Origin of the sequence: Planomicrobium soli (genome assembly GCF_003014655.1) — a bacterium.
Classification (GTDB): Bacteria; Bacillota; Bacilli; order Bacillales_A; family Planococcaceae; genus Planococcus; species Planococcus soli_B.
In genome coordinates this window covers 1-115,343 of sequence record NZ_PYAT01000006.1, presented here as the reverse complement: position 1 = coordinate 115,343, position 115,343 = coordinate 1, and the positions used below count along the sequence as shown (strand labels likewise).

The 115,343-nt window shown below is 43.0% G+C and carries 102 protein-coding genes and 1 riboswitch (1 of these 103 running past the window's edge); of the genes, 29 read left to right on the top strand and 73 right to left on the bottom strand.

The window, feature by feature from the left end:
• From B0H99_RS09425 to B0H99_RS09400, 6 genes are all read left to right on the top strand, one after another.
• A protein-coding gene (locus B0H99_RS09425) for a DUF4178 domain-containing protein (protein WP_106533414.1) crosses the window boundary here: on the top strand, positions 1-376 show its 3' portion. 134 nt of this gene lie to the left of the window's left edge; only the last 376 of its 510 coding nucleotides appear in the window; its start codon lies beyond the left edge, outside the window; its stop codon occupies positions 374-376.
• Positions 377-396: 20 nt separating this feature from the next.
• The gene (locus B0H99_RS09420) at positions 397-1,068 is read left to right on the top strand and encodes a PspA/IM30 family protein (RefSeq protein WP_106533413.1); all 672 of its coding nucleotides are present in this window, start codon (positions 397-399) and stop codon (positions 1,066-1,068) included.
• Positions 1,069-1,132: 64 nt separating this feature from the next.
• Positions 1,133-1,684, top strand: coding sequence for a DUF4247 domain-containing protein (locus B0H99_RS09415; RefSeq protein WP_106533412.1), 552 nt, complete (start codon positions 1,133-1,135; stop codon positions 1,682-1,684).
• 23 nt (positions 1,685-1,707) lie between these two features.
• On the top strand, positions 1,708-2,103 hold the full coding sequence (locus B0H99_RS09410) for a DUF350 domain-containing protein (protein ID WP_106533411.1): 396 nt from the start codon (positions 1,708-1,710) through the stop codon (positions 2,101-2,103).
• 12 nt (positions 2,104-2,115) lie between these two features.
• On the top strand, positions 2,116-3,669 hold the full coding sequence (locus B0H99_RS09405; protein ID WP_106533410.1) for a polyamine aminopropyltransferase: 1,554 nt from the start codon (positions 2,116-2,118) through the stop codon (positions 3,667-3,669).
• A gap of 158 nt (positions 3,670-3,827) precedes the next feature.
• A complete protein-coding gene (locus tag B0H99_RS09400) occupies positions 3,828-4,697 on the top strand; it encodes a YkuS family protein (RefSeq protein ID WP_106533409.1) in 870 nt (289 codons plus the stop codon).
• Between the two features lie 73 nt (positions 4,698-4,770).
• On the opposite strand, the gene B0H99_RS09395 is transcribed toward B0H99_RS09400, so the two are convergent.
• Positions 4,771-7,923 (bottom strand): DEAD/DEAH box helicase, encoded by a 3,153-nt coding sequence (locus B0H99_RS09395; protein ID WP_106533551.1) that lies wholly within the window; start codon positions 7,921-7,923, stop codon positions 4,771-4,773.
• 298 nt (positions 7,924-8,221) lie between these two features.
• On the opposite strand from B0H99_RS09395, the gene B0H99_RS09390 reads away from it, so the two are divergent.
• Both B0H99_RS09390 and B0H99_RS09385 read left to right on the top strand, forming a co-directional pair.
• Positions 8,222-9,811 carry a sensor domain-containing diguanylate cyclase gene (locus B0H99_RS09390; protein ID WP_106533408.1) on the top strand — a complete coding sequence of 530 codons (1,590 nt, stop codon included), beginning with the start codon at positions 8,222-8,224 and terminating at the stop codon, positions 9,809-9,811.
• Between the two features lie 64 nt (positions 9,812-9,875).
• Complete coding sequence (locus tag B0H99_RS09385; protein WP_106533407.1) at positions 9,876-12,002, top strand: bifunctional diguanylate cyclase/phosphodiesterase; 2,127 nt, start codon at positions 9,876-9,878, stop codon at positions 12,000-12,002.
• Between the two features lie 87 nt (positions 12,003-12,089).
• Here B0H99_RS09385 and B0H99_RS09380 read toward each other — a convergent pair whose 3' ends face one another.
• The 6 genes from B0H99_RS09380 to B0H99_RS09355 form a co-directional block, all read right to left on the bottom strand.
• Positions 12,090-13,166, bottom strand: coding sequence for a metal ABC transporter solute-binding protein, Zn/Mn family (locus B0H99_RS09380; protein ID WP_106533406.1), 1,077 nt, complete (start codon positions 13,164-13,166; stop codon positions 12,090-12,092).
• 67 nt (positions 13,167-13,233) lie between these two features.
• A complete protein-coding gene (gene rpsN / locus B0H99_RS09375; RefSeq protein WP_106533405.1) occupies positions 13,234-13,503 on the bottom strand; it encodes a 30S ribosomal protein S14 in 270 nt (89 codons plus the stop codon).
• A 57-nt stretch (positions 13,504-13,560) separates the two neighbouring features.
• Positions 13,561-13,710 carry a 50S ribosomal protein L33 gene (gene rpmG, locus B0H99_RS09370; RefSeq protein WP_106533404.1) on the bottom strand — a complete coding sequence of 50 codons (150 nt, stop codon included), beginning with the start codon at positions 13,708-13,710 and terminating at the stop codon, positions 13,561-13,563.
• 185 nt (positions 13,711-13,895) lie between these two features.
• Positions 13,896-14,366, bottom strand: coding sequence for a FixH family protein (locus B0H99_RS09365; RefSeq protein WP_106533403.1), 471 nt, complete (start codon positions 14,364-14,366; stop codon positions 13,896-13,898).
• Between the two features lie 21 nt (positions 14,367-14,387).
• A complete protein-coding gene (locus B0H99_RS09360) occupies positions 14,388-15,761 on the bottom strand; it encodes a PepSY-associated TM helix domain-containing protein (protein WP_106533402.1) in 1,374 nt (457 codons plus the stop codon).
• Between the two features lie 179 nt (positions 15,762-15,940).
• The gene (locus B0H99_RS09355) at positions 15,941-17,677 is read right to left on the bottom strand and encodes a DNA/RNA non-specific endonuclease (RefSeq protein ID WP_106533401.1); all 1,737 of its coding nucleotides are present in this window, start codon (positions 17,675-17,677) and stop codon (positions 15,941-15,943) included.
• Between the two features lie 359 nt (positions 17,678-18,036).
• Here B0H99_RS09355 and B0H99_RS09350 point away from each other — a divergent pair, with 359 nt between their 5' ends.
• Entirely contained in the window at positions 18,037-19,248 is a 1,212-nt protein-coding gene (locus B0H99_RS09350) for an MFS transporter (RefSeq protein WP_106533400.1), read from the top strand.
• A 2-nt stretch (positions 19,249-19,250) separates the two neighbouring features.
• Here the strand turns inward: B0H99_RS09350 and B0H99_RS09345 are convergent, their stop codons facing one another.
• The 4 genes from B0H99_RS09345 to B0H99_RS09330 form a co-directional block, all read right to left on the bottom strand.
• Entirely contained in the window at positions 19,251-20,210 is a 960-nt protein-coding gene (locus tag B0H99_RS09345) for a bile acid:sodium symporter family protein (protein WP_106533399.1), read from the bottom strand.
• 205 nt (positions 20,211-20,415) lie between these two features.
• A complete protein-coding gene (gene trxB, locus B0H99_RS09340) occupies positions 20,416-21,390 on the bottom strand; it encodes a thioredoxin-disulfide reductase (RefSeq protein WP_106533398.1) in 975 nt (324 codons plus the stop codon).
• Between the two features lie 205 nt (positions 21,391-21,595).
• Positions 21,596-22,294 carry a histidine phosphatase family protein gene (locus B0H99_RS09335; RefSeq protein WP_245894477.1) on the bottom strand — a complete coding sequence of 233 codons (699 nt, stop codon included), beginning with the start codon at positions 22,292-22,294 and terminating at the stop codon, positions 21,596-21,598.
• A gap of 466 nt (positions 22,295-22,760) precedes the next feature.
• Positions 22,761-23,627, bottom strand: coding sequence for an HAD family hydrolase (locus tag B0H99_RS09330; protein WP_106533396.1), 867 nt, complete (start codon positions 23,625-23,627; stop codon positions 22,761-22,763).
• Positions 23,628-23,856: 229 nt separating this feature from the next.
• Here B0H99_RS09330 and glcT point away from each other — a divergent pair, with 229 nt between their 5' ends.
• A complete protein-coding gene (gene glcT, locus B0H99_RS09325) occupies positions 23,857-24,699 on the top strand; it encodes a glucose PTS transporter transcription antiterminator GlcT (protein ID WP_106533395.1) in 843 nt (280 codons plus the stop codon).
• Between the two features lie 176 nt (positions 24,700-24,875).
• Positions 24,876-26,942: a glucose-specific PTS transporter subunit IIBC gene (ptsG, locus tag B0H99_RS09320; RefSeq protein WP_106533394.1), complete on the top strand. Its 2,067-nt coding sequence runs from the start codon at positions 24,876-24,878 to the stop codon at positions 26,940-26,942.
• A gap of 127 nt (positions 26,943-27,069) precedes the next feature.
• Here ptsG and B0H99_RS09315 read toward each other — a convergent pair whose 3' ends face one another.
• Positions 27,070-28,011, bottom strand: coding sequence for a Gfo/Idh/MocA family protein (locus tag B0H99_RS09315; protein ID WP_106533393.1), 942 nt, complete (start codon positions 28,009-28,011; stop codon positions 27,070-27,072).
• Positions 28,012-28,549: 538 nt separating this feature from the next.
• On the opposite strand from B0H99_RS09315, the gene ytvA reads away from it, so the two are divergent.
• On the top strand, positions 28,550-29,323 hold the full coding sequence (ytvA, locus tag B0H99_RS09310; RefSeq protein WP_245894476.1) for a YtvA family blue-light photoreceptor: 774 nt from the start codon (positions 28,550-28,552) through the stop codon (positions 29,321-29,323).
• A gap of 117 nt (positions 29,324-29,440) precedes the next feature.
• Here the strand turns inward: ytvA and B0H99_RS09305 are convergent, their stop codons facing one another.
• Together B0H99_RS09305 and B0H99_RS09300 are read right to left on the bottom strand one after the other, a co-directional pair.
• Positions 29,441-29,716 carry a GNAT family N-acetyltransferase gene (locus tag B0H99_RS09305; RefSeq protein WP_106533392.1) on the bottom strand — a complete coding sequence of 92 codons (276 nt, stop codon included), beginning with the start codon at positions 29,714-29,716 and terminating at the stop codon, positions 29,441-29,443.
• 2 nt (positions 29,717-29,718) lie between these two features.
• Positions 29,719-30,135 (bottom strand): (4Fe-4S)-binding protein, encoded by a 417-nt coding sequence (locus B0H99_RS09300; protein ID WP_106533391.1) that lies wholly within the window; start codon positions 30,133-30,135, stop codon positions 29,719-29,721.
• A 366-nt stretch (positions 30,136-30,501) separates the two neighbouring features.
• Between B0H99_RS09300 and B0H99_RS09295 the strand changes: the two genes are divergently transcribed.
• On the top strand, positions 30,502-32,157 hold the full coding sequence (locus B0H99_RS09295) for an alkaline phosphatase (RefSeq protein ID WP_106533390.1): 1,656 nt from the start codon (positions 30,502-30,504) through the stop codon (positions 32,155-32,157).
• A 51-nt stretch (positions 32,158-32,208) separates the two neighbouring features.
• On the opposite strand, the gene B0H99_RS09290 is transcribed toward B0H99_RS09295, so the two are convergent.
• The 6 genes from B0H99_RS09290 to B0H99_RS09265 form a co-directional block, all read right to left on the bottom strand.
• Positions 32,209-32,973, bottom strand: a complete 765-nt coding sequence (locus B0H99_RS09290; protein ID WP_106533389.1) for an ABC transporter ATP-binding protein — start codon at positions 32,971-32,973, stop codon at positions 32,209-32,211.
• Positions 32,970-33,770 carry an ABC transporter ATP-binding protein gene (locus B0H99_RS09285; protein ID WP_106533388.1) on the bottom strand — a complete coding sequence of 267 codons (801 nt, stop codon included), beginning with the start codon at positions 33,768-33,770 and terminating at the stop codon, positions 32,970-32,972. Before B0H99_RS09285 ends, B0H99_RS09290 begins: the two co-directional genes overlap by 4 nt.
• The gene (gene nikC, locus B0H99_RS09280) at positions 33,767-34,603 is read right to left on the bottom strand and encodes a nickel transporter permease (RefSeq protein ID WP_106533387.1); all 837 of its coding nucleotides are present in this window, start codon (positions 34,601-34,603) and stop codon (positions 33,767-33,769) included. The genes B0H99_RS09285 and nikC overlap by 4 nt, the downstream gene beginning before the upstream one ends.
• Positions 34,594-35,547 carry a nickel ABC transporter permease gene (gene nikB, locus B0H99_RS09275; RefSeq protein WP_106533386.1) on the bottom strand — a complete coding sequence of 318 codons (954 nt, stop codon included), beginning with the start codon at positions 35,545-35,547 and terminating at the stop codon, positions 34,594-34,596. Before nikB ends, nikC begins: the two co-directional genes overlap by 10 nt.
• A complete protein-coding gene (gene nikA, locus B0H99_RS09270; protein ID WP_106533385.1) occupies positions 35,548-37,074 on the bottom strand; it encodes a nickel ABC transporter substrate-binding protein in 1,527 nt (508 codons plus the stop codon).
• 425 nt (positions 37,075-37,499) lie between these two features.
• The gene (locus tag B0H99_RS09265) at positions 37,500-39,554 is read right to left on the bottom strand and encodes an ATP-binding protein (protein WP_106533384.1); all 2,055 of its coding nucleotides are present in this window, start codon (positions 39,552-39,554) and stop codon (positions 37,500-37,502) included.
• A 326-nt stretch (positions 39,555-39,880) separates the two neighbouring features.
• Here B0H99_RS09265 and B0H99_RS09260 point away from each other — a divergent pair, with 326 nt between their 5' ends.
• The gene (locus B0H99_RS09260) at positions 39,881-40,420 is read left to right on the top strand and encodes an ECF transporter S component (protein WP_106533383.1); all 540 of its coding nucleotides are present in this window, start codon (positions 39,881-39,883) and stop codon (positions 40,418-40,420) included.
• Between the two features lie 141 nt (positions 40,421-40,561).
• Here B0H99_RS09260 and B0H99_RS09255 read toward each other — a convergent pair whose 3' ends face one another.
• Both B0H99_RS09255 and B0H99_RS09250 read right to left on the bottom strand, forming a co-directional pair.
• Entirely contained in the window at positions 40,562-42,112 is a 1,551-nt protein-coding gene (locus tag B0H99_RS09255; protein ID WP_281258869.1) for a malate:quinone oxidoreductase, read from the bottom strand.
• A 167-nt stretch (positions 42,113-42,279) separates the two neighbouring features.
• On the bottom strand, positions 42,280-43,794 hold the full coding sequence (locus B0H99_RS09250) for a histidine kinase N-terminal 7TM domain-containing diguanylate cyclase (protein ID WP_425440383.1): 1,515 nt from the start codon (positions 43,792-43,794) through the stop codon (positions 42,280-42,282).
• A 339-nt stretch (positions 43,795-44,133) separates the two neighbouring features.
• On the opposite strand from B0H99_RS09250, the gene B0H99_RS09245 reads away from it, so the two are divergent.
• Entirely contained in the window at positions 44,134-44,505 is a 372-nt protein-coding gene (locus B0H99_RS09245; RefSeq protein ID WP_106533380.1) for a VOC family protein, read from the top strand.
• A gap of 110 nt (positions 44,506-44,615) precedes the next feature.
• Here B0H99_RS09245 and B0H99_RS09240 read toward each other — a convergent pair whose 3' ends face one another.
• From B0H99_RS09240 to B0H99_RS09220, 5 genes are all read right to left on the bottom strand, one after another.
• The gene (locus B0H99_RS09240; RefSeq protein WP_106533549.1) at positions 44,616-45,761 is read right to left on the bottom strand and encodes a mannitol-1-phosphate 5-dehydrogenase; all 1,146 of its coding nucleotides are present in this window, start codon (positions 45,759-45,761) and stop codon (positions 44,616-44,618) included.
• 5 nt (positions 45,762-45,766) lie between these two features.
• Complete coding sequence (locus tag B0H99_RS09235; RefSeq protein WP_106533379.1) at positions 45,767-47,854, bottom strand: BglG family transcription antiterminator; 2,088 nt, start codon at positions 47,852-47,854, stop codon at positions 45,767-45,769.
• A gap of 260 nt (positions 47,855-48,114) precedes the next feature.
• Positions 48,115-50,040, bottom strand: a complete 1,926-nt coding sequence (locus tag B0H99_RS09230) for a PTS mannitol transporter subunit IICBA (protein ID WP_106533378.1) — start codon at positions 50,038-50,040, stop codon at positions 48,115-48,117.
• Between the two features lie 374 nt (positions 50,041-50,414).
• A complete protein-coding gene (locus B0H99_RS09225) occupies positions 50,415-50,666 on the bottom strand; it encodes a hypothetical protein (protein WP_106533377.1) in 252 nt (83 codons plus the stop codon).
• Positions 50,667-50,758: 92 nt separating this feature from the next.
• Entirely contained in the window at positions 50,759-51,547 is a 789-nt protein-coding gene (locus B0H99_RS09220) for a nitroreductase family protein (RefSeq protein ID WP_245894474.1), read from the bottom strand.
• A 162-nt stretch (positions 51,548-51,709) separates the two neighbouring features.
• On the opposite strand from B0H99_RS09220, the gene B0H99_RS09215 reads away from it, so the two are divergent.
• Positions 51,710-52,252, top strand: a complete 543-nt coding sequence (locus B0H99_RS09215; protein ID WP_106533375.1) for a cysteine hydrolase family protein — start codon at positions 51,710-51,712, stop codon at positions 52,250-52,252.
• Between the two features lie 142 nt (positions 52,253-52,394).
• Here the strand turns inward: B0H99_RS09215 and B0H99_RS09210 are convergent, their stop codons facing one another.
• Positions 52,395-53,132, bottom strand: coding sequence for an SDR family NAD(P)-dependent oxidoreductase (locus B0H99_RS09210; RefSeq protein ID WP_106533374.1), 738 nt, complete (start codon positions 53,130-53,132; stop codon positions 52,395-52,397).
• Between the two features lie 197 nt (positions 53,133-53,329).
• Here B0H99_RS09210 and B0H99_RS09205 point away from each other — a divergent pair, with 197 nt between their 5' ends.
• Entirely contained in the window at positions 53,330-53,935 is a 606-nt protein-coding gene (locus B0H99_RS09205) for a TetR/AcrR family transcriptional regulator (RefSeq protein WP_106533373.1), read from the top strand.
• A 94-nt stretch (positions 53,936-54,029) separates the two neighbouring features.
• A complete protein-coding gene (locus tag B0H99_RS09200) occupies positions 54,030-54,599 on the top strand; it encodes a YdeI/OmpD-associated family protein (protein WP_106533372.1) in 570 nt (189 codons plus the stop codon).
• A 205-nt stretch (positions 54,600-54,804) separates the two neighbouring features.
• On the opposite strand, the gene B0H99_RS09195 is transcribed toward B0H99_RS09200, so the two are convergent.
• The 7 genes from B0H99_RS09195 to B0H99_RS09165 form a co-directional block, all read right to left on the bottom strand.
• The gene (locus B0H99_RS09195) at positions 54,805-55,293 is read right to left on the bottom strand and encodes an LURP-one-related/scramblase family protein (protein WP_106533371.1); all 489 of its coding nucleotides are present in this window, start codon (positions 55,291-55,293) and stop codon (positions 54,805-54,807) included.
• 263 nt (positions 55,294-55,556) lie between these two features.
• A complete protein-coding gene (locus B0H99_RS09190) occupies positions 55,557-56,078 on the bottom strand; it encodes an NUDIX hydrolase (RefSeq protein ID WP_106533370.1) in 522 nt (173 codons plus the stop codon).
• A 38-nt stretch (positions 56,079-56,116) separates the two neighbouring features.
• On the bottom strand, positions 56,117-56,899 hold the full coding sequence (locus B0H99_RS09185) for a nucleotidyltransferase domain-containing protein (protein ID WP_106533369.1): 783 nt from the start codon (positions 56,897-56,899) through the stop codon (positions 56,117-56,119).
• A 197-nt stretch (positions 56,900-57,096) separates the two neighbouring features.
• Entirely contained in the window at positions 57,097-58,032 is a 936-nt protein-coding gene (gene mmuM / locus B0H99_RS09180; protein WP_106533368.1) for a homocysteine S-methyltransferase, read from the bottom strand.
• Between the two features lie 41 nt (positions 58,033-58,073).
• Positions 58,074-58,814 carry an amino acid ABC transporter ATP-binding protein gene (locus B0H99_RS09175; RefSeq protein WP_106533367.1) on the bottom strand — a complete coding sequence of 247 codons (741 nt, stop codon included), beginning with the start codon at positions 58,812-58,814 and terminating at the stop codon, positions 58,074-58,076.
• Positions 58,811-59,533, bottom strand: coding sequence for an amino acid ABC transporter permease (locus B0H99_RS09170; protein WP_106533366.1), 723 nt, complete (start codon positions 59,531-59,533; stop codon positions 58,811-58,813). Before B0H99_RS09170 ends, B0H99_RS09175 begins: the two co-directional genes overlap by 4 nt.
• Positions 59,534-59,554: 21 nt before the next feature.
• Positions 59,555-60,373, bottom strand: a complete 819-nt coding sequence (locus tag B0H99_RS09165) for a transporter substrate-binding domain-containing protein (RefSeq protein WP_106533365.1) — start codon at positions 60,371-60,373, stop codon at positions 59,555-59,557.
• Between the two features lie 236 nt (positions 60,374-60,609).
• A riboswitch (SAM riboswitch) is annotated at positions 60,610-60,714 on the bottom strand.
• 374 nt (positions 60,715-61,088) lie between these two features.
• On the opposite strand from B0H99_RS09165, the gene solA reads away from it, so the two are divergent.
• Positions 61,089-62,231 (top strand): N-methyl-L-tryptophan oxidase, encoded by a 1,143-nt coding sequence (gene solA, locus B0H99_RS09160; protein WP_106533364.1) that lies wholly within the window; start codon positions 61,089-61,091, stop codon positions 62,229-62,231.
• A gap of 96 nt (positions 62,232-62,327) precedes the next feature.
• On the opposite strand, the gene B0H99_RS09155 is transcribed toward solA, so the two are convergent.
• Positions 62,328-63,515, bottom strand: a complete 1,188-nt coding sequence (locus B0H99_RS09155; RefSeq protein WP_106533363.1) for a DUF4317 domain-containing protein — start codon at positions 63,513-63,515, stop codon at positions 62,328-62,330.
• A gap of 150 nt (positions 63,516-63,665) precedes the next feature.
• Complete coding sequence (locus tag B0H99_RS09150; protein ID WP_106533362.1) at positions 63,666-64,616, bottom strand: VOC family protein; 951 nt, start codon at positions 64,614-64,616, stop codon at positions 63,666-63,668.
• A gap of 35 nt (positions 64,617-64,651) precedes the next feature.
• On the opposite strand from B0H99_RS09150, the gene B0H99_RS09145 reads away from it, so the two are divergent.
• Entirely contained in the window at positions 64,652-65,227 is a 576-nt protein-coding gene (locus B0H99_RS09145) for an alpha/beta hydrolase (RefSeq protein ID WP_106533361.1), read from the top strand.
• Positions 65,228-65,367: 140 nt separating this feature from the next.
• Here the strand turns inward: B0H99_RS09145 and B0H99_RS09140 are convergent, their stop codons facing one another.
• Both B0H99_RS09140 and B0H99_RS09135 read right to left on the bottom strand, forming a co-directional pair.
• Positions 65,368-68,520 (bottom strand): alpha/beta hydrolase-fold protein, encoded by a 3,153-nt coding sequence (locus B0H99_RS09140; protein ID WP_106533360.1) that lies wholly within the window; start codon positions 68,518-68,520, stop codon positions 65,368-65,370.
• Positions 68,521-68,937: 417 nt separating this feature from the next.
• The gene (locus tag B0H99_RS09135) at positions 68,938-69,309 is read right to left on the bottom strand and encodes a winged helix-turn-helix transcriptional regulator (RefSeq protein WP_106533359.1); all 372 of its coding nucleotides are present in this window, start codon (positions 69,307-69,309) and stop codon (positions 68,938-68,940) included.
• 218 nt (positions 69,310-69,527) lie between these two features.
• Between B0H99_RS09135 and fdhA the strand changes: the two genes are divergently transcribed.
• Positions 69,528-70,742 carry a formaldehyde dehydrogenase, glutathione-independent gene (gene fdhA / locus B0H99_RS09130; RefSeq protein WP_106533358.1) on the top strand — a complete coding sequence of 405 codons (1,215 nt, stop codon included), beginning with the start codon at positions 69,528-69,530 and terminating at the stop codon, positions 70,740-70,742.
• A gap of 46 nt (positions 70,743-70,788) precedes the next feature.
• Complete coding sequence (locus B0H99_RS09125; protein ID WP_106533357.1) at positions 70,789-71,208, top strand: GlcG/HbpS family heme-binding protein; 420 nt, start codon at positions 70,789-70,791, stop codon at positions 71,206-71,208.
• Between the two features lie 338 nt (positions 71,209-71,546).
• Here the strand turns inward: B0H99_RS09125 and B0H99_RS09120 are convergent, their stop codons facing one another.
• The 19 genes from B0H99_RS09120 to rpsF all read right to left on the bottom strand — a co-directional run bounded on the left by B0H99_RS09120 (position 71,547) and on the right by rpsF (position 91,583).
• Positions 71,547-73,055: a DUF1846 domain-containing protein gene (locus tag B0H99_RS09120; RefSeq protein ID WP_106533356.1), complete on the bottom strand. Its 1,509-nt coding sequence runs from the start codon at positions 73,053-73,055 to the stop codon at positions 71,547-71,549.
• Between the two features lie 281 nt (positions 73,056-73,336).
• On the bottom strand, positions 73,337-73,816 hold the full coding sequence (rlmH, locus tag B0H99_RS09115; protein ID WP_106533355.1) for a 23S rRNA (pseudouridine(1915)-N(3))-methyltransferase RlmH: 480 nt from the start codon (positions 73,814-73,816) through the stop codon (positions 73,337-73,339).
• Between the two features lie 90 nt (positions 73,817-73,906).
• Positions 73,907-74,071, bottom strand: coding sequence for a CxxH/CxxC protein (locus B0H99_RS09110; RefSeq protein ID WP_181313633.1), 165 nt, complete (start codon positions 74,069-74,071; stop codon positions 73,907-73,909).
• Between the two features lie 296 nt (positions 74,072-74,367).
• Complete coding sequence (locus tag B0H99_RS09105; RefSeq protein WP_106533354.1) at positions 74,368-74,871, bottom strand: DinB family protein; 504 nt, start codon at positions 74,869-74,871, stop codon at positions 74,368-74,370.
• A 400-nt stretch (positions 74,872-75,271) separates the two neighbouring features.
• Positions 75,272-76,492: a S1C family serine protease gene (locus B0H99_RS09100; RefSeq protein WP_106533353.1), complete on the bottom strand. Its 1,221-nt coding sequence runs from the start codon at positions 76,490-76,492 to the stop codon at positions 75,272-75,274.
• A 282-nt stretch (positions 76,493-76,774) separates the two neighbouring features.
• Positions 76,775-77,563 (bottom strand): MBL fold metallo-hydrolase, encoded by a 789-nt coding sequence (locus tag B0H99_RS09095; RefSeq protein ID WP_106533352.1) that lies wholly within the window; start codon positions 77,561-77,563, stop codon positions 76,775-76,777.
• A 12-nt stretch (positions 77,564-77,575) separates the two neighbouring features.
• Positions 77,576-78,394, bottom strand: a complete 819-nt coding sequence (locus tag B0H99_RS09090; RefSeq protein WP_106533351.1) for a two-component system regulatory protein YycI — start codon at positions 78,392-78,394, stop codon at positions 77,576-77,578.
• On the bottom strand, positions 78,381-79,703 hold the full coding sequence (locus tag B0H99_RS09085; protein WP_106533350.1) for a YycH family regulatory protein: 1,323 nt from the start codon (positions 79,701-79,703) through the stop codon (positions 78,381-78,383). Before B0H99_RS09085 ends, B0H99_RS09090 begins: the two co-directional genes overlap by 14 nt.
• A complete protein-coding gene (gene walK, locus B0H99_RS09080) occupies positions 79,700-81,529 on the bottom strand; it encodes a cell wall metabolism sensor histidine kinase WalK (RefSeq protein WP_106533349.1) in 1,830 nt (609 codons plus the stop codon). The genes B0H99_RS09085 and walK overlap by 4 nt, the downstream gene beginning before the upstream one ends.
• A 5-nt stretch (positions 81,530-81,534) precedes the next feature.
• Positions 81,535-82,242 (bottom strand): response regulator YycF, encoded by a 708-nt coding sequence (gene yycF, locus B0H99_RS09075; RefSeq protein WP_106533348.1) that lies wholly within the window; start codon positions 82,240-82,242, stop codon positions 81,535-81,537.
• Positions 82,243-82,429: 187 nt separating this feature from the next.
• Positions 82,430-83,719, bottom strand: coding sequence for a peptidoglycan DD-metalloendopeptidase family protein (locus B0H99_RS09070; protein ID WP_106533347.1), 1,290 nt, complete (start codon positions 83,717-83,719; stop codon positions 82,430-82,432).
• A 421-nt stretch (positions 83,720-84,140) separates the two neighbouring features.
• Complete coding sequence (locus B0H99_RS09065) at positions 84,141-85,427, bottom strand: adenylosuccinate synthase (protein ID WP_106533346.1); 1,287 nt, start codon at positions 85,425-85,427, stop codon at positions 84,141-84,143.
• A 131-nt stretch (positions 85,428-85,558) separates the two neighbouring features.
• On the bottom strand, positions 85,559-86,914 hold the full coding sequence (gene dnaB, locus B0H99_RS09060; RefSeq protein ID WP_106533345.1) for a replicative DNA helicase: 1,356 nt from the start codon (positions 86,912-86,914) through the stop codon (positions 85,559-85,561).
• Positions 86,915-86,926: 12 nt separating this feature from the next.
• The gene (gene rplI / locus B0H99_RS09055) at positions 86,927-87,376 is read right to left on the bottom strand and encodes a 50S ribosomal protein L9 (RefSeq protein ID WP_106533344.1); all 450 of its coding nucleotides are present in this window, start codon (positions 87,374-87,376) and stop codon (positions 86,927-86,929) included.
• Positions 87,373-89,349 (bottom strand): DHH family phosphoesterase, encoded by a 1,977-nt coding sequence (locus tag B0H99_RS09050; protein ID WP_106533343.1) that lies wholly within the window; start codon positions 89,347-89,349, stop codon positions 87,373-87,375. The genes rplI and B0H99_RS09050 overlap by 4 nt, the downstream gene beginning before the upstream one ends.
• Positions 89,350-89,363: 14 nt before the next feature.
• On the bottom strand, positions 89,364-90,323 hold the full coding sequence (locus tag B0H99_RS09045; protein ID WP_106533342.1) for a YybS family protein: 960 nt from the start codon (positions 90,321-90,323) through the stop codon (positions 89,364-89,366).
• 157 nt (positions 90,324-90,480) lie between these two features.
• Positions 90,481-90,717: a 30S ribosomal protein S18 gene (gene rpsR / locus B0H99_RS09040; RefSeq protein WP_106533341.1), complete on the bottom strand. Its 237-nt coding sequence runs from the start codon at positions 90,715-90,717 to the stop codon at positions 90,481-90,483.
• A gap of 54 nt (positions 90,718-90,771) precedes the next feature.
• Complete coding sequence (gene ssb / locus B0H99_RS09035; protein ID WP_106533340.1) at positions 90,772-91,248, bottom strand: single-stranded DNA-binding protein; 477 nt, start codon at positions 91,246-91,248, stop codon at positions 90,772-90,774.
• Positions 91,249-91,295: 47 nt separating this feature from the next.
• On the bottom strand, positions 91,296-91,583 hold the full coding sequence (gene rpsF, locus B0H99_RS09030; RefSeq protein WP_106533339.1) for a 30S ribosomal protein S6: 288 nt from the start codon (positions 91,581-91,583) through the stop codon (positions 91,296-91,298).
• Between the two features lie 174 nt (positions 91,584-91,757).
• Between rpsF and B0H99_RS09025 the strand changes: the two genes are divergently transcribed.
• A complete protein-coding gene (locus B0H99_RS09025) occupies positions 91,758-92,318 on the top strand; it encodes a DUF3267 domain-containing protein (protein ID WP_106533338.1) in 561 nt (186 codons plus the stop codon).
• Positions 92,319-92,334: 16 nt separating this feature from the next.
• On the opposite strand, the gene B0H99_RS09020 is transcribed toward B0H99_RS09025, so the two are convergent.
• The 15 genes from B0H99_RS09020 to rpmH all read right to left on the bottom strand — a co-directional run bounded on the left by B0H99_RS09020 (position 92,335) and on the right by rpmH (position 105,377).
• Positions 92,335-92,718 carry a gamma-glutamylcyclotransferase family protein gene (locus tag B0H99_RS09020; protein WP_106533337.1) on the bottom strand — a complete coding sequence of 128 codons (384 nt, stop codon included), beginning with the start codon at positions 92,716-92,718 and terminating at the stop codon, positions 92,335-92,337.
• Between the two features lie 181 nt (positions 92,719-92,899).
• Complete coding sequence (gene ychF / locus B0H99_RS09015) at positions 92,900-94,000, bottom strand: redox-regulated ATPase YchF (protein WP_106533336.1); 1,101 nt, start codon at positions 93,998-94,000, stop codon at positions 92,900-92,902.
• Positions 94,001-94,084: 84 nt separating this feature from the next.
• On the bottom strand, positions 94,085-94,285 hold the full coding sequence (locus B0H99_RS09010) for a DUF951 domain-containing protein (RefSeq protein ID WP_106533335.1): 201 nt from the start codon (positions 94,283-94,285) through the stop codon (positions 94,085-94,087).
• Positions 94,286-94,323: 38 nt separating this feature from the next.
• Positions 94,324-95,229, bottom strand: coding sequence for a mechanosensitive ion channel family protein (locus B0H99_RS09005; protein WP_106533334.1), 906 nt, complete (start codon positions 95,227-95,229; stop codon positions 94,324-94,326).
• A 23-nt stretch (positions 95,230-95,252) separates the two neighbouring features.
• A complete protein-coding gene (locus B0H99_RS09000; RefSeq protein WP_106533333.1) occupies positions 95,253-95,966 on the bottom strand; it encodes a DUF554 domain-containing protein in 714 nt (237 codons plus the stop codon).
• A 176-nt stretch (positions 95,967-96,142) separates the two neighbouring features.
• Positions 96,143-96,979 carry a ParB/RepB/Spo0J family partition protein gene (locus B0H99_RS08995; protein ID WP_106533332.1) on the bottom strand — a complete coding sequence of 279 codons (837 nt, stop codon included), beginning with the start codon at positions 96,977-96,979 and terminating at the stop codon, positions 96,143-96,145.
• Complete coding sequence (locus B0H99_RS08990) at positions 96,972-97,733, bottom strand: ParA family protein (protein ID WP_106533547.1); 762 nt, start codon at positions 97,731-97,733, stop codon at positions 96,972-96,974. Before B0H99_RS08990 ends, B0H99_RS08995 begins: the two co-directional genes overlap by 8 nt.
• 160 nt (positions 97,734-97,893) lie before the next feature.
• Positions 97,894-98,760, bottom strand: a complete 867-nt coding sequence (gene noc / locus B0H99_RS08985) for a nucleoid occlusion protein (RefSeq protein ID WP_106533331.1) — start codon at positions 98,758-98,760, stop codon at positions 97,894-97,896.
• A gap of 119 nt (positions 98,761-98,879) precedes the next feature.
• Positions 98,880-99,593 carry a 16S rRNA (guanine(527)-N(7))-methyltransferase RsmG gene (gene rsmG, locus B0H99_RS08980; protein WP_106533330.1) on the bottom strand — a complete coding sequence of 238 codons (714 nt, stop codon included), beginning with the start codon at positions 99,591-99,593 and terminating at the stop codon, positions 98,880-98,882.
• Between the two features lie 121 nt (positions 99,594-99,714).
• Entirely contained in the window at positions 99,715-101,601 is a 1,887-nt protein-coding gene (mnmG, locus tag B0H99_RS08975; RefSeq protein ID WP_106533329.1) for a tRNA uridine-5-carboxymethylaminomethyl(34) synthesis enzyme MnmG, read from the bottom strand.
• A 22-nt stretch (positions 101,602-101,623) separates the two neighbouring features.
• Positions 101,624-103,009 carry a tRNA uridine-5-carboxymethylaminomethyl(34) synthesis GTPase MnmE gene (gene mnmE / locus B0H99_RS08970; RefSeq protein ID WP_106533328.1) on the bottom strand — a complete coding sequence of 462 codons (1,386 nt, stop codon included), beginning with the start codon at positions 103,007-103,009 and terminating at the stop codon, positions 101,624-101,626.
• Between the two features lie 181 nt (positions 103,010-103,190).
• Complete coding sequence (jag, locus tag B0H99_RS08965) at positions 103,191-103,919, bottom strand: RNA-binding cell elongation regulator Jag/EloR (protein ID WP_106533327.1); 729 nt, start codon at positions 103,917-103,919, stop codon at positions 103,191-103,193.
• Positions 103,916-104,755 (bottom strand): membrane protein insertase YidC, encoded by an 840-nt coding sequence (gene yidC / locus B0H99_RS08960; RefSeq protein ID WP_106533326.1) that lies wholly within the window; start codon positions 104,753-104,755, stop codon positions 103,916-103,918. The genes jag and yidC overlap by 4 nt, the downstream gene beginning before the upstream one ends.
• Before the next feature lie 61 nt (positions 104,756-104,816).
• Complete coding sequence (rnpA, locus tag B0H99_RS08955) at positions 104,817-105,158, bottom strand: ribonuclease P protein component (protein WP_106533325.1); 342 nt, start codon at positions 105,156-105,158, stop codon at positions 104,817-104,819.
• A gap of 81 nt (positions 105,159-105,239) precedes the next feature.
• Positions 105,240-105,377 carry a 50S ribosomal protein L34 gene (gene rpmH / locus B0H99_RS08950; RefSeq protein WP_106533324.1) on the bottom strand — a complete coding sequence of 46 codons (138 nt, stop codon included), beginning with the start codon at positions 105,375-105,377 and terminating at the stop codon, positions 105,240-105,242.
• A gap of 488 nt (positions 105,378-105,865) precedes the next feature.
• Here rpmH and dnaA point away from each other — a divergent pair, with 488 nt between their 5' ends.
• The 6 genes from dnaA to gyrA all read left to right on the top strand — a co-directional run bounded on the left by dnaA (position 105,866) and on the right by gyrA (position 114,768).
• On the top strand, positions 105,866-107,212 hold the full coding sequence (gene dnaA, locus B0H99_RS08945; protein WP_106533323.1) for a chromosomal replication initiator protein DnaA: 1,347 nt from the start codon (positions 105,866-105,868) through the stop codon (positions 107,210-107,212).
• Positions 107,213-107,384: 172 nt separating this feature from the next.
• A complete protein-coding gene (gene dnaN / locus B0H99_RS08940; RefSeq protein ID WP_106533322.1) occupies positions 107,385-108,521 on the top strand; it encodes a DNA polymerase III subunit beta in 1,137 nt (378 codons plus the stop codon).
• Between the two features lie 106 nt (positions 108,522-108,627).
• Positions 108,628-108,867, top strand: coding sequence for a S4 domain-containing protein YaaA (gene yaaA, locus B0H99_RS08935; protein ID WP_106533321.1), 240 nt, complete (start codon positions 108,628-108,630; stop codon positions 108,865-108,867).
• The gene (recF, locus tag B0H99_RS08930) at positions 108,857-109,969 is read left to right on the top strand and encodes a DNA replication/repair protein RecF (protein WP_106533320.1); all 1,113 of its coding nucleotides are present in this window, start codon (positions 108,857-108,859) and stop codon (positions 109,967-109,969) included. The genes yaaA and recF overlap by 11 nt, the downstream gene beginning before the upstream one ends.
• Positions 109,970-110,229: 260 nt before the next feature.
• Positions 110,230-112,158 carry a DNA topoisomerase (ATP-hydrolyzing) subunit B gene (gene gyrB, locus B0H99_RS08925; protein ID WP_106533319.1) on the top strand — a complete coding sequence of 643 codons (1,929 nt, stop codon included), beginning with the start codon at positions 110,230-110,232 and terminating at the stop codon, positions 112,156-112,158.
• 30 nt (positions 112,159-112,188) lie between these two features.
• Positions 112,189-114,768 (top strand): DNA gyrase subunit A, encoded by a 2,580-nt coding sequence (gene gyrA, locus B0H99_RS08920; protein ID WP_106533318.1) that lies wholly within the window; start codon positions 112,189-112,191, stop codon positions 114,766-114,768.
• Positions 114,769-115,343 lie beyond the last annotated feature (575 nt).

The following is a 115,343-nucleotide window of genomic DNA, read 5'->3' as shown; positions in this document are numbered from 1 at the left end:
CCATTATAATGACAGCGGCTATACATGGGACGCCTATCAGCTAGCTTCAGCAAATAAAACCATATGGCTTAGCGTTGAGATGGACGATGAACTTGAAGTGGGTATCTACGAGAAATCGCGAGCACCAGGAATCGAGCCAGGAACAAAGAAAATTATGTTTGAGGAACGGCCTTATTTTCTGGAGGAGCAGGGACGGGCTTATGTTCAAGGAGAAGGACGAAGCCAAAACGTCAGCGGATCGGAAATGGAATACTATGAATACGCAGACGAATCAGGAGACTCCTTTTTATCGGTAGAAGTATGGGGTGGCGAAGTGGAAGTCAGCCGAGGCTATGAAATTGAAGAATTCGAAGTCACCATTTTAGCAGGAAGCTAACAAAAATTGGAGGAGAGAATATGTTTCAATTTTTCAAACGTGTACAGACTTATGTGGAATCAGAACTGAACGCAACACTCGATAAGGCGGAAGATCCAGTTAAAATGCTGGATCAGTTCATGCGGGACATGGCAGCAGATATCCGTGACGCTGAAACAGCAGTAGCGAAACAGCTGGCAAATGAAAAAATGCTGAAAAAGAAATATGACGATGCGAACAGCATGGTCGAAAAGCGGCAGCAGCAAGCTGTGCAAGCAATTGAGGCCAACAACGAAGAACTTGCCCGACGAGCGCTTGAAGACAAGCAAACATATGTTAAACAAGCTGAAGATCTGAGAGGAACTTACGAACAGGCAGCATCCGATTCAACGGTGCTGCGTGAAAAATTAGCAGAGATGAAACGCGAATACGAACAAATGGAAATCAAAAAAGATTCGTTGAAAGCTCGAGCAGAATCTGCAAAAACCCGTACAATGATCAACCGCACTATGTCTTCTGTCGGAAGCGATGAATCGCGGAGCGGTTTTGAGCGGATGGAAGAAAAAGTCATGCAATTTGAAGCTGAAGCAGAGACGTCCGAAGATTTGCGGGCAGGGTCACGCAGCCTCGACGACGAATTCGCCTCGTTAAATAAAAACAGTGCAGTGGACGATGAGTTGGCAGCGTTAAAGCAGCAGCTTAAAAAAGAATAAACAAACGGACGGCAGCCCGCTATCATGCGGCGGGCTGTTTTTGTTCATATGAGGTGTTTACTTTATGATAAAAAGAGGATGGCTATGCGGAATAGTTTCTGCAGTGCTTTTTTTGGCTGCTTGCGGAATGGCGCAGGCGGAAGATTATATTGAGCAAAATTACGCGTTTGTTGACGCGGTTGCAAACAACGGCAGTTCAAGCGACCGTGCGATGATGTACCGGTCCGAACAAAGCTTGGCCGATACGGCAGCGGAGCTCAGCCAAGTGCAGGAACCTGATCAAGTCGGCGAAGTTGTGGAAGGACGGCAAGTTCTTGTCTATAGCGACGAATTTGTCATTTTAACAGAAGATCCCGACAATCCAGGCTCTACCCTTGTAGAAGTAGCCGGAGAAGAATTTGTTCGAAACACTTATCATCCTGGCTTTTTTACCGGTATGTTTGTCGGTTCGTTTTTGAGCAACCGATTTGGACCGACTTGGGTTCAAACGCAAGGTAACCGATGCAGCCGAGGCGGCTGTTATTCCGGCGGCGGCTCGTACAGATCATTTCCATCCACCAGCACGTATGGGCGCGGTTCAACATTTCGCGGCGGCGGCCCAGGCGTAGGAAAATAACCCATAGCAAAGGAGCTGGAGCAGTGAATCCATTTTTATTAACATTTTTATATTACCTTGCGGCCATTGCGGTAGTTGTTGCAGGATTGATCGTTTTTGAACTTTTAACGAGAAAATACAAAGACTGGGAAGAAATCCATAGCAATAATGCAGCCGTCGCTTTGTCGATTGCCGGAAAAATTATCGGCACATGCATCATCCTCACGTTCTCCATTCTGCACAACGACACAATCGGGGAAACTATCGTTTGGGGATTGTTTGGACTGGCGCTTCAATTTCTCGCTTATTTCCTTTTTGAAGTGCTTACTCCCCGCTTTTCAGTGGAGCAGCAGCTGAAAGAGCGAAATACAGCGGTAGGAATTATTTCATGTGCCGTTTCAATTGGATTGGCGTTCGTAATCGGCGCTTCCATTACATAAGGCGGTGTTTGCATGACTGAACAAGAAGCCCTCCGGCAAAGCCGGGCGATTTATTACGCATCCGGTATTGTGTCGATTTGCGGCATTATTTTTGAAGTGTTGTTCGGCGCACTTGGTTCATATATTTTAGGAGATGGTGTGAAGCAGTATACGCTCACTATCTCCCTTTTTTTAACCGGAATGGGCATCGGCGCTTATGTCAGTGAAAAGATGACCAAAAACCTGATCACTTCTTTCATCTGGATTGAATACAGCATCGGTTTGGTCGGCGGATTTTCCGCTGTCCTATTATTTGGCGTGACCGCTTATTTGCCGCCTGGCACTGGGTCCTTGTTTTTATACAGCGTGATATTGCTGGTTGGCGCTTTGACCGGCGTCGAACTTCCGATTTTAATACGCAAAGCGAACGAAATTGGCATTTCACTGAAAAAAAGTACAGCGAAAGTGCTGTTTTCCGATTATGCCGGAGGACTCGTCGGCGGATTGCTTTTCTTATTTTTGCTGCGCCCTTATTTTGGTCTTGTAAAAACAGCGTTTCTCGTAGCCCTCATCAATGTCGCGGTAGCGTTGTGGATTGTTTTCCGCTTTAAGCACGAACTGAAGCGTTACCGGCTGCATGCGGGATTTGGCGTCTTCTTTTTAGCCCTGCTGATTCTAGGCGCTCTGTTTGGGGAAGAAGCGGCTCTTCAATTTGAAGAAAGGCTTTATAAAGATCCCATCATTTTTTCTGAACAGTCCTCCTACCAGCAAATTATATTGACAAAAGCCCAAGGAGATACGCGGCTGTACTTGGACGGCCAGCTTCAATTCAGTTCATCTGATGAACATCGTTATCATGAAATTCTTGTGCACCCGCCAATGGCTGCCGCTGCACGGCAAGAACGAATCCTTATCCTTGGAGGCGGCGACGGATTGGCAGTCCGCGAAGTATTGAAATATCCCAACGTTAAAAAGATAACTGTAGTGGATTTGGATCCGAAAATGACGGAAATAGCCCAGAGCCATTCTCTGCTGGTTGAATTGAACAAAGGCTCCTTGGACAATGAAAAAGTGGAAGTGGTGAACGACGATGCTTTCCGCTTTTTGGAAAGGACAGAAGGCTTTTATGACGTCATCATCATCGACTTGCCCGACCCGAACAACGAGTCATTAAATAAGCTGTATACTCAAGAATTCTACTCACTTGTCCGCAATCAGCTGTTTCCGGACGGAGCCATGATGGTCCAAGCGACCAGTCCGGTTTTTGCGCCGCGCGTATACTGGACCATCGATACGACCATACAGGCAACCGGATTGAAAACCAAAAATTTTCATGCTGATATCCCAAGCTTCGGCGGCTGGGGTTATATTCTCGCATCACGCAACGATATAAACGTCGAGAATCTGGAAATCATCGACGACACAAAGTATTTATCAACTGATTTATTGCCTGCCTTAACAGCTTTCGGCAAAGATGAGGATGCTATGCTTGAAGATGACAACGGTAAAAAAATTGTCCTTGAACCGAACACGCTGATTCGCCCTAACTTGATCGAGTATTATGAAAAATCATGGCGGTTCTATTAGGGCGAGGATATTTCTATATTTTAAAAAAGGCTTGGAAAATCTGTTTCCAAGCCTTTTTTATATGGCATTAAAGTACTTTGAAAAAATAAAATGTTTGAAATAGGCACACAATAGGGAAATAAAGAAAATACGACTAAAAAAGAAAGAGGAGTGATCAAATGGTCAAAATTGCAGTTGAACAACCATTTACAGACATTCAACAAGCGCTTCAGCAAAGAGGATACCAAGCGAACATGATTGATCAAAAGTCAGAAGCAGCGAGCTATGATGTTGTTGTAGTCCGCAACGTAGAAAGCTATGATGGGTTTCAAACAGACGGTTCGCTCGTGGAAACAAGCGGACGGACAGTAGTCGAAGTAATCAGCGAAGTAGAAGAACGCCTTCAGCGCGCTGGCAAAACTTTAGCTCCCGTAACATCGATAACTAATGGTTCTGTGCCAAGTGGCGGAGGCAGCGGCTTTGTAACCGGCCTATTAACCGGAGCAGTCGTTGGCGCAGCAACAGCGCTCTTCTTAGCTCCAAAAACCGGTAAAGAAATGCAAAACGTTGTGAAAGAAAAAATCTCATCGAGTGGTTCTTCTGGCGAGGGCGGCGGGAAGCTAGACCAAATCAAAGAAAAAGCCGCTGGCATTGCAGGTCAAGTCAAAGACCAAGCGACAGGATTAACGGATAAACTTTCCGGCAGCGGTTCTTCTGGTGAAGGCGGCGGAAAACTGGATCAAGTGAAAGAAAAAGCCGCTAACCTTGCAGGCCAAGCAAAAGAACAGGTGGATAAAGTTTCTGGAAAATCGCAGGATGATCAGCAAGACAACAAACCTGATACATCGTCAACTTCCACTACTAAAACACCTAGCACAGTTGTAACGACTGATACGCTGAATACTTCAAGCACTTCTGGAACTTCTGGCACTTCAGGAACCAGCGGAGCTTCAGGTGCTAAATTCGGTTCAGGCACTTCAGATAGTTCGGACACCTCAGGAACTTCCGGCACTAGAGGCGGCTCTGGCTCCAACAAAAACAACAAATAAGCTATAAAAATAAACCCTCAAAGAAATTACTGATATTAGTAATTTCTTTGAGGGTTTTTCATAAGATATGGCCTTAAACCATTAGAATTTCACGAATATCTTCTTCGGTCATCGCTGTTAATGGTTGCTCTCCTGGCTGAACTATTTCATCGATCAAATTTTTCTTTCGTTCTTGAAGTTGAGTGATCTTTTCTTCAATGGTCCCTTTGGCCACTAAGCGGATAACCTGCACTTCATTTTCCTGCCCCATACGGTGTGCTCGGGCAGCAGCCTGTTGCTCAATCGCCGGATTCCACCATAAGTCATAAAGGATGACAGTATCTGCGCCGGTCAAGTTTAAGCCGGTTCCGCCCGCTTTCAACGAAATTAAAAACAAGTTCTCTTCCCCTTCATTGAAGCGGCTGCATAATTCTACCCGTTCGACAGGCGGTGTCTGGCCATCCAAGTAGAAATAAGAAACTCCTTCTTTTGTTAATTTCCCTCCAATTATTCCAAGCATTTGCGTAAATTGAGAAAACACCAATACTCGCCTGCCTGCAGCTTGGCATTCTTCGAGAATTCCCATTAGTTGATCGAGTTTAGCCGATCCTCCCCCATACCCTTCGATAAAAAGAGCCGGATGGCAGCATAATTGCCGAAGCCGCGTCAGCCCCGCTAAAATCCGGATGCGGTTTTTCTGGAAACTGTCTTTGTTCAAATGCTTTAAAGCATCCTGCTTCAGTTCCGCCAAATAGGCTGCATAAAGCTTTTTTTGCTCTATTTGCAGTTCTGAGCGAAGAATGGTTTCAATTTTGCCGGGGAGCTCGGTTAACACATCTTGCTTCAGCCGACGCAAAATGAACGGACGCACCCTCTTTGTGATGCGCTCTCTTCTCATTTCACTAAAAATCCGGCGGTTTGGAAGCAATTCTGGAAATACGACATAAAAAATGGACCAAAGCTCGTCTAAGGAATTTTCAATCGGTGTTCCTGTCAGCGCAAATCGGTATTCCGCCTGTAGCGCTTTAACAGCTTTAGCTGTTTGGGTCGCCGGGTTTTTAAAAGCCTGGGCTTCATCAAAAAACAATGTATGAAAGTTTTTGCTGCGATATAAAACACTGTCCATACGTAGGGCCGGATAAGAGGTGATGATTACATCAAGCTCCATACTCTGCTTGAGCAACGCTGCTCTTTTCGTTTTATCTCCATCAATAACTGCGGCGCGAATGTGAGGAGCAAATTTCTTCAATTCGTTTAACCAGTTATAGGTTAAAGAAGACGGGGCAATGACCAACACCGGCAGTTGCCGTTTTCGTATATCCGGAAGCATGGAAACGATGAAGGCGATGCTTTGAAGTGTTTTGCCAAGCCCCATATCATCTGCCAAAATTCCCCCGAACTTATATTTTGCGAGCATATTGAACCAATTGAGCCCAGTCTTCTGATAATCGCGCAAAGTATCCGCCAAAGGTTCCGGCACATTCTGCCCTAATTGTTCGGGCCGATTCAAGTTCTTCATTAGTTCAGCGAATGCCTTTCCCGGTTCAATCAAATGCCCTTCCTCTAACGAATCAACCAGCTGCATCCCTGCAATTAAAGGTACACGGACATCGTGCTCACCAAAGTTTTCTTCGGTGATGCCAAAATTATAGATAAAATCGCTCAACGCCAGAAATTCCGGTGTTTCCAATGACATTAACGTTCCGTTAGGGATCCGGTAATATTTGCGCTTTTCCTGCAGTGCAGCCAGTATTTTTTTAATTTCTGCCTCCGGAATTTCCTGAAGATCGAATTTAAATTCCAGCCAATCTGTTCGTTCGCTAATTTCCACTTTAATCTTTGGGCCAGCATATGCTTTGGTCACCCTCAATTTCACTGCAGTCGTCGCAAAAATTTGAACCAGTTGCTCAAGTACAGGAACAGCATGATATAGAAACTGATACTCCGCTTCTTCATCATGCATATAAAAACCGCCATCTGTCTGTGCAAAGCCGCTCTCCTGCATGATTTTTAAGACTTCCTGTTCTTTGTCGCGCTGGCGGCGAATACCCGGATACAGACGGAAACCTTCTTCGGCCTCTTCGCATGGATTTATGACCAAATGGCCATAATGGAATTCAACTCCTGCCAGCAGGCGGTGCTTAAGCCGGTCAAGATACAATTTTGCCTGAAGCGGCGTTACCGCAAGCTGTTCTTCTACATCAGGCGTAAGCTGTACACTTCCCAAACGTTCTAACCCAGGTGTCACTGTCTCCATGAAATGGTTCAGTTCATTAGCTGTAATAAATAGGCGATTCTCTGTTCCTGCCATCATCTCTTTCAATTGCACAAGCCGTTTCGTATCTTCTTCCGCCAGCCGAATGGCCGAGCCGTCAGAGAATGCCATGTCGTAAGCCGGCAATACCATTATGCCGTCCAGCCCTTCCACATCCAGCTTGTAATTTTCAGATTCCGCTCCAGCAAAGCGAAAAACCAGCGGCAGTGCTTCAGTAAAGTAAAGTCCGCGAAAAATCCGGCTTCCTTGCACTACCTTGACCAGCGGAACTTGCTGCAGCAGTGGCATAAGCCGCTCCCAATCGGAAGGTGAAATCATCAACAACTCCTCTGAAAACTCTCCTCTATTTTTCAGTCGCAGACTTTTTATCAACAACTGAAGAACAGCATGGGTCTTCTTGTCAAAACTGCAGGTTTCCGGCATATAGCCGAAATCTTTTGAGACTGTATAAGCTTCTTCACGCCCAATATTCTCGAGAAACTCTTTTATATCGGAAACCTCTTCCAGCTTCTCAATTCCCGCTTTCATCCTGATAGCAAGAATCGGCTCCTTTTCCTGGAATACCAGTGGCACACAGCTGAATTCCACTTGAACTAGCTGCCGTTTATCAAAATAACGGCCGTTGCCTCTTGAAATGGGTTTCTGCCCGAACACATCCATCATTTTAGCCGCCGTCGGTTTTTCGCGCTGTTGCAATTCGTCAATTGCCAAAAGCACTCCTGCAATATGTTGGCAGTAAGTCGCCACAAATCCGACTGGCGGACAGCTGCAGGAAGCTAAGATCTCTCCGGATGTTGATTGCTTTATACTTACGTGAAATTCGTTTCGGCCATAGACTTTTGCGTTCACCGATAACTCGTCACCATCTCTTTGTATGGCGATTTTTCCCGCCATATTGAGAGTTATCCCTTTTTTATATGCGGCTGTCCCACATAATTTTTTTATCTTATTTTCATTTAATGAAAAATTCATCGAAAAACCCTCTCCGATTTGCATCATTAACTTTACTCTCGATATACGTTTACGCAATGGCAATTTAGGCAGATATCACTTGTTTTTGCACCGATTATGTATCGTTCTTTTAAACAATTGTAGTTTTATACCTATTTTATCTTGCCTTTTTAGAATATATAATGAAAAATACCCTTCTTATTTTGATTCTTTAGAACCATTTCGGACATTGTAATTTAAGTGTTTCTAAATAATATACTGGTTATTTTAATTTAAAGAGGAGATTTATACATTTTTGTATTCATAAAGGAGTTAAAGTATGAAGCGTTCACTCCGTAATCACAAAATGAATTTGTCGACATTGCTGACACTTCTGGTAACGGCTTCTGTTATTCTCACTCTCCTGATTCATACCTATTCATCTTATCATTCAAACAAAAAATCACTAGTGAATACGTACTTGTCACTTAATTACTCGAAAGCGGAAAAGATGAGTGATTCGGTTGAATCATTATTTAACTCCATGAGAACAAGTTTAGAAAGTACAGCAACTTTTCTTGAAAAAAATGAGAAAATGAGTGATAGAGAGATTTTTGATCAATTGGAACTTTTAAGAAACAGCAGCGGGTATTTCAATTCTCTTTCCTGGGTTGATGAAAAAGGAGTTGTTAAAGCCATAAGTCCAGTAAGCATTGGATTGAAAGGCCAACAAATAACTTCTGGAATTACAAAAGACGTTCTAGATGCCAAACAACCGGTAGTCACTGCCCCTTATATCGGTCCATCAAACCGTTTAATCGTCTTAATGAACCAGCCGCTTTATGAAAAAGATGGAACTTATAGAGGAATGATCGGTGGAACAATATATCTTCAGGAGCACAATGTGTTGAATCAGATCCTAGGAAATGATGCTATCGAAGAGAACGGCTCCTATTATTTCGTTATAGGTCCTGGAGGCAGACGCCTATTTCATCCGGAATCTCATTTGATCGGAAAAAGTGCTTATGAAAATCCTGTCGTTAAAAAATTGATGCAGGGAAAAAGCGGAATGGAACTCGTCACCAACACTCAAAAAATTCCCATGCTTTCTGCCTATAGTTATATACCGAGTGTAGGCTGGGGAATTATCCAGCAAACCCCATACTCATTTGTTCATGATTTGCTAATAGATCAACTTCAACAGCTGCTGATGAATGTACTGCTGCCCTTTCTGCTGCTGCTGCTGTTTTCAATTTTTATCGCCCGAAGGTTGGCGGCACCTTTTATCCAATTAGCAGACCTTGTTAGTCATTTAGCTCAAGGAAAGGCGATATCGCAAACCCTTAGGGAATCCCTTATTAAACCGCATTGGAACCGGGAAGCCGACTTGCTGACCAAAAGTGTATCCATTGCTTTTGAAACCCTAGAAAGGAACCATCGCCAGCTTACAGAAAATGCAACTACCGATTCGTTGACAGGCTTGCCTAACCGACGAAGAATGGAGGAAGTTTTAAAAGACTGGTCAGATGAAAAAAGGCTGTTCTCTCTAATAATATTTGATATTGATCATTTTAAATCCATAAATGATACGTATGGGCATCGAGCCGGTGATGAAACCTTGAAAAAACTTGCTGACACAGTTCAAACCGTCGTTCGAAAAAACGATTACTGTTTTCGATATGGAGGAGAAGAGTTTGTTCTTCTCCTGCCTGACACCGATATCACAGGAGCTTCAAAAGTAGCTGAGAAGATACGCGGACAAGTTGAAAAAATAAATTTAATTCCTGGCAAAACAATTACAGTTTCTCTTGGTCTTTCAGAATTCCCGCTCCATGCACATTCACTGTCTGAACTTTTTGATATAGCGGACAAAGCTTTATACCAATCAAAAACTACCGGAAGAAATCGAGTTACGGTTGCCTCTACCTAATTAGATACTAAAGATTTATTGTTTTATCAAAATTAAATTTCAGTTAGCCATGTGGAGGAAAAAAATGAAAATAACAGACAACAATGAAACAGGCTTTATCAAAAAAGTATATACAGAAAATATTGTCATGGAAGATTCATTTTACAAAGAAATGTTTGATGTCATGATACAAAACGCCCCTGTAAGTATGTATGTAATGGAAAGCGAAAGCTTCTCCTATATTAACGATCATTTTTGTCACCTTGTCGGTTATTCAAAAGAAGAATTGCTCAGTGGAAAAATGCTTATAAGCAACTTGTTTCATTTAGATGACTTGCCTATGGTACAAGAAAGTATAAAAAGAAAAATGAAAGACCAGGAACAGTCCTCGCGTTATCGTGCTAGAGTGTATAAAAAAGATGGTGAACTGATTCATGTTGAAATCCACTCAACAAAAACAGAACGGTTTGGGAAAACCGTCCTGTTTGGCACACTTATTGACGTGACAGGAGAAGTTGCTGCAACTTTGCGCCTTAAAGAAAATGAGGAGCGATTCAAGTCTCTTTTCTACAACAACCCGGACGCCATCTTTACGATTGATTTACAAGGGAATTTCATAGATGCAAATCCTGGATGTTTGGAACTGACAGGCTATTCAGCTGGTGAGTTGTTGGGCACTTCTTTCGCCCCTCTCATAGCAGAAGAGGATTTGGAAGCCGCTTTTGCTTATTTTGCAAAAGCCGCACAAGGAGAAATAAACAACCATACCATCACGCTTATCCAAAAGGACTTTACTCGGAAAAACCTGGAGATCACTAAGTTTCCGATGAAACTGGCAGGTGAAATAGTAGGTGTCTACGGTATCGCAAAAGACATCACGGAAAAAGTCGAACATCAGAAACTGATGGAAGAGCTTATCTTTTTCGATTCTTTGACAAAGTTGCCAAACCGGAAGCTGTTCGAGGACCGGTTGATGCAAGTCTTTAAACTAAGAGAAGCCAATGATAACCCTCCTGCTGTGCTCTTTTTGGATCTAGATCGCTTTAAATTCATTAATGACTCTCTTGGCCATCATTTAGGCGACGAATTTCTAAAAATTGTTGCTAAACGCCTAATAGAAAACGTAAACCAAACGGATACTGTCAGCCGGTTCGCTGGCGACGAGTTTGCAATTCTCTTACCTAATCCAGCGCAGCAGGAAGCCATTGAGTTGGCAAAGCTGCTCAACAAAGCAATGGCCGAACCGTTCGATATTATGGGGCATTCGTTCTCGGTGTCTGCGAGTATCGGTATCGCTTTTAGTACTGGGACGGATGAGACAGTTGACAGTTTAATCAAAAAAGCAGATACAGCGATGTACTATACGAAAAAGTATGGAAAAAACAATTACACTATCTATTCAGAAGAGTTGGACCAAAAGACAGCTTATAAACTGATTCTTGAAAGAGACTTGAAATTGGCCATTACTAACCAGGAACTTACCTTGCATTACCAGCCTATTATCGATTTAAAAACAGAGGAAGTTCGTGCTATGGAAGCTTTGATTCGTTGGAACCATCCAGAACTTGGCCTGGTCCCTCCCGATAGCTTTATTCCAATTTCTGAAGAAAGCGGACAGATCGTGGCAATCGGAAAATGGGTATTATACGAAGCCTGCGCCCAAAACAAAGCATGGCAAAATTCAGGCTTCCCTTCGATCAAAATATGTGTCAATATTTCCACCATTCAATTGCAGCATCCGAATTTCATTCAGACTGTCCAACAGGTGCTTGAAGATACCGGTCTGGAGGCAAGATGGCTGGAACTTGAAGTGACAGAAAGCATCTTGATGGAAGAAACCAAGACGTTAAAAGACAGCTTGATCAAGCTGAAAGCATTAGGCATTTCCTTGTCCATCGATGATTTTGGAACCGGCTATACATCGCTTAGCTACCTGCGGCAGTTTTCGTTTGATCGGGTTAAAATTGATCGCAGTTTTGTTAGTGACATTGCAGGTGATTTAAGTGGCAAAGCTATCACCTCTACCATTATTTCCTTGGCGCATAAACTCGATATGCAGGTAATTGCTGAAGGAATTGAAGACGAAGTCCAATTGTCTTTCCTAAAAGACGAAAATTGCGATGAAGGCCAAGGCTATTATTTTAGCCGGCCCTTGCCAGCAGAGTTGCATAATTGGTTTAAAGTTCCCGGAGATAATAAAACCGTAAAATAACAAACAAGGCGTTTGTAAAGTGATCTCATCACCTTGCAAACGCCTTGCTGAATTTTAGTCTTGTTATTGTTTTTTCTACCGGTTTAATCACTCTAAAATTTTTTCAAAGGTCTCCCTGTTTTTTTCCATGAGTGTAAAATAGGTTTCCCCTTGATCAATCTCCTCTTGCGTCAAAACGCTTAAGTTGTGAAGCAGGACGGCTTCCGCATTGACCTCTTTCTGAATGACCTCAGTCAATCTGGAAGAGACATTTTGTTCGAAAGCAATGTAACGAATTCCCAGTTCTTCTGCTTGCTTAACGATTTCCACCAATTGTTTCTGAGAAGGTTCATCTTGGCTATTCAGACCGGCAACTGCCACTTGTTGTAAACCGTAAGAATCTGCCAAGTAGCCGAAAGCCGCATGGGATACAAAAAAAGTTTTTTTCTGCGCATTTGCTGCCATTTCTTGGAACGATTGATCAAGTGCCTTGAGTTCATCAACAAGTTCCTGATAATTTGCTTCATATTCTTCAGCATGTTCTTTATCTTGTGCAATTAATTCATTTTTTATTGATTCTGCTAACTTTTGGCTTAATGCCGGTGAAATCCAGATATGCGGATCAAATTCTCCATGGTCATGATCTTTTTCCGTTGCTTCATGTTCGTGGTCGTGTTCTTCTTCGGTTGCTTCATGATCATGGGCATGTTCTTCTTCGGTTGCTTCATGATCATGGGCATGTTCTTCTTCGGTTGCTGCGTGTTCATGGCCTTGCTCTTCTTCTGTTGCTTCATGACTGTGGTCATGCCCTTCTCCCAACTCACTTTTAGAAATAGCATCAGCCGTTGCAACAAACTTTACCTGTTCATTTTTCAATGTTTTTTTAGCGTTGTCGATAAAGCCTTCTAACCCTAAACCGATATACAGAACTGCATCGGCATCAGCTAAGGAGAGCATGTCTTGCTGTGTCGGTTCGAACGTATGCTCATTTGCGCCAGCAGGATAAATCGATTGGACCTCTACCCGGTCCCTTCCGATTCGTTCTGTAAAATAAGTAAGAGGGTAAACCGTCGTATGTATTTTCAGTTTCGTCTCTTCTGTGCTATCAGCAGCTCTTTCTTCCGTTTCTCCGCACGCGCTTACTAAAAGCAAAAGTAAAAGAATCGGCAATAAAAGTTTTTTCATAAGTCACCTCTTAGTTCATCATATAGTCGTGTACACCAATGGAATTTCCGATATTGAATGAAACAGATTACCAGCTTGCTTTTTTTACTCCCGGTATTAATCCTCTATGGGCAAGTTCTCGAAAAGCAATTCGTGACATTTTAAATTTACGCATATAGCCCCTCGGTCTGCCGGTCAATTCGCAGCGGTTTTTTAAGCGGACAGGAGAAGAATCTTTCGGCAGCTTGTTTACTGCTACATAATCGCCCTTTTCCTTCAACTCTCTTCGAAAACTGGCATAGTGGTTTATACTTTCTTGCTGCTTTCTAGCTTTGGCCTGCTTTGATTTTTTAGCCATTTTTAGTCTCCTTAATTTAAAGCGTAATTATTACGATTTGAAAAATCGTAAATTTTTTTATTTTGTTTCCCGATGAAGAGTTACTTTTTGAAGCCGCGGACAATATTTTTTCAATTCAATCCGTTCTGGATTATTCCGCTTATTCTTAGTGGTCGTGTAATTGCGTTCTCCTGACTCTGTGCAAGCCAATGTGATATTTACTCTCAAATTAGTTCCTCCTTAAAAAAGTTTTAAATAGTAAATATTACGATTTATATCATATAACGTCCAGCTGTCAACTGCAAGTTTTTTCGGAATTAAATTTCTGCGAAGAAATTGCTTTTATTGAATCTCTCTTTTTCTTCTAACAAAAAGCTGCAATTTTCCAGCACCAGCAGGAAATTGCAGCTTTTTTAATGATGATGGCCAGACGTTCCTCCATTTTCTTTCGGGCCTTGCTCTAATGCTTCCAAGTCGCTTCCCGAAAGTCCGCCTACAACAAATTGCTTTTGCGGACTAATGATAGAGCCATTGTTTCCGGCATGAACCTCGATATAATAAAGTCCTTCTTTTGCAAAGTGTGCCGTCAGCTGATAAACGCCGTCTCCCATGTCCTTAGCTTCTTGCATCGGATATCTTATCGATCCATCCTGTTTCCAGATTTCAAAATGGACAAAATCCGCATCTTCCAGCTTTTTTTCGTCCTGTGTCAAAGAGGCTTGTATCGTAACTTTGTCACCAACTGAAATAGCCTCCGGCAACAGAATCTCCAATTCAATAGGAGTTTCTTGTTTATAAAGATCTGCTGCATCGCTGCGGACAGAACAAGCACTTAGAAGAAGCAAGCTAACCAACAACAGTAAAAACACATTGGATTTATTCACAGAATTTCCTCCCTTCCGCCTTTATGCATTCAACCACTTTTTAACTGTTGGTATTCGCTGGATTACAACCCAATCCAACAGCCAAACCGTCAAGATCGATAAGCCGACAAGAGGGAAGAGAATCCCTAATCCAATCATCACCAATAAAAACGGCTTTTTTTGGACCAGAGCCGGTGCGGCAGGTGCACCTAGCCCTTTTTGCGGCTTCCGCTTCCACCATAAATAGATTCCACTTGCCGCCACAAAAATAACGCCAAGGCAAACAAATAAACTGATGAGCTGGTTGGGTAAGCCGAATTGGGTCCCTTTATGCAACGTAATGCCCCAAGCGATCGCTTTCCCGATGACTCCGTAATTATCATAGCGGTAATCTGCCAGAACCGCCCCCGTATATTGGTCGATGTGCATGGTAGCTTCATCCTGAGCTCTTGGAGAAAAGATTGATAGTGTATACACACCGTCTTGTTCTTGCGGAATATATACCGTATATCCGGGATAAATGCCTTCCTGCTCTGCAGTTTCAACCACCTTATCCAGCGACAGAGGAACCAGACCTTGAATCTTTGATAACGGCACATCCAAGGTTTCTGCCGCCCATGGAACTTGCGCGATGTCTTTCGTCTGAACTGTCGAAATTGGTGCATCTCCTACCCAAACAGACGGAGGGTAGCCTGCACCGGAATTGGTGACTATCGTTTGAAAATTATTTCCCCAAAACCCAGACCAAGGCAATCCCGTCAGGACTAAAAATAATAAGCCGGCTGTCACCCAAAACGCCGGAACTGCATGCAAATCCCTTCTAAGAATTTTTTTGCCTTTTTTCAGGCGCGGGAAAAGAACGCCAGCCCATCCCTTCTTCTTTCTAGGCATCCATAAATACAACCCTGTAATCATCAAGACAATTGTCCAGCACGCTACAAGTTCTACAATCCGGTCGCCTGTTGTCCCTGCCATCAGTTCGCCGTGGAGTTTTTCGATCTTCCTCATAATCCGGTCATCGTTGTTCAATTTACCTAACGATTCCCCCGTATACGGATTCATAAAAACCGTAAATGATTCATCGTTTTCAAGAATCGTCACTTCGCTGGAGCGCCCTTCATCTTCTCCGGGCCGGTACCGGGTGACACTAGCATCCGGGTATAGCCGCTTTACTTCTGCCACTTGCCCGGAAGCGGAAATCGACTCTCCTTGCGGGCGTACTTCGTAATAATCCTGATAGATTGTTTCTTCAATTTCTGTTTTAAATAAGTATATGGATCCTGTTACAGCCAGCAAAACCAAGATCGGAGCAAAAATAATCCCCGCATAAAAATGCCATCTCCAAATGGTCTTGTACATATGATTAGCCTTTGATGTTGCTTTTGTTGCAGAATTTAATTCTTTGCCTTTGTTCATTGTGCAATCTCCTTTTGATGCAATCCGTTCATGCCTAACTATCTCAACTAGTATACGTTTTTAAGTCTTTTTTGTAAGTGACTATTATATGAACAGTTAACGGCTGCCTGTCCAGGTAAAGTTTTCAACAAAAAACGTCCGCAGAAGCTTCTATAGCTCCTGCGGACGTTTTTACTGTTTTATAATCGGATATCTTCCATCTGTTTGATGGCAATTCCCGTACCCTTTCCGGCTAATGCGTCATGCGCTTTAAGTTCTCCAAAATCAAGGTGCGCCAATGCTTCTATTTGTATGATCGGCACCTGATAAGTTTGATATTCACCATAAGCAAATTCCAGATTTCCAATCATATCCCGTTGTGTCTGCAGGTAAGCTGATGCTGAAAGCGAGTTGCCATCTTTCTTCATAACGGCAATTTTCCAGAACTCGGCAGGAATCTGAAATTCGTCCCGGTAAATGGGGTCATTCTCCTGAAACACCGGTCCTGTAAAAACCGTTACTTTCAAGTCATGTGTTTCTGCATTTTTTAAAATATAATCTTCAAGACCTAGCCACGTTTTTTGATTGAAGTTCTTATGCTGCGGTGCGCAGTTCGTAAAATGGAATGTATGCTCATTCGCCCGAATTGCATCCACTCCCCAATTTGGATCTTGGCGGCGGGTCAAATGGCCGCGATCGAGGTCGTTCTTCTCGTACAATTCTGGCCCACTTTGAAACGCTTTATCGAGCCGTGGGTCAAAATACCATTTGTCATTGCCCCGTTTCACATCCACCAGCTCACTGCCGTTAATATTGACAGCCGTATAGAATGCCAATCTTCTCTTCTTGCTCATGGCAATGGAAAAATGCGTGTAATCCAAAACAGGTTTTCCGTCTTTTGACGGCGCTCTATCTTGCGCAACTTCAGCCATCAATTCCGGCAGCGGCACATTGAAGCCTTCTCCCAGAAATGCCGGATCATACCCCGATACTCCGCTATACCATTCTTCCCCAAGCTGACCCATTTCCATCGGAACCACTGAAGACGCCAAATCCGGAACCCCTTGCAACAGCGGAGCGAGCAAAGGATGGGGATTGGCACTGTTCCATTCAACAAGAAAATTGAGGATGGAACTGATCCGGATTCCTTCGTTGGCAATCCACTCTGTGCTGTCATCTGGATCACTTATCGCTGCATGATGAAGCGCCACTACCACCCATTGGTCATTAAATACAGGAGAGCCGGAGGATCCCGCTTCCGTATCACTGACATAATGGATAAAGTCAGGTGCTAAAAAACGCACTTCGTTTTCCCTGACAGTAACGGCCTTTGGTCCGCCTTTCGGGTGCTGAATAATTGAAACAAACTCTCCTTCAAGGACTTTTCCTTTCTGGGATAAAAGCGGCAAATACCCAAAATCAGAAATCTTTTTACCGTTCTTTGCAACAGGTTGAATGGCCACAAGGGTAAAATCCAGCGCTTCGTCAGTAATGAACAATTTATCCGGTTCAAAACCAAAACTGCTGATTTCACGCGGTGCAAAGTTTTCATCATTTTCGTAATTGAATTCAGCGGCCGCGTATAAAGCTGCCTCCCTAATGTCCAATACATGGTTGTTCGTCAAAAGAAGCGTGGGAGACACTAAAAATCCGGTGCCATGACCTTGGATCTGCCCGTTCTGATTTCTCAGCGTAGTTCGGCATACCGCTCGGCCCGCTTTGGTTCCTGTTTCCAAATACGCAATCGGCAACAAATCGTTTTTATTGATGATTCGTTCTATCGACAAAGTATCCTGTGCGTTTATAACGCTCGAGCGCACAAGCATTTTGTCCATTTCTTCTGGATCGGCTGCTGGATGTGCTTGTCGTTGCTTTTCAAGATGCCTGTATCTAGCGAGAGCCTGTTGTTCAATGCTTTCCAATTTAGATGCTGTCATATGCTGTCTGCACTCCTTTGGCTATAGTGGATGTGAAGAATTCATTTCGAGCCGGTTCCTTAACCATTTCTGCATTTGTGGCATCCCACTTTACAAGTTTACTGTCCTTCTTATTAGGAAGGTTTACTCCTATTTAAAGAGAATGAACAAAATTTATTTTTATTTGAACATTCAATCTTTAAATTCCATTATAACATGATAGTATTTTTATCGGGATTCAGCGAAAAGCAGCAACAGAACTCTTGGTTGCTGCTACTATTTTTAATTAGTTGCACTTGGAAGTAAATATATTCATTTTTTCCCTTTATAGAATGATAGACTGAAATAACTAACAAGAGCATATTCAAGGAGGCACATATATGGCTGCATTTTTTCTGATTATCATTTATTTGGCTTTTATCAGCCTGGGTTTGCCTGACTCGCTATTAGGAGTTACTTGGCCCGTTATGCAACCCGAGTTTGGTGCGCCACTTGAGACCGCTGGATTGCTTTTCATGGTCATTGCAGGTGGCACAATAGTTTCAAGTTTGGCAAGCGGATTTTTATTAAAGCGGTTTGGAACAGGGAAAGTTGCATTCGTCAGTTCTTTTATGACAGCTGCTGCAATACTCGGCTTTTCTTTTTCCCCGTCTCTTGTATGGCTGTTTCTTTGCGCCATACCGCTTGGCCTGGGTGCTGGAGCCATTGACGCTGGATTGAACCATTATGTCGCCGCTCACTATAAAGCCCATCACATGAATTGGCTGCACTGCTTTTGGGGAGTCGGAGCTACGCTTGGCCCGATTGTGATGGCTGCTTTTATTTCGGGGAATAGCACATGGCGAAACGGCTATTTGGCCATCGCAGGCATTCAGTTCCTGCTCGTACTCATCCTTTTTCTGGCGTTGCCTTTATGGGACAAAGTTGCCGCTTCGCCTATGGCAGCCGCTACAGAGGATACTAAACGTACAGACGCACAAACCACAAAACCGCTGCAAATCAAGGGGGTTAAGCTGACATTGACTGCCTTCTTGTTTTATTGCGGAGCTGAATCGGCTATTGGGCTTTGGGGAAGCAGTTTTCTGGTCAACGTGAAAGAGTTATCCATTGAAACAGCCGCAAAATGGGTGTCCCTTTATTTTGGCGGCATTACAATCGGTAGATTTGTAACAGGTTTTGTTTCTTTAAAAGTCAGCAGCCGGACACTTATCCGCATTGGCCAGACAACCGCGCTTGCTGGAACGTTCTTGCTGCTGGTGCCATTGCCAGCCAGTTTCTCGCTTATCGGCTTTATCTTAATCGGCTTGGGATTAGCGCCAATTTTTCCTAGTATGCTGCACGAGACACCGGCACAGTTCGGTAAGGAACACGCACAGTCAATTATGGGCTTTCAAATGGCGCTTGCCTATACAGGCAGTTCACTGTTGCCGCCCCTTCTCGGTTTTCTGGCATCGCAATCCACAATTGCTGTTTTTCCTTTCGCAGTCGCTGTTTTCATCGCCGTAATGTTGCTGAGTACAGAAATACTAAATGCCTATCTGAAAAAGAAGCAGACACTGAACATGCAAAAGAAAAAGTCGGCAGCGTTTTAAACTTAAACAGGGAGTTTCCTGAGCCTGTTCTCTTCCAAAAGGTCTTTTTTGTTAAACCATCCGGCAATCCAAGCTCCAATCGACAAGTTAAAAATCATATTGAAAATTGGCGCAACCGTGCCCAGTTCACCAATAAATTCGAACGCCAAAATGGCAGCAAGGGCTGTATTGCATAACCCCACTTGAAATAATGCGGCTCGCGCGTCTTCCTCTTCCAGCCGCAGCTTTTTTGCAATGAAATAAGCTGTGGCCATAGGAATGACCACTTGAAGGAAAGTGGTGCCGGCAACTAGCGGAATCAATCCCACTTCTGATGCGATTGCTTCTTTTCCACTGCCGATAAGGGTGTGGACAATCAACAGCAGGGCCAAAGACGAGCCTAATTTTGTCGCAACTTTGGAATAGTCTTTGAATCCATCCATGCCTCGCTGGACCAGTAAGCCGATACCCATCGGAATAACCACAATAAGGACAAAAGACTGAAGCAAATCCCAAAAGGAGATGGCCACTTGTTGACCCGCTAAACCCATCATTGCAAGCGGCGTAACAACCGGACTGATAGCCACATCAAGCAGTGATGCAGCTACGACCAAAGAAGCATTGCCTCCTGCTAAAAAAGTATAGACTGTAGCTGCTGTCGCACTCGGCACCGTTCCCGCTAAAATCATGCCGGCCGCAATCTCAGGCTGAGCCGAAAAGAAACCATGTGCCAACGCAATCGAGACGGCCACCGTCAACGTCCACTTCAAACACATCACCAACACCAATTCTTTCGTTTTCTTATGTATTCCTTTGATCGCTTCCAAATTCATCGAAACTCCGGCAAAAAAGATAACTACGCCCAAAAGAATGCTCGGTACCTTTGTAGACACCTGCCAATAAACAGGTGAAAAATACGTGCATACTGCCACAAGCAAAATAAGCAAAGGCAACTTTTCAGAAATCCATTTAATAATCGCCACTTACGGTTTCATCCTCCCTGTCAGTACGCACCAGCCATTAGCTTCAGCACCTGCTGTTTAGCCCTCATTATACGGCAAACCGGTTTAATTATTCAGTTAATTGTTGAATTTGTCATTGTTTTTTAGTTGTGGAGAAGTAAAAGGAGTTGAATATAAAAAGAGCCCCTAAAGAGGCTCTTTGTTCAAGCAGTATAGTGCGGGCCTGTTATTTGGCTTTATCATAAGCAGGTTCCGATAACGTTTGGCTCCAATCCACAATTTCTTTCCCTTCTAAAAAGCGTTCGGTATCCATGGCAGCCATGCAGCCAGATCCTGCAGCGGTGACAGCTTGGCGATATTTCTTGTCCTGTACGTCGCCGCAAGCGAAGATGCCTGGTATGTTCGTCTCTGTTGTACCCGGTGCTACTTCAATATAGCCGGTTTCGTCCGTGTCAATCTGGCCATTCAGAAAAGCCGTATTCGGCGTATGTCCGATGGCGACGAATATGCCATCTGTTTCGATGATTTCCAGTTCTCCAGTTTCTCCATTCCGCACTTTAAGGCCGCTCACTTTCTTGCCATCGCTCACCACTTCAACCGGTGTATTGTTCAATTTCCAAGAAATTTTTGCGTTCTGCCGGGCGCGCTCCTGCATAATTTTCGAAGCGCGAAGCTCGCTTCTGCGATGGACTACGATGACTTCTGAAGCGAACCGAGTCAAGAAGCTCGCTTCTTCCATGGCTGAATCGCCGCCACCCACCACAATGATTTTTTTCCCGCGGTAGAAAAAGCCATCACAAGTTGCACATGTGCTGACACCTGATCCAATGTTGTCGAGTTCCCCTGGTATCTTCAACAGCTTTGCCGATGCGCCGGTAGACAAGATCAAAGCTTCGGTTTTAATTTCACCTAAACCGGTAACCTGCAATTTGAACGGCCGTTGCGATGTATCTACGGCTGTCGCCCAACCGCTTTTGAACACTGCACCGAAGCGCTCCGCTTGCTTGCGCATATTGTCCATCAACTCTGGGCCCATGATGCCATCAACAAACCCGGGAAAGTTCTCGATTTCAGTGGTAAGCGTTAATTGGCCGCCCGGTTGATCTCCATCAATAACCAACGGATTCATATTGGCTCGAGCTAAATAAATCGCTGCCGTGAGGCCAGCAGGTCCTGTTCCAAGAATCACTACTTTGTGCATAGTCGGCACCTCCAACTTAGAATGAATGTTCAACTCATTACAGTTCGTCTATTCTTTTGATAAGTAAGATTCCCTTGGCTTTTGCAATTTCAGATTCTTTATAAATACCCCAGTTTTCTGCTGCTCAATCCATTTACCTCTCCATGCAGACCACTTCCTTCAACTCCGGTTCCAGTAGCGGTATTCAGTTCCACTAGTTAAGGTTTTACAAAGAATAGGAAACGCAATTCCAATGCCTGGCTCCAAGCTTCCTTTTGCCCTTCCATCCTTTTTTCTGTAATTCCTTCGCTATCATTATGTTAAAAAAGCCATGGCCTATAAGAGCTACGGATTGAAATTCACTGGAATAAAGGATTAATTGCTGCGCTGCCTTCTTCGCTCTTAATTTTGCCTCATCAAAAGATTCATAGTTGTTGGAATACCCGCTAAACCACATTATTCTTAATAGCATTGCCCAAAAAACCGGCGACAGCTTTAAATTGGAACCTTGCCTTGTGCTTATGGGCAACTCGATTTCTCGAAATAAAGGATCCGTGATCGCGTTCGCTTTCGGGTCTAAAAACTTTGCCGATTCTATGGCTCTTTTTAAATCACTGGTGACAATAATGTCTGCTGCCGCCACTTTTTGGAGTGTTTCGGCAGGGCAACTCGGTTCTTCAGCTATTCCATAGAAATCGTAATTTTTCACCCATTGCTTAAACTCGTTGAAAGTGACTGCTTCTTTATGAACAAATTGCGATTTTCCATGCCTGATCAGTGATATTTCCATAATGTTCTCCTTATCTAAGTTTCCGTATTTTGAATAACCTTTTAAATCATCCCAATAAAAGTATAAGCCCTTGAAGAAATCTGCAGGATTAAAATTACAATGATATATTTTCGGAATAGTTAATTTTCTTAACAATTTTAAATACCGTAATGATAAACTATAAAAAATCTAATTTAAACGGATCAGGAGGAAAAAACATTGAGCCAAAACATCTAATTGAGGCTGTATTGGCACTTCCGCTTCAGGCGAATGCTTTCCGCTCCGATGCCTAAAGCAAGAAGACAGGGCGTCTTGCGCCTGCCTTTCCTAAATCATGGAACTTGACTGGAAGAAGTGGCCAGATTCGGAGTGGTGGCCAACCGGTCCGGACACGGAGACTCCTGTGGGAGCAGTGACAGAGTGGAACGATGGAGCGACACGAGCTGAAGACTCTGGACTGAGCGCACGCGAAGGAAGCGGCTGAAGGCGTGCCCACGGAAAGCGAAGTGGCCGGTCCGGTTGGTTTGATGCTTCCCTATTCATCAATTAGAAACTTTGTCTACAGTCTAAAAAGAAACCAGGACAGCTTTGTCCTGGTTTCTTTGTTATTTCTATCAAGATATTACTGCGTTTTCACGGCCAGGATGTTCGATTTCAAGTAATGATAGACGCCTTCTTCATCACAGGTGAATTCTGTTACGTCATCTGCAATTGCTTTTATATGGTCTGGCGCATTTTTCATCGCTACTGCGTAAGTAACATATTGGAACATTTTCACATCATTGTCGCTGTCGCCGACAGCCAGCGTTTCACAGCCCATCAACCCGAAATGGTCAAGCATTTGTTCAATGCCGCTCGCTTTGCTGACGTTTGCGACCATCACTTCTGCATTGTGTGGAGAAGAAGGTGTCATCGTGAAGTCCATTTCTTTTTGGAGCTGCTTTAGCTCCACTTTCCAGTTGTTGATGTGCTCTCTTGATCTGGCGAAGAAATAAAACTTCGAAAACCGATTGCCCGTAATCGTTTCTTTCCATGTAATTTCTTCCTTGATCGCTTTTTTCCGGGAAATCCATTCGTTGATTTCAACGCCTTCTGGCTGAGGATCTCTGACTTCGGCTTCTACATATGCCTTGTCTTGCTGCAGCACCATTCGCGGCTCATCATATGGAAACAATTCATAATATACTTTGTTTTCACGAGCCCGTTCGATAACGGCACCTACCAATTCGCGCGACAGCGAATGTTCAAATACCACTTCTTCTCCAATATATCCCGACATCCCATTAGCAGTGATGATGCCATCCACCGCAAAGCCTTCCGGCAACATTTCGTTCAATTCCACAGCCGATCGCCCGGTTGCGATAAAAACAAATATCCCCTCGCTGCGGAGATCATCAATGACGGTTTTCGTATTCATGCTCACTTTGTTGTGATGGTTTAAAATAGTGCCATCCATATCCAAGAAAATAGCTTTCGGTTTTATTGCCAATGCGTTTCCTCCTGATTCTTTAAATAAAATGTATTTAGCTAGTATACGCTTAGCTATTTTCAAATACAACGATGCCCGTCTGGTCCAAAATAAGAATATGGTGATTTAAAAGCATATATTGAATATAATGAAGAATGAAGAAGTATACTAAGATAGATGCAAACGAATAAAGATCTGTTTAAGCAAGCCAGTTGCAGAACCTTTGGCCTGCTGGCGGACGGAGGCTGAAATGAAACAGATATTGACTATAAAGAAAGTGCTGAATAACAATGTGGTCATTGCTCAGCATGATGTATATAAGGAAGTTGTCTTGATTGGCAACGGGCTCGGCTTCAACAGGACAAAAGGTGAACCGATTTCATTTGATAAAGCGGATAAAACATTTTTGCTGAAAGATGAAAAAGAAAAAGAGCAATACGTCAACTTGCTTCCTTACATTGAAGAAAACTTGATCGGATTCACCCACGAGCTGCTGTTGTTTATCGAGAAAGAAATGGGCAAGGAATTGAATGAACATATTCACGTCGCCTTAACCGATCATCTCGCTTTCGCAATCAACCGGGCAAAAAAAGACATGCAGTTTTCCAACCCATTTTTGTATGAAATTGAAGCGCTGTATCCAAAAGAATATAACGTAGCACAAGCGGTGGTACAACAAGTGGAAGACCGCATGGCTATTTCGTTCCCGGAAGGCGAAATCGGTTTTATTGCACTTCATATCCATAGTGCTGTAACCGACAAGTCGCTGCGTGATATCAACCGGTACAATATTCTTATTTCACAGCTTGTCGAAATTATCGAAGCCAATCTTGACCTGCAACTGAAAAAGGACGATGTCGATTACCACCGGCTGATTCAACATCTTCACCGGGCAATCGACCGCGCCCATCAAGGCCAGCCTCTAGGCGAAGAAAACAAATTGGAAGAGGTATTGAAAAAAGAATATCCGGTGTGTTATAATCTTGCGTGGAAACTGATTAAAGTTATGCAGAACCAATTGAATAAGCCGGTTGATGAAGCTGAAGTATTATATTTGACGATTCATCTTCAACGCCTGCTACACAAATCCTAAATCAACCATACGTGTTACTGATTCGATCAGGCATGAGTATGAAAAGATGCACAGGTCACTCAAGGGGGACGTTTCTCCTTTTTTGATCTTGCCTTTTCTGCTCATGCCTTTTTAGTTTAGTAAGGCGGCGTATTCAATTAGGCTGCAGCTTTTATTTCAATAAGGAGGAATTTTATATGTCTACTAAAGCAGCAAAGTCCAGCAACCTGTTTGGCACGATGCAAAAAGTCGGTAAAGCGTTAATGCTTCCGGTAGCGCTCTTGCCTGCAGCAGGTATTCTGCTGGCGTTTGGAACGAGCTTTGCACAAGACTCGTTTGTAGAAGCGGTGCCATTTTTTGGCGCTGACTGGATTCAAAAATTATTATTTGTTATGGCAGAAGCCGGTGGAGTTGTATTTGATAACCTGCCGTTGTTATTTGCAGTCGGTGTGGCCATCGGTCTTGCCGGCGGCGATGGGGTAGCAGGTCTTGCGGCCATTATCGGCTACTTGATCATGAACGTTACCATGAAAGCGTTTGGCGACATTACCGCCGAGATGACGACGGATCCTAAATACGCTGAAGTACTGGGAATTCCAACGCTTCAAACTGGTGTTTTCGGCGGAATCATCGTTGGTGTATTAGCTGCTTACATGTATAACAAATTCTTCAATATTAAATTGCCTCAATTTCTTGGATTTTTTGCAGGCAAACGTTTTGTTCCGATTGTTACTGCTTTTTCAGCAGTGTTTCTTGGTATCATTATGTTCCTGGTTTGGCCATTCGCACAGAACGGCTTGAATGCACTTTCGCATTTCATGCTCGAAACCAACCGAACACTTGCCGCTTTTGTATTCGGGACAATTGAGCGTTCGTTGATCCCGTTTGGATTGCATCACATTTTCTATTCGCCGTTTTGGTTTGAATTCGGCTCTTACACAAATGCAGCTGGCGAAATCGTCCGCGGCGATCAGCGAATCTTCTTCTCACAGTTGCAAGACGGTGTTGAATTCACAGCCGGGACATTCATGGCCGGTAAATTCCCGTTCATGATGTTCGGCCTTCCAGCGGCGGCACTTGCTATTTACCATTGCGCACGCCCTGAGAAAAAGAAAGTTGTCGGCGGTATCATGGCTTCAGCTGCTTTGACTTCTTTCCTAACAGGAATCACAGAACCACTTGAATTCTCTTTCTTATTTGTTGCACCAGTCCTATTCGGTATCCATGCTGTTTTTGCAGGATTGTCGTTCATGATTATGCAAATTCTTAACGTTAAAATTGGTATGACTTTCTCAGGCGGACTAATCGATTTCTTGCTCTTCGGCGTTATGCCAGGCAGAACCGACTGGTGGTGGGTTCTTATCATAGGAGCTTTCTTCTCAGTCATCTACTATTTCGGTTTCCGCTTTGCCATCAAGAAATTCAATTTGATGACACCGGGCCGTGAAGAAGATACGGAAGAAGACGACGACGGTGAAGAAGTCGGCGATCTTCCATATGAAATTCTTGCTGCCATGGGCGGACAAGAAAACATTACACATCTTGACGCTTGTATCACTCGTTTGCGTGTAAGTGTGGAAGACAAAAACAACGTAGATAAAAACAGATTGAAAAAGCTTGGCGCTTCCGGTGTTATGGAAGTCGGCAATAACATCCAAGCCATCTTCGGACCAGTTTCAGATAGCCTGCGCGGACAAATGCAAGACATCATCAATGGCAAAAGACCACGTCCGCAAGCTGCTCCAAAAGCTGCTATACAGGAAGAAAATGTTGCTGTAAGCAAAGCTGCATTAGAATTCAGCAGTCCGCTTACAGGGGAAATCATGCCGATTACAGAAACGCCTGACCAAGTGTTCGCTGGTAAAATGATCGGTGATGGATTTGCTGTACGGCCAACAGATGGAAAAGTTGTATCTCCGGTCAACGGAAAAGTTGTTACTGTATTCCCGACGAAACACGCAATCGGAATCGCAGCGGACAACGGCACAGAAATCCTGATCCATATTGGAATCGATACAGTTAACTTGAAAGGCGAAGGCTTTACATCACATATCGAACAAGGTGATCTTGTTGAACAAGGCCAGCTGTTAATGGAAGTTGACTTGGACTATGTCGAAAAAAATGCGGCCTCTATCGTTACGCCAGTCGTCTTTACGAACCTGGAAGCAGGCCAAACAATCGAACTTAAAAAGTCTGGCAATGTAACCGCCAATGACCAAAACATTATCTTAATCACTCCTACGAAAACAGATGCTCCAAGCTAAGTTTCAAATTTTAAAGCCCGGCTGCCCGCGAAATTGCTTCGCTGCCAGCCGGGCTTTTTCTTAATACAAAAAAGGAAGAAAATTGCTAAAAAAAGCTGTCGAGAGTTTCTCGACAGCTTTTTTCTTATTATCCCTCCAGCAGTTTCACAACTTGGCGGGAAATCTCATGTGTATTGATCGCCGACTCTACTTGCTGTTTGTTCACGCATATTATAAATTCTTCTAATTCGTAATACATGGTGTCGAATTCATGCGGAACCGAAAGATCTTCTGTTTTGCCATCTCGATACCGAAGGACAATTTGCTTCGGATCGCTGATGCGGTCGATTTCAATAACCCCATTCTCTCCTTGAATTTCACTTGGCAAATAGGAATCTGAAATCTTCGAATACATGATGACAGCTTCTTTGCCATTGTAATCGAAAATCATGCTGCCTTGGCCATCCGCTCCTGTGGACAACAAATAACTGTTCCGTAAAACGTTATTCGGTTCACCGGCTAAATGGACAATCGGAGCAATGCAATATACTCCCAAGTCCATTTTAGCGCCGTTTCCAAGTTCCGGCTTAAAAGCATTTTCGATGATGCCATCCTTGTACTTATCATACCGGGAAGAATACTGATTGTAATGGAAAACAAAACGTCGAATTTGGCCAATTTTAGCTAAATTCTTCTTCAAGTTCAGAAACGACGGCGTTACTGTCGACTTCATCGCTTCCATATACGTCACTCCGTATTGGTTAGATGCCTCAATTACTCGGTCCATTTCATCCACTGAGACTGCTGAGGGTTTTTCACAAAGAACATGGATGCCATTCTCTATTGCCAAGATACTTTGTTCCACGTGGAACGAATTCGGTGATGCGATATACACAGCGTCAATGTTTCCACTTCGAAACATTTTTATAATATCTGTGTAGACATGTTCAACTCCGTACGCCGCCGCAAACTCTTTGCCCTTCTCCTCTGTCCTGGAATAGACAGCTCCGATGCTGAATTCCGGATGAGCTTTTGCAGCTTTAATAAATCGATCGGTAATCCAATTTGTTCCGATAATTCCAAACTTCATGGTGCTCCCTCTTTTCATTCGATATGCATAAGCGCAAATTTCTTTTTATGTAAAACCTGTTTCAATTATACCCCATTGTCATTTTGTAAGGACAAAAATAAAAAACACCTTGCCCAAAGGGCAAGGTGTTCTCGATAATTTGCGGCGTTCCAAGCCACGCTCCACAACGTGTTCCCAAAAGGAATGCTTGTCCGTCTTACGCAAACGAGCTCATCGCGTCTCTAACATTAAAACATATTGCAAACGAAGTCAATGTTTTCGCTTCAAGAACAGATCCCCTAGTTCAGCTACAATGCAGAATAATGGATTAGGCGACAAGAAGTTATGTATAATCTTAATATGAAATTCCATCAAAATAGAGTTGCCTTTTCGATAATCTTAACACTGTAAATCCACCGGATTGTGGAAATAGTTATCCACTCATGCAGGTATAAGAGGGTATATTAAAACGACTCCATCCTCCATATTTATTTTTCAATCCCAAGGCGTTATTGCCATGTAATGCTAATATGAACAGAATACGATCGGAGTTGTTTTTTTGAAAACCTTAAGCTATCCCACGCAAATTTCTCTTTTCGAAGCCATGCTGGATGGAAGCCGCGTAGCGACTTCAGTAACAGATCCCGCCTTGCCTGATAATCCGTTGATTTATACAAATCAGACGTTCGAATCCTTAACCGGCTATCCCCAAGAAGAAGTATTAGGCCAAAACTGCAGGTTCTTACAAGGGATTGATACAGATCAATTGATGCTTCAAAAAATTAGGAAAGCGGTTGAAACGGAAGAAAGCGTGACCGTCACCCTTAAAAATTACCGGAAAGATGGCAGTTCTTTTTGGAACCGTTTAAATATCGAACCGGTAACGGTAGATGGCCACTTGTATTTTATCGGAACGCAAACCGATGTTTCTGTGGAATATTTTCAACGTCAAGTCTTGGCTGAAAAAGATGAAGAAATTAGCCGCCTTTTACTGCCCATTTTGTCAATCAGTGAAAATATGGGTGCTGTTACCTTAGTAGGAGAAATGACAGTAGAACGTTTCGAGGTATTAACGACCAAGCTGAGCGAATACGTTCAAAAAAATCGGACGCAGCATATCATTATTGATATTTCAGGTGTTTTTTGGCAGCTGAACCACTTTTCGTTGCGGTTATTGATGATTCAAGACGTACTAAGACTCATGGGCAGTAAACTATACATCACAGGAATTTCGCCCAAAGCCGCAATAGAAATCTCAGAACTGCGGGAAACGACTAAATCGCTGTTAACTTTTGCGACCGTTCAAAGCGCTATTGAATTTTCCCAACGGTAATCCTACGGACTCTTATACAGAAAAAGACAATAATCTGAATTTCGAACGGATTGTTCTAACAGCCCCGCTCGAAATTCAGATTATTTTTTTAACCTTTTACATTATAATGGAATTGGTCTATTTTGCTAAAACATCCTGATATTCTGGATGTACCTGAAATTGTTTTTTAGCAAAGGGGCAGAGCGGGACGATCATCAACTTTTCTTCTCTTGCGTATTCGATCACTTTCTTCACCAGCGCTTCTCCTACTCCTTGTCCACGCAAGTTATCGGCTACATGGGTATGGTCAACAATAATCCGGGTAAGGCCTGTTGGAACATAATGCACTTCCGCATCTGTTTCAACCGCATCGTTCCCTATATAAAATTTGTTCTCGCCTTTTTTTATATCCATTGCTATGCTCCCCCTTGTTTGCACAATGAACTTTTATCACAAAACGGCTGATTATGTGAGTTGCCGCATCCGCATAATGTCGCCCGATACGTTTTCAGCTGACCTTCCTGGTGGTCAATGCGAAGATCGCCCCGTACCACAAATTGGCCGGAAACGGTTGCCGCAATTGTTGTTGGTACCTCAGGCAATTCATTTGCCCGCTGGTCTTTTCGCAAGTACTGAAGCGCACCACTTGGACATCGGGCGATTACATCCGCTACCGCATTAGCAGATCCTTGATCCGGAATAATCCAAGGCCTCCTTTTTGTATCAAATACTTCGGGATGCCCTTTTACACATTCTGCTGCATGTATGCATAGAGAAGGCGTAAAAGACACATCTACTTCTTCCCCCGTATACACTTTCGGAACTAATCCCATAGTCTTTTCTCCTTTCATTCAAGTAATAGTAACTGCTCGATACTACTAAAAATTCATCCAGCAGCTTTTCTACACTCTCGAAATTCGACACCCGCTAACTTTTTCCTCCTCGTTATTTGCCTAACAATTATTAAATTTAAATGACAATAGTAATTAACCGCCTTATAGGCAACAGACTTAATTGAGATAGATGTCTTTCAGCTCCAAATGAACAACAAATTTAAACGGAGTGGTTAACTTTTTGTCCTTTATATTTACACTATTTTACATAAACTTCGCTTAAAATCCATACTCTTGAAATATTCATCCTCTATCATGAAAGTCAGTAAGACAAATCGCAGAGATATTAGAGGAGGAACAATGTAAATGAATCGCAATTTTAACAAGAAAGCTGCTGGAATTACAATTGCTGCCGCTGTCGCCCTTTCTTCACTCGGCTTTTCAGCAAATGGACCGACTATTGAAGCGAAAAACAAGAAAAACGAACCGACAAACGTCATTATGATGGTAATGGACGGAACAAGTGCCGGTGCCACTACTTTGGCGAGATGGTATAAAGGCGAAGACTTGGCAATGGATAGCATCCTTGTAGGTGGCATGAAAACCCATTCTGCAGAATCTGCAATTACCGATTCCGCACCTGCTGCTACTGCTTTAGCTACTGGAAACAAATCGAACGACAAAATTGTCGGGCTTCTTCCTAAAATTGTGAATACGCCAGGCGTTGATCCAGTTGCTCCTGAAGATGCTTACAAACCTGTTGCCAACGTGTTAGAGGGAGCCTCTTTACTTGGGAAATCCACAGGGATCATTTCTACTTCAGAGATTCAGCATGCAACGCCCGCAGGCTTCTCTTCCCATGCAGTTCACCGCAGCAACTATCAAGATATCGCTGAACAGCAAGTTTACCAAGGGATTGATGTTGTGCTTGGAGGAGGAAAAGAATCCTTGCAACCAGGATCGACAAAGAACGCGCGCGTTGACGGTGAAAACCTAATAGACGTAATTAATGAAAACGGCTATGATTTCGTGGAAACGAAAGATGCACTTTTGAATTCAAAATCCGACAAGTTATGGGGATCTTTCGCGACTTCAGCTCTTGCATACGATTTTGACCGTGAAACAACAAATCCTAGCCAGCCTTCTCTTGCAGATATGACGAAAAAAGGCATTGAGACTCTTTCAAAAAATGAAGATGGTTTCTTCTTGTTTGTAGAAGGAAGCAAAGTGGACTGGGCAGCGCATGCGAACGATACAGTCGGAATCATAAGCGACGTATTGGCTTTTGATGCGGCAGTAAAAGAAGCAGTGGATTTCGCGAAGAAAGACGGCAATACAATGGTGATCGCGGTGAGCGACCACGGAAACAGCGGTATCACCATGGGGAACGCAAATACAAATTCCAACTATCCTGAAATTCCAGTTTCAACTTATATCGATCCATTAAAGAAAGCGACGATGACAGTTGAAGGCGCTTTGAAAACATTAAAATCCGATCGTTCCAACATTGAAGAAGCAGCGGCTCTTTACGGTTTGGACAACTTGACTGCCGAGGAAATCAAAAAATTAAAAGAAGCGAAGAATGTCCAGTCTGAAATGACCAAAATGTTGGCAAACCGTGCGAATATCGGCTTTACGACTGGTGGACATACCGGAGAAGATGTTTTCTTGTACGCTTATGGCCCATCAAAACCATTTGGGTTACTGGACAATACCGATGTTGCTAAAACAATGGCGAAATTCATGAATTTCGATCTTGAAAAAACAACAGATGAATTGTTTGTTAATGCAAAAGAATCTTATGAAAACAAAGGTTTCAAGACGCGCATTGATGTAACAGATGCAAACAATCCGGTATTTATTGCAGAAAAGGACAAAATAACAATCGAATTGCCTGTAAACAAAAACGTCGCTTATGTTACTCAGAACAAAAAGACGTTTACTAAAACGCTAGACGGCGTCACCGTTTATAACGGAAAAGATTTCTATGTGTCCAAAAAAGCATTGAACCTATCAAAATAATAAAGTAAAAAGTGCTCGAACCAGCTATCAAAACTGGATCGAGCACTTTTTTTATTGATACAGTGAAATTAATTCTTTTGTGTAATCATGGCGGCTTTCCGAAAATAATTCTTCCTGTTCGAACCGGTCCACTATACTTCCCTCTTTCATTACCAAAATCTTTTGGCTCATCATATTTACTGCTGATAAGTCATGGGAGATAAACAGGTACGAAAGTTCAAGCTGCTGGCGGAGGCCATTCAACAGTTTTAAAGTGGCCGATTGAGACAAGATATCCAAACTGGATGTCGGCTCATCCAACACCACCAAAGCAGGTTCTAAACTGATGGCGCGGGCAATGGTGACCCGCTGTTTTTGCCCTCCGCTCAACTCATGAGGGTAGCGGCCAGCCAATTCCTCTGGAAGTTCTACCGCCTCCATCAATTGCTTTACAAATTTTGTTTCATTCGTATAGTGAAAGTGTTTTAAAACGGCTTGAGAACCATATTGTAAATATGGATCTAACAACGATTCTCTAATTTTCAACTTTGGATTTAATGAAGCCGTCGGATTTTGCATGACTGTCTGGATATTTCTGCGGTAAGGTTTTAATTTCCGTTCATTCTTGTTATGCAACGCTGTGCCATTCAGCAAGATTTCGCCCTCATCTATCGAAGCGAGCTGCAAAATACAACGGGCCAGTGTGCTTTTGCCGCAGCCGCTTTCTCCGACAAGCCCCACGCACTCTTTCTTTTCCAATGAAAAGTTGATACCTTTCAATACAGCTTCTCCGTTATCATATGTTTTACTGACGTTCTTCAATTCCAATAAACTCATTTTGCAACCTCCTTTGAACGGAGTGGAAAAGACGCTTTGAGTGAAGAGGCAGCATCAATCAGTAATTGTGTATACGGATGCTTCGGCTTGCCCATAATTTGTGCTTTCTCTCCCTGCTCGACAATCTCCCCTTCTTTCATCACCACTATGCGATCTGCGTAATTCTTAACATGCCGCAAATCGTGCGTGATAAACAAAATTGAACAACCAGTCTGCTTTTGCAAGCTGGATAACAGTTCCAAGATTTTGAAGGATGAAATGCTGTCCAACGCTGTCGTCGGTTCATCAGCAATGAGAAGATCCGGTCTTAAAAGAAGTGCAAGCGCAATTGAAACACGCTGAAGCTGGCCACCGCTTAACTGAAAAGGATAGCGGCTATACATTTCCGGCTTCAATCCGACAGACACTAAGGCTTCTTGAGCTTGTTGTTTTCTGGCACTTCTTGAAAGACTGAGATGTGCTTTTTGGTACTCATCAAAATGGCGGCCAATTGTTAAAAAAGGAGTAAACGAACCTTGATAGTCCTGAAAAACATACGAAAGGCTAGTACCACGCAATTTCCTCATTTTCTTTAAAGGCAAAGCAAGAAGATTATCGCCTTTATATTGCACTTCGCCTTCTGCCTTCAAATTCGGTCCCAATAATTGGCCGAGGGCTGAAGCGGTGACACTTTTTCCGCTTCCGCTTTGGCCGACAACAGCCACCCATTCTCCTTTGCCGATGCTAAAAGAGATCTTTTTAACAATAGCTGCACCGTTGGCCGAAACTGATAAGTTGTTGATTGTTAGAAGACTCATGAACTCAATTCCTTTTTCACGTCGAATTTGTCTCTTAAGTAATCGCCTAAGAGGTTTGTCAGAAGCACGACCAAAACAATTGCCAGTCCCGGAAAGACCATTAATGATGGGACCGATTGAAAATAAGGGCGGGCATCATTCAGCATGGCTCCCCACTCCGGTGCTGGAGGCTGTGCTCCAAGGCCGATGTAGGACAATGCGGAAATGAGCAGGATGATCTTCCCTAAATCCAGGCTTGCCAAAACAAGCACATGTCCGATGATATGAGGATACAGATGTTTTGACATAATTCGCCATGAGCTTAGACCGTTAACTTTTGCCACGGATATGTAATCCTTTTGGCGTTCAACAATGACGGTGCTGCGTACAAGCCGGGCATAGTTCACCCACTTAACCAGCACAATGGCTATCAGAAGATTTTCAATTCCTGGTCCGAGAAGTCCGCTTAAAACAATAGCTACAATTGTGTCCGGAAACGATTGGAAAGCATCAGCTATACGCATAAAAAAGCGGTCCAGTAGTCCGCCCTTAAAGCCTGCAAAAATACCGCAAGGCACCCCGATAGCTACTGCTGCTATAAGTGCCAAAAACCCATAACCGACAGTCAATTGTGAACCGAGCAGAATCCGAGTCAACACGTCGCGTCCTAAGTGATCTGTGCCGAGCGGATGCTCTAAGCTCACCGGCAGCAACCTTTCGTTCAAATTGACAAAGGATGGATCGTGTTTTAAGAAAAGAAACGTATAGGCTGCCACTGTGGCTATTAAACCAATTACGATAAACAGGCTAATCGTTTTATAAGTTGGTTTGCTGAATTTAGCTGTCACTTCCATCCTTCTTCCCTCTTTTCCTTTAAGCGCAGCTCGGGGTTCAAATAACGCAGGGATAGATCCGCTAAGCTGTTGATCACGAACACAAACAGGGCCATGATCAAGATATATCCTTGAATTACGGGATAGTCCCTTCCCCTGATTGCGTCAACAACCATTTTTCCGATGCCGGGATACGCAAAAATTACTTCAATAACTACAACCCCGCCAATCAAACTGCCTAGGCTGACGCCAAAAACAGTAATTACCGGCGGCAGGCTTGCGCGAAACGCATGCGCGAAAAATATCCGCATCTCAGAAATGCCTCTTGCGCGTGCGGCTCGGATATATTCGTGGCTAAGAGAATCGATCAAGCTGGAGCGCAGCAAACGCACATAGACACTTGTGATTGCCAGTCCTAACGTAATAGAAGGGAGAATAGCAGAACCAATGCCATCCCTCCCCATTGTTGGAAAAATTCCAAAGCGCACAGCGAACAAATCGATTAAAATCAGTCCCAGCCAAAAGCTTGGAACGGCTGCTCCGACCAGCGAAATTCCCCGGCTCAGCTGGTCAATCCATTTTCCTCTGTATAGCGCGGCTAATGAACCAAACGGTACAGCTATTAAAATAACCACTAACAATGCGCCTGCAGTGAGCTCAAGTGTTGCCGGAAGTCCACTGAAAATCATCTCCATCACCGGCTGGCGGGTTATATACGAATTGCCGAAATCCATTCTGACAAAGTCCAAAAACCAGTTTCCATACTGCACCAGGAGTGGATCGTTGAATCCCATATCTTCCCGGAGTTCTTCTATCTGCTCAGTCGTTACAGAAAGATCATCTACTTGAAGCATAGACAGGACCGGATCTCCCGGAGCAAGACGGGCAAAAAGAAAACTGACAAATGTGATGATCAGCAAAAAAACCATTACCTCGATCAATCTTTTGCTCAATATTTGAATCATTTAATTCACACTCAATTTATTCGTCAGCATGTAATACTCACTGCGTGAAGTTACCCAGTTTTTCACCTTGGCCGAATTGTAGGCAACCAGCGTGTTGGGATGCAGGATGAACGAATTGTAAACTTGTTCGTCCACATAAGCAGCAATTTCTTCCGCTATGTCTGAACGCTCCTGTTGGCCCACTGTGCCGTTGAGCTGATCGATCATTTCTGTTAACTGATTATCGTTGGCACCACTGAAGTTCAACGCCCCTTTTGGGTGGTACGTTGCATTTAAATAATAGCCAGCATCTCCGCGAGGTGCCGTCAGATTGCTGTAAGTGGTCAAATCCCAATCACGATTCGCCGCCATGTATTCTTCCGGTATCTCGATCTGCTGAATGGTTACTTTGATCCCTAGCTGTTTCGCGTCTGATTGAAAAACCTGGGCGATCAATGGCAAATCTGCGCGGGAGCTATAAGTCAACAAAGTCAATTCAAGCGGTTTTCCGTCCCTTTGCATAACATTATTCGTTTCGGTGTATCCTGCTTCTTTTAACAGATCCCGGGCAATTTCAATGCCATGCTTCTTTTCAGGATAATCCGGTGCAAAAGAAAAGGATGACGGGAATGGACCTGTCGCAACTTCCGCATGCCCTTTTAAAATGGTTTCAGCTACCATTTCACGGTCAATCAAGGCATCGATCGCTTTTCGGACATTAATATCCTGCAGCGGCTTACGCTGAAGATTCATGGTCATCTGATGAACCCGGAATGTCGAGGTCGATTCCACTTTCATGCCTTCTATTGCTTTTAAGCTATCCAAACTTTCAACTTCCGGACGGAAAACAATATCAGCGTCTCCTGACTGAAGAGCAAGAGATCTTGCGTTGGCATCTTCATTGAACGAAAACTTGGCCGTTTCCAAAAGGGCTGTCCCGTCCCAATATTCGTCATAGCGTACTAGATTTACCGCAGTTTTAGGAGTGAACGAAGAAACCGCAAATGGACCGGTTCCAACCGGTTTATTGACAAAGTCTGTTTCCGTTACGTCAATGATGGACGTGTTGGGGTGAACCAACTCGGAAGGAAATTCAGGAAATGGCACTTCTGTTTTGATTGTCAGTGTATGGCCTTCAGCTTCGATTGACTCGATTCGCAACGCATTTTTGATCGCTATGCTATCTTTCATCGCCCGCTCCAAGGAAGCCTTTACCGCTGCGCCGTCCATCGGGTTGCCATTTTGAAACGTTACATCGTTTCGTAATTCGATGATCCATGTTTGCCCGTCCTCGCTCGACCAACTTTCCGCAAGCCAAGGTTCGATCTTCAAGCTCTCATCGTTCAAGTGAACCAATGTTTCGGTAATGCCGGCTCTCAAGGAAACATAGCTCGTGTCCACATTAGGATCAAGAGAACTCGTGGCAAAATTGAAGAGCAAGTTAATGTCATTTTTTCCACCTGCCTGTTCTGCCGATTTTGAAGAACAAGCCGCAAGCAACAGTACCGTTATTACAAATACAATTAATGTTTTCGATAATTTTTTCATTAAAAATCCTCCTCAGTTTCTGCCCCCCGTTCTCACAAAAGACAAATGCTTTTCCTTTTTCTATGCTAACTACCACCGTTTTATAAACAGTAATTATTACTATTTACAAAACGGCAAAAATTTTTGTTGGAAGCTTCTTTATTTTAGCTCTTATGTATAACTGTAACTTTGCACTATAGGCGGCAAGTTTATGCCACGGCATTAAAACTTTATTTCAGCATCAAACTGTAAACATTACGATTAACATCATATAACGTCAGCAAATAAACTGCAATAGTTTTTTAACTCTATTTCTACACCAGCTCTTGAAAACTTCAAACGATAGCTAAGACCGTTCCATGATAAAGAGCATGATCCATCGACAGAATCATGCCCTTAATCAACTTGCCATTTCCACTTTAGAACTTTTTCATACTGGATCACTCTTAGGTTTTCAAATAAAACTTAGTCAGAAATGTTGTGCCTTCCAGCCCTGTCTGTATTTCAATCTTGGCATTGTGGCGGGCAGCAATGGCGTAACAAATGCCCAATCCTAAGCCCGTGCCATTGTCTTTTGTTGTGAAGAATGGTGTGCCCAGCTTTTCCAACACTTCCGGCCGGATTCCTTCTCCTTGATCCTGAACACCAAGTACAACGCAGTTTTCGTCTTCTCTGTACGTGCAGATGGTCAGTACTTTCCCCGCCTCCATCGCATCTAATGCATTGCGATACAGGTTAATGATCAATTGCCGGATTTCATTGCGGTTCAACAGCAATTCTGGAATGTCTTGCGTGTCGAATTCAATCAGTTTATTTTGGCCAAATGTATCGATTTTTATCAATGGCGCAATGTCGTGAATGATTGCATTTAAATCCAGCATCTCCAAACCGGATGTTCTTGTATTTCCAACTGAAAGGAATTCCGTAATGATGGCATTGGCCCGGTCGAGCTCTTCAATCATCACATCAAAATACACATCATGTTTATCAAGCTGATTTTCTTGCTTTAATAGCTGCAAGAATCCCCTTACTGTAGTCATCGGATTGCGGATTTCATGGCTAATTCCAGCAGCCATCTGCCCAATCAAATCCAAATTGGACAACCGACGCAATTCCTTTTCGTATTTCTTTTTCTCCGCGATGTTCTTGGATAAACAGCAGATCCCCTCATCGTACGGATAGGCGACAACTTCGTTCCAATAATTTTCCGAAGTGGACGGCATTTCAAAATGCACCGGTACCCGATCAATCATGGCGCGATGGAATTCTTCATACATAAGCGTCTCAGCCCAATCCGGGAACACTTCCCATATGCTTTTGCCCAGTACTTCTTGTGCCGTTTTTCTATGGGGAAGATATTGGTGCTTGTTGATATAGATGAATTCCCATTCTTTATTCAACGCAAAAAAACCGTCCGTAATGCTTTCGATGACGCTTACAACTTTCTCGTTGGCGGTAGCCAGTTCACTTGTCCGCACCTCTACCATATTTTCAAGCTGGTCCATATACAGCAAATTTGAAAATGTTGGCGCTGTCGCATCAACAATAGACTGAACCAACTGAATTTGTGATTTGTCATAAATCCCGTTTTCTCCAGCCGGATTGACAACCAAGATAACGCCAAGCACTTCTCCCATCAATGTCAATGGAACGAGCAGGGATTCCTTGAATGGGCCGGCAGGGACGTAAGAAATTCTTTTTGTTTGAATCACATCCTGAATCAAGGACTCATACCGTTGCTCTTTTTGCGCTTCTTCAAACAAGCCTTTCCATTCCGCTTCAGTCCACTTGCAGTTTTCGCTTAGCCTTGTTGCGCGAATTCGCTGTTTCTCTATCGGATCCAGTAAATGGACGACCATATTATTGTTGTCCAGAACTTTTCCTATATAGTAGAAACATTTATCCAGGCACTCCTGCAGCGTCGAGCACATTGACAAGTCACTCGTAACATCCAGCAACAATTGCTTCTCAGCAATCAGGTTTTCCTTCTGCGCTAAGTTTTTCGCGTTTCGGATGGCGACTGCTGCCATATTTACATATGCTTCCACACTTTGAATTTCCGAATCAATCAAGTTCATCGGCGCTCCATAATCAAACAAGAAAACCAAACCGTATAGCTCCTGTTCAAATGAAATCGGCAGTGCCAATAAGGATTTTACATCAAAGCTGTTAACCGGAATGCGGTCTGGGCGGCTATCTTTTACAGTATCAGGGATATAGATAGCTTTGTTGGTTTCAATGACTTCCCTAGCCAGTACATCTGTTTTTGGATCAATCACTTGATCGTGAAGAGATTCACCATTTATAACGTCCGGCTTTCCTGCAAATGCCCGAAAAGTTCCATCTTCCTGCGGCAAAAAAACACCAACAGAGCTGCACTGCATGATTTCTTCAGAAATTGCGACTGTTACATGCTGCAGCACTTCGCGCAGTTCTAATTGTGTATTGATGATCTTTGTTATATTTGCAAGCCTCGAATATCTTGTCTGTTCCCCTAACATTCTTCCGCTCTCCAATCATTAAGCTCTTTATTTCTTTTTATATGAAAAATTCATAGTTGTTTTCGATTCTTTCACTGGATTGGTATTTCCTTATTTTACATCGGTTACTAGCAACTATATAGAAAAACAAAAAAATCCTACAAAAAAGAAGCGTATTTTAACCGTTCTAGTTCTTATATTAGTCTGAATCGGAAAAAAGAAAAGTATATTCTTCTAACCCTTAAACTGACCCCTAAGTTTTCTGCTAAAGTGATACTTTTAACTAGGCCAATCCTTTGCTATTGTAGCAGTACATTAAAAAATGCTAAGAAAGAAGGATTGGGACGATGCAAAAAACCACAACAGCCCCTTATTCAAGCGGCCGCACTTTTGATTTGATTTTGACTGCTATGTCTATCGCACTTGTATTTGTTGCTACGCTTCTATTGAATATAAAATTACCGATTACAGCAAATGGCGGTTTGGTCCATCTTGGAACAGCGATGCTCTTTGTCATATCCATCGTATTCGGACCGAAAAAAGGCATGATTGCCGGTGCGATTGGAATGGGATTGTTCGACTTGGTCTCCGGCTGGACACTATGGGCACCGATTACCTTTCTTGCCCGTGGTTTACAAGGATATCTTGTCGGAAAAATCGCATGGTCGAACGGCCGGAACGGCAACAGCATCCGTTTCAATATCCTTGCTGCTCTTGTGTCAGTTCCGTTCATGCTGGCCATCTATTACGTAGGCGAAGCGATCATTTTCGGCAACTTTATCGTGCCGGCAGCTTCGATTCCCGGGAATCTTGTTCAAAATGCAGTCGGGCTCATCGTAGCAATTCCGGTTGCCATCGCACTGAAAAAAACGCCGTTCTTTAAATAAAATACAAAAGGAGAATGCTTGTATAGTAAGCATTCTCCTCTTGTATTTTTTGGCGGTTTTCACAATGAATTTGTAAAAGAACCTTTAATCCACATTGGACTAAAGGTTCTTTTTATTTTTAGTTGCTATTCAAAGCTAGTTTTAAGCTTTTTCACTCAATACTTTTGTTTCCACACCAGACCAGTTTTTATCGTCCAAGCCAAGTGATTTTGCTGTAGAAGCATGGATTTCCTCAAACAGTTCCGCGTTTTCGGATAAAGATACGCCGTAAGACGGAATCATTTCTTTGATTTTCGGTTCCCATTGCTTCAACTCTTGCGGGAAGCATTTTTCAAAGATTTCAAGCATCGCATGGACGGCAGTAGAAGCTCCCGGAGAAGCGCCAAGCAGTGCAGCGACCGAACCGTCAGCAGCTGTAACAATCTCTGTACCAAACTGAAGGGTTCCTTTGCCTTTGTCGGTATCTTTGATCACTTGTACGCGTTGCCCTGCAACCACGATATCCCAGTCTTCGAGTTTTGCAGTCGGGATGAACTCGCGCAATTCTTCCACACGCTTTTCGTTCGACAGCATCAATTGCTGGATCAAGTATTTGGTCAACGACATCTCTTTTGCGCCTGCAGCAAGCATCGTGAAGACGTTGCTTGGTTTTACCGATCCAATCAAGTCCATGTTGGACCCTGTTTTTAGGAACTTCGGCGAGAAGCCGGCGAACGGTCCAAACAGCAAGGATTTTTTGTTATCGATATAGCGTGTATCAAGATGCGGAACGGACATTGGCGGAGCGCCAAGCTTCGCTTTTCCATAAACTTTTGCGTGATGTTTTTCTGCAATTTCCGGGTCTTTGCATACAAGGAACAATCCGCTCACCGGGAAACCGCCGATATGCTTGGATTCCGGAATGCCAGTCTTTTGCAAGATCGGCAAGCTTCCGCCGCCAGCACCGATGAAGATGAATTTCGCTTTATGAAATTCGATTCTATCTTCAGCCACGTTGTGGACTTTTACTTCCCACATGCCGTCAGCAGTGCGTTTGATGTCTTTGATTGTGTGCTTATAGTTGACCTCTACGTTTTGCTTCTGCAAATGATCAAACAGCATGCTTGTCAAAGCCCCGAAGTTCACATCCGTACCTGAATCGATTTTTGTTGCAGCGATCCGGTCGTTCGGATTACGGCCTTCCATGATAAGTGGAATCCATTCTTTCATTTTTTCCGGATCCTCTGAAAATTCCATGCCTTTGAACAACGGATTGTCGGCTAATGCTTCAAAACGCTTTCTCAAAAAGCGGATATCGTCTTCTCCCAGCACCATGCTCATGTGTGGAATCGGCATAATGAAATCTTTCGGGCTGCTGATCCGCTTGTTTTCAACCAGGAAAGACCAGAACTGGCGCGAAAGCTGGAATTGTTCATTGATTTTGATCGCTTTCGTGATATCGATCGATCCGTCAGGTTTTTCAGGTGTATAGTTAAGCTCACACAGTGCAGCATGCCCAGTACCCGCATTGTTCCATTCGTTAGAGCTTTCTTCCCCTGCCTTTTCGAGCTTCTCAAATACTTTAATATCCCATTCCGGTGACAACTCTTTTAGCATGGCTCCTAAAGTCGCACTCATGACTCCAGCACCTATTAAGATAACGTCTGATTTTTTCTGACTGCTGCTCATTATACCCTTCCTTATCCTGTATATTTGCAAAAAAAGATGCTTAGCCTCTTTTTTGCTTTGATTGTTTTGGTTTGCAATCTATGGAATTTACTATTAGATTAAAATCTTTACTACTAACAAATAATTATAAACTATTTAAAGCCGGTAATAAAGTAAGTTGTCCGTCTATCGAGCTGCAATCCACGAACAACTCAAGGTTTAACCCCTTCTTCCTTCCCTATAAATACACATACGCGATCTCGCCCTTCCTGCTTGGCAGCGTATAAAGCCTTGTCAGCTTTGTTTAGAAGCCGGTAAAGCGTTTCTTCTGCTTTTTCTGTTGCCTCAGCTACACCTATGCTTAGCGTGACAGCGATCACTTCGTCCTCGGTAACAAGCGGATGAAAAGCCAAATGCTTGCGCAGCCCATTGGCCAACACTTCGGCTTCTTTTGCCGTGCGGCCGTTCATGGACAGCACAAACTCCTCGCCTCCATAGCGCGCAAAAACTTGCCCTTTTTGCACTTGTGTTTGGCAGACAGTTGCCACATGCACAAGCACTTGGTCGCCGATATGATGTCCATACGTGTCATTTACACGTTTAAAGTGATCGATATCGATTAACAGGACGGTAAAGGGCAGAGCCTTTGCTTGTGCTAATCGAAAGTCTTGCTCGGCTTGCTGCAAAAAAGCACGGCGGTTATAAACTTGCGTGAGTTCATCATAATACGCTTGCTGCTCCAATTTTACTTGCAGCCTTTTTACTTCAGTTATGTCCGTGAAAATGATCAATAACCCTCTGCTATTCTCAAGCGCCGAGACCCGGACTTGAAAAATTTGTTCTGACCGTCCGGCGCCAATCAGTACTTCTTGGCTGGATTCTGCATCGGCCGCTAACGGAAATGGATTTACTGACAGCTCCACCCATATTTCATTAATATCTCTGCCAAACATGGTTTTATTTATTTGCGGAAAATTGTTTTTTGCAGCCTGATTAAACTCGATGAGACGGTGGGATTCGTCCAGTACAATAACGCCGTCGTTGATGCTGTTGAATATTGCGTCTTTCGCAATCGGCATTACTGTAAACAGCCGTGATGTGCTGATCGACCATAAATACAGCAGCGAAGAAATCCATAGAACCACCGGCACCGGATCGATTCCGGCCGGTGTTGCGCCAATCAAGTAAAGAAAAGCGGTCACCATTGGAACAAGTTGGCCAAACAGCAGCGCAACCAATTGAAATCGGTATGCTTTCGCTGTTTCCCTCCATCGAAAAAGCAACAGTGCAAAAGCTGCAAACATACAGCCGAATGTAAAAATCCCATGGACAGCATACCAAATTCCAATTTCCTGATAAATGTAAGGTGAACCTAGAGTTGGATCCACTCTAAACACTCTGTAGTGCAGATGATGAAAATCATTTGTAGCTACCATGATGAAACTGATAACAGGAATGGCAAGCAGTGCCATGCATCTTTTCTTCGTAATTTTTATCCCTAAATAATGCATGATGAACAAGAGGCCGAGCGGCGATGAAATGGGCATGCCAATATACTGAATCATAGTCCAGAACTTCATTTGCGCAAGATCTGTAGCGAGTAAACCAAAAGCGGATCCAAAACAATATACGGCAATTGAAGCCGTATAGAAAATAAAGAAGTTGGCGACGTTTGTATAATTGAAGCGTCTCCAAAAAACATATAAACACAAAAATAAATTCAACACGCCTGAAGTGCTGATAAGAGTAATGTAAGTAGTTAACTGCGGATGCACGAGAAAACACCTTCTTTTGTTTAACAATTTTCCTTATAATGTAGCACATATAAAATGGAAAAGTTTAGATTTTTAAGATCTAATGACAATTTAAAATGCAACAGAATTACGAGTAAGATCAGAAGAAACAACCATAAAGACTGGCTTTTATTGCATTTGAGTTTGCTGGAATGTATAAGAAAAATCATTCCCTTAGTATCTTCTATTTGATAGCGCCATGCAGGAATTATTCCCTTTTTTATTGAATGAAACTAGAAAATCCATTCTTACTAATGAAAAGGAGGAAATACCATGCAATTAGGCGCTTTTTCGGTCAGTTTGAACGTAAAGGATATTCACACTTCTAAAGCTTTCTACGAAAAACTCGGCTTTGAATCTTTTGGGGGAGACATTGACCAGCACTGGCTTATCATGAGGAACGGCCAAACAATAATTGGGTTGTTCCAAGGCCTGTTTGAAAAAAACCTTCTTACTTTTAATCCAGGATGGGACCAAAACGCACAGAACCTGGATGCTTTTACAGACATACGTGAACTGCAGAGAAAGTTGAAGATGGATAGCGTCATGTTTTCCAGTGAAGCGGATGAAACAACGCAAGGCCCTGCCAGTTTTATTATAGAAGACCCGGACGGCAATCCGATTTTGTTTGATCAGCATCGGTAAAAGCACTGTAAAAATAAATCTTCTAAACGCTGATACCCTAGCATAAAAACAAAAATAAAGGATATGAGTCCGACAACATGCCGGCTCATATCCTTTATTCATATCTTCTATTATTTTCTAGCTTTTAACGCTTCATACTGGCGAACCACTTCTTTTGTGATTTCGCTGTCTTCGGCCAAGCTGCTAATGTTCTTCAGAACAAATGCAGGACCGTTTTCTTGAATCATTTGCTGGATTTTCACTGCTTCTTCATCTTCCGGATGGTCGAACAGTAATGCAGCAGCAATCGCTTGGGCAAGGTTTGTGTATGACAATCCCGCTTTCTGCGCCTGGGTTGCTGGCCGGACTAAACGATCTTCGGGTCCGAGCTTGCGGATCGGCGAACGGCCTACTCTCTCTACTCCATCATTCAAGTATGAATTTTTGAAGCGCTCAATGTTTTTGTTGATATAAGCCAAGTGCTCGTCTTGATCAAGTCCATACTCTTTGACTAAATAAGCGCCTGTTTCCTTAAGCGTTTCTCTCACTTGGCCAGCAATTTCTTCATCAGCCAATGTCTCGTCAATCGTTGATTTTCCTTGAAGATAGCCGAGGTACGCAATAACAGCATGGCCCGTATTTACCGTAAACAGCTTCCGTTCAATGAACGGCGCAAGATCTTCGACAATCTTCATTCCTGTTACTTGCGGAATCTCTTCTGTTGTTTCCACTACCCACTCATAATAAGGCTCGACCAATACATCGAGTGAACTTTGGTCCTGGATTGGCACGATGCGGTCCACAGCGGAGTTGAAGAAATAGACTTTGCCTTCCAGCGCTTTTTTCGTGTCTTCGTCAAGATTGCCCATAATGTGATTTTTTAAGATATCGGTTGCTCCAATTTGGTTTTCGCAGGCAATCACATAGAGTTTATCATCCGACTCCTGTACACGCTTGGCGATGCCTTTGGCGATCAATGGCGCTATCCGCGGCAAAATATTTGGACCGATTGCTGTTGTCAAATAGGTGGCTTGCCTTATCGCTTCGATCACTTCGTTTTCCTGAGTCATATTGTTTAAGCCGGAAACGTTTTTGATCGTCGTTGTTTCTTCTTGCGCGGTAGCGAGTTTCACGTTGTACTGTTGTTCTTCGTTTAATTTATTGATGACCTGCTCGGCAATATCTACGAATGTTACATGATAGCCGGACTCGGAAAACAGCGCCCCGATAAAGCCTCTTCCTATATTTCCTGCTCCAAAATGAACTGTCTGTTTCAACATCATCATCCCTTTATCAAATTATTTTGTAGGTAATCCAAGAATAAATCTTCCAGCTTTTGACGGATCATCTTTTCGTTTGAGGATGAAAAAATCATCATCGACTTATCGCTTTCGATTAAACTGGTGCTGATCATACTCAATATTTCTTGTTCCCTGTCACTCATGGTTGAAGGTGCCAGCATCAAGAGCAAATTGTTAATTTGCATGGTTTGCCCGTCCATTCCTTCGACTGTACAGAGCGTATCCAAATGCGCCACTTGAAAGATCAATTCCTGAATACTTTCGTCCCGGCAATGAAACAGGCCCATCAGTGTGTTCGGAATGCCGAGGCCGCCCTTTTTCTCCCGTTCCTGCAATTGGTGCAGGACAGCCGGAGTGCTGGTGACAAGGTGATTGGCTTCAGCTTGTTCAACCATTTCCTTCAACATTTCCCAGTGGTTCACGGCTTGCCGTTTTCTGTATACCCGCAGATTGTTCAATAGGGCATCCATGCTGGTTTGTACGTCCTTTATCTCCTGCAGAAGGTTTTGAACGCTTGGTTTGTTCTTGGGAACCAGGTTTTCACGCTGATTCTCCGGAATCAAATACCGCTTTTTTCGGGTGATCGTCTCCAAATTGTTTTGCAGATAATTTTCTATATACCCGATATCCTTATCGCTTAAAAGCGGGCTTACCATAATGTATTCAACGTCTGTAAGCGGCAGCCTGATGGTGGATATGATGAGATCATAATCATCAAAACGCGCAGACTGGAAATCGTTGATCGATAGAATCTTCACGGAATTGATCTCAACGATTTCTTTTCGGATGCGGCTTGCCAGCATCTTGGAAGTGCCGATGCCGGTCGGACAAATAACCACGGCGTTGATCTGCACTTTTTCCTCATTCATCAGCAGCGCGGACCCGAAATGCAATACGATAAAGGCGATTTCATCCGCTGGAAAGTCGATGTCCCTGAATACCTTCTCCAAGCTTTTTGCCACCGCCATAAACAGAACCGGATACTTTCTTTTGATTTCATCGGTCAATGGGTTAAAAAGCTCCAGGTTCTGGTTTAAGCGGAAAATGGAAGGGCCCATATGTGCAAGCAACCCTTGATAGAGCGAAAAGTCATCCGAAAGATCAACGTGCAGATTGACGGAAACTTCCCCGATAACATTTTTGATCAGTTTGCCGAGCAGCACACTGTCGTAATAACCCCAGTCCACTCCCTGGACTTTAGAGCCTCTTAGAACCACAGACAAAAAGTGCGCATCGCTAGCATTAAGAGACGCGGAAAGACTATTGTTCAACTCGTTGCATAGTCTCTCCATCAGCTCGAATTCGCTTGTAGTATCTTCTATGGTATCCACAACTTGTTCAAGCATAAAATGGGTTTCGTTTCGCTGAACAGTCAAACAAATATGGATGACCAGCCCAATGTAATCACTGTCGGCTAACCGTGTTTGCTCGTTATTGATTTTCCGGTTCACCAATTCATCGATCTCCGCCAAATATCGCGGCGAGAAATAGCCTAAAACCGGCTCTTCCAGCTTTTTCCCTTGCTGCAGTAAATACAGCTGCTCAACAATCTCCTCGTAAAAATAAACCAAAAAGTAATTGGCCAGCGCATGCCGTTTGTTGGCTTCCGCTCCATCCAACTCCACACCGACGCCTCTTTTCCGAGTCAGGGTGATTGAAAACTTGCCGAGCCATTCTGTTAAATCATCCAAGTAGGCTGATAAGGTCGCGGCGCTGACACCCAATTGACTGGCAAGCACCCGCGTTTTAAATGACGGCCCTTCGTGCAATAAAATGATAAGCAAATTCAGCTTTCGTTCTTCAGGAGTTTCATCGGTTGGCTGGCTGTTTGTTAAGTTTTGGATCAGCCGATAAATTTGTTCGTTTTTTCCATCGATAAAAAGTCCTTCATTGGAAGTGCGTTTAAGATCAAGGTCAAACTGCTTCAAGGTTTTTTCGACGGATTTCAAGTCTCTTTGGATTGTTCGTGCACTGACATTTATATATGTAGCCAAGGAGTGGACCGTATGCTTACCAGCTGTTCTTACGATCAACTCGATAATGGATTTTTCCCTAAACGTAATCATCATTTTTCTCACTCATTTCGCTTTTGAACTGCCTTTTAAAAATACGAAATATAAGTTGATTTAATTGCTTTCAGAAACTAATATTCCGCAAAATAACTCCGCTTTCCTGCGGGAGTCTCCGTTATTTTGCTCCATATTATTTAATGTGATTCTCATTGCATTTTAGCCCCTATCCTAAAAGTACTGAAGCCGTAACTAGAAGTTTTTTAAGTTCAACATATATAAAACAAAAAGGCAGGTTTCCCTGCCTTTTATTGTAGTATTTATTTGCGATTGAGGATACTCATGAGTTCTTCGGCTGATTTCGCTTGTACCAGTTGGTCGACGTTATCTTGGTCAGCACAGATGACAGCGATCCCTGAAAGGATTTCCAAGTGTGTGCCATCCTTCCCTGCAATTCCGAAGATCAATTTTGCGCTTTCTCCGCCAAAGTCTACACCGTTCGGCACTTGAATAACTGTAAAGCCGGATTTGATCACTGCTTTTTTGGCTTCTTCCGTACCGTGCGGAATAGCTACGTTATTGCCCATATACGTGGTCGTGATTTCTTCGCGTTTCAGCATTTCATCAACATACGATGGCTTCACGTATCCGGCTTTTACTAGCGCCTCTCCGGCAAAGCGAATGGCTTGTTCTTTTGTGGAAAAACTCTGGTTAAGGAAAATGTTTTCTTCTAGTAAGAGATCATCTTCTCCACCCATTGCAGGCTCGACACCTACAGCATCGTTTTGAGCTTCTTCAACAAGCCCGGCCTGTTCTGCCGTAACCCCGTTCTGCAAACTTGCGATCAACTTATCGTACTCAGGGCTCGATAAGAAGTTATCCACTGAGATGTGGTAAGCGCCCGGCATTTTATTTTGCGCACGAGGCGTTAATTTTTCCTGGGTGATAATAATTTGGGAATCGGCAGGAATTGTACTGATTGCCGTATTGGTAACTTTCACATCCAAATCCGCTTCTTTCACTTTCTTGCGCAAAAGAGAAGCTCCCATTGCACTGGACCCCATACCGGCGTCGCATGCAAAAACAATTTTGTCGACTTTCGCAGGGAAAGCGCCATTTGCTGATACCGTTCCTGCCGCTAAGGCATGGGATACAGAACTTTTCTTGCCTTTCATTTGTTCCATCTTCTTCGTCGCTTCCTCAATATCATCATCTGTCTGTTTTCCTGATTTCAGGACTACTGCGGACACAAGGAATGAAACAGTTGCTGCTACAAGTACCGCTGCGAAGTTGGCCAGGTACGCCATTCCTTCAGGCGGTGTTACTGCTGCAATAGCAAGAATACTTCCTGGAGATGCCGGCGCAACCAAGCCGCCGCCAAGCAATGTCAATGTGAAGACCCCGCTCATTCCGCCAAGAATGACAGATAAGATTAGCATTGGCTTCATCAACACGTACGGGAAATAGATTTCATGAATCCCCCCAAGGAAGTGGATGATCGCCGCTCCCGGAGCTGATTGTTTCGCTATGCCTTTTCCAAACAGCATGAACGCGAGCAGCACGCCAAGACCCGGTCCCGGGTTTGCTTCCAGAAGAAACAGAATCGATTTTCCGCCTTGTTGGACCTGCTCCAAACCGATTGGCGACAAAACACCGTGGTTGATTGCGTTGTTAAGGAATAAAATCTTCGCAGGTTCGATCAGAATGCTTGTCAGCGGCAATAATCCCGCATCCACTAGCCAGTCAACACCCGCAACAAGTGTCTTTGTAAATGTATTAACCGCAGGACCAACGCCCATGTAGGCAAGAAGTGCAAGAGCTGCACCAAGGATACCTGCAGAGAAGTTGTTTACAAGCATTTCAAAGCCTGTTTTGATTTTCCCGTCGATCAATTGGTCAAATTTCTTGATAACGAAAGCACCAAGCGGACCCATGATCATGGCGCCCAGGAACATCGGCGTATCCGGTGCACCGACTATAACCCCCATCGTGGCGATTGCACCGACAACTCCACCACGCTGGTCATGAATGAGCCGGCCACCCGTGTAACCGATCAAGAGCGGCAGCATATACGTTACCATTGGACCTACTAACGAGCTAAAGCCCTCATGCGGATAAAACCCTGTAGGAATGAATAATGCCGTGATTAATCCCCAGGCGATAAATGCTCCGATGTTTGGAAGCACCATCGAACTCAGGAAATTCCCGAACTTTTGTATCGAAACTTTCAATTGTGATTGATCCATTTTGGCTTACCCCCTCAGAAAATGATTTTCACTTCTTTTCTTATAATAGGCTCCAAATGTAAACGGATTCAATAACAAGGAAACTCAACTTTGTCGGGGTTGTCGTGACAGAGGTGGTGTTTCTAATTTGAAAATTGATGAGCAATAGATAAATTAAAGGTTTGATATTGATATTCCGCAAAATGGTTGCGCTTTTCGTAAGAGTTTTGTTTTTTGTTTGATGAGTCAGAGGGAGTTTCAAACAGAAAAGAAGATCGATAGAGGCAGACAATAGGATAGAGCAGATTTTAAGCCGAACAAAAACACCAAGGCTAAAGCGCTTGGTGTTTCTACTCAACAATTACTTCTGAAGCAAGGATATATGGAAAGTCTTTCTAAAGTTTGGCAGGCACTACAGTGACTCGATCGCCTTCTTTCAATTCCTCAAATGAACTTGCCGATCCTCTGAATTTAGTAGGATCAATAAGATGAATTTCTTCGTGTACAGGTGTTTCCGTTTCTGAATTATCCGAAGTTACTTCCAATATAAAACTTGTATCTGTTTTTTCAATCACCGTTCCCTTGTAGTTTCCGCAAGCTGTCAAAAAAAGCATTGAAACGGCCAACAAGCCAAGCAATCTCTTCATTTCCGCTCACTTCCATTTCATGAAGCGTTTTTTAGTACACAGATACACGCTGAAAATCGGCTTTTCACATCTATTACTGGCTGATGAAACCATTAGTTATTATTCATAAAATTCTGCTTCTCCAAGTAGTTCAGCACCGTTTGGGAGAATTCGATATGGGATTCCTTTGTATACTTGGCAATCGTATAGATTTGAGCAAGGTTTTTCAATCCCAGCTCCTCTGTCATTTGCTTTAGCTGCGGAACGTCCATATAGCGGTTCCAGCCCTTTTCATTTCGTTCTTTGTAGATTTCCAAAATTTCTTCTTCTGAATAATCCTGATACTGGTTGTAATGCACGATGCCTTGCTGAGGCAAACGGTCCCGCGGGGCAGGGTTTTCTGCAGGATAGCCCAATGAAAAACCGACAACCGGCACGACGTTTTCTGGCAAGTTCAGAAGTTCGCCGATCTGGTCGCAGTTCGCAAGCGTTGATCCCATGTAACAAATGCCAAGTCCCGCATCTTCCGCTGCCAGCGCGCAATTTTGTGAGGCTAACGCAGCGTCAATAGTGCCGATCATTAAGCTCATGAAGTTATCGAAATGGACAGGTGCATCATTGAGCGAAAGCCATTTTCTCATACGGTTAAAGTCGGCGCAAAATGTTATAAGCACAGGCGCATCCACTACCATTGATTGTTCCATATGTGCGCTGTATAATTTTTTCTTCAGTTCTTTATCTGTAGTAACAACAATGGAGTACGTCTGCATATTGCCGCTCGAGGAAGCTCGAATTCCGGCTTCTAATATTTGATTGAGCAATTCCGGGCTTACTTCCCGGTCTTCATATTCGCGTATGGATCTGTGTCCGTGTATAACATCTTTTAGTTCCAAGTTTATCACTCCTCAATAAAACTATAGCATTAATAGGAATGTTCTGACATTAAAGATTTATTTTAGTAGCTGTCTCGTTATCAGTTTAAAATCTATGTTACTTTTAGCTGAAAGAGGCAATAATAGAGAGAGACAAAATATAAAATAAATTTTATAGGAGCTGAGGGTTGAATGGCGAAAGAGGCTTTATTGATTGTAGATATGAGCAACGATTTTGTAGCGGATGACGGAACACTGACGGTAGGTAAGCCTGGGCAAATTATCGTGCCTTATATTATTGATACGGCTAACCAATTTTTAGCAAAGGGGAAAGTGGTGGTCGTGGCCATGGATGCGCACCAGCCAAACGATCCGCACTTTGACTTATGGCCTCCCCACAACGTTGTAGGCACACCAGGACAGGAATTGTACGGGGAATTGCAGGAGTGGTTCAGAAAGAACGAAAATCATGAAAACTTAATCTATACTCCTAAACCGAACTACAATGCCTTCTTCAAAACCGGTTTGGCTGAAAAACTAAAAGCTCTAAGCATAGAAAAGGTCCATACAGTTGGCGTATGTACAGATATTTGTGACTTTCTGACAGTTGCCGGAGCTGACGCAGAAGGATTCAAAACCGCTATTCATGCAAGAGGCGTCGCAACATTTACTAACTTGGGAGATACGATGGTAAACCATATGAAGACTTGTTTCCATACTGAAATCGTTGAGTAAAGCCGAATAGAAAAAAGGATCTTCTTGTTGAAGATCCTTTTTTCTATTCAAATGCAGGAATAAGAAATCTCTTGTAAGCCTCCGTCAACAGATGTTGCTCTTTGTTATGGCAAGGTTTGGCGTTTCTTCTGCAAAGAAGAGCTTATTGAGCTGTATAACCGCCGTCTACGATAATGCTGTTGCCAGTCATGAAAGAAGAATCATCGCTGGCCATGAAAACGACAGCTTTTGCCATTTCTTCCGCTTTACCAAGGCGCTTCATCGGAGTCATTGCAGCTAGTGTCTGTTTGCTTTCTTCTGGAATGATTGGTGTATCGATAAATCCAGGGCATAAAGCATTAACGCGAATGTTCTGTTCTGCGTATTCAAGTGCAAGTGAACGTGTTAAGTTAACAACGCCGCCTTTTGCTGCGTTATAGGCCGCTGATCCAGGCGAACCAACCCAACCGTACATAGAGGCAGTATTAATGATAGAACCTCCGCCTGATTTAAGCATTTCACGGATCGCTTCACGAGCTACCAGGAATACCCCATCGAGGTCAACATTAACCGTGTTACGCCATTCGGAGTACTCCAAATCATGTGTAGGGTGAACACGGCCGATGCCAGCGTTGTTAAAGACAACGTCTACATTCCCAAAAGTTTCAACCGCTGTCTTAAAAACATTGATTACCTCTTCTTCACTGGTAATATTGGCTTTAACAAATAACACTTCGGCATTAAGCGCTTTCAATTCTTCTTCGAACGCTTTTCCTTTTTCTTCATTCAGATCGACAAGAACCACTTTAGCTCCTTCTGAAATGAATAGACGCGCTGTCGCTGCACCGATACCAGAGGCCCCGCCTGTGATTACAGCTACTTTATCTTGTAATTTTCCCATAATAAGATTCCCCCTATATCATTTTAAATAGCACGATTATACTTATCTTAGATGGATATACTAAAGTAAAATTGTACTAAATTGCTCTCAATTCAACTTTACTTTTTTGTTCGTATTTTACAATCATCAAGATTTCAGGAAGTGTCTACGCGATAGACATTAGGAGTCAATCTGTCTATTTCAAAGGAGGTTTTTTTATGAATGACGAACAAATCGGATCTTCTAAACAACGAAATCGGACAGAAGAACATCTGAAGCTCGCATTGATTGAACTGATCAAAGAGAAGGGTTATCACGCTGTTACAATTAAAGATATTGTCAGTCATGCCTCTTATAATCGCAGTACGTTTTATATCCATTACCGGGATAAGATAGACTTAGCTGAAGATTTACTCGATTCCATGCTCGAAGGGCTGGAAGATTCCGTAGGAAAACCATATGTACCCGGACAAAAAATATATACGGTAAATCTGCATGCCCCATCGCTTAGTATTGTTTCCTACATATACAAGTACCGCAATTTTTTTGAGCTTATTAATTACACTGATACGTTGCCAGAACTACATACCAGATTCCCTCAAGCCATCTTAAAAATCTATAAGGAACAATTTGTATTTGAAACGATTAATGACATCCCGGTGAATATGGATTATTTCAAGCTTTATACAGCCTATGGCTTCTATGGGCTTATTCAGAATTGGATTAAAACCGGCTTTAAAGAATCGCAGGAAGTGTTTATACAAGAAGTAATTAATCTATCAAAGACCCATATCCACTCATTTGAATACAAAGGAAGTAAATGAAATAGACTTTCCATTTGAGAAGTTCAGTATTTCTACTCTATTCTATTAAACAGTTATCCTATAAAGGAAAATTTTTATGAAGGAGCTGTTCTGCATGAAGATTGAAAATTTACTTGCGGCTAAGACCAGAACGGAATTGAGAGAATGGCTCGAGAAAAATGCCACTGCAGAAAAATGTTGCTGGGTGATCATCAGTATGGCTGAACAACCAGAAACCATTCGATATTTAGATGCAGTTGAAGAAGCATTGTGTTTCGGGTGGATTGACGGCACAAAGAAGAAAATATCCGACATGGAAACCGCCCAACGGCTTTCTCCAAGACAAAAAAATAGCAATTGGACAGAACTGAATAAAGAACGAGTAAGAAGGTTGGAGAAATTGGGGCTGATGAAAGAAGAAGGGTTGAAAGTTCTCCCTGATATGCGAGCCAAATCTTTTGTTATCGATAAAAAAATTGAAACTCGCCTGAAAGAAGACGATCAAGTATATCAAAACTTCCTCCGCTTTCCTGAATTGTACAGAAGGGTCCGAATCGACACCATACAAAGTTATAAAGATGAACCTGAACTTTTCAATAAACGATTGGAGAAGTTTATTGAAAACACAAAGGCAAATAAAATGTACGGCCAGTGGAATGACAATGGCCGCTTGGTTGATTATTGAGGAATAAAGTTGTGCAAAACCAACCAGGCCAACCCGGTTGGAGGTCACGCTTGAATCAAGGAAACAATTTCAAACAGCTGCTTCTGCTTCAGAAATAGCTGATGTGTGTTTTATTCTATAAACTTAAGCAGGGAGCTCACAAAAGAGCTCCCTGCTTTTTGATATGTTCTTTTGCTCCAGAAAATATACCGTGCATCGTTGCGGCTTAGCTTCCAGCTGCAGCAGCTTCGTCGGCTTTTACACAATCAATGGCAACAACAAGCGCAACGATTATGGCTTCCATTTCCTTATCCATGATCTGGACCTGGTAACTGTCTCCCCACGTAAACCATTTCTTGCTCACTTGCCCCACAACTTCGCCGTGCTGCAATATTTGAAAATCCATGTCCCACCAATTTCCAAGCACCTCGATTCCTGCCGCATCGATCTTATAACGTGCCTTGAAAATAGAAAACTCCTTCTCGATTTTTAACACCTCTTGGCCATTCACCTCAACAAAGAACTTCGGCAACAAACTAAACACCTTTTTCGTAATGAGCGCGATTTCACCTCTTGTTGCATCCATAATGGTGAATGTTTTTGGGATTTGCAGAAAACTGCCTTCTACATAATACACATCGTTCTCCTGCTGATCTTTTACCGTAAACTTTCCGCTTAGACTAAAGACTTTTTGTTTGATGTACAGCTGTTTCATACTCTGCCTCCTCTGATGTGGCTTATTCCCAAAAGGATGTTACTTTTATAATCTATTGAGAATATCTACCTTTACTTACGGTTGACCGCGCCTTAAAGTTTCTAATCGAGGCTATTTTAAATTTAGATTATGATCGAAGAATTGAGTTTTCGAAAAAAGCGAAAATAGAAATAGCAAGGTCACATGAAAAGAGCACAACAATTAACAGCTTCTGGCTCTTTGTTTGTGGCCTTGCCGATTCTTTCTTATCTTATTTTCTCGCCCTACAGTTCTTGAATAGCGCCACGCTGCTTTCGGTTGTCAAATAACAATTGAATGAGGCTTTCATAATACGAAATAAATTCTCCATTTCGAATCATAGCCAAAATTTCTTCCTTGCTTGCCCATTTCACGCTTTGTACTTCTTCCGGCTGTAACGTAAGAGTATGTAACGGCACATTCTTTTCGATTAAATAAATATCATCGAAGCCTCTTTCAAAGTTTATCGTTAGGTGAGGGCGGATAGATTGAAAATCCAGCTCCAGCCCAAGCTCTTCATACAATTCCCTCTGTGCAGCAGCCTGGCTGGTATTTCCAGCGATTGCGCTTCCTCCTACGGTCAAATCCCACATGTTTGGCCAGCCTTCTTTAAAAGGCTGCCTTTGTTGAATGAGCATCTCCCCATTCGAATTGAAAATGCACACATGGACAACCATATGGTAATCACCAGGCTGAAGCACTTCTCCGCGAATCCAAGTCTGGTCGGTTTTGTTGCGGTTTATGTCATATAAATCCCATAATTCCATGCAGCACCTCCGATTAGTATTATGGTTTTTTAAAAGATCTAATAAACTTCCTGCAGCGTGTCCCTGAACAATCCATCCAAACTATCCGTAGGATCTTTCACTGTAACGTTCAGTGATTTGGCATATTCTTCGAGACGATCCATTTCATGTTCCACAAAATTATTTATAACATCTATACGAGGTTCCATATCAAATTCATCCCCAGCCAGCTTTCGTCTCAACAGCTGGTTCACCTCATTTTTCAATTCGCTTTCGGTAACTATATCTTCCAGCAGTTCATGGAAACCGATAGGCGGCGTCTCATTGTATTTTTCAATCCACTTACATGCCAATATCGGCCGAAGCACGTAAAAGTACTTTTTAATTTTCACTTCAGAACCACGAAGATATTCCCGGTAATTATTTTTCGCCATGTTCAAATAATGGTAAAGCATTGAATTTGGGTAAAACACCTCGGACTCAAGGGATCGCATATTCTCGACAAATGCATATTTTTGATAATAGACAATTTCGCTTCTTAACCATTCCAATAAAGGCGGATTGTTTTTTCTGAAAAGGCGCAGTGCTTTTGTAATCTCCCAGCCGCTGATGTCCAATAAATCATTGATCGGCTCTTCTATTACGTCCCGCTTCGCCCCGATTCCTTGGGGGTCGATCGAAAGATACCATTCCGGAGGATGAATATAAATAAACCGAACATCCCAGTCGCTGTCTTTTGAAGGAAAGCCCCATGCCCGGCTGCCAGATTCCACCGCATATAAAATTTTCACCTCGTGTTTCTTTTCTATCTCCATTAGCTTCTGTTGAATAATTTCATTCATTAACTTATCCCCTTACTAATTATGTAAAATCGAATTTCCTTTTGAATAATATTCTAACTGTCTGACTGAGAAGTGCAAGAGTTGTTTGAAGTGCCTATGAGAAGGCTCACATGGACTCGTCTAGAGCGTCTGAGACAAAAAGGGGCCAGGCGCTCCCCATGGAGGCCTGGCCCTTCTGTACCCGCTTATTCAACAATCTATTTACGTACCCATGCAGTAATGGCTGCAATATCCTCAGGAGTCGTTCTGCAGCAACCTCCAATTATTTGGGCACCAGCTTCATGCCAGCGCTGTGCACTAGCAGAAAAAGGATTTTTTAAAGGTTCTTCACTCCATGTTTTGCTTACCGCATCGTATTCTTCACCTGAATTCGGATAAACAATGATCGGTTTGGAAGATTCGCTTTTCACCTCTTCGATCAATGATTCTATAAAGTGCGGCGCTGAACAATTAATACCGATTGCAGCTACTTGCTCTTCTTTATCCAGCCATTTGGCGCAATCGGAGATCCGTTCTCCATCGCTGATGTTATGGCCGTCCTTTGCGCTAAAACTGAACCAAGCGTAGACCCCTGGAAATTCCTTGAGCACCTTCAGGATCGCTTTAGCTTCTATCAGACAAGGGATGGTCTCACACGCTAAAATATCTGCTCCTGCTTCCACCAACACTCTGATCCGGTCTTTATGAAAGACAACCAATTCATCTTCGGTCAACGAATAATTACCACGGTATTCAGATCCGTCTGAAAGAAAAGCGCCATATGGACCGACAGAAGCCGCAACTAACGGTTTTGGCCTGGCAGACTTATCGCTCCACTCTGTCCAAAATTCGTCGCGCGCATCCGCTGAAATTTGAACAGACTTCTTGATCAAGCCGATTGCCTCCTCCTCAGTCAATCCTCTAGCTTTATACCCTTCAATAGTGGCTTGGTAGCTTGCTGTAATCGCACAATCTGCCCCTGCTTCAAAATAATCCAGGTGCACTTTCTTTACTAGTTCTGGATTCTCCATAACTATTTTTGCTGACCATAAACGATCGTTTAGATTGCATCCATAATTCTCAAGCTCTGTAGCCATTGCGCCATCTAGAATGAGGATAGGAAAGTCATTCAATATCTGTTCTATAGGGTTCATTCCAAACATCCTTCCTATGTCCAAATTCGCCTTACCGGCTTTTAGTTGTTTCTGATTGCTCTACTTATAAATTGCTTCGTTCTTTCTGCTTTAGGATGATTGAAAATCTGTTCGGCAGTTCCCTCTTCGATAATCACACCGTCTTCCATGAAAATAATGCGATCAGAGATTTCGCGCGCAAAATTCAGTTCGTGTGTAACAATAAGCATTGTATTTCCTTCAGTTGCTACCTTTTTTATCGTTGCTAAAACTTCATCAACCAGCTCCGGATCCAAAGAAGATGTTGGTTCATCAAACAGCAAGACTTCCGGATTAAGTGCAAGTGCCCGGGCTATACCCACTCTTTGTTGCTGCCCGCCCGATAACTGTGCTGGATAATGGCTTAACCGATTCGTCAATCCCACTCTTTCAAGAATTTCCATGCTCTTCTTTTGGGCTTCAACCTTATTGATTCGCTTTACGCTGGTCAACCCGACCATGACATTTTGCAGCACCGTAAAATTCTTGAATAAATTGTATTGTTGAAAGACCATTCCTGTCGAACTTCTTAAAGAAATGATGTCTGCCTTGCTTGCCGATTCAGCATCCACTCTTTTATCGCTGATTTCAACTGTTCCGCTGGTAGGCTGTTCCAAGAAATTGATGCAACGCAACAAGGTTGATTTGCCTGAACCGCTTGGCCCTAAAATCGAAACAACCTCTCCTTTGTCGACGGTCAGGTTGATTCCCTTTAATACATGTTGTTTATCGTAATACTTATGGATATTTTCAAGTTTAATCATGAAACAATCCCTCTCTCGTATCTGCGAGCCCGCTTCTCTATTGTTACCAGCAATCGTTCTACTCCGATACAAAGAATCCAGTAAACAATCGATACCGCAATATACACTTCAAAAAATGCCAGTCCACGGGAACCGAGAATTTTCGCTTGGCCCATGATATCTATGACGCCAATAATGAAGACAAGAGAAGTGTCTTTGATGGTGCTGATGAACATGTTCCCAAGGTTCGGTATCGCGACTGCCAAAGCCTGTGGGAAAATAATTTTTAGCATCATCTGGGTAGGCGTCATGCCTATGGATTTAGCAGCTTCAAATTGTCCGCGATCAACCGATTCAATGGCAGATCTGATCGTTTCAGAAAGGTAAGCACCTAAATTAACAGAAAATGCCAATAGCGCGTATACCTCTGGGGGAATACTATTAACATCTGCAGATTGAAGCCATCCGTATTGGGTCTGCAGATAGTAAATAATCTTCGGTATTCCGTAAAACACAAGATAGATTTGCACCAACAAAGGAGTTCCCCTGATAAACGATACATATATAGACGTAATCACTCTTAATACTGGAACCCTGTATATTTTAATGAGAGCGGTAACCACCCCGATAAACAAACTCAAAATCAACGAACCCACAGCTATCCCGATTGTGATGGGCAGCCGTGAGACGATAGCAGGAAAGCTTTCTATTAAAAAATTAACATCTAGTAAATTTTCCATGTTCTCTTTCCTTCCACAAACCTATTCAGGGATATATTCTCCACCGGTCCATTTTTTTGACAGTTCCGCTAACGTACCGTCTTGCTTCAGTTCTTTTAGAATAGGATCGATCAACGCTTTCAATTCTTCGCCCTTTTCCTCAGTTCTTAATACAATTCCCATATCATCATTAACTAAAGGCTGTCCCACAACTTCTACGTCTAAATTATTCTTCTCCAAGACGGCATTGATCATGATCGGATCATTTACATAGGCATCCAAACGGCCATTTTGTACGTCTTGCAAAATTTCTGAAGGATTTCCGCTTTCGCTGTATTTCAAATCAATCGGCTGAGCGGCCTTCTTGTTGTATTCCTCCAATAGCAATGTGTAAGAATCTCCTGCCAGGGCTCCAACCTTCTTGCCTTCTAAATCTTCAATCGTTTGGATATCTTTTCTTCCTGTCTTTACAGCAATTACTGTTTGAGCAGCAAAATAAGATTCATCAGTGAACAAGTACTTTTCCTGCCGTTCCGGGGTTTTCGCCACTTGATCGGCTATAGCCTGAATTTTGTTTGACTCCAGCGCAAGGAACATACTGTCCCAAGGAACAGCGACGAATTCGAATTTATAGCCATCCAATTTCTCATCGATTGCTTTTACCACTTCAATATCATATCCAGTCAATTCGTTATTCTCGTCTGCAAAAGCAAATGGAGGATAATCATTTTGTGTCCCTACCAAAATCACTTGGTCACCAGTAGTCGCACCTGTCGCTTCCTTCGAAGAACATCCGCTTAATACCGCACCTAAAGCTAACAATACCAACAGAGATACAGCAAAATAATATTTTTTTCTCATTTTAAAACTCCTTTTCTATAGATAGAGTCGCAAGCCAGTTCTATGCAAACTTGTACAAAAGAAAAGCTTTGCGCTGTTTGAACTGATTATTTAGAGAGATCGATTTTCAGAAATCTTCCATGCCATCTTTTTGGCTCTGGTATTTCTCCTTCCTTGCCTATTTGTGACACAAAACCAATGCAATCTTCCTTATAAACAAAAAAACCTATTCCGAGAGGAAATAGGTTTTAATCTAGATCTTATCTCTCAGAGTTGAACACTCTGCAGGAATTAGCACCTCTCATAAAAATGATGGTTGCTGGACGTCATCGGGCCTGTCCCTCAGTCTCTCTTGATAAGTTATTTAATTTTTTACATATTTAAGATAGTATTTCACATTGCCGCTTCTGTCAAATACATTTTTCTCTTATTTCAAGTTTATCTAAGTCATTTTCATGAAAAACTAAAGTTTAGCTGAACCAATTTTAACTTCCTATCTACGATCCAGCGGTCGATATCGTGGAACGATCACCGCTTTTTCTCCTTCCGTACATATGCGTAAGAACAATTGACAATAATGCAAATCTTCCATACTATCTAATAATACTTCCGATGCTTTTCTTCAAGGCCGAAGGTAGACTGTTCGAATTATTTTTAAAAGATGGCCGGAGACGAGGGTTAATGAGCATTCACTTTACCTTAGCCCAATTTCAATAAAGAGCGGAGCGAACTGAAAATGACAAAAGAAAGTGTTTTTGATGTAGCAATCATCGGCGCCGGTACGATGGGTATGGCTGCCGGTGCTTTTTTAGCGCAACAACAAGTAAAAACATTATTGATCGATGCTTTTGATCCGCCACATACGAACGGAAGCCATCATGGGGATACCCGTTTGATCCGTCATGCATACGGCGAAGGCAGACAGTACGTTACGCTGGTAAAGCGTGCCCAGCAATTGTGGGAAGAACTTGAAAAGCAGACGGACTTTAAGATTTTCGAAAAAACCGGGGTTCTTGGCCTCGGCCCGAAAGATTCCCTTTTTCTTCAGGAAACAATGGCGTCTGCCGAAAAGCATAATCTTCCCTTAGAGATTTTGAATGGTCAGGAAGTTAAAGAAAGATGGCCTGGATTTTCTGTGCCGGATCATTACATTGGCTGCTTTGAAGCGGGTTCAGGATTGATTTATAGCGAAAATGCCATTCGTGCTTATAAAGAGTTGGCTTTAAAACATGGCGCAACCTTGGAAACGAATACACCTGTTCAGCGCATTGATGTGAATGACGAGCAAGGCGTGAAAATAGCGACTGGCAAGACGACCTATTACGCAAAAAAAGTGATTGTTACAGCCGGGGCTTGGGCAGCAAAACTGTTGCCGGATTTGAAACTTCCGATCCAGCCGACCCGTAAAGCTGTCGGTTGGTTTGAAGCGCCTTCCGATCTCTATAATGCCGTTAACTTTCCTTCCTTTTTTATAGAAGACAATGAAGACAAGGCGTATGGTTTCCCGAACTTGGATGGAACGGGCCTGAAAATCGGAAAATCCAATGGCGGACAGCCCATTGATCCGGACCTGCATACACAAAATTTCGGCCTGTATGATACGGATGAAGGCGATTTGAGGCACCTGCTCGAAACCTATATTCCTGGTGCTAATGGAGAACTGCTTCAAGGGAAAACTTGTTTATATACCATCTCAGAGGACCACGATTTTATCGTCGATTTCCATCCTGAAAATAAACACGTCATATTTGCCTGCGGCTTTTCAGGACATGGCTTTAAATTCGGAAGCGTGATGGGAGAAATGTTAAGCCAGATGGCTACGGAAGGACGGAGTGAGCTGGACATTTCCATTTTCGCTCTCAACCGATTTGGGCTGTGAGTAATTATAGGTGCGTGGATGGCTTTAATTTTAATAGCACTAAAAAATGCAAAGCACCTGAATAGGGCTTTGCATTTTTGTTTTTTGATAAGATTTTTATTCCACTAACTCTTCCGGACTCAGCTTGAATCCTTCGATAATCGTATCTTCTTCCACTTCGATCAACAAGCAGCGTTTGCCATTGTAATTGACTTCTTTGACGTATCGTAAGTCTTGGGGACTGATTTTGATATCCGCTACTTTTGTGCTGATTTTGATTGATTTGGATGCATAGCTTGGAATAACATGGCTTGCTTTCATTTCGTAGTTTTTGTCTTCTACCACTTGATGAAAAGCCCGTTCCACTTTTTCTGTGCTAACGTCTTTCACGCCGCTCGCCTTCAAGACACGCGTCACTTCTACCGTATCCAAAGTTGGCGTTTCTTCGTCCTCTTCTTCCGCTTCCACCTTCAGCATATGATTGATTTCATCATATACACCGGCAAGAGTTCTCGAATTTACTTCTTCTCCGATTACTGCTTTGACGATTTCTTCAAATACCGCTTTATCATCCTCGGCAGTCATGATTTCCTCGCCGTTCAACACATTTTCGATAAACTGGAAATCCGGGTTGTTCACCTTGCTTGCTGCGTAAATGATGTGATTGACGTCTGCAGCATTGTCCGTAAAGCTTGGGAACAGGAAGCCGCCGATTGGCGAAGCAAGCTTGATAACAGGATCGGCCAACACGTTTGACTTGAATTCCCGCTCGACAAAATCAAATACCAGCGAACTTTTCGGCAGTTCGGTTTGATTGATGCTGCCGAGGATGAACGGCGTTGAATACACTTCATCCCGCATGTCGATTTCCGTTTCATCGGGAGCACGTTTCGTTGTCTTGAAATAAGTCCCGCGAATAAATGTGACCACCATGTCCTTTTCATACTGTCTGTCTTCAATCATCTTCAAGGCGATCCGCTGCATATTCTCTTTCCATTCATCCGCATCCTCTGCCTCAAGCCCCTCGTATAAAAGCCGCTGTGTATGGTCCGCCTGTCCTTCTTCTTGGCGCTGAAACTTCACTTCAAACAGCTTCTCAGCCAATTTCCCTCCCAATACCTTTTTGAAGTTGGCAAGAAACAGCTCTTGCTGCTCCCGGTCCAGCAAGGAAAAAGATCGGCTCTCCTCATGGAAGATTTCAGTAGTTTCCCCTTTAATGTAAACATTATAAATATCAGCGATTTTTAATAAATCGGTATCCAGCTTAAATCGTTTGCGTATATCTGCTATATCTTTCTTATTCATCTCTATTTCCAACTCCCTGGCTAGTAAAATCCTTATGCTGCACAAAAAAAGAGCATCCAAAGCTTTCGTTCAGCTTTTGGCGCTCTTTTATTATAACAAGTTTTGAGATAGAGAAAGGAATGCTTCGAAATACAGAAGCTAAATACTTTTCTAACGCTTAATTTGGTTTTCGATATAGCTGCGGCGGCCTTCTAAAAAATCTGGCAGAAACAATGGAATGGCTTCATAATCTTCCGTTGCTCCGGTTGGTTTTACAAAGTTCGTCTGTTCTGTTGCTACCTCAATTAATAGATTATTCGGCTCGCGGTAATACAGCGATTCAAAGAAATCACGTTGTTTTATGCCGGAATACCTGAAGTTGATATCCAAAATCATTTTCTCCACTTTATCCAAATAGGTACGATCTTTGGCACTCAGCGCAATATGCTGGACTGAACCCGCTCCTTGCTTTTCAATATCGCGTATACGGTCTTCGATTAAGTGAAGCTGCTGCCCAAACAAGGCATCCTCTCCCCCTAATACCGTCACTTCGTGATGATTATGCTCATAGGTCTCTATTTTTCGGAGACCATGCATTTTCATAAAAGCGCGCGCAGAAGCTTCTGCGTAGCGGACTCGACACTGGAAAGAATCAATGCCCAAAATGGCATGCTCCAGTGGAATATCAGCCGACTCATGGGGCGCATGCTCGGAGGCCTCGCCTTTTCTTAAAGGCGTCAACGCCAGTTGGATGCCGTCGCGGTCTTCAAAATGCAAGTACTGTCTGCCTTGATAATATTCAATTCCGCAATTGAATATATCGTGGGCTTCGAAGCGGGCTCGCCAAAATTGAAGCGATGCTTCGGACGGCACCGCAAAAATCGTGCGTTCCAGACTATTTGTACCAAATTGTTTTTGCGGAGCGCTTGGCATTTCAAATACGCTGAATTCGGTTCCTGGACGGCCCGTTTGGTCGCCAAAGAATAAATGGATCATCTCCACTTCATCCTGGTTCACAGTTTTTAATAGAAATTCCAAACCGAGTAGCTTATGATAAAAATCAAAGGTCACATAACGATCGCGGTTGATGACTGACACATGGTGAATAATCGGGCTTGTCATAGAGCACCACCTTTATTGGGATTGGAGAATGAATTATGGAACAGTTTAACATAGACGCAAAATCCAATACATCTTTTGTTGTTTTCCATGGTACAGGCGGAAACGAGTATTCCCTGCTGCAGGTAGTAGGTGACATCGACCCGACTGCGAATATCCGCGCCTATATTGGCGGGGTTGGCACAGGAAAAGAACGCCGCTTTTTTGCACCGCTTCAAAACGGTCAACTCGATCGCGCAGACCTTGATGAACATGTTGCGTCGTTTTTAAAAGTCTGGGCACAGCAAAAACCTGAAGGCAAAGTCATCATGCTCGGCTATTCAAACGGAGCCAATTTCTTGCTGGCACTCCTGGAGAAAGAGCCGAACCTTGCAGACGCTGTCGTCCTAATGCATCCATCCAATTTAACGTATCATTTTTCCGGAACTTCAGATACAATACTCCTTTTGACAGCCGGCGCACGCGATGTAATTTCCATTCCTGGTGAATCCTTAAAATTGTCCAAAACACTGGCTGAGCATTTTCCGCAAACTACATTCAAGCTATTTGATCACGGGCACGAAATCGCGGACGAAGAAGTGGAATTTATCCGTTCCCAACTGGCGCAATTATAGAATGAGAAAAATCATGCAGAGTTTTTTCTGCATGATTTTTTCAGTTTCTAATACATTTTAGACAAGACATTAAGACTAGAACACTTTAATTTCATCCACTGTCTTTCGGTCCAATCGTTTGATCACTTCAATTATCAGAATCAAAAGTTATCTAATTCCACATTCGTATCTAAAACACTTGCTATTACTTTCACACTGTAAGGTTGCTCCAAATCTAAATCAGCAGAAACGATCTCTACACTAATGTCTAGATTACCTGCACCAGTCACAGAATAGAATTCCGTTTGAGCTGCAACTCGTTTTCCATTCTGTTCGATATAGACCGTAACTGGAACGACTAAGTCTGGATTTTGGTTCACTGTATATTTACTTGCTGGAATGGTATTCATGTAAGAAGCAATTTCTTCGTCCAATTGGACAGTACCTGTAATAGTGATACCATCTTCCCCAGTCGCTGCTTCAACAGATCCTGAAACTGCTTGCGCGATAGCACCGTTTGTATCAAACATACGACGGCTTGTATAAGCCATTGCTTGTTTGAAGAATGGAATGTAGAACGCTGAGTCATGTTCGCCATTTTCAATAAAGTAATAATGGTCTACACCCTTGGACCGTAAAATTTGATCCAGTTGAATCGCTTCTCTTCCAAACCCATAGACATCTCTATTCCCACTATTAAAATAATGGGAGAAATACTTGAGATACTCTGCTGAAACGTTATTCGCAATCGTTACAGGGTTACCCGCCTGTCCGTAAGCAAATGCCCCGAAGAAACTAACCACTCCTGTAAAGTAGTCCGGATTTTGTAAGCCGACACTATATGCTCCGACTCCTCCCATTGATGCTCCAGCTGTAGCACGGTATCTCGCATCATCGATCGTACGATACTTCGTATCAATCAATGGAATCAGCTCATCCGTGACCATATCTTCCCAGTCTCCTCGCCAAAAACTTGTCGCTGAACTGTCAGGTATCACGAGGATCATGTCATCCAATTCTCCAGAAGCGATTCCTTCATCCATCTGTGTGTGAACGCCATCAATTTCATACGATTTACTTGTACTATTAAATTGGTGAAGCAAATACACAACTGGATATCGTTCTTCTCCTTCAAAATAGCCCGGTGGAAGGTATACACGATAATTGACATCTTTCATGCCAGGCATCCTACTTGCCGAAGCCGCTTTTCTTGAAGAGAATGTATCTGTAAAAAATCGCTCATGATCTCCATACATCACAGCTTTTCCATCTTCAATGATGAAATAATACTGAACCTGAGTTTCTGTGACTTTCCCGTCCACCGTCATTTTGCGATCGGCTTGGTACATGTACTTATCGTCAGAGACGAAAACGGAGACGACACTATCCTCTACAGAAACGGAGGAAGCCCCTTTGATGGACTCTGACATTTCGTTAACAAGTCTTGCTTTATCATATCCATTCTGGAAATATTTAGGGTCCACCGTTGAAGCAAACCCCTTTATGTCTAAGGCTTCTAAATAAGCCTTCTGTTCGGCAACCGTTTCTGCTACAAGATCTTGAACCTCTGTCGGTGCCATAACATACGGAAGCCCTTTCACCTTATTGTAGGCTGCAGGCGAATAAATACCGACTGGCCCCGCGTACCAGCCACCGCCTCCGCTTGAATTGGCCATCCGAACAGCGATTGTATTCGTTCCTCCATAATTCAGGAGGGAAGAATCAAGGTCATAAAGACGGTCTACATCCCAAGGATTTGAACCATCGTATGTGCCATCCTCTCTAATACCAGTTGCCCCTACTTTTTTCCCGTTGATATATACAACATCTGCTTCATCAAACTTCCCAAGCGCTAGAAGAAGTCCTTCCGTTGCAAACTTTTCAGGTAAATCAAAGTTGCGGACATACCATGCATAACCTGTCCAGTTCGCATTGCCTTCAAGTGATGGAGCGAAACTTTCATTCCACCAACCAAGTGCTGGCTGAACCGTTGCCCAAGAAGTCCACACGTCCTCAGTTACGTTACTAATGTTGTCAAGCGTGTGAGGATTTATACTGTTATAAGGTTTATATGCATTAAACTTCCAATCTCCCATTAAATCCACAAGCTGATTCTCAGGTTCTGATCCTGTATCTATTATTCTTACAATAGGACGCGTCCCTAAACTAATCTCTTTTCCAAGAATCGTAACTGTCAGTTCTACATTTGTGTTTACATCATTGACTCGATTCGGAAGCTGTAACTCCCCTTTAAAATTTCCCTTGTTGGTAACGGTTTGTTTTACTTTTTCACTGTATAAAATCTCATTTGAATCCGGATCCGTCATCGTGACATTGAACCAAATCGTCTCTTTTTCTTTGGAAAACTGCTGTAACGAATCTTTAACCGTAATATCATACGACAACGTGACTGACGCTGCCTCAGATGGCAAAGCCTGAGGGCTTAATGAAAATGAACTGCCCGTAAGTAGTTTCGCCGTAAAAAAGTCACTTAATCTATCCATAGTACGATTCATAGATTCGGTTAAAAAAGCATCATCAAAACTACCATGTCTGGCAGTAAACTCATGGACACTATAAGGGAACATTTGATTTTTCCCAATAAATAGTCTCCCAAGATCACCGGTCGATCCACTCATAGATGTCCACGAATCCTCCGTCGGTGCATCTAAATACGTGTAAAATTTGGCAAGATCACCAGCAGTAAATCCATTCAAAACACTATGAACACTGCCATAACCTTTATACCAAATATTGTCTTCTCCAACAAAATTTCCTCTTACGCTAGCTATAGCCCCGAATAAATCAGGAGTCTTCGTTATTTTCGGAACCCCGTCTTCCCCTAAAGTATGTAATCCGAGGATATACGCCATATAGCCCCCAGTTCCAATACCGAAAACGGCTCTCGCATCAGATGCAGGAATGGTCTTATACCGAGCATCTACATCAGCTACAACTTTCTTCATTTCAGAAACAAGTTCCGCTTTTTCATCAAAGGCAGTAAGTATTAAAATCGCTTCCAACGAGTCATCCGTCTTCATCAATTTTTCCGCCATCTTAACAGCATCTTGGTTGATTTTCGTTGTTCCATTTTCAGGCATCACATAAATAACCGGGTAGGCCCTTTTTTTATTAGCATTATAACCAGCCGGCAGAACAGCTTGATAAGAGCTGTGCTTTAGTTCGATTTGCTGTTTGTTTTTTCCGTTCGCGTTCCCATTTTGGCTACCTTTACCTTGAGCAAACACTGAATTCGTTCCCACCATTCCAAATAGCATTACAACAATCATGATAAGCGCTACTGATCTTTTCATAAAAAACCTCCATTATCCAATTTTTTGATAGGTTCCGCAGCTTAAGCTATCACAGCCTTTCGTGAAATTATGAATAAGTGTTTTTATAAACAAGAGGTAGAGTGATGTTATCTTCTTTCTGGAGTGTAAAATATGGAAACTCTCTGATGTAAGCGCTTTCTAACCGCTTTAATGTTAGCTTACCATTGGCAAAAATAATGGGTTAGGAAAATATTTGGGTGTATTTGTACTTTTTTTGATTTCTTATTACTATTACTTACAGAGGACTTGTATTATTTTTTGAATTTGTTTTATTTTTAGGTGGCTGCTTTTGCTTGCGCATTGCGAGTAGAACAAAGTCGGCATTAGAAATAAGGACACAAGGACAGTTTTACTGTGTCTTTGTGTCCCTAGATAGAGCCATTCATAAAGAACTTTTCATCTATTTTTTATAATAGGATAATGTTTTATATTTTCCTTTCCCCATTCGTACATCATCAGAACGATCGGCATTAGACTTTCCCCTAAATTTGTTAAAGAATATTCTACTCTCGGCGGAACTTCGGGGAACACTTTTCGATGGACAATCCCATCCTCTTCTAACTCCCTAATTTGAGTGGTTAATACCTTATGAGTAATTTTTGGAAGCAATCGATTAATATCACTAAATCGTAAAGTACCCTCTGTTGCTAAATGGTAAATAATAATGATTTTCCACTTTCCGCTAATAAGGGATAAGGTCAATTCTTTTTCGCAATTAAACTCGCCACTTTTAATTTTCCTTTTTATTTCTGTTCGTAAGTCATCCATTAGACTTCCCCTTTCCTTGTGGTGCTTAAAAGTATCCTTTTGGTAACCTTCTCACAAAAAAGTGCCTTCTTCCAATGAAAAGAATTATATTTTAGAATATATAGAATATAATAAATATTTATATTGTCCCTATAGTTGTATCGATGTCCATCTTTAAAGCAAGATGGACATAAGAATCAGATCTTGTATTTGAGAAAACAGGATAGGAGATGATAGGAATGGCAGGAAACAGAGCAGTTGTATACAGAGGTGCAGGGACTGTAACAGTCGAAGATATTAGTTATCCTGAATTAATTATTAGAGACGGCCCTGGGGTAAACCGTTTAAATGTAGGACGTAAATGTGAACACGGAGTAATTGTGAAAGTCGTTGTAACAAATATTTGCGGAAGTGATCAACATATGGTGCGTGGACGCACCACAGCTCCTTCAGGGCTTGTCCTTGGCCATGAAATTACAGGCGAAGTTATTGAAGTGGGCCGCGATGTTGAATTTATCAAAAAAGGAGACCTCGTCTCTGTACCATTTAATATTGCTTGCGGCCGCTGCCGCAGTTGTAAAGAGCGTGATACCCATATTTGCGAGAATGTAAATCCGGATCGTCCCGGATCTGCTTATGGCTATGTAGACATGGGCGGATGGGTTGGCGGGCAATCGGAATATGTAATGGTCCCTTACGCAGATTTCCAGTTGCTGAAGTTCCCGGATAAAGATCAGGCGATGGAAAAAATACTCGATTTAACGATGCTTTCTGATATTTTTCCAACGGGTTATCATGGTGCTGTAAGTGCTGGTGTCAGACCAGGATCTACCGTCTATGTTGCGGGAGCCGGCCCTGTAGGTTTAGCCGCTGCCCACTCCGCCCAGCTTCTAGGAGCGTCTGTTGTAATTGTGGGTGATTTAAATGGCGAACGCCTTGCACAAGCTAGAAGCTTCGGCTGTGAAACCGTAAACCTAAGGGAACATCCGGATCTCGGAGAGCAAATTGCTCAAATCTTAGGTGTGCCAGAAGTTGATTGCGCTATTGACTGCGTTGGCTTTGAAGCTAGTGGACATGGCGAAGGCGCCGGTGAAGCACCCGCTATTGTGTTGAACTCCATTATGCAAGTTACTCGCGCAGGCGGCCGTCTTGGCATACCGGGACTCTATGTAACGGGTGATCCAGGCGCTGTTGATGAAGATGCGAAAATCGGAACCTTAAAAGTGCGCTTAGGGCTTGGTTGGGCAAAAGCACATACTTTTGTAACGGGCCAAACACCAGTTATGAGGTATCATCGCGACTTAATGATGTCGATTTTAAGCGGAAAAGCACAAATCGCTAAAGCGGTAAATGCCACAGTGATTTCGTTGGATCAGGCACCTGGAGCTTATGCTGAGTTTGACCAAGGAGCTTCCAAGAAGTTTGTCATTGATCCCCATGGAGTTTTTAAATAAGCAGTATATTTTTCGATGTGCTCATTAAAAAAGGAGGTCCTTTCTTATGTATAAGATCACTTTAGATGTAGCAAAAGAAATTACTGCAGGTGCGGAAGAAGAAGCAAAAAATATCGGTGTTGCCATGGTTATTACTGTTGTAGATGATGGCGGAAATCTGATAGCCATTCATCGGATGGATGATGCCTGGCTTGCGAGTATTGATATTGCCCAAAATAAAGCATGGACATCCGTAGCTTTGAAAATGCCCACATCCGCCCTGGCAGATGCAACTGTTCCTGCTGCTGAACTTTTCGGATTAAATACGACCAATAATGGGCGCCTTGTCGTTTTTGGCGGAGGGATTCCCCTTGTCGTTGAGGGAAAAGTAGTGGGAGCAATAGGAGTCAGTGGAAGTTCAGTGCCTCATGATGTTCAAGTTGCAGAAGCCGGCGTAAATGCATTTAATAAGCAACAAGCTCAATAGCAAATATCTATATTCCATTTTCATATTGAAGAGTCAGGATTACGATCCTGACTCTTTTTTATTTATGATACGGTTGGTTCACTGCGGCTACTTTATAGGCGGTATTATTTTTCTGTTAGATGGAGTAAAACCATTTTTGTATATTCTTTCAAAAGCATCTTCGATATTCTCCAAAAGATCCATGTCTACACAGACGTTCCGGCAGTTAATCCATCAACCCAAAAAAGTGTAGTCTTCTCATTAGAAGAAGACTACACTTTTTTAGTAAACTCTATAAACGAAAAAACATCTGCCTTAGGCGTCTATGTAAGAAGAAAAAGGCAGGCGTTTCTCAAAACCTAATTGTAATACAGGTTTTCAGTTGGATATACCGGATCATTGGTGATGTCGATTCCAAGCTTCTTGAAGGTCTGTTCGTTTTCCCTATTCAATATGACCGTAGAATGCGCTTGTGTATCTTTTAAATTTGGCAGTTGCTTATAAGCCAGCTCAGAAGTAGGGTTGGTGACTGCACTGATTGCCAGTGCAATCAGCACTTCATTGGCGCTTAACGTCGGGACTCGGCTGTTCATATCATCGGTTTTCAACCGTTGAATCGTCTGCAGAATCATCGGCGACAACAAATTAATTTCATCGGAAATATTGGTCAATTTCTTCAAAGCATTCAGAATCGCGGCTGCCGAAGCATCCATCAAAGTTGTCGTTCGACCAGTGGTCATCTCACCATTTGGCAGTTCTAACGCAATTACAGCTTGTAAATTCGTGCTGCCAATTTGCTCTTGGATTGCTTTCGCATAATTACGGGCTGGCAATACAGGTGCCCGATCCTCTTTCTTTAAATCAGTCTCTTCCAGAATTACTTGCATGTGGCGTACACTATCTTCATCAGCAAGCCCTTTTTTATAGTCGTTCTCTACGACGAAACTGCGCCGAATGATTTCCTGCTTGGCAGCTTCCTTCACGACCATATCGTCGGTGATGCCCGATTTCAGACGATTGACACCCATATCAGTCGGTGAGCTGTAAACAGACTCTTTGCCAGTAATCCTTTCAATAATCCGTTTGATGACAGGAAACGTCTCAATATCGCGATTGTAATTGATCGCTACTTTCCCATATGCTTCATAGTGATAATTGTCAATCATATTTACGTCTTTCAAATCGACGGTAGCCGCTTCATAAGCGATGTTTACCGGGTGCTTTAACGGCAAGTTCCAAACCGGAAAAGTCTCAAACTTGGCATAGCCGACTTTATTCCCCAGTTTATTCTCATGGTACATTTGGTTAAGGCAGGTGGCAAGCTTTCCGCTGTTTGGGCCAGGTGCCGTTACTACCACGATTGGCTTTGTGGTTTTAATATAGGGATTCGTCGCAAATCCCTCTTCCCCAAGGACCGCGTCCACGTTTGTGGGGTAACCTTCGATTTCGCGGTGGATACAAACGCTGATTCCGCTTCTCTCAAGCTTTGTCATAAATACTTTGGCTGTTGGTTGTCCTTGGTAACGAGTGATCAAGACACTGTTGACAGAAATGCCATATGCCCGATATTCATCGATTAAGCGCAAGACATCTTGATCATAAGTGATGCCGTAATCTTCACGGACTTTGTTCCGTTCGATGTCTCCCGCGTACACACAAATGATGATTTCCGCATTTTCTTTCAGCGTATGCAATAGTTTGATTTTGGCATCTTCATCAAATCCAGGCAAGACACGCTTGGCATGTTTGTCGCCAATCAATTTTCCGCCAAATTCCAAGTAAAGTTTATCATACTGCTGCACCCGTTCTAAGATGTAGGCAGATTGTTCTTGCAAATATTTCTCCGTATCAAATCCAATTTTTTTCATTCAATTCCCGTCCCGTCTTCTATACTTCAAGCTTTCTCTTTTCCGATAGATAAAAACGCCTTAAGAGAAACTACCAACTAAAATCCATCTTTTATCATTATAAATTTTTGAAAAAAAAAGTAAATCGGTCCAATTGCTTCATTAATTGGGTTATCCTAATAAGCGCAGTGGCCTTACCATAGATGTATTCGACTAAAATAACGGAATTTAGACCAATATTTATAAAATCCAAACGACACAAACCCTGTTTCTTTTGGGTAGGTTTCAATAACTGAACTCATTTACTTATGATATGGTTCGCCCTTCATGATCCGAAAAGCCCGATAAATCTGCTCCACCAAAATCAGCTTCATCAACTGGTGAGGAAACGTCATCTTAGAGAATGACAATTTCTCATCCGCCCTCTTCAACACCTCATCGTGGAGGCCAAGCGATCCACCGATGACGAAGACCACTTTGCTGCGGCCATAGGTCATAAGGGATTCCATATCTTTTGCCAGCCCTTCGGATGTTTTCATCTTGCCATCAATGGCAAGGGCGACAACGTAAGCGTCCTGGGGGATTTTTGCTAAAATCCGCTCGCCTTCTTTCTTTTTGACGATTTCCATATCGGCTTCGCTTAATTGTTCCGGCGCTTTTTCGTCCGCCACTTCCACTTCGTTCACTTTTGCATAACTTCCAAGCCGTTTTGTGTATTCTTCGATTCCTGATTTTAAGTATTTCTCTTTTAGCTTCCCAACACTGATAATTGAGATATTCACAACTTATCCCCCCTTTACATTCTTTTTACAAACAAGTTACCCACAAATGTTATCAACATATCCACAGCTTTTTCTACATGTTGTGCCCGCTCATGCGTTCGCCACAAGATACGTCGCAGCCTCTTCACAGTAATCACACTTTGTGGATAACTTTTTTTCGTCTGACAATTCTGTAAGAATAGGATAGCTTTCCGTTTTCGCCACGAACACGTCTAAAGCGTATTCCACATGGGTTTTGCAGCAATTTATTATCATTTTCCCTTCTCCTTTCGAATTCCGAATATTCCACAAGGTTATACACATTTCTTCCCCTTTTATCCACAACTCATTCTAACAGAAGAAAAGAGTGGCGGAAAGAAAAGGTTTTTACAGCTTGTGGATAAAGGATAACTCGACAACTGAAATAAAGTTATCCACACATCATTTTTCTATTTCCCGAACAATCCATACCTGTTGGATAAAAATCTATTTTCATTTTAAAATAACATTTTAGACTTTTTACAGAAAAAAAATAAAAAAGGACCCGAAAAAATTTTTTCGGATCCCTCTTTTTAGACTTTCGGAACCGGCGCTCCCATGGCTGCCCAATCTTCCATTGCCGGGCCGTAAAGTCCAGGAACTTTCAATCCAGCTTGGCGCATAAGCACTGTCATCTGTGCCCGATGGTGGGTTTGGTGCATCACCAACGTAGTCAGGACTTGGGTGATCGTCCAGTTTTCCCCGTACATATTCCGCTCTTCCTGCAGCGTATCGTCCGTCCATTGCTCTTGCAACGCTTGAACCATTGCTTTGCTCGACATGCGATAAGCATCTGCAATTTCTTTTGCAGAATTCGGAACGGGCAAATCTTCTGGGGTGGCTTCGAATTCCAAACCGGTATGGCTCATCATTTCTCCGATTGTCGTTGTCAAATGCCAGCCAAGGCGCCCCAAAGTCCGGTTTTCCGAGGTAATTTGCTGATTCAACGATTCATCCGTCAACATATCGAATACTTGCTCTGTCATTGCCGCTTCCTGCTTCCAATGCGTCAAGAAATCTTCCAATGTTCTATACATCTTTTCCCTCCTCTTAAAATTAACAACGCTTAACTAGTTCGAGACAAACCGTTTTTTTCCTGCCAATAAAATAAGAGACTGTTTAGTATGTGTTATTTTTAAAGCCCGTGAAGAAAAAGCATTGCTTTTTTTTCTTCACGGGCTTTTAGGGTTTATTTCAACATGATTGATGAGAATATAGGCGGCGGAAAACCGACTGCTCCTGCATCGCTTCGCTAGCTTTGTCGCAAACGTAATGGGCGAATTCCTTTCGCCCATTACGCTTCCAGCGGGACAGCGCGAGATGAAGACCCTGGACTGAACGAAGTGAAGGAAGCGGCTGAAGCCGTGCCCGCGGAAAGCGTCCGCCTGAAGCGAAATAAAAAAGCTTAAAAGCAATAACTTTTAAGCTTTTCCAAAATTAAATTTCTGAGTTATCAACAAGCTCCAATTCAAACGTCATTTCTTCACCATCACGGAAAGCTGTAACGGTCATCGTATCACCGATCTGTTTCTCGTTATATAAATGCTTGCGCAGCTCGATAATATCACCCACCGGCTGTCCATCCATTTCAACGATCACGTCATATCGCTCCATGCCTGCTTTTGCCGCTGCTGAGCCGTCTACGACTGTATCTACCACTACACCTGTCTTCACGTCTGCAGGAAGGTTCAATGTCTGCTGGCGCTCTCTTTGCGGTACTTGCACTAAGTCAACAAGCGTTACGCCCATTGCAGGCCGCACCATTTCACCTTTTGTTTCAAGAGATTGAATAACAGGCATTGCGGAATTGATCGGAATCGAAAAACCGATGCCTTCAACTGCGTCTGTTGCGATTTTCATCGAATTTATGCCAATCAGCTGGCCGGCTAGATTGATAAGCGCACCGCCGCTGTTTCCGGGATTGATTGCGGCGTCCGTCTGAAGCACTTCTGCTTGCCAGTCTTCCTGCCCGTCTCCATTCAAATCGACCGGTACAGCCCGGTCAGTGCCGGATACAACGCCTGCGGTCACCGATCCTGAAAATTCAAGGCCTAAGGGACTGCCGATAGCAATAACCGTTTCACCTTGTTTTAAAGCATCTGAATCGCCAAATTCCACAGTTTTCTGGACGGTTGCCCCGTCCATCTCCAGCACTGCAAGGTCTGTCCAAATATCGCTTCCGACAAGCTCCGCTTCAATTTTCGAACCGTCAGCCAAAGTGACTTCCAGCGCATTTGCTCCATCTACCACATGATGATTGGTCACAACAAAAGCCCGGCCGCCTTCATTTTTGTAAATGACGCCCGATCCTGTTCCAACCGCCTGCTCCTGCTGCTGAGTTTGTCCTTGATTGCCGTTCCAAAAATTTGATGACTCTTGCAGATTGGTTATTCCCACAACGGCACCCGCTGCTATCTCAACGGCTTCTGTCAAGTCAGTGGTGATATTAACGGAATTGGAACTCGTGGTGCCTTCCGTTTCTCCTGCCACCGTCTCTGTCGCTGTATTTATATCGTTCCCAGGAGCCAACCCCGGTACTGAAGTAAACAGTAGCCACACCATCAGCGCCCCGACCAGAACCCCTGCAACCGCGGCCAAAAAAGTGCTGCCCCGGCCTCGTTTATTGCTCCGGCTGGGTGGATCATTGTAATATCCCATACACTTCATCCTCTCGTTGTCTTTACTTATATATAACCGTATTCAAAAGGGGCTAATCAACCGAAAACACAACAATTCCGTGAATTTCCCCAAAAGAAAAAGCCGGAAGCAAAATGCTCCGGCCTTTTCTATTATTAAAATCTAGTAGAAGATATGCAGCAAAACGGCGGAGACTCCCGCGGGAAAGCGAAGTGCCGAGACCCCACAGTCGCAGAGCGACGAGGAGGCTTGGCGCAAGCCCGCAGGAAAGCGTAGCCGTTTTGCGGAATATCAGTATCTCTCTTAAACCGTCACCAAAGGCGTCGGCACATTTGCGTCGGTATCGATCAAATCGACATATTCACCGACAATGATGCCTTTTGTCTGTAAGGTTTGCTCCACGCTCATGCGCGCCAAATCCTTCATGTTGTTGTCTTTGCTCAAATGCGACAAATAGATGCGCGTCGGCTTTTCCGCCATCACTTCGCTCATTGCCACTGCCGCGTCTTCATTCGACACGTGACCGACATCGCTTAAAATCCGCCGTTTGACCGACCATGGATAGCGGCCCATCTGCAGCATCCCCACATCGTGATTACTTTCAAATACAAACGAATCCGCTGCTTGAATGACGCCTTTCATGCGATCGCTGACATAACCCGTATCGGTGATAAGCGCCAATTTACGGCCGTTCTCATGAAACACATAAAACATCGGATCGGCTGCATCGTGAGACACAGCGAACGACTCGATATCCATCGAACCAAAGGTCTTGACGGTATCCATTGAAAAGTGAAAACGCTGATCTGCCGGAATGTTTCCTACAAGCCCGTCCATCGCCGCCCACGTTTTCTCATTGGCGTAAATGGGCACATTGTATTTGCGCGCCACAATACCGATGCCTTTTATGTGATCACTGTGCTCATGAGTCACAAGAATGCCATCCAAGCTGCTCATTTTTTTGCCGATGGAAGCAAACAGCTCTTCCATCTTGCGGCCACTTAAGCCGACATCCACCAAAAACGAGTGCTGGTCATTCTCTATATAAATAGCATTGCCGCTTGAGCCGCTTGCTAATACACTAAAACGCATATGAAAAACTCCCTACTTTACTACTTCTTCCTCTTCTTCTGTTTCTAATTCAACAATGCCGTTATTTACTGCATTTATAAAATACTCTTCTTTCGTTCCATCTGCAAGTGTTGCGCTTATGCGCCAGGTCGGCAGGAACATGCGGGCGTTTTCGGAAACTTGGACATATACGGAGTAGCCGACTTCTGCCGTATCGATGGTTGAATTTGCCGGCAAAACCCCTCTCGTATAAAGCGTATAAATCGCTTGAATAGGAGAAATCAAGTCCTTCGGTTGTTCACCCAGCTCTACTTTTTCATAGACTGTTTGTTCAAAGCCCGTCACTTGACCGGCTTTGTTCCAATAAATCGTCACTCGTCCGTTATCGCTATAGTACAAGGTTTTGCCATTAACTTTCTGGAAAAAGATTGCCTTGTTTTCTTTACTGTTTATTTTCCAAAAAACATACTCCTGTCCTTGATAAACATTCTCCTCAACAAAGGCAGACAAGGTTTCTTTGCTTACTTCACCCTCTAATGGCATAGGTTTTCTAAAATTCACATGCAATAAATTGTTCTTCTCGAGACGTCCTTGCTGATTGCCATAAGGAATTTCACTGTTTTTGAACATATGAATTTGAGCATTAACGTATGGTTCAGGATCCACTTTCATCGGAAGGTTACCGTAGGAAATATTGTCTTCCTTTAGTTTTTCCTCAATCGATGACGAATCGCTCCCAAGCACTTCCACTTTTTCATACTCCGTATACCGGTCCAAATACAAAGAATACAAAAAGACATTCATAATAGAAAAGACGATGATGAAAATAGTTTTGGTTTTACTCCAATCCAATTTTCCCACCTCCTAGTGCTTCTTTAGAGAGCTTTAGCCAATTCCCGTCGATTTTATAATACCAAGCTGCTTCAAACGTAATCAACTTTTCACTCGTTTGTGCCAATTCATACGCCGGCATAATTTCAGTTACTTTTTTCCGTTGTTCTTCGTTCAAACGGCTGACGGCATCAAGTGCAGTTGTTCCCGCTTCAAGCGTTTTTGTGCTGGTTTGCGCAGTTGATTGCAGGATGTAATACGGCCGGATATAGCGGAAAATCTGTTCCGTTCCGTTAATCATGCCCCACTTCATTTCCAACTCCGTGGCAGTCGATGTGCTGAACACTGGAAGATTGTCCAAAAATAATCGGTAATAGACTTGTTGCGTAAGCGGTTCAATGCCGAAAAAGCGATAATCGTTAGTCCAGCCACCATGGTCGTTAACATAGTCGATTGTACTGAAAATCAACTCTGATGGGATTCCTGGATCTGATGTTTCAGCTCTTGGTTTGACAAAGCTCATGCTTTTCCGGTTAGCATCAAACCGCATGATTGCGCCGGTGCCATCGGTATATTTTTCATTTGTTGCATCACCGGATGAATCCACATTAGCTGTACTTTCAAAAAGTGCAGAACGGAAGTCTTCAGGTGTTACTTCCTCTAAAAGATAAGGATAGACCAATTTTTCCTGCTCTTTTTCCGCCACATAAATAGGCAAAGTGCCAAGCTCTTCATCGGTCACGTAAACTTCTTTCGCCGCTTCAAGAATATTGTTTTCAAACTTGCCAAGTTCGCTCACCGATACGCTTCCTTCGTAAACTCTGCCAGAAACCGAATTGATGAAATAAATTCTGATTTGGGCCTGTTCGACAGTTGCAAATTCTATTACTACCCTGTCAAAAGAAGCTTCCGGAATTGTTTCATCTGTAATGTTTACCATGGCATCGAATACCGGCAACGGGACAGTGCCTGGATAATACAATACGACGCGGTTTGGCTCATGCATATAAGATTGCAGGGTTTCCGCCGATGCGTCCTTCTCTTTTTCTGTCATATCGTGGATTTGCCATAGTTTCATCGTAGCGAGAAGCGGATCGATGCGCTTCCTGTCAGTTGTCCCTGTCACGCTGTCTTCTTGATGGTATAGCACTTTAATCGGCCGAACTACTTGTTCAACGGTTCTTTTTTCCCCAATCGAAACATCTACTGCAGGTGTTGTTTCAATCGGGTCGAACGACGGGGTAAACGTCCAAATTGTGAAAGTCAGAGCGAAACTAAGAAGAATAAGCAAAAACAAAACAATCGACTTTACTTGCTCAACGTATTTCATTCCCACTCACCTCCATCATCGATCTCAAAAGGCAAAGTGAAGAAAATCGTTGTTCCTCTTCCATACGCGCTCTTCGCCCAAATAGAGCCTCCGTGTGCGTGGATCATTTCTTTTGAAATGGCCAAACCTAGTCCGGTGCCGCCCATTTCGCGGGAACGTGCACGGTCTACACGGTAGAAACGGTCAAAGATCCGTTCGATATTTTCTTTTGGAATGCCCATCCCCTGATCACTGATCCGGATCTGCAGCGCCCCTTCTTCCACCGTCATTGCAAAGCGAACCGTTCCGCCTTCCGGTGAATACTTCAATGCATTCGAAATAATGTTATCGATTACTTGCGTCAATTTATCCGGATCAATTTCCACAAAATACTGTTCTTCCGGCAAATGCCGTTCAAAATGTACGTTTTGAGATTTTGACATTTCAAAGCGGTCGATAATCCGGTTAAAGAAACGATTAAACTCAATAATTTCTTTGTTTATCTCGGTTTCGTTGGAATCCATTTTTGAGAGCTTAAGCAAATCGTTGACAAGGCGGATCATCCGCTCGGTTTCGGTTTGCGTCACGTTCAAAAAGTTTGGTGCAAGATCCGGATCTTGCCAAGCACCTTCAGCGAGAGCTTCCAAATAACTGCGCATCGTCGTTAACGGCGTCCGCAATTCATGGGAAACATTCGCCACAAACTCCCGGCGTTCCATGTCGATCTTTTCCTGTTCCGTGTTGTCATGCAGAACAGCAATTAAACCATTTACAAAACCAGTTTCTTTTTGGATGACCGAAAAGCTGGTCCGCAGCAAGGTAGTTTGTTCTTTCGTGCTGAAATCGAGCGTGATGGTTTCTTTCAAATGAATCAAATCTTCAAATGTATATTCAGAATCCAATCCCAATACCATTGTTAATGGACGATTAATGACAGTTTCACGTGAAACATCCAATAATCTAAGCGCTGGATCGTTGATCAAGATGACGCGCCCTCTTCTGTCAGTCGATAAAACGCCATCTGTCATATTCGACAAGATAGAAGCGAGTTTCCGCCGTTCGCTTTCCGTCGATTGCTGGGATTCTTGCAGCCGGTTGGTCAAGTGATTAAATGCTCTTGCCAGCTGGCCGATTTCATCGTCCCCATAAACCCGTACTTTCCTGGAGAAATTGCCTTTTGCCATAGCTTGCGCTTGTTTGCGCATATCCGATATTGGCCGGGAAATAGTTTGGGCAACTAACACGCCCAGGATGGCCGTTATCAGCAACGAAATAGCTGTACCGCCGGCCAAGATGGAATTGATTTCATCCATTTGGTCATAGACGTTTTCAATAACAGCTTCAATATAAAGTGTACCGAGCAATTCCCCGCCCGACGCTTTGATTGGCTGGACGAGGACCCATACCCGGTCATTCGGCCGTTCTCTCGTAACATATGTTCTTTCTTTTACTTCTTCCTCGGTCATCGACTGCCGAACCAATTCATGCGTCGAGCGCTGGCCGACCAGAACTTGGTTATCTGCCTCAGAAGATGCCAAGATGTTATACCGTGAATCGATCACACGTATTTCGTTGACGTCTTCTGACTGAAACCCGTTCAAGACAGAACGAAGGCTTTGTTCCAAAGTTAAATCTTCATCGGTCCGGTTTTTGACCATTTCTTCCCGAACACTGAATTCGATAATGTTCATTCGGTCTTCAATGGAGTTCTGAAAGTTTTCACTGAGCGTTTCTTCGAGTTGCTGGGCAAAATAAAGGCCGATTATCTGCATCGCCAAAACGATCAGCAAGATGTAAATCAGCACAAATTTCACATGAATCGATTTAAAAAAACTAACTTTCTGCATTTATTCTACTCCTGTTCAGGATTTCGCAAGTAATACCCCACCCCGCGGCGTGTTACTATCCACGACGGATGGCTTGGATTATCTTCAATTTTTTCACGCAAACGGCGGATTGTAACATCCACTGTCCGCACATCCCCGAAATAATCATAGCCCCAAACTGTCTGAAGCAAATGTTCACGGGTCATCACTTGGCCGATGTGTTTTCCAAGATAGTGAAGCAATTCAAATTCACGATGCGTCAATTCGATGGTTTCTTCGCGTTTCAGGACTAAATAAGCATCCGGCTGTATCGTCAAAGAACCAACTTGAATGTCATTAGACTGCGGTGCTTCATCGTCAATCGGCACAACGCTCTGGCGGCGCAAGTTTGCTTTTACCCGTGCAATCAATTCACGGGTCGAGAATGGCTTAGTGACATAATCATCAGCACCAAGTTCAAGACCCAACACTTTGTCGATTTCCGAATCTTTCGCAGTTAACATAATGATCGGAAAATCAAACTTTTTGCGGATTTCGCGGCATACTTCCATTCCGTCACGGTTTGGCAGCATGATATCAAGCAACATCAAATCCGGCAGAACTTCTCCTGCCAATTTGATTGCCTCATCGCCATCATAAGCACATACCACATCAAAACCTTCTTTTTTCAAATTAAACTGCAGAATGTCTGCAATCGGCTTTTCATCATCTACAACTAAAATCGTTTTGCTCATCGTTATTCTCCCCTCTATTTCCCCGCTTTTTCGGCGCGAAATTCTACCCGTTTCTTATTCATATCTCCCTATACTTTATCACTGTTGGAGCGGTTTCGCACCTCTTACTCTCTACAGGGTATTTCCCGGGAAATAAATGGTGGATGCAAAAGAGACCAGCCGCAAAATAAGGCCAGTCTCTCAATTTTTAATTGATATAGTCTAATGGATTTTTTGTTTTGCCATCCAATGAAATTTCGAAATGCAGGTGAATGCCGGTAGAGCGGCCAGTAGAACCCATCTTCCCTAGCTTTGTTCCTGCTTGAACCTTTTGTCCTTTTTTCACATCAATTGATTTCAAATGGCCGTAGATTGTTTCATAGCCGTTTTGGTGATCGATGATAACGTGGTTGCCAAGTGTTCCCGCCGGTCCTACAGCTTTTACAATACCATGGTCAGCCGCTTTTATGGCCGAGCCATCCGGGCGGGCAATATCGATGCCGTTATGCCACCGTCCCCAGCGCTTTCCTCTCTTGCTGGAAATATATCCGCCTTCTGCTGGCCATTCAAACTTTCCTGCCCCGACAGACGGAAGCTCTTTCGTGCCTTTTAGGACCACTTCGCCGACCGGCTTCTCGGTAATTTCCATGGCGGTTTCTTCCCGTGCCACTTCTTTGCCGTTTTCCTCTTGGATTGCGAAGGTAAATTCTTTCTTGCCGTCTTTACCTTCAACTTCAACTTTTGAATCACCAATAAAAAGATTTCCATCTTCTTTCTCGTTGATGTCATGCTTATAAACTTCTTCAACCTTTTGTTCTTTTCTGACGTTGACTGCCACTTTATGTTCGTTTAATAGAATATCAACCGCTTGGTCTACAGTCACCACTTGTTCTGGTGCCGCTTGTTGAGATAACCCGGAAATTTTTGCATTGAACGATAAGCCGGTGATGCGGGTTCCCCCTGCTTCCAGTTCCGGCAGCGCTTCTGAAGAATCTTGGGCAACTTCCCACGCTTCAAGCTCTTCCGGAGAAACGTAAGCAAGCTTCAGCCTGCGGACAGTCTCTTCGTAAGCCTCCAGGTCTTTCAAATAGACGGCAATTTTATTATTTACTGCCAGCGTAAACGTTGCCGCTCTAATGGCCAATTTCTCATTAAGATTTGCAATCGTTTCCTGTTCATTTGGAAGAACCGATTCAAAAACCCGTTCTTCTATCACTTGAAAATCTTCGCTTTCCTGCAGATTCAAATCCTCCACAGGAACATCCACCTTTTCAATTTTTTCCTCAATTACCGTTTCGATCGATTCTGCATGTGCTGTTGCGCCGATATACTCGCCGCTAGTATATAAATGATAAATTGTTTTCAGCTTATTATTTTCTGTTGGTTCAGCAGATGCCGGATGGACCGTAAAACTGGCCAACAGCAAAACAGCTGCTATAGCTGTTTTGAAACCATTTGAGCTGCTGATGAGCATACCCGTTTTATTAGTGTAATTCATTGCTTCTTGCGTGACCCCTTCCGTGATTGCAGCAACGCCGCTAGTAAAGTCTATTTTTGGATAACCTTTCCCACTCTAACACGTTCTTATTTCAAAACAACGGGTCTGGAGAATCCGTAAACAAACCGTATTATTAGAGGCAATAATTTCTATTCAGTCGGGATAACGCTTGATCAAGGTCAGTTGAAATACCTAAAATTTCTTCTTCTCTTTTTTTACTGATTAGAAAAGCGTTTTTCCTTTGTCATATTTGTCATATTGAAGAAAAACCCAGTAAGCAATATGTGTACATTTTGTTGCGATAATCTAAAAAGGACTGCCAGCAACCCTTTCTTCTCACTTCAGCGCACTTTTATACTTCAATAAAAATGAAAAAGCTGAAACCGAATAACGGTTTCAGCTTTCTATTTATCGAATGAACTTATCGCCAAACGCTAGTGACGATATTTGTTTGATTGCGGTCTGGCCCTACTGAGAAAATGGAAATCTGTACACCGGTAAGTTGTGCAATGCGCTCCAAGTAATGACGGGCATTTACAGGAAGCTCATCCAAAGATTTGCATCCTGTTACATCTTCTGACCAGCCCGGAAGCTCTTCGTATACCGGTTCGCAATCTGCAAGCATACGCAAGTTTGCTGGGTATTCCGTGATCAATTCGCCTTGATAGCGGTAAGCTGTACAAATTTTGACTGTTTCCAAACCAGTCAATACGTCGATCGAGTTGACGGTAAGATCTGTCAAGCCGCTGACGCGTCTTGCATGGCGAACCACTACACTGTCAAACCAGCCGATGCGGCGCGGGCGACCTGTTGTCGTTCCGTATTCTTTTCCGACTTCGCGGATTTGGTTTCCAACTTCATCGAACAATTCAGTCGGGAAAGGTCCGTCGCCAACACGCGATGTGTAAGCCTTGCATACACCGATAACGTGTTGAATGGCAGTCGGTCCGACTCCGGCTCCGATTGTAACTCCGCCCGCTACCGGGTTGGATGATGTAACGAATGGGTATGTACCTTGGTCGATATCCAGCATGACCCCTTGGGCACCTTCAAACAATACTCGGCGTCCATTGTCCACTGCGTCGTTCAATACTTTTGACGTATCAGTTACATACTTCGCGATTTCCTGGCCATATGAATAGTACTCTTCCATAATTTCTTCAACCGTGAATCCTTCTGTTTCGTAAAACTTCTCGAACATGCGGTTTTTCTCATTCAAATTCATGCGAAGCTTTTCTTCGAACACTTCATGGTCCAAAAGATCCGCCATGCGGATGCCGACACGCGCTGCTTTGTCCATATAAGCTGGCCCGATGCCTTTTCCGGTTGTTCCGATCTTATTGGCGCCGCGGCGTGCTTCTTCTACTTCATCCTGCTTGATGTGGTAAGGCAGAATAACGTGCGCGCGGTTGGATATGCGCAAGTTCTCTGTCGTAATGCCGCGTGCATGCAAACCTTTCAGTTCATTTACAAGCGCTTTTGGATCAACAACCATGCCGTTGCCGATCACGGATATTTTGTCTTTATAGAAAATCCCTGAAGGAATCAAATGCAATTTGTACGTTTCGCCGCCAAAAATAATGGTATGTCCGGCATTGTTCCCGCCTTGGTAACGCGCAATCACTTCTGCGTGTTCAGATAGAAAATCGGTGATTTTCCCTTTTCCTTCGTCTCCCCATTGCGTTCCTACTACTACGATTGATGTCATCGTCCGCACCTCCGTTAGGCATATGCCCTATCTCAAACCGTGTTAATTGTATCAATGAAAAGCGCTTCAGTCAATCAAAATCAAAAGAAAACACGAACGCAATAATGTGTTTTCACATTAAACGTTCGTGTTTAGTATCCGTCTGCTCCTTCGTGCTGACTCCAGTCGATGGTGACGAATTTGTTATATTCTTTTACAAAAGCCAGTTTCACCGTACCGGTCGGACCGTTACGCTGTTTCGCGATAATGATCTCAATCACGTTCTGGTCTTCGGTTTCTTTGTCATAATAATCTTCACGGTATAAAAAGGAAACGATATCGGCATCCTGCTCGATACTTCCGGATTCCCGCAAATCCGACATCATCGGCCGTTTGTCTTGCCGCTGCTCCACTCCACGGGATAGCTGAGACAAAGCGATGACCGGAACTTCCAGTTCACGTGCCAGCCCTTTCAAAGATCGGGAAATGTCGGATACTTCTTGTTGGCGGTTTTCCCCTGCACGCCCCGGCCCTTGAATCAACTGCAAATAATCAATCATGATCATGCCTAAGCCGTGCTCCTGTTTCAATCGACGGCATTTTGCCCGGATATCATTGACCCGGATGCCCGGTGTATCGTCAATAAAAATCCCTGCATTGGAGAGGCTCCCCATTGCCATCGTCAATTTTCGCCAATCTTCGTTTTGAAGCGCACCGGTCCGCATGATTTGCGCATCGATGTTTCCTTCCGCACAAAGCATCCGCATGACTAGCTGCTCGGCGCCCATCTCCAAACTGAAAATCGCAACATTTTCATCCGCTCTTGTCGCCACGTTTTGCGCGACGTTCAAGGCAAAAGCCGTTTTACCGACAGAAGGACGTGCAGCCACGATAATCAGGTCGTTTCGCTGGAACCCGGCTGTCATCTTATCAAGATCCCGGAAGCCTGTAGGAATCCCTGTAACGTCTCCTTTACGCGTATGCAGCAACTCGATGTTGTCGTATGTCTTAACCAATACATCTTTAATATGGATAAAGTCACCGGCGTTTTTCCGGTTTGACACTTCCATCATCTTTTTCTCTGCTTCAGCCAGCAATGCGCCTACTTCGTCTTCACGCGTAAAACCATCTTCCACAATTGATGTCGCCACTCGGATGAGCCGGCGCAAAAGCGCCTTTTCTTCTACGATATGGGCGTAATGCGCAACGTTTGCCGCCGTTGGCACTGCATTGGCGATTTCCGTCAAATAAGACAATCCGCCGACATCTTCTAATTCTTTTTTAACAGACAGCTCTTCTGTCACTGTTACTACGTCAATTGCTTTGCCTTGATCTGACAGCGTCAGCATCGTCTGGAAGATTTTTTGGTGCGAAATGCGGTAAAAATCTTCCGGCATAACAATTTCCGCTACAGTAATCAGCGATTGCGGCTCTAGAAAAATGGCGCCAATAACCGATTGTTCGGCTTCTTGGTTATGCGGAGGAACTCGATCTATCGTTTCGTTCATCGGTGCATCTCCTTACGCTTCTTCAGTTACGTGGACTTTGAGCGTAGCTGTTACTTCTTGATGGATTTTTACCGGGATATTCGTATAACCCAGCGAGCGGATAGCATCATCCAACTCCATTTTGCGTTTGTCGATTTTAATGCCATGCTTTTTCTCTAATTCGGTTGCCACTTGTTTTGTTGTGATTGAACCAAACAATCGGCCGCCTTCGCCTGATTTTGCTTTCAATTCAACTGTCAAAGCTTCAAGCTTGTCTTTCAGCCCTTTTGCTTCCTGCAGTTCCTGTTCAGACAGCTTCTGTTCTTTTTTCTTCTGTCCGTCCAACTGGCTGATAGCCGCTTGGTTGGCTTCAATGGCATAGTTGTTTTTCAATAAGAAGTTATGCGCATAACCATCTGCCACATTCTTGATTTCACCTTTTTTGCCTCTGCCTTTTACATCTTTTAAAAATATAACTTTCATTCGGTTTGTCCTCCTTCATAATGTTCCTCAATCGCATGTTTCAGCAATTCAACCGCTTCTTGGACCGTTGCATCCGGTAGTTGAGTCGCGGCGTTTGTCAAATGGCCGCCGCCGCCAAGCTGTTCCATGATGAGCTGCACATTCACTTCTCCAAGTGAACGGGCGCTGATGCCGACGCCGCTTTCTCCGCGTTCTGCAATGACGAAAGAAGCGTTGACATCTTTCATCGTCAATAAAATATCGGCCGTCTGTGCAATCAGCACAGGGCTGTAGGTTTTTCCAGATTCGCCTTTGGCGATTGCGATGCCATCGGCTACGAATTCGACTGTCTGGACGATTTTTGCGCGTTCTAAGTACGTATCCAAGTCTTCTTTCAGGAGCCGCTGGACAAGAACCGTATCGGCGCCGTTTGCCCGTAAATAAGAAGCTGCTTCAAATGTACGGGCCCCCGTGCGAAGTGTAAAGCTTTTTGTATCAACGATAATCCCGGCAAGCATCGCAGTCGCTTCAAGCATCGATAGCTTCTCATGCTTCGGCTGGTATTCAATCAGCTCAGTCACAAGTTCAGCCGTAGATGAAGCATACGGCTCCATGTAAACGAGCATTGTATTGGTGATAAATTCCTCGCCTCTTCGATGATGGTCGATGATAACTACACGTTCCATCCGCTGAAGCAGCCGTTCGTCGATAACCATGGAAGGCTTGTGGGTATCCACGATAACGAGCAGTGAATTGTCCGTCATAGATGCCAGCGCTTCTTCAGGAGTGATGAATTGGTTGAATAAGTCCGCATCTTCTTCGATTTCGTTCATCAATCGCATAACGCTGCGGTCGTATTCATCGAAATCCAATACAATGCTGCCTTTGACCTTGTTCATTGCGGCCATTTTCGCTACCCCGACAGCAGCTCCTATAGCGTCCATATCCGGCATTTTATGGCCCATGATAAAAACTTGGTCACTTTCCTGGATCAAATCGCGCAATGCATGGGAAATAACACGTGCTCTTACTCTTGTACGTTTTTCGACCGGGTTTGTTTTGCCGCCGTAAAATTTCACTTTGCCGCTCGGGTTCTTAATCGCCACTTGATCGCCGCCTCGGCCAAGCACAAGATCCAAACCGGACTGTGCCATGCTGCCAAGTTCAACAAGCGACGCAGATCCAGCCCCTACACCGATACTCAGCGTCAATGCCAAGTTGTCCTTTGAGGTGACTTCGCGGATATCATCCAAAATGGCAAACTTCGATTTTTCCAGCTCTTTTAAAATGGATTCGTTGAAAATCGCCATAAACCGGTCTGACTGGACACGTTTGACGAAGATTCCGTGTTTCGCTCCCCAGCTGTTGATCAAGGACGTGACCAGGCTATTTAAATTGCTGCGGGTTTGATCATCCATTCCTTGCGACAGTTCATCATAATTATCGATGAACAAAATCCCAATTACCGTCCGGTCCGCGTAATACAATGTCTCAATTTCTACTTGCTCCGTAATATCAAACAAATAAAACAGACGATCATTCACTTTATAATACACCCGGTACTTACGGCCACCCAGTGTAATAGTCATCTCTGTTGCTTCATTAGACGTCGTCAAAGGCAGAAAATCTTCCGACAAAGAGTATAAGGACTCGCCGATCAATGTATCGTATTCCAATGTAGAAGTCATATATGGGTTGGCCCATTCAATATCAAAATTTTCATTTACCAGTAAAATTCCGATCGGCATTTCAAGCAGCGCTTCTTCCCCAACTTTCTTCATGCGGTAAGACAGCGTTTCAATATGTTTTTCAGTCGCTTCATAGGTTTTCTTCTCCATTACCCATGCAGTGGCAAGGGCAATACCGAACAACAAGACAAAAATTCCTGCTATCCATTCCGACCAACGTGAAATCAGAATCGCCGCAGCTAAGCCAAGCAGCAATAGCGCAATAAGCGGATATCGAAGTTTCCTCTTTCTAAAAAAAGCCGACATTATTCTTCAGCTCCTCATTTTCCTTTGAACTCGTGTGCCCGCTTAATCCATCCCCGGATATCAAATCCGAGGTCCACGATTCCGACTATACTCGTAAACGATTGCAGCGGAAAAGCCAGAATGGTAACGATAACCGTCACCCACTTTGGCCAGCCTTCCTGCTTAACATAAAAGTGATAAAACGATATCCCTTGCAAAAATAGCAGCATGTGAAGCAGCACGTAAGCGTTCATAAACATCATATATGCCATTGTTCCAGGCTGAAAATCAGACAGTATGGAGGCCAGCAACACGATTAAATAATACCATAATATACTTTTCGGTAGCTTCATATCCCAAAAAGGCGGAAATTTCGGCACATCCGTACCAATCCGTTTTAATATAGGTAAGTAAAACAATAGCGTAAACCAAACCATCAGAAAGACGGAAGCAACAAGTAAAGTCGGCAATAGCGTTTCCACTAAAACTACCATTTCTTTGACTGCTTCGTTGTATTGTTCCGTCTGGTCTGCAGAAGCCCCGAAGCGCTCCAGCATTGCTCCGGCTTGTGCATACGATTCCTGTATCATAGTAATTGATTCTTCCAGCACGTTAATGCCGAACAGAAAAATCGATGCTACGTATTGCAAAATAGTGGTAAAAAGCAGAACAAGGCCTGAACATAGGAACATGAACAGTTTGCTTTTTCCGTAATGGATGGAAAGCCCGATAGAAAGACCAAGCGGCACGTAAACAAGTGCCAGCGGCAGCGATAGGAGGCCACCGACGATAAAAGACAGGGCCAAGCTGACAACTGCTAAAAGCAAGCTGGGTTTCCATGGATATTTTGCGCTGTACCACGCAATCGGCAAGCCTAAGAATAGGGTAGTGATAACATTTAAAAGAGGTACGTATACTGAGGCTGCAAGCAATACAGCAAAGAATGCTGCCATCATTGCGCCATTAGTAAGTTGTCTTGTTTGTTGATTTTGCATCCGGCTGTTTTTCCCCTTCTTTCGGGTTTATTTCATCCTTGTAATTGTAACATGATTAAGGAACGTGAACAAAAAAGCCGATGAGCAGCAAGCGCCCTTTCCCTGAAAAATGCGAATAAAAAAGAAGACCGGTTTCCCGGCCTTCTTGTGTTTGATCTTATCTTTCTTCCGCAACAAACGGTAGAAGTGCCATGATACGAGAGCGTTTGATAGCGATTGTCAACTTACGTTGCCATTTAGCGCTAGTGCCTGTAACACGACGTGGCAAGATTTTTCCTCGTTCAGAAATGAATTTCTTCAACAAGTCAGTATCTTTGTAGTCGATGTATGTGATGTTGTTAGAAGTGAAATAACAAACCTTTTTGCGTTTCTTTCCTCCGCGACGTGGTGCCATATCGAATTACCTCCTTTATAATAGAATGGGTAGTAAGCGTTAGTGTCGTCCTTTTTAGAACGGCAAATCGTCATCCGATACTTCGATCGGACCGCTGCCGCTTGAGAATGGATCTTCATCTACACGCGTATAGTTTTGTTGACTCGGACTTGGCGATTGGTTCTGCTGATAGGACGGCTGCCCTTGTGAACGATCTGCACCAGCACCAGAATTTCTTGGTTCAAGGAATTGAACGCTATCTGCCACTACTTCAGTCGTATACACACGTTTTCCATCTTGTCCCTCGTAGCTTCCAGTTTGAATGCGGCCTTCTACGCCAGCTAAGCTTCCTTTTTTCAAGAAGTTCGCTGTGTTTTCAGCTTGTTTGCGCCAAACGGTACAATTGATGAAATCCGTTTCTTTTTCACCCGACGCATTGGAGAATGTCCGGTTTACAGCAAGTGTAAAACGAGCAACCGCCGCTCCGCTTGGAGTGTAACGAAGATCAGGATCTTTTGTCAGTCTTCCGACTAAAACAACTCGGTTAATCATCAGAATTCAACCCCCTTTAAGTCAAAATTATGTTCAGGTTCATATGCTTACGCGTCTTTGCGTACAGCGATATGACGAATAATGTCTTCGTTAATGTTCGCAAGACGTGTGTATTCGTTGATAGCTTCAGAACCAGCGTTAACTTTTACGATTTGGTAGAAACCTTCACGTAAATCGTTGATTTCATAAGCTAAACGACGTTTACCCCACTCTTTCGACTCGATGATTTCAGCACCGTTAGAAGTAAGGATATCGTTAAAACGCTCAACTAGAGCTTTTTTCGCTTCCTCTTCGATTGCAGGCTGAATAATGTACATTAATTCATACTCTCTCATCGTGTTGTCACCTCCTCATGGACTTGGGCCCTGCTGATTCCAGCGGGCAAGGAGCAAGCAATTCATAATATTACTCACATCAATGTATTGTAGCACAAACACAGAACCCTCGCAACTATCATTTCAGCAACTTATTCCGTTATACTTTCTATAAATAAGGAAAGAAGTGAATCTATGACACCCGATCGCATTATCGAATTAAAGATGGAAGAAATTGCGCCGAAATTTCTCTGGATCAATGTGTTGCTTCTAATTTTGTTTGCTGCTGCTTACCATTTGTTTGTCGAACCGTTAACTTTTCGCTTCTCCTTTTCTGGCATCGCTTTTTTCATTATCGGCTATTTGGTCTTGATTGTTCTTCATGAACTGTTTCATTTAATTGGTTTTGTCCTGTTTGGAAAAGTCCCCATTTCTTCATTAAACTATGGCGTCGATCTAAAATTAGGCATCGCATTTGCTACGTCGAGCACTCCGGTCCAAAACAAAGCCATGCGCAAAGTGCTGCTTCTCCCTTTTTGGACTACTGCCATTCTGCCGACGCTTGCGGGATTTTGGCTAGAGAACCAAGTATTGGTCCTGCTCGGCGCCATGCTTGCCGCAGGCGCTCTCGGCGACTTTTGGATGTACCGCGAACTGTTGAAAGAGCGCAAAGACGCCTGGGTGCTCGATGACCCCGTTTTTCCGCGTTTGAACATTTACGAAAAATACCCGATAGAAAAAAGCACTGATTTGTAATCAGCGCTTTTTTTGCTTAAACGAATAAAGTTTGCGATTCGTCCCAGACACCATCTGAAATAATTGAGTTCAACAATGATTTATCTTTTGCCACATAAATGACCGCTTCAACTTCTTCTCCTGCAACTTCAACTGCAGTTACTGATTTATCGAAAAGATCTGTTTCTGCTCCTCCTGTATATCCTTCCAGGTCATCAAGAGCTGGCCACAATTCATCCGGAATATCATAAATTTCCCCTATTATATCATCTGAACCAGACAGGACAATTGCTGGATAGCCGAGTCCTGAATCATATAAAACACCTTTTGCAACAGCATGCTCTGCAATCAGTGTAGCTTCATCTAAATAACAATGGTACTTCCCGCCTCTTTTCAACGAGCCATACACAAACAACTTCATGTTCAATCCTCCTATAAAAAAACCGGATGCAGTGGAGCACCCGGTTATGCTTTCTTACTATTTTACTCGATTTTTATCATTTTTAGAAACATTTTGCCTCGATTTCAAAGCTTTTGTAGTATAGTTCTAAAGCTAAAGAGGCTACTTTCATTCCTTTTTGATAAAACATATACCCTTACTTTTAAACGTTAAATCTGAATAACATAACATCGCCGTCTTTAACGATGTACTCTTTGCCTTCTTGACGGACTTTCCCAACTTCTTTGGCAGCAGCCATCGATCCTGTTTCTATAAGATCTTCGTATGCCACAGTTTCAGCACGGATAAAGCCACGTTCAAAATCGGAGTGAATAATTCCAGCACATTGCGGAGCTTTCATGCCTTTTTTGAACGTCCATGCCCGAACTTCCTGCACACCTGCTGTAAAGTAAGTAGCAAGGCCAAGCAAGCTATAAGAAGCTTTGATCAATTGGTCCAAGCCAGATTCTTTGATGCCCAATTCTTCAAGGAACATTTCTTTTTCCTCGTCTTCCAAATCAGCCATTTCTTCTTCGATTTTAGCACAAACAACGATAACTTCTGAATTTTGTTCAGCCGCATATTTACGTACTGTTTGAACGTACTCATTAGCATCAGCGTCAGCAATTTCGTCTTCTGCCACGTTAGCCACGTACAGCATCGGTTTAAGTGTCAAAAGATTTAAGTTCTTCGCGATGCGCAATTCGTCTTCTGTAAAGTCGATTGAACGTGCCATCTGCCCTGCCTCAAATGCTTCGCGCAATTTCATTAACACCGGCTCTTCTGCAACGGCATCTTTATCTTTTTGCTTAACTAATTTGGCTGCACGGGCAATGCGCTTTTCAATGCTTTCCATATCGGCTAAAATCAATTCCAAATTGATAACTTCGATATCAGAAATCGGATCTACTTTACCGGATACATGTGTAACGTTTTCATCCGCAAAACAGCGGACAACTTGGCAAATTGCATCTACTTCACGGATATGGGAAAGGAATTTATTTCCTAAGCCCTCTCCTTTGCTGGCACCTTTTACAATCCCGGCAATATCAGTAAATTCAAATGCTGTAGGAATGGTCTTTTTTGGAACGACCAATTCTGTTAGTTTGTCTAACCGCTCATCGGGAACTTCTACAATCCCGACGTTTGGATCTATTGTACAAAACGGATAGTTCGCTGCTTCAGCGCCCGCTTTAGTAATGGCGTTAAATAATGTGGATTTCCCCACGTTTGGTAAACCTACAATCCCTGCCGTTAATGCCATAGGATTCACGACCTCTCTTCTCAATCACACAATTTTTTTCGCAACCACTCTATTATAGGAAGGAAATGGCCAATTGTCCATTGTTCATTCCGTTTCGGCTTTCACCAATACTTTTTTCATTTTCTTATTAAAGTCGATTCGTGGAATCATTACACTATGTTGGCACCCTTCGCATTTAATCCGGATATCCGCTCCCATGCGGATGATTTTCCAGGCATTGGCGCCACATGGATGGCCTTTTTTCATTTCTACGATATCATTCAAGCCAAACTCTTTCATTTCCATATGCCCGTCTCCTTTTTCGCGCTGCCTAGCAACTCTTATTATTTAGCTTTTTCTGTTGGGCGCTGCATCATAACCATATGTGGAAGTGGTACCTCTACATCGTTTTCATCCAAAAACTCTTTTAGATCGCGCCTCATTCCGCGTGCCACTGCAAAATGCTGCATCGGCAACGTTTCTGCAACTACCCGGACTACCATTTCAGTAGGCGTCAAGCTTTGAACGCCTAAAAATTCAGGTGGCTTGATGATTTGTTCATACTTATCTTGCAGCGTTCCCAGAAATTCCTGGATAAGCGCCTCTACTTTATTAATATCTGCGTTATAAGCAACATTTACATCAACAACCGCAATTGAGTTATTGATCGAAAAATTGACAACATCGGTTATATTTCCATTTGGAAAAATAAACAGTTCGCCCGTATAGGCTTTTACTTTTGTGGTGCGCAGACCGATTTCTTCAACTGTACCTTCCGCTGCGCCGATGCGGACAAAATCTCCTACCGAAAACTGGTCCTCAAAAATTATGAAGAATCCGGTAATGATATCACGCACCAGGTTCTGCGCACCAAAACCGATTGCTAAACCTAGGACCCCGGCTCCCGCAATCAACCCGGTTACGTTAATTTCAAAGGCTGAAAGAATTGCAACTATGGCCATAAAGTATATAACGTAAGCAACAACATTTTCCAAAAGTTTTGATAAGGTCTGCTGTCGCCGTTCGTTATATTTTAATGGCCCTTTAATACGGACCGAAAAACTTTTGCGGATAATCGCTTTTAAGAGCTTTACAATAATTCCAGCTGCTATTGTAATCAGCACCACTTTTACTGCAACTAAGCCGACACTAAACCACATGCTTTGATCGAGTAGCATCTCTTTTGTTTGTTGTGTCATTTTCCCAATATCTGCTGTTACTGTTTGTAAATCTTCTTGCTTCGTACTCATTATTTCACCTTCCCAAACTCACCTTACATTAAGTTGAATTGATACATCACCGTGACAACGCAACCTACAACTAACACACTGGGCAGCAAATTCGCTACCCGTATTTTCGTAATCCCCATCATATTTAAACCGATAGCTACAATCATGACACCGCCTGTAGCGGTCATTTCCTTTATGAACAAGTCCAATGCGGCATTTGGAATCATCAAGCTGATTTGGGTTGCAAATAACGCAATGAGCCCCTCATAAACAAAAACAGGAACTGCCGCTAACAATACTCCAATGCCTAATGTTGAAGCAAGGATAATGGAGATAAATCCATCGATGATGCCTTTGGAAATCAAAACGCCATGTTCATTGCTCAAGCCGCTTTCTAGCGCTCCAATAATTCCCATCGCCCCTATGACAAACATCAACGTTGCCGTAATAAATCCTTGGGCAATGCTGCCTTTGCTTTCTTTTACTGCGAGCTTACGTTCAACCCAATGGCCAAAATCATTCAATTTCTTATCCAAATCGACCAACTCACCAATAACTGCCCCTACAACCAGACTGATAATGACTGTTACAAAATTCCCGCTTTCAAATCCCATTTGTAATCCTAGAACTGCTACCGCTAATCCGATAGCGTACATGACCGTTTCCCGTATCTTCTCAGGGATGTTGCGTAAGGCTCTTCCTATTAATGTCCCTACGACAATAAGCACTGCATTGATCAAAGTCCCTAAGAGAATCATTATTTATCCCCTTCCTCAGACACTTCTCTTTTCTTTATCTTTTATTCGAGATTTCTGTCCAGATTCTAAATCCTAGCTCTACGAAATCATTCAAGATTTTGTAGGATTAAGCAGGCGTCTACACTTTTCTCTCAAAAACAGAGCCTATTTCCCGGGAGTGCGGAAATAGGCAGTTGTCAATTTAGCAACTCAAGAATCCGTTCTAAGTCTTCTTCTGAGAAAAATTCAATTTCGATTTTCCCTTTATTTTTAGACTTTTTAATTTGGACATTTGTTCCAAAACGGTCTCTTAACTCTGACTGTTTTTCTTCTATAAACAAGTCTTTTTTCTTTTCAATTGTTTCACGTGGAACATCTTCATTTAATCGTTGAACAAGAGTTTCCAATTGGCGGACATTCAAATTGTCTTTAACGACTTTTTCGGCCGTTTCAGAAATAAGTTTTTTATGGCGTAATCCTAGTAATGTACGGCCATGGCCCATTGATAACTTTTTATCTGAAATCAACTGTCGAACATTTTCAGGCAATGCCAGTAGCCGAACATGGTTTGCTATATGCGGCCGGCTTTTTCCTAATCGGAATGCTAACTGCTCTTGCGTCAAATTCAAAGCTTCCATTAGCTTTTGATAAGCTTCCGCTTCTTCGATCGGAGTCAAATCTTCTCGTTGCAGATTTTCCAATATAGCAAGTTCCATCATTTGCTGGTCATTCAAATCTTTGATGATAGCAGGAACTTCTTTCAATTTTGCCAGCTTGGCTGCACGGAACCGTCTTTCCCCTACTACCAGTTCAAAATGTTTTCCTTTTTTGCGGACAACAATCGGCTGCAATATTCCGTGCTCTTTAATCGATTCCGATAGTTCCTGCAAAGCAGCATTGTCAAATATCTTACGGGGCTGGAAAGGGTTTACCCGCAATTGCCCAATGCCGATTTTCGTAACTGCTTCTGTTTGTTGAGTCAATGATTCGCCAGGGAACAACGCGTTGATGCCTTTTCCTAATCCTTTAGCCATTCCGAATCACTTCCCTTGCCAATTCTAAGTAAACTTCTGCGCCTCTGGATTTTGGATCATAAATTATAATAGGTTCCCCATGGCTTGGTGCTTCACTTAGCCGCACATTCCGCGGAATAATTGTCCGGTAGACTTTATCCTGAAAATATTTTTTTACTTCTTCAATTACTTGAAGGCCGAGATTTGTTCGTGCGTCAAGCATTGTCAATAGTACGCCGTCTATCATCAAATCATGATTCAAGTGTTTTTGAACCAATCGAACGGTGCTTAGTAGTTGGCTTAATCCTTCCAACGCATAATATTCACATTGAACCGGAATAATGATGGCGTCTGCTGCGGTCAGCGAGTTAATGGTTAATAAACCCAAAGACGGTGGACAATCTATAATGACATAATCGTACATGCCTTTTACTTCTGATAGAGCATTTTTCAAGCGTACTTCCCGGGAAATTGTGGAAACTAGCTCAATTTCTGCTCCTGCCAAGGAAATTGTAGCAGGTACGACATGCAAATTTTCCACTTTTGTTTCCATAATAGTATCTTTTATATCTACATCATCAATCAATACTTCATAAATGCATTGATTAACGTCGCCTTTATTAACCCCTACCCCACTGGTTGCATTCCCTTGGGGATCGATATCTATTAAGAGAACTTTCTGGCCCAAATAAGCAAGGCAGGCACTCAAGTTCACTGAAGATGTTGTTTTTCCTACGCCGCCTTTTTGATTGGCGATCGCAATTGTTCTACCCACACTTGCACCAACTTTCTTTTTTACTTCTATCATTTTACTGCGGAAGCAGGATTTTTGCTATTTCTAATGGTGTCCATTGTCTATTGTATCAAAATTTTTCTTCTATTATAGTTACATTCCTATTAAAAAAGCTCTTTCCTGTGACGGAAAGAGCTTTTTCTTATTTTTTCTTTGGTATTTTCACAGTGATTTGGTAGTATTCATCGTGTTCTTCTTCCTCAGTTGTCACATCGATTCCACTTCTCGCAACCATATGGAGCGATTCTTTGATCGTATTCATGGCTATTCTCAAATCACGGCTAACTGCTTTGCGTTTTGGTTTTGTTTTTTTCGGTTCTTCAGTTGAAAGTGCTTTTTCTACTTTTTCTTCGAGCTGCTTAACATTTAAATTTTGTTCAACCGTTTCAGCAAATACTTTCATTTGAAGTTCATTGTTTTTTATTTGCAGGAGCGCCCGTGCATGCCGTTCAGTAATGGTCCGGTTCAACAAGGCATTCTGAATTTCTTCCGGTAATTTAAGCAAGCGTAGTTTATTGGCTACAGTCGACTGACCTTTTCCTAATCGCTGTGCAAGCGCTTCTTGCGTAATTTCATGAATTACCAGCAAGTTTTGATAAGCCGTTGCTTCTTCAATAGCTGTCAGTTCTTCGCGCTGGAGGTTTTCAATCAGGGCAATAGAAGCCGTTTCTTTATCACTTAATTCCCGTACAATAGCAGGGACTTCCTCCCAACCAAGAGAACGCATTGCACGAAACCGGCGTTCACCTGCAATAATCTCATAAGAGCCTTCTTTGTTCGATGAACGGACAACAATCGGTTGAATAACCCCATGCATATGAATCGTCCGAGCCAATTCTTCGATTTTCTCTTCATCGAAAACAGTTCGCGGTTGAAACTGGTTTGCAGTTATTTTTTCTATCGGCAGTTTAACAACTTCTTCCGTATGTTCTTTCACAATTTCAGTTGTACTTTCTGTTTCATCTTCTTTATCACTGCCCCCAAAGAAACGGGAAAAAGGACTTTTCAACTTAAGCACCACCCTTTTAAAAGCTTTACAACTAATCTTTTCACTTATTTTATATGCTCATGTAATGTTCCACGTGAAACATTCATGCAGGAATTAAAAGATAGCAAATTAACAAAACATCAAATTATTGGCGTTTTATTTGGAACTCCAGGCTTTCGCGGGTATTTTTTTGGTGTTTCTTTAAACTTCTTAAAAACTTGGATGTAACGCTCGCTTTCTTCGACCGGCAATGTAAAAGAATGAATGCTTTCTTTTTTAACGCCAAGTTTCTGTAACGCTTTCTCTGCATCCTGAAGTTCATCGGAAGCTGATGCTGCTTTCATGGCTGCAAACAGGCCACCCTTTTTCACCAATGGCACGCAAAGTTCTGCAAGGACAGAGAGCCTTGCTACAGCACGGGCTGTCACTAAGTCATAATTTTCGCGATGCTCGGATTGCCCAAAATCTTCTGCTCTTGCATGGACGAAATGAACACCGGACAATTCCAATTTCCCGCTTAAATGTGTTAAAAATTGTATACGCTTGTTTAAAGAATCTACAATCGTCACTTCAATTTCTGGAAAACAAATTTTCAATGGAATGCTTGGAAACCCTGCCCCGGCCCCTACGTCGCATACTTTCATCGGTTTGGTAAAGTCTAAATAAAATGCTGCTGTAATTGAATCATAAAAATGCTTTAAGTAAACAGATGGCTGATCCGTTATAGCAGTAAGGTTCATTTTCTCGTTCCATTCGACCAATTCTTTATAGTAAGTACGGAATTGAGCAAGTTGCTTTTCCGTTAACTGAATTCCTTTTTCGCTGAGGGCGTCTTTGAATTGTTGTTCGTTCAACCGCTTCTTCCTCCCTCTTCATTATAGTTTCTTCTTTAAAACCATGAACATTTTGAAATTGCTTTTCTATGTAAAAATGGGCTGGTGTATGCCAGCCCATTTATTAAGTTTTGCTGCTTATTTAGATAACCTTTGCGATTCTTCCTTGTTCAATATACACCAACAAGATGGAAATGTCAGCAGGATTTACGCCGGAGATCCGGGAAGCCTGTGCGATGGAGAGCGGCCGAACTTCTGCTAGTTTTACCTTCGCTTCTGTCGCTAACCCTGAAATTGCATGGTAATCAATGTTTTCAGGAATCTTTTTGTTTTCCATCTTCTTGAGTTTTTCAACTTGCTGAAGGGATTTTTCAATATATCCCTCGTATTTGATTTGAATTTCCACTTGCTCTTTTACTTCATCTTCAAGTTCTACTTCCGATGCCGTTAGTTGCGCAATCATATCATAAGTCATTTCCGGACGTTTCAACAGATCCGCTCCTCGAATGCCATCTTTCAATTCGCTGCCTCCAGCATCTTTGATCAATTGCTGAACAGTTTCATTCGGTTTGATCATAACGCCTCTTAAGCGTTTGATTTCACTTTCAATGCGCTCTTTTTTAGCAATAAATCGTGCATAGCGGTCTTCATTGATCATGCCAATGTTATAACCGACTTCTGTTAAACGCATGTCTGCATTATCATGGCGCAGCAACAAGCGGTATTCGGCGCGGGACGTCAACAAGCGGTAAGGCTCATTTGTCCCTTTCGTTACCAAATCATCGATCAGTACACCTATATAAGCATCCGAACGGCTCAGAATTACTTCTTCTTTGCCCAGTACTTTTGCTGCTGCATTGATTCCCGCCATCAAGCCTTGCCCTGCAGCTTCCTCGTAACCGGAAGTTCCGTTAATTTGGCCCGCTGTGTAAAGATTTTCAACTTGTTTTGACTCAAGTGTCGGCCATAATTGCGTAGGAACAATTGCATCATATTCAATTGCATAGCCTGCACGCATCATTTCTGCCTTCTCAAGCCCTGGAATCGATTCCAGCAATTGGCGCTGTACGTGTTCCGGAAGGCTGGTTGAAAGGCCTTGTACGTAAACCTCACGCGTATTACGGCCTTCTGGCTCCAGGAAAATCTGGTGGCGCGGCTTGTCATTGAAGCGCACTACTTTATCTTCGATTGAAGGGCAGTAGCGTGGTCCTGTTCCTTTGATCATGCCTGAATACATCGGCGACAAGTGCAAGTTATCATCGATAATTTGATGCGTTTTTTCGTTCGTGTACGTCAGCCAGCATGGCAACTGGTCCATGATGAATTCTGTTGTTTCAAAGCTGAATGCACGTGGCTCATCATCACCTGGCTGGATTTCGGTTTTGCTGTAATCAATTGAATTGCTATTGACGCGCGGTGGCGTTCCAGTTTTGAAACGCACTGTTTCAAAACCAAGCTCTTCTAAGTTTTCAGCCAGTTTAATGGATGGCTGCTGGTTATTCGGTCCGCTTGAATAGCGAAGGTCGCCAATAATGATTTCGCCGCGAAGAAACGTTCCTGTCGTAATAACAACAGATTTCGCACGGTAAATTCCGCCGACTTGAGTAAGCAATCCGGTAACTTTACCTTCTTCAACGACTAATTTTTCAGCGATCCCTTGATGAAGTGTTAAGTTCGGCTGTTCTTCCATCAGGCGTTTCATTTCCTGCTGGTAAAGCACTTTATCAGCTTGAGCGCGAAGTGCGCGTACTGCTGGCCCTTTTGCTGTATTCAACATTCTCATTTGAATATGTGTTTTATCGATAACGCGTCCCATGGCTCCGCCAAGTGCGTCAATTTCGCGTACTACAATGCCTTTTGCTGGTCCGCCCACTGACGGGTTGCAAGGCATAAATGCAATCATATCCAGATTCATCGTTAAAACGAGTGTTTTTGCGCCCATTCGCGCTGAGGCTAGAGCAGCTTCTACTCCAGCATGTCCAGCGCCTATAACGATGACATCGAACGTGCCTGCTTCGTATTGTGGCATGTTCGTTCATTCCCTTCGAGTTTTATTTCCCTAGGCAGAACTGAGAAAATAATTGGTTCAATAAACCATCATCAGCGGTATCTCCGATGATTTCGCCAAGTATTTCCCATGTTCGAGTAACATCTATTTGAATCATATCGACCGGCACATCCATTTCCGCTGCTTCTATCGCATCAGAGATGGTTTGGTGCGCTTGGTGCAGGAGTGAGATGTGACGTGCGTTTGAAACGTACGTCATATCCCCTGCTTCGATTTCCCCTTCAAAAAACAATTCGGCAATCGACTCTTCAAGCTGGTCAATGCCTTCTTCTTCGATCAAAGAAGTGGTAACAAGCCGTTTGTTTCCGGCCAGTTTTTTTACTTGATCAAGATCGATCTGCTTTGGCAAATCGGTTTTATTGATGACCACAATATAATTCATATCCTGAACCGCCTGGAATAACAGCTCGTCTTCTGCTGTCAGCGCTTCAGAATAATTTAGTACGTAGAGGATTAAATCCGCTTCTTTTAACACTTTTCGTGAACGTTCAACCCCAATCCGTTCAACAATATCTTCTGTTTCACGGATTCCGGCAGTATCCACTAAACGCAGCGGCACACCACGGACATTGACGTATTCTTCTATTATATCACGGGTCGTTCCCGCTATTTCTGTAACAATAGCTTTATTTTCTTGTACTAAACTATTTAATAGAGAAGATTTTCCGACATTTGGCCGCCCAATGATAACCGTTGAAAGCCCTTCTCTTAAAATTTTTCCTTGAGAAGACGTCTGGAGCAGCCGTTCGATTTCAGAACGCACCCACATTGATTTTTCGAGCATAATGGGGCGCGTCATTTCTTCCACATCATCATATTCGGGGTAATCAATGTTTACTTCCATCTGCGCAATCGACTCTAACAAAGCTTGGCGCAGCGTACCAATCAATTTTGATAACCGGCCTTCCATTTGGCCAAGTGCGACATCCATCGCCCGGTCAGTTTTGGCACGGATCAAATCCATGACCGCTTCTGCTTGGGACAAATCAATACGGCCATTCAAAAATGCCCGTTTCGTAAATTCTCCTGGCTCTGCAAGTCTTGCACCGGCACGCAGCACAAGTGAAAGCACACGGTTTACGGACACAATCCCTCCGTGACAATTTATTTCAATCACGTCTTCACGTGTAAAAGTCTTTGGAGCTTTCATAAACGACACCATTACTTCCTCTACTACTTCCTCCGTCCACGGATCCTGCAAATGTCCATAATGAATCGTGTGCGTTGCTTGAGAAGCTAAATTCTTCCCGCTTGGCGCACGAAATACTTTGTCCGCAATCCCGATCGCCTGTGGACCGCTCAAACGGACGATTGCTATGGCACCTTCACCGCTTGGTGTGGATATCGCAGCAATTGTATCGAATTCCATGATGTTTCCTCCTTGATAAAAGTTGTCCACATGTGGACAACTGATAAATGCCCGTGGCTTTCTAACGTATTACATTAGCATAAATGTGGAAAAACCGAAAGACAAACAAATTCGTTTCTTGTGACTTTTTTTTGAATCCCATAAAAAAAAGACCTGCGCTTTGCGCAAGTCGCTTTTTTCATTATTTTAACGGTTCGATAACGAGGTAACGATTCGGATCTTTTCCTTCTGAATACGTTTCAATATCGAGCCGCCGAGACAAAGCTTGATGAATCACTTTCCGTTCATACGAGGGCATCGGTTCAAACTGCACTCGGCCGCCAGTCCGGATAGCTTTGTCTGCCATTCGGTCAGCCAGCTGTTCCAACGTTTCTTGCCGGCGCTCCCGATAATTTTCGGCATCCAATTCAATTATTATAAACTGACTAGAGTATTTGTTCGCTATTAATTGAGCCAATTGTTGAAGGGAATTTAAGGTTTGCCCCCGTTTGCCGATCAGCATGGCCACTTTTTCGCTTTCCAAATACAAGCTGACGTTTTTGCCTTTTTGTTGATGAGTAACTTTCAAATCATTGATTTTCATGCCCTGGGCAATCGACTGGATATAGTCTTTTGTCTCTTGAATGGCCTTTTCTCTAGTATCGGCAGGCGCATCTTCTATTGAATCTTGTACAGTTTGTGTTTCAGCAGAACTTACCGCCATTTCTGGCTGTTTTTCAACAGCTTGAGGCTCTTCTTGAAAATTTACCGTTACTTCTACTTCAGCTTCTTTTGAACCAAATCCGAAAAAGCCTTTTTTTTCTGTTTGAATCACATTTACGGTTACTTCTTCTCGTGTAACTTGGAGTTTTTCTAATGCTGCAGATATCGCGCTTTCAACAGTTGTACCCGTTTGCGTGATCTGTTTCACTTTTTAACCCCTCCTGCTTTTGTTTTAACAGGTTTCCCTGATTTTACTTGTACAGGCTGTTTTCTTACAGGTTGTTTTTGTACTGGTTCTGCTGTTACTACTTCTTTCTTCTCCCACGGACGGTAAATTGCCAAATTCTGTAAGAGAGAAACAATATTTCCTACTACCCAGTAAAGCGTGAGTGCTGCTGGCAAAACTACACCAAAACCAATAATCATAATTGGCATGAAATACATCATAACTTTCATTTGCGGATTGTCCATTGCCGGACCTGTATACAAAACGATAAATTGCATAATACCGGCAATAATTGCCAAGATGATGCTTGCTTCAGCAAGCGGGAAAATAAGAAATGAACCAAGGTCAATTGAAGGCGTATTGTTCATCCGGCTGATTGCATGATAGAAACCGATCAAAATCGGCATTTGAATCAATACTGGTAGACATCCGGCCATCGGATTGACGCCTTTTTCTTTAAAAAGGGCCATCATTTCCTGTTGGTATTTCTGCTGAGTTACTGCATCTTTGGATGGATACTTTTCTTTTAACGCCTTTAGAGCGGGTTGAGCTTGTTGCATGCTTTTTGAACTGCGGGCCTGCTTGATCATTAATGGCAGCAATACTAAACGAATAACGATCGTTACAGCGATAATTGCAAAACCATATGTGCCAAGAAGCTCTTTAAAGTACGTAATCGTAGCCACAAGCGGCCAAACGATAAATTCATTCCAGAATCCTTCACTTGATTCACTGATCGGCTGGTTGTATTCGGTACAGCCGCTCAGCAACAATGCTACTGCTGCTAATGAAACGAGCAATAATAATCGCTTATTCAACCTTCTTCCCCCAAACTTCTTTTCAGTTACTTCTATACTAACACTCTCTCTTTAATGCTTGCTACTTCTTTGGCAAAGCACGCGCAATTTTTAATACGTGCTCTAAACTTTTCTTGCTTTCATGGAAATCCAAGTTGGCCGCCTGTTGCCGGGCGATAATAACGTAATCTGCATTCGGAAGCAAATCCTGTCCAAGTTCCAGAAAAATTTGCCGTATGTACCGTTTAATGCGATTTCGCGTAACTGCGTTTCCTACTTTTTTGCTGACGGACAAGCCGATCCGGAACTCTGGCTGATCGCTTTTCAAGACATATACGATAAACTGCCGGTTGGCAAAAGACTTTCCTTTTTTGAAGACGGTCTGAAATTCTTTATTCTTTTTAATCCGTTGGCTTTTGTTCATTTCTTCACCTGCTTATTTTTGATTCATTTTCGCTGAAATGCAGCAGAAAAGAAAAAAAGACCACTGATGCGGTCAGTGGACTTAAGCTGATAATACTTTTCTTCCTTTACGACGGCGTGCTGCTAGAACTCTGCGTCCGTTTTTAGTGCTCATACGTGCTCTGAAGCCGTGTACTTTGCTGTGCTTACGTTTATTTGGTTGGTATGTGCGCAATGTCATATATGACACCTCCTAATATATGAGTTAACTATTTCTAAAAGACAGTCTCGACTATTATATAGGGGACAAGCAGTGAATGTCAATATCTTATTACAGCTCTTCCTGATCCTTCTCTTTTTCTTGACCACCTAGTTATCCACAATCCTTCCAGAAATTTTGTTTTTGATTTGTTGAGCTTTTTTGCCGAGAAAAAATTATCCACACCTCTTATCTACAAGTTTGTCACATACAAACCCCCTGTGGACAGTCTCAGTGTGCGCAATTCCCGGAATGTGGATAAGTTTAAGAACTGCTTGTAATGTCTCGGAATTTTTGATAACATAGACTTGTTTTCACTTGTGCATAATTTTATCCCCAAATAACTTATCCACAATATGTGCATAAGGTGTGGACAGTTATTCCCAAGACTGTTTACAAATGTTATCCACAAGCTGTGGTTTTGTGTATGGTATACTTAAAAAATATTTACATATAAAGGAGAAGAGCTATTGGAACACTTAGACGAACTATGGTCGAGTGTCTTAGCAGAAGTTGAAACTAAAATCTCCAAACCAAGTTTTGAAACCTGGTTAAAGTCAACAAAACTTTTATCTTACAAAGGCGATACAGTTACAATTTCAGCTCCTAATTCATTTGCACGTGATTGGTTGGAAAACCATTACGTGCATTTAATTACTGGAATTCTTTCAGATTCGACCGGTGACGATCTGCGGATAAAATTTGTTGTGCCCAAAGATCAAGATATGGACGATTTTCAACTTCCAGCCCCTCGTATCAAGCCAGGACAAGATGAGCATCAGGAGTTTTTGCCAGGAATGCTGAACCCGAAATATACGTTTGATACGTTTGTTATCGGATCCGGCAACCGTTTTGCCCACGCTGCTTCGCTTGCTGTGGCCGAAGCTCCGGCAAAAGCATATAATCCGCTGTTTATCTATGGTGGGGTAGGATTAGGTAAGACACATTTAATGCATGCAATCGGACATTATGTCCTTGAACACAATCCGGATGCTAAAGTGGTTTATTTATCATCGGAAAAGTTCACTAACGAATTTATTAACTCGATCCGTGATAACCAAACCGTTGACTTTCGCAATAAATACCGCAGCGTCGACATTTTGTTGATCGATGATATTCAATTTTTGGCTGGAAAAGAACAAACGCAAGAGGAATTTTTCCATACGTTTAATACGCTGCATGAAGAATCCAAGCAGATTATTATTTCAAGCGACCGGCCGCCAAAAGAGATTCCTACACTGGAAGATCGTTTAAGATCCCGCTTTGAGTGGGGTTTAATTACGGATATTACACCACCGGACTTGGAAACGCGGATTGCCATTTTGCGTAAAAAGGCGAAAGCGGACGGTTTGGATATCCCGAATGATGTTATGACGTACATTGCCAATTCCATCGATTCCAACATTCGTGAATTAGAAGGCGCGTTGATTCGTGTGGTTGCCTATTCTTCGCTAATCAATCGAGATATGAGCGCAGAACTTGCTGCCGAAGCTCTAAAGGACATCATGCCTAATTCGAAGCCAAAAGTAATTACGATTTTGGATATCCAGCACGCTGTTGGGGAGCAGTTCCGTGTAAAATTGGAGGACTTCAAAACAAAACGCCGGACCAAGGATATCGCATATCCACGCCAAGTGGCCATGTATTTATCGCGGGAAATGACGGATTTTTCATTGCCTAAAATTGGCGAAGAATTCGGCGGACGTGATCATACGACCGTAATCCATGCTCATGAAAAAATTTCAAAAATGTTAAAAGACAACCATCAGCTCCAGCAAGACGTCAAAGACATTCGAAATTCATTAAGCAAGCTGTAACGGCTTGTGGATAACCACTATTTTTTCAAAGCAGTTTATGCACACTTTATCTACATGTGGATAAGCTGCTTTTATTAGTCAATTTAGGGGTTATCCACATATTCACAGCCCCTACTACTATTACTGTTTTTAAGTTCTTAAAATAAAATATATATATAAGCGAGGTTCAATAATGAAATTTGAGATAATGCGCGAACGATTAGTCGAAGGTTTGAATGATGTAATGAAAGCTGTCAGTTCAAAAACAACGATTCCGATTTTGACTGGGATCAAAATGGACGTATCAGCAGAAGGCATGCGTTTAACAGGAAGCGACTCAGATATCACGATTCAAACATTTATTCCAGCTGAAGAGGATGGAAAACAAATTATCCGTGTAATTGAAGGAGGAAGCATTGTCCTTCAAGCAAAAGTATTTGGAGAAATCATCCGTAAACTGCCGACCAATGAAGTTGAAATCGAAATTACAGGGAATTTTCAAACGCATATCCGTTCTGGTAAATCCGAATTCCATTTGATTGGTTTAGATGCAATGGATTATCCACAATTGCCGGATATTCAGGACGATCGCTTGTTTACAATTCCAGCTGATCTGTTAAAAACGATTATTCGCGAAACAGTTTTTGCAGTCTCAAGCTCTGAAACTCGTCCTGTACTGACAGGTGTGCATTGGGAGGTAAAAGACGGGGAATTGGTTTGCGTAGCGACAGATAGCCACCGATTGGCTCGCCGCAAAACAAAACTTGAGACATTGCCGGAAGGGGAATACAGCGTTGTAATTCCTGGCAAGAGCTTAACGGAGCTGAATAAAATTTTGGATGACAACTCTGAAGCTGTGGAAATCGTCATGACGAACCAGCAAGTGTTGTTCAAATCAAAACATATCCTATTTTTCTCCCGTCTATTAGAAGGCAACTATCCGGACACATCCCGATTGATTCCTTCTGAACATAAAACAACAGTAACCGTTAACGGCCGTTCACTTTTGCAGGCAATTGACCGTGCATCGCTGCTCGCTCGCGAAGAACGCAATAATGTTGTCCGTTTTTCTGCTACTTCAGGCAGTGATGTGGAAGTTTCTTCAAATTCACCAGAGGTAGGAAAAGTAGAAGAGCAGCTTCAAGCGCAAAGCATTGAAGGTGAAGAACTGAAAATTTCATTTAGCGCCAAATTTATGATGGATGCTCTAAAAGCGATTGACGGGCAAGACGTCGTTATTCAATTCACAGGAGCGATGCGTCCGTTCATTTTAAAATCGGCGTTGGACGATTCTATCTTGCAACTTATTCTTCCTGTCCGAACATATTAAAATCGACCATCACCCTCAGGATAGCCATATAGGCTATCCTTTTTACTTTTTAGCTTAAATAGAGTAAAATAAAGGGATAGACTACAAATTGAAGGATGAGTGCATTTTGAAGGAAATTGGGATTGAAACAGAATTTATTACTCTTGGTCAATTATTGAAAATGACGGACACAATTAGCTCTGGCGGTATGGCAAAATGGTTTTTAAGTGAACATGAAGTTTTTGTTAATGGTGAATTGGAAGATCGTAGAGGCCGCAAGCTTCGCCCGGAAGACAAAGTAATCATTCCTGAGGTCGGTGAATTCCTTATTGTTGTTGCCGAAGGCATGAGCTTCAATGCGGATTGACCGTCTTGAGTTATTAAACTATAGAAACTACGAATCGCTTGATTTGGCATTTTCACCCGAAATCAATGTCTTTATTGGTGAAAATGCTCAAGGTAAAACTAACATTATGGAATCTTTATATGTTTTATCTATGGCAAAATCTCATCGGGCCTCCAATGACAAAGAATTGATACGTTGGGAAACAGACTATGGTAAAATTAAGGCTGATGTTTACCGTAAGTACGGGAAACTGCCACTTGAAATAACGCTGTCAAAAAAAGGGAAAAGTGCAAAAGTCAATCATTTGGAGCAACGGCGTCTCAGCGATTATATTGGCCAATTGAATGTGGTCATGTTTGCTCCTGAAGATTTGAATTTGGTTAAAGGGAGCCCGCAAGTGCGTCGGCGGTTTATCGATATGGAAATTGGCCAAATTTCGCCTTTGTATTTGCATGATTTACTGACGTATCAAAAACTTTTAAAGCAGCGAAATCATATATTGAAACAAAATTACGGAAAAAAAATAGTAGACGACGTGATGTTTGACGTCTATACAGAGCAATTTATAGAAGCTGCAGTGAAAATCATTCGAAAACGATATCAGTTTATGGATCTTCTGCAAAAGTGGGCTGAACCTATCCATCAAGGAATTTCCCGAGGGCTGGAACAACTTCAAATCCGCTATCAACCAATCAGCGGTTTACAGCCCGAGTGGACGTCAAAAGAAATGGCGTCTTTTTTAGAGCAGAAATTAGCTGAAGTACGAAAACGGGAATTAGAGCGTGGTTTGACACTTGTCGGTCCTCACCGGGACGAATTGCAGTTTTTTGTCAACGGCTATGACGTTCAGACCTACGGTTCGCAAGGGCAGCAACGGACAACCGCTTTGTCATTAAAACTCGCAGAAATTGAACTGATCAAGCAAGAAGTAGGAGAAGCGCCGGTTTTACTTTTAGACGATGTATTGTCTGAACTTGATGATTATCGCCAATCCCATTTGTTGAATACGATCAAAGGATCGGTCCAGACATTTGTGACGACAACTAGTGTTGAAGGAATTCAGCATGAGACGATCCAAAGCGCACGCCTTTTTGAAGTATCTCAAGGTACTGTCAAGGAGTGAGGGCCTTTGTTCGTGCAAATAGGTAAAGCATAGAATCCATATAGACGAAACTATCGCCGTCATTCGTTATGAAAAAAATGCCGGCTGCTTTTGTGCGGCTCTTGATACTTATAAATAAGGATAAAGCAGTTATCTTCACTCTTGATTTTGGTTACGTTTTTCTTTATCAAACTCAAGCCATTGTAAAAAAGAGAAAAAACCAACGATTGTAATCGAGCAAGAAGAAATAGAAACGTTTTGAGGAAGAGCAGGTGAATGGAATGGCAATGGAAGAAAAAGATCTTCAGCAATCATACGACGCAAACCAGATTCAAGTTCTTGAAGGACTGGAAGCTGTTCGTAAAAGACCCGGAATGTACATCGGTTCAACAAGTTCAAAAGGGCTTCACCATTTGGTTTGGGAAATTGTTGATAACAGTATCGACGAAGCGCTTGCCGGCTATTGCGATGAAATCAAAATAACCATTGAAAAAGATGACTGGATCCGAGTAGAAGATAACGGCCGAGGCATTCCAGTCGGGATGCAGGAAAAAATGGGGCGCCCAGCTGTAGAAGTTATTATGACGGTTCTTCATGCCGGCGGTAAATTTGGCGGCGGCGGATATAAAGTATCCGGAGGGCTTCATGGCGTAGGGGCATCCGTAGTAAATGCCTTATCGGAAGTTACGGAAGTTTACGTTAACCGTGATCAAAAAAGGCATTACATTAAATTTGAACGCGGTGCAGTAGTAGAGGAATTGCGCGTTATCGGCGAATCTGAACAAACAGGTACAACGATTCGATTTAAGGCAGATGGAGAAATTTTCCAGGAAACAACGGTTTATGAATATGATATTTTGGCGCATCGCTTGCGCGAACTGGCATATTTGAACCGTGGTTTAAGAATTGTCGTAAAAGACGAACGTGAAGGTAAAGAAAAAGAAAATGTTTATCATTACGAGGGCGGGATCAAGTCTTACGTTGAACATTTGAATAAATCAAAAGATCCGCTTCATGAAGAGCCGATTTACGTAGAATCTGAAAAAGAAGGCATTTCTGTCGAAGTAGCTATGCAATATAATGGCGGCTATGCGGCAAATATCTTTTCATTCGCTAATAACATCAATACGCATGAAGGCGGAACGCATGAATCCGGCTTTAAAACTGCCTTAACTCGTGTTATCAACGATTATGGCCGTAAAAATGGCATGTTGAAAGACCAGGAAGCGAATTTAACCGGTGATGATGTTCGTGAAGGATTAACGGCCATTATTTCAGTTAAACACCCGGATCCACAATTTGAAGGGCAAACTAAAACAAAACTTGGCAACACAGAAGTCAGCACCATTGTAAACAATTTGTTTTCTGCAGGTTTTGAGCGTTTCCTTCTAGAAAACCCATCAGTATCACGGAAAATCGTGGAAAAAGGCATCATGGCTTCCCATGCGCGAATGGCTGCGAAAAAAGCCCGTGAATTTACTCGCCGGAAATCGGTTCTGGAAGTTTCAAGCTTGCCAGGGAAATTGGCGGATTGTTCTTCACGTGATCCGAAAATCAGTGAGATTTATATTGTTGAGGGTGATTCTGCAGGCGGTTCAGCGAAATCAGGACGTGATCGTCATTTCCAAGCGATTTTACCGCTTCGCGGAAAAATCCTCAATGTAGAAAAAGCCCGTTTGGATAAAATTCTTTCAAACGCCGAAATCCGTGCGATCATTACGGCACTTGGAACCGGAATTGGTGAAGAATTCACATTAGAAAAAGCCCGTTATCACAAAGTGGTTATCATGACAGATGCGGACGTCGATGGAGCGCACATCCGTACCCTGCTGCTAACATTCTTTTTCCGCTACATGCGCCCATTGATTGAGGCAGGCTACATTTATATCGCTCAACCGCCGTTATTCCAGATCAAACAAGGAAAGCACGTAGAATATGTTTACACAGATGCTCAATTAAAAGATGCACTTGGAAAATTATCAAGTAACCCGAAACCGAACATTCAACGTTATAAAGGGCTTGGCGAGATGAACGCTACCCAGCTATGGGATACCACAATGGATCCAGACGTTCGTACGTTGCTCCAAGTAACCCTTGAGGACGCTATGACGGCAGACGAAACATTCCATATGCTAATGGGCGACGATGTTGAACCACGCCGCAACTTCATTGAAGAAAACGCACGTTATGTTAAAAACTTAGATGTTTAAAACATTATAAGTTGAGAGGAGGCTGCACAGATGGCGGAAAGGCCAAGCAGCGGAGTAGAAGAAATAAATATCAGCACAGAGATGCGTACGTCGTTTTTGGATTATGCAATGAGCGTAATCGTATCTCGTGCGTTGCCGGATGTCCGGGACGGGCTAAAACCTGTCCATCGGCGCATTCTTTATGCAATGCATGATCTAGGAATCACTTCAGATAAAGCTTATAAAAAGTCAGCGCGTATTGTTGGGGACGTTATTGGTAAATACCATCCCCACGGCGACAGCGCGGTTTATGAAACAATGGTGCGGATGGCACAAGACTTCAGTTACCGCTACATGCTTGTTGACGGCCACGGAAATTTTGGATCGGTAGATGGCGATGCTGCAGCTGCCATGCGTTATACCGAATCAAGAATGTCGAAAATTTCCATGGAGATATTGCGAGATATCAATAAGAATACAATCGATTATAAAGAAAACTACGATGGACAAGAAAAAGAACCGATTGTTTTGCCTAGCCGTTTCCCGAATTTATTGGTTAATGGGACATCTGGTATTGCGGTAGGGATGGCAACGAACATTCCTCCTCATCATCTTGGCGAAACGATTGACGGAGTTTTGGCATTGGCTGAAAATCCGGCGATTACAACAGAAGAACTGATGGAATTTATCTCAGGCCCAGATTTCCCGACAGGCGGGATCATTTTAGGCCGGAGCGGTATCCGTCGTGCTTATGAAACTGGAAAAGGATCGATTATGGTCCGTTCAGTAGCTGAAATTGAGACAAAACCGAACGGCAAAGAAGTTATTATTGTTAATGAACTTCCTTACCAAGTAAACAAGGCGCGGTTGATTGAAAAAATTGCGGAACTGGTTCGCGATAAGAAAATTGATGGCATTACCGATCTGCGTGATGAGTCTGACCGCAACGGTATGCGAATTGTCATCGAAGTAAGAAGAGATGCCAGTGCAAATGTCTTGTTGAATAATTTATACAAGCAAACAGCTTTGCAAACAAGCTTTGGCATTAACATGTTGGCGCTTGTGGACGGGCATCCAAAAGTTTTAGGCTTGAAAGAAGTTCTATTCCATTATTTAGAACATCAAAAAGTGGTAATCCGTCGTCGGACACAGTTCGATCTAACAAAAGCTGAAGACCGTGCGCATATCTTAGAAGGATTACGAATTGCACTCGATCATATTGATGCCATTATTGCTTTGATCCGCGGTTCTCAAACAACTGAAGAAGCGCGCAACGGCTTAATGAGCAATTTCAACTTATCTGAACGCCAATCACAAGCAATCTTGGATATGCGCCTTCAACGCTTAACAGGCTTAGAGCGCGATAAGATTGAAGAAGAATACCAAGGATTGGTGAAAACTATTGAAGAGCTTCGTGAAATTTTGGCGAACGAGTATCGAATCGTCGAGATTATCCGCGAAGAATTAACGGAAATCAAAGAGCGCTTTAGTGACGACCGCAGAACGGAAATCACAACTGGCGGAACAGAAATGTTCGAAGATGAAGATTTGATTCCGCGGGAAGCTTCCGTATTGACGTTGACTCACAACGGCTATATCAAGAGAATGCCAGCCAACACTTTCCGCAGCCAAAATCGCGGTGGACGCGGTGTACAAGGAATGGGCACGAACGAAGATGATTTTGTTGAACACCTGTTATATACGTCTACCCATGATACGATTCTGTTCTTTACGAACAAAGGAAAAGTCTATCGCAAAAAGGGTTATCATATTCCTGAGTACGGACGGACTGCCAAAGGTTTGCCTTTAGTCAACTTGCTAGAAATCGGGAAAGATGAAAAAGTGACCGCTGTGATTCGCGTGAAAGAGTTCAAGGAAGACGCATTCTTCTTCTTTACTACACGCGAAGGCGTCAGCAAGCGTACTCCTCTTGCAAGCTACGCCAACATCCGGCAGAACGGATTGATTGCCATTAGTTTGAGGGAAGAAGACGAACTGATCTCTGTTAAGCTAACAGACGGCACGAAGGAAATGGTCATTGGAACAAGAGACGGAGCGTTGATCCGTTTCCCTGAAACCGATATTCGCGAGATGGGCCGAACAGCAAGCGGGGTCCGGGGCATTCGCTTACGTGAAGGCGACCAAGTGGTGGGTATGGAAATTTTAGATCCGGCAGATAATGTGTTGGTCATTACGGAAAAAGGTTACGGGAAACAGACGAAAGAATCGGAATACCGAGTCCAAACAAGAGGCGGTATGGGAATTAAAACTTGCCAAATTACTGACAAGAACGGTCCGCTTGTCGCGGTGCGGACAGTGAGCGGCACTGAGGATATCATGCTCATTACCGTAAATGGTATTTTAATTCGCATGGATGTAAACGACATTTCTACAACCGGAAGAAGCACGCAAGGTGTTCGCCTGATTAAGCTGGGAGAAGATGAAGTCGTTGCAACCGTTGCTAAAGTGAAAAAAGATCTTGATCTTCCAGATGAAACATTAGAAGCTGATGAAGCTATCGAAGACACGCTGATTGAAGAAAGTGCAGAAGCAGATGTTTACGAAGAAGATGAAATTGTCGCTAATGAAACTGTAGATCATGTAGAAGAAGATCCTGAAACCGAAGAATAAGTTTAAAACCTCGCTTGAAGTTGAGCGAGGTTTTTTATTTTTAGGGGACTTATAGAGATTATTCTACTATATGAAAGTAATCTTTTAGAGACGGTTCTTGTAGTAGAGTTGCTCTTAACACTTTCAAAAGATATTCTTATCAAACCTATTGACTTTCGTTAAAATTCTTGTTATATTATTATCCGTCCCTAAAATGACTGGCTATTGCAAGAAAAAATGTAGTTGACAGAGACATAGGAACGATATATACTAATAAAGTTGCCAACAAAACAACGGTATGGAAATCATGAAGAATTGAAATTTGTGGTTGACAGGAAGTTGCAGAAAAAGGTATACTAATAAAGTTGTCACTTAAGAAAACGCCAAACATGAACCTTGAAAACTGAACAGCAAAACGTCAACAAACGTTTATTGACGCGTTCCGAACGCGGCAATAAAATTTCTGCGACGGTTGCCCTTTGGGCAATCGGAGCAAACATTTACTGATCAGCTTCGGCAGATCAAGCGATTCGCGCGTCCTTCGGGGCGGCGAGCGCCAGCATGAGCAATCAAGCTTCTATAATGGAGAGTTTGAT

What these genes read in the sequence shown, in the direction of transcription:
- B0H99_RS09210 (WP_106533374.1), bottom strand. Translation starts at nt 53,132, where the DNA reads ATGGGAAAATTACAAGATAAAGTAGCTGTAATCACAGGCGGGGCCTCT.
- trxB (WP_106533398.1), bottom strand. Translation starts at nt 21,390, where the DNA reads ATGCACAAAGTAGTGATTCTTGGAACAGGACCTGCTGGCCTCACGGCA.
- B0H99_RS09305 (WP_106533392.1), bottom strand. Translation starts at nt 29,716, where the DNA reads ATGGATATAAAAAAAGGCGAGAACAAATTTTATATAGGGAACGATGCG.
- B0H99_RS09380 (WP_106533406.1), bottom strand. Translation starts at nt 13,166, where the DNA reads ATGAAAAAACTTTTATTGCCGATTCTTTTACTTTTGCTTTTAGTAAGC.
- B0H99_RS09205 (WP_106533373.1), top strand. Translation starts at nt 53,330, where the DNA reads ATGAATGACGAACAAATCGGATCTTCTAAACAACGAAATCGGACAGAA.
- B0H99_RS09070 (WP_106533347.1), bottom strand. Translation starts at nt 83,719, where the DNA reads ATGAATTACACTAATAAAACGGGTATGCTCATCAGCAGCTCAAATGGT.
- dnaN (WP_106533322.1), top strand. Translation starts at nt 107,385, where the DNA reads ATGAAATTTGAGATAATGCGCGAACGATTAGTCGAAGGTTTGAATGAT.
- fdhA (WP_106533358.1), top strand. Translation starts at nt 69,528, where the DNA reads ATGGCAGGAAACAGAGCAGTTGTATACAGAGGTGCAGGGACTGTAACA.
- B0H99_RS09215 (WP_106533375.1), top strand. Translation starts at nt 51,710, where the DNA reads ATGGCGAAAGAGGCTTTATTGATTGTAGATATGAGCAACGATTTTGTA.
- B0H99_RS09285 (WP_106533388.1), bottom strand. Translation starts at nt 33,770, where the DNA reads ATGAGTCTTCTAACAATCAACAACTTATCAGTTTCGGCCAACGGTGCA.
- B0H99_RS09135 (WP_106533359.1), bottom strand. Translation starts at nt 69,309, where the DNA reads ATGGATGACTTACGAACAGAAATAAAAAGGAAAATTAAAAGTGGCGAG.
- B0H99_RS09190 (WP_106533370.1), bottom strand. Translation starts at nt 56,078, where the DNA reads ATGGAATTATGGGATTTATATGACATAAACCGCAACAAAACCGACCAG.
- B0H99_RS09100 (WP_106533353.1), bottom strand. Translation starts at nt 76,492, where the DNA reads ATGGGATATTACAATGATCCACCCAGCCGGAGCAATAAACGAGGCCGG.
- recF (WP_106533320.1), top strand. Translation starts at nt 108,857, where the DNA reads ATGCGGATTGACCGTCTTGAGTTATTAAACTATAGAAACTACGAATCG.
- B0H99_RS09395 (WP_106533551.1), bottom strand. Translation starts at nt 7,923, where the DNA reads ATGAATTTTTCATTAAATGAAAATAAGATAAAAAAATTATGTGGGACA.
- B0H99_RS09165 (WP_106533365.1), bottom strand. Translation starts at nt 60,373, where the DNA reads ATGAGAAAAAAATATTATTTTGCTGTATCTCTGTTGGTATTGTTAGCT.
- mnmE (WP_106533328.1), bottom strand. Translation starts at nt 103,009, where the DNA reads ATGGAATTCGATACAATTGCTGCGATATCCACACCAAGCGGTGAAGGT.
- B0H99_RS08995 (WP_106533332.1), bottom strand. Translation starts at nt 96,979, where the DNA reads ATGGCTAAAGGATTAGGAAAAGGCATCAACGCGTTGTTCCCTGGCGAA.
- B0H99_RS09140 (WP_106533360.1), bottom strand. Translation starts at nt 68,520, where the DNA reads ATGAAAAGATCAGTAGCGCTTATCATGATTGTTGTAATGCTATTTGGA.
- rpsN (WP_106533405.1), bottom strand. Translation starts at nt 13,503, where the DNA reads ATGGCTAAAAAATCAAAGCAGGCCAAAGCTAGAAAGCAGCAAGAAAGT.
- yycF (WP_106533348.1), bottom strand. Translation starts at nt 82,242, where the DNA reads ATGAGCAAAACGATTTTAGTTGTAGATGATGAAAAGCCGATTGCAGAC.
- B0H99_RS09005 (WP_106533334.1), bottom strand. Translation starts at nt 95,229, where the DNA reads ATGAGTACGAAGCAAGAAGATTTACAAACAGTAACAGCAGATATTGGG.
- rpsR (WP_106533341.1), bottom strand. Translation starts at nt 90,717, where the DNA reads ATGGCACCACGTCGCGGAGGAAAGAAACGCAAAAAGGTTTGTTATTTC.
- B0H99_RS09260 (WP_106533383.1), top strand. Translation starts at nt 39,881, where the DNA reads ATGCAAAAAACCACAACAGCCCCTTATTCAAGCGGCCGCACTTTTGAT.
- B0H99_RS09315 (WP_106533393.1), bottom strand. Translation starts at nt 28,011, where the DNA reads ATGAAGTTTGGAATTATCGGAACAAATTGGATTACCGATCGATTTATT.
- rpmH (WP_106533324.1), bottom strand. Translation starts at nt 105,377, where the DNA reads ATGACATTGCGCACATACCAACCAAATAAACGTAAGCACAGCAAAGTA.
- nikC (WP_106533387.1), bottom strand. Translation starts at nt 34,603, where the DNA reads ATGGAAGTGACAGCTAAATTCAGCAAACCAACTTATAAAACGATTAGC.
- glcT (WP_106533395.1), top strand. Translation starts at nt 23,857, where the DNA reads ATGAAACAGATATTGACTATAAAGAAAGTGCTGAATAACAATGTGGTC.
- B0H99_RS09010 (WP_106533335.1), bottom strand. Translation starts at nt 94,285, where the DNA reads ATGGAAATGAAAGAGTTTGGCTTGAATGATATCGTAGAAATGAAAAAA.
- mnmG (WP_106533329.1), bottom strand. Translation starts at nt 101,601, where the DNA reads ATGCCACAATACGAAGCAGGCACGTTCGATGTCATCGTTATAGGCGCT.
- B0H99_RS09145 (WP_106533361.1), top strand. Translation starts at nt 64,652, where the DNA reads ATGGAACAGTTTAACATAGACGCAAAATCCAATACATCTTTTGTTGTT.
- B0H99_RS09020 (WP_106533337.1), bottom strand. Translation starts at nt 92,718, where the DNA reads ATGAAGTTGTTTGTGTATGGCTCGTTGAAAAGAGGCGGGAAGTACCAT.
- B0H99_RS09195 (WP_106533371.1), bottom strand. Translation starts at nt 55,293, where the DNA reads ATGAAACAGCTGTACATCAAACAAAAAGTCTTTAGTCTAAGCGGAAAG.
- B0H99_RS09390 (WP_106533408.1), top strand. Translation starts at nt 8,222, where the DNA reads ATGAAGCGTTCACTCCGTAATCACAAAATGAATTTGTCGACATTGCTG.
- B0H99_RS09120 (WP_106533356.1), bottom strand. Translation starts at nt 73,055, where the DNA reads ATGAAAAAAATTGGATTTGATACGGAGAAATATTTGCAAGAACAATCT.
- ptsG (WP_106533394.1), top strand. Translation starts at nt 24,876, where the DNA reads ATGTCTACTAAAGCAGCAAAGTCCAGCAACCTGTTTGGCACGATGCAA.
- B0H99_RS09385 (WP_106533407.1), top strand. Translation starts at nt 9,876, where the DNA reads ATGAAAATAACAGACAACAATGAAACAGGCTTTATCAAAAAAGTATAT.
- ychF (WP_106533336.1), bottom strand. Translation starts at nt 94,000, where the DNA reads ATGGCATTAACGGCAGGGATTGTAGGTTTACCAAACGTGGGGAAATCC.
- B0H99_RS09125 (WP_106533357.1), top strand. Translation starts at nt 70,789, where the DNA reads ATGTATAAGATCACTTTAGATGTAGCAAAAGAAATTACTGCAGGTGCG.
- gyrA (WP_106533318.1), top strand. Translation starts at nt 112,189, where the DNA reads ATGGCGGAAAGGCCAAGCAGCGGAGTAGAAGAAATAAATATCAGCACA.
- B0H99_RS09265 (WP_106533384.1), bottom strand. Translation starts at nt 39,554, where the DNA reads ATGTTAGGGGAACAGACAAGATATTCGAGGCTTGCAAATATAACAAAG.
- B0H99_RS09230 (WP_106533378.1), bottom strand. Translation starts at nt 50,040, where the DNA reads ATGGATCAATCACAATTGAAAGTTTCGATACAAAAGTTCGGGAATTTC.
- B0H99_RS09185 (WP_106533369.1), bottom strand. Translation starts at nt 56,899, where the DNA reads ATGAATGAAATTATTCAACAGAAGCTAATGGAGATAGAAAAGAAACAC.
- B0H99_RS09095 (WP_106533352.1), bottom strand. Translation starts at nt 77,563, where the DNA reads ATGCGTTTTAGTGTATTAGCAAGCGGCTCAAGCGGCAATGCTATTTAT.
- B0H99_RS09155 (WP_106533363.1), bottom strand. Translation starts at nt 63,515, where the DNA reads ATGAATAAGAAAGATATAGCAGATATACGCAAACGATTTAAGCTGGAT.
- B0H99_RS09025 (WP_106533338.1), top strand. Translation starts at nt 91,758, where the DNA reads ATGACACCCGATCGCATTATCGAATTAAAGATGGAAGAAATTGCGCCG.
- B0H99_RS09150 (WP_106533362.1), bottom strand. Translation starts at nt 64,616, where the DNA reads ATGACAAGCCCGATTATTCACCATGTGTCAGTCATCAACCGCGATCGT.
- solA (WP_106533364.1), top strand. Translation starts at nt 61,089, where the DNA reads ATGACAAAAGAAAGTGTTTTTGATGTAGCAATCATCGGCGCCGGTACG.
- rplI (WP_106533344.1), bottom strand. Translation starts at nt 87,376, where the DNA reads ATGAAAGTTATATTTTTAAAAGATGTAAAAGGCAGAGGCAAAAAAGGT.
- B0H99_RS09050 (WP_106533343.1), bottom strand. Translation starts at nt 89,349, where the DNA reads ATGTCGGCTTTTTTTAGAAAGAGGAAACTTCGATATCCGCTTATTGCG.
- walK (WP_106533349.1), bottom strand. Translation starts at nt 81,529, where the DNA reads ATGCAGAAAGTTAGTTTTTTTAAATCGATTCATGTGAAATTTGTGCTG.
- rpsF (WP_106533339.1), bottom strand. Translation starts at nt 91,583, where the DNA reads ATGAGAGAGTATGAATTAATGTACATTATTCAGCCTGCAATCGAAGAG.
- mmuM (WP_106533368.1), bottom strand. Translation starts at nt 58,032, where the DNA reads ATGAACCCTATAGAACAGATATTGAATGACTTTCCTATCCTCATTCTA.
- ssb (WP_106533340.1), bottom strand. Translation starts at nt 91,248, where the DNA reads ATGATTAACCGAGTTGTTTTAGTCGGAAGACTGACAAAAGATCCTGAT.
- B0H99_RS09350 (WP_106533400.1), top strand. Translation starts at nt 18,037, where the DNA reads ATGGCTGCATTTTTTCTGATTATCATTTATTTGGCTTTTATCAGCCTG.
- B0H99_RS09175 (WP_106533367.1), bottom strand. Translation starts at nt 58,814, where the DNA reads ATGATTAAACTTGAAAATATCCATAAGTATTACGATAAACAACATGTA.
- B0H99_RS09000 (WP_106533333.1), bottom strand. Translation starts at nt 95,966, where the DNA reads ATGATTCTCTTAGGGACTTTGATCAATGCAGTGCTTATTGTCGTAGGG.
- B0H99_RS09225 (WP_106533377.1), bottom strand. Translation starts at nt 50,666, where the DNA reads ATGAAGAGATTGCTTGGCTTGTTGGCCGTTTCAATGCTTTTTTTGACA.
- B0H99_RS09065 (WP_106533346.1), bottom strand. Translation starts at nt 85,427, where the DNA reads ATGACATCAATCGTAGTAGTAGGAACGCAATGGGGAGACGAAGGAAAA.
- nikB (WP_106533386.1), bottom strand. Translation starts at nt 35,547, where the DNA reads ATGATTCAAATATTGAGCAAAAGATTGATCGAGGTAATGGTTTTTTTG.
- B0H99_RS09415 (WP_106533412.1), top strand. Translation starts at nt 1,133, where the DNA reads ATGATAAAAAGAGGATGGCTATGCGGAATAGTTTCTGCAGTGCTTTTT.
- B0H99_RS09355 (WP_106533401.1), bottom strand. Translation starts at nt 17,677, where the DNA reads ATGACAGCATCTAAATTGGAAAGCATTGAACAACAGGCTCTCGCTAGA.
- dnaB (WP_106533345.1), bottom strand. Translation starts at nt 86,914, where the DNA reads ATGAACGAAACGATAGATCGAGTTCCTCCGCATAACCAAGAAGCCGAA.
- rnpA (WP_106533325.1), bottom strand. Translation starts at nt 105,158, where the DNA reads ATGAACAAAAGCCAACGGATTAAAAAGAATAAAGAATTTCAGACCGTC.
- B0H99_RS09200 (WP_106533372.1), top strand. Translation starts at nt 54,030, where the DNA reads ATGAAGATTGAAAATTTACTTGCGGCTAAGACCAGAACGGAATTGAGA.
- B0H99_RS09295 (WP_106533390.1), top strand. Translation starts at nt 30,502, where the DNA reads ATGAATCGCAATTTTAACAAGAAAGCTGCTGGAATTACAATTGCTGCC.
- B0H99_RS09105 (WP_106533354.1), bottom strand. Translation starts at nt 74,871, where the DNA reads ATGTATAGAACATTGGAAGATTTCTTGACGCATTGGAAGCAGGAAGCG.
- B0H99_RS09420 (WP_106533413.1), top strand. Translation starts at nt 397, where the DNA reads ATGTTTCAATTTTTCAAACGTGTACAGACTTATGTGGAATCAGAACTG.
- B0H99_RS09245 (WP_106533380.1), top strand. Translation starts at nt 44,134, where the DNA reads ATGCAATTAGGCGCTTTTTCGGTCAGTTTGAACGTAAAGGATATTCAC.
- B0H99_RS09045 (WP_106533342.1), bottom strand. Translation starts at nt 90,323, where the DNA reads ATGCAAAATCAACAAACAAGACAACTTACTAATGGCGCAATGATGGCA.
- B0H99_RS09290 (WP_106533389.1), bottom strand. Translation starts at nt 32,973, where the DNA reads ATGAGTTTATTGGAATTGAAGAACGTCAGTAAAACATATGATAACGGA.
- B0H99_RS09235 (WP_106533379.1), bottom strand. Translation starts at nt 47,854, where the DNA reads ATGATGATTACGTTTAGGGAAAAATCCATTATCGAGTTGATCGTAAGA.
- B0H99_RS09170 (WP_106533366.1), bottom strand. Translation starts at nt 59,533, where the DNA reads ATGGAAAATTTACTAGATGTTAATTTTTTAATAGAAAGCTTTCCTGCT.
- B0H99_RS09405 (WP_106533410.1), top strand. Translation starts at nt 2,116, where the DNA reads ATGACTGAACAAGAAGCCCTCCGGCAAAGCCGGGCGATTTATTACGCA.
- B0H99_RS09360 (WP_106533402.1), bottom strand. Translation starts at nt 15,761, where the DNA reads ATGAACAAAGGCAAAGAATTAAATTCTGCAACAAAAGCAACATCAAAG.
- gyrB (WP_106533319.1), top strand. Translation starts at nt 110,230, where the DNA reads ATGGCAATGGAAGAAAAAGATCTTCAGCAATCATACGACGCAAACCAG.
- B0H99_RS09300 (WP_106533391.1), bottom strand. Translation starts at nt 30,135, where the DNA reads ATGGGATTAGTTCCGAAAGTGTATACGGGGGAAGAAGTAGATGTGTCT.
- nikA (WP_106533385.1), bottom strand. Translation starts at nt 37,074, where the DNA reads ATGAAAAAATTATCGAAAACATTAATTGTATTTGTAATAACGGTACTG.
- B0H99_RS09400 (WP_106533409.1), top strand. Translation starts at nt 3,828, where the DNA reads ATGGTCAAAATTGCAGTTGAACAACCATTTACAGACATTCAACAAGCG.
- B0H99_RS09110 (WP_181313633.1), bottom strand. Translation starts at nt 74,071, where the DNA reads ATGATAATAAATTGCTGCAAAACCCATGTGGAATACGCTTTAGACGTG.
- B0H99_RS09085 (WP_106533350.1), bottom strand. Translation starts at nt 79,703, where the DNA reads ATGAAATACGTTGAGCAAGTAAAGTCGATTGTTTTGTTTTTGCTTATT.